Origin of the sequence: Sphaerimonospora mesophila (genome assembly GCF_001417795.1) — a bacterium.
Classification (GTDB): domain Bacteria; phylum Actinomycetota; class Actinomycetes; order Streptosporangiales; family Streptosporangiaceae; genus Sphaerimonospora; species Sphaerimonospora mesophila.
In genome coordinates this window covers 57672-173014 of record NZ_BCBX01000044.1, presented here as the reverse complement: position 1 = coordinate 173014, position 115343 = coordinate 57672, and the positions used below count along the sequence as shown (strand labels likewise).

Here is a 115343-nt window from a genome sequence, read left to right as displayed (position 1 = left end):
GCGCGGTCCGTCACCGGGCAGCTCAACCTCTGCGGTGACCTCGAACCCCAGTCGGCGGTAGAACCGTACGTTGGCCTCCGTGGAGGTTTCCAGGTATGCGGGGACGCCCGCCTTCTCGGCGGCCATGATGCCGGGTTCGATCACGGCTCGGCCCAGTCCCTTCCCCTGGTGGGCAGGGTCGACGCCAATGGTGCCGAGGAACCACACGGGCCCCCGCGGACGATGGGGGGTCAGGGCCTCCTCCGCTGACGCGGCGAAAGGCGCTCGCTCCCCGCTCAGTTCGGCGAAGACCGGCGCCAGTTCGGCGAACACCTCGTCGATGCCGGTGCTTTCCGGAGTGGTCCAGACCGATGCCGCCTCACAGTCGGGGGTGACCCAGACTCGGCCGTGCGGCAAGCCGATGCGGGAGACGAAAAGCTCCTGGAATCGGCTGACCCGGTCGAGGTGATCATCAGCGGAGACCGTGTGCCGGATCCACGGATAGCCGGTGAAGGCGCGGGTGAGCGTGCGTACCACCGGTCCGATATCGGGTTGATCTGCAAGGCGGACAGACATCGACACAGCCACTCCGAACGCGAGGGATCATAACGACGCGGTTCCCACACCGTAATGCGTCGCCGTCCGCATCGCGCGCTGGTGGCCGTGGACGACGGATCCCCCCGGGCGAGCCGCTGCCCGGGGGGATCCGATGGTTCTCATGGAGGAGCGTCAGAGCGGTGTGCAGATGACCGGGTCCGGGACTTCGGCGGGAACGGGACCGCTGGCGGCGAAGCCGAAGACGGTAGAACCACGGACGGCCAGTTCTCCGTTGTACTTCTCGTTGCCGAACGCCTGGGTGCCGACGACACCGATGACGGGAACGGGCACCGCACCCCAGACCTGGGTGATGACCGTGCCGTTGGTGTAGCGCCACGACACCCGCCAGCCCTTCATGGGGGATGAGCCGGTGTTCTGCACGGTGACCTGGCCGAGCGCGATGCCGTCGCGGGTGCTCGTGGCCGGCAGCGTGTTGGTGATCTGGTAGACCGCCTTGCAGGCCAGGACGTCGACCGAATTCGAGGCCGAGGCCGAGGCCGGGACCGCCACCAGCGATCCGACGATCAGAGCGGCGGTGGCGAGCGTGGGTTTGACCATCATGCTCCTCCTGTTTCGATCAAATGGCGGTGCAGCTCATGATCGAGGGGGCGCCGTTGCCGCCGGACGAGCTTCCGGTGAAGCCGAAGGTGGTCGAGGCGCCGCCGCTCAGCGTGCCGTTGTAGCTCTCGTTCTTAACGGTCACGCTCGACCCGGACTGGGTGTAAACGCCGTTCCAGAGCTGGGTGATCTTCTGGTCGTTCGGGAAGGTCCAGGTGACCGACCACTTGCTCTGCGTCGACGAGCCGTTGTTCCTGACCGTGACCTCGGCCTGGAAGCCACCCGGCCACTCGTTGACGGTCTTGTACGTCGCGGAGCAGGCGCCGGCCGGAATCGGGGTTTCCGTGGGCGTCGGCGTCGGGGTGGGCGTCGGCGTCGGGGTGCTCGATCCGCCGAGGGCGGCGAGCGTCGCGTTGTAGGCCGGCTTGGGGTTGTAGTTGTCGTCGTACAGCAGTGCCGCGCCCTGACCCGAGAAGACGTCGGGCACCCACGAGTACTTGTCGGTGACGCCCCAGACCGTGATGCCGACGCAGCGGGAGACCGCCAGGCAGGCCTGGGTCACATTGCGGTAGTCGGTGGCCTGCTGGTTGAGCTTGCCGCTGTCGGCGGGCAGCTGCATGCGGATGTCCACCTCGGTCAGCGCGACGTCGACGCCGAGGTCGGCGAAGCGCTGAATGTTCTGCCGAATGTCGGACGGGAGCTGGCCGACGATGAGATGTCCCTGCATGCCAACGCCGTCGATCGGGATGCCCTGCTCCTTGAACGACTTCACCATGTTGTACACGGCGGTGCTCTTCGAGTTGACGCCCTCGATGTTGTAGTCGTTGTAGTACAGCTTGGCGTTCGGGTCGGCCGCTCGGGCCGCCTTGAACGCCTCGGCGATGTAGCCGTCGCCGATCGTCGTCTGGAACACGGTCTGGCGGCGGGTGCCGTTGTCCTCGAACGCCTCGTTGACCACGTCCCAGTGGGCGACCTTGCCCTTGTAGTGTCCGGCCACGTTGGCGATGTGGTCCTTCATGACCGTCGTCAGCGTGGCGGCGTTGAAGCCGCCGTTGCTCACCCACGACGGGAGCTGGCTGTGCCACACGAGCGTGTGGCCCCGGACCTGCTGGTCGTTCGCCTGGGCGCGGCTGACCACGCTGTCGCCCGGCCCGAAGTTGAAGGACCCCCGCGAGGGCTCGGTGGTCTCCCACTTCATCTCGTTCTCGGGGGTCACCGAGGTGAACTCGCGGTCGAGCACGGTGGTGTAGGCCGACTCACCGAAGTGGCTGCCGGCCGAGGCGGTGCCGAAGTAGATGCCCTGGGCGGCGGCCGCCTGTCCGAGCGTGGTCGCCGCATCGGCGGTGGCCGCGAACGCGAGGGCGGGGACCGCACCCAGCAGGATCGCCAGGCCCGTCTTCCATCCGGCGGATCGAACCGACATCGAAACCACCTTTCTTTCGTGCAGATAATTTCGCCCCTATATCGAAAGTTTCGTATGGAGCGAAATGGATGCCCCGCCCTCCCCGGAGAGGGGTCTGTCCGGGGAAGGCAGGGCCGCTGGAAAGCCCCTACCGGGGGGTGCAGGTCACGGGCGACGGTACGGAGTTAGTGCCGTTCCAGTTGCCGGTGAACCCGAAGCTCGTGGCGGCGCCGGCGGCGAGGGCGCCGTTGTAGCCGACGTCCTTGACCGATACGTTGCCGCCCGACTGGGTGAGGGTGCCGTTCCAGAGCTGGGTGATGGTCTGACCGTTGGCGAAGGCCCAGGTCACCGACCATCCCGAGATCGCCGAACCGCCGGTGTTGCGCACCGTGACGTCACCCTGGAAGCCACCTGGCCAGGAGTTCGTCACCTTGTAGGTGGCGGTGCACTCCTTGCCGACGGGCGAAGGCGACGGGCTGGGCGAAGGCGAGGGCGACGGGCTGGGCGAAGGCGAGGGCGATGGGGACGGCGACGGCGACGGCGACGGACTCGGACTGGGAGAGGGCGACGGAGACGGGGACGGAGACGGAGAGGGCGACGGGCTGGGGGAGGGGCTGGGGCTGGGGGAGGGGGACGGCTCGGCGCCGGGGGCGTTGCCCCAGATCTTGGTCGACCCGGCGTACAGCGTCATGTTCCGCACGGTGACCGGCGTGGAGGGCGTCGTCGACACCCCGGTGTACGACCAGTCGTTCGACGGGTCCCACGATCCGGAGCTGGCGATCCTGAACTGGACCTCCCGCCGCGACTCGGACTGTCCCTGCGGCGCGATGACCTGCCCCGAGCAGTCGATCGTGACGTAGTAGACCCTGCCCGAGAACTGCGTGGGCCCGGTCGGCGGCTTGCACTGGTTGTAGGCCGCCGTCAGCGTGATCTGGCTCGGCGTGGTGTCGCCGTCCAGCGTGAAGTAGTAGCGGAACGACCCGTCGGTCAGCGCGCGGGCCGGCCACGCCGAGTGGTTGTAGACCAGCGTCTTGATCTCGGTGAAGTTCTGGCCGCTGGCGTTGACCGCCGCCTGGAGGTAGATCTCGGGCCCGTCCGGGGTCTCCTTCTCGGGGAAGCCCGCCAGCGGCGTGCCGCCGTACTCCTTGTGCAGGCGGGCCAGCGCGCCGGTGAAGGCGGCGTTGTAGTCGGTCGCGACCTCGTTCATCGTGTAGTCGGCCCGGCTGTCGGTGTAGGCGTCGTCGGCCGACTTGGGGCCGCCGACCAGCGCACCGAACAGGATGTGCCGGCTCTGCTCCGGCTCGCCGTTCAGGTTGTTGGTCCAGGTGCCGTGCGCGGTCCGGTGGTGCGGGTTGCGCGGCGGGTTGTCGCCGAACCCGACCATGTACGACGACCTGCGCGGGTTGTCGCCGAGCGCGTAGTTGATCTGGCGGACGCCGAAGTCGTGGTAGCGCGCCTTACGGGTGGCGTCGGTCAGCCAGTCGCTGTAGACGAGGGCGACGAACGCGGTGTTGGCGGCGTAGCGCAGCGAGCCCCACGTGTCGAGGACGGCCTGGCCGCCGGGGGAGTAGTTGACCTTCTGGCCGTTGACGCCGACCGTCCACCAGTCGAGCCAGCGGTTGGCGTCGTCGACGTACTGCTGCTTGCCGGTCAGCTTGGCCAGCAGCGCGTAGCAGCCGTACGACTTGTCGTCCCAGGCGATCGTCCACTTGTACGACTTGGTCGTCGACTGCGGCTCGGTGCCGAGGTTGGCGTAGTAGGACTCGGCCTTGGCGAGGTAGGAGGCGTCCTGGGTGGCCCGGTAGAGCCAGATGGCCCCCCAGACGAGCTCGTCGTTGTAGCCGCTCCAGGACTTGTAGAAGTTGGTCGCGTCGGTGATGCAGTCGCTGTACTTGCCCCGCACGGTGTCGGCGAACGTGTACAGCTGCTTGGCGTGGGTCAGCAGCTTGTCGGCGTAGGCCGGGTCGGTGGGCCGGAAGACCATCGAGGAGGCGGCCATCGCCGCCGCGGTCTCGCCGGCCAGGTCGGAGCCGCCGCACGAGGAGTCGATCTTGTACGCCGGGCGGTCCATCGGCAGGACCTCGGCCGATCCCCACCAGGCGTGGTCGGCGTTGCCGCTGCCGACCTGCCCGTACAGCACGTTCGGGGAGGGATGCGCCTTGATGAAGTAGTCGTTGACGAAGCGCAGGTTGTTGAGCAGGTAGGTGAGCTGTCCCGACGAGGTGTAGGCGTCGCGGTATTCCACGGCGCCCCAGGCGAGCATGGTGGTGCTCGCCGCCATCGGCAGCCCGAACTTGACGTGGTCGCCGGCGTCGTACCAGCCGCCGGTCAGGTCGAGCCCGACGTCCTTGCCGTCGTTCAACGCGGAGTCGCCGCGCCAGCTGACGCGGTTGGTCGAGGGGAGCTTGCCCGACTGCTGGGCCTCGTAGAAGAAGAGCGACTTCTGCAGCGCCTCGCCGTAGTTGTACGAGGGCGCGGCGAGGGCCGAGGTCGGGGAGACCGGCGATATCGCGGTGGTGAGCAGCACCGCCGCGAGCGCCAGGAACGTACGACGCATATGTGGGCCTCACAAGGTTGGGGGGTCGGGGGCGCGGCGGCGGGTCAGGCGCCGCCGCGCCCCGGCAGGGGGTCACGGTGAAGGGTCAGGCGACACCGTGCCCCGGCTTACATAGGGCCCCGAGCGGGGCTAGGCTCGCTCAGCCATTCGGGAAGAGCAGGCCGTACTGGCCCAGGGCGGTGGCCACGTCGACCTGCGCCCAGAACCGGTGGTAGTTGAACGACGGCGCGGCGCCACCGTTCAGGTAGGACTGGACCTTCGACCATTCGGGGTCGTTCTTGTAGAAGGACCGGATGGAGATGAAGGTCGAGTTGCTGTTGATCGTGTCGCCGTTCGGCATCGTGCCGGTCCAGCCGGACGGGATGTAGACCGGGTCGTCGAACCTGTTGTAGTCGGCCCGGGTCTCGGTGACCGAGACGCCCTTGGCGTCCTGGTTGTTCTTCCAGATGCCGTCCAGCAGCCCCTTGGCCGTGCTCTTGGCCTGGGCGTGGTTCGCCTTGGCTGCGTAGAACATCAGCGTCTTGGCGTAGGAGCCGGCCACACCGATGTCGTTGGTGTAGTCCTCGACGGTCACGTGCAGGCCGGTGTTGGCCGGCGGCATTCCGGTCCCGCTGAAGCTGGCGTCCGGCTGGCCGGTCCACGTCAGCGTGGAGGGGATCTGGAAGGTGCCGTCGGAGTTGACGGTCGTGTGGTCGAGCGCCCAGGTCACCCACTTGTCGAGCACCGACTTGGCGTCGGCGTTGCCGGTGGCGTAGTAGTACTCCGCCACGCGCTCCATCGACCAGGCCTGGAAGCCGAACCACTGGTTGGACGGCGGGTCGTGGTAGACCGGCTGCCAGTCATAGGCCATGCCGAAGAACTTCGGCAGGTTGGACGGCGGAGCGGCGTAGTGACCGCCCCAGCTGTTGGTCGCGCCGCCGGCGATGCCGCCCTCGACCGACTGCAGCCACTTGTAGAACTGGATCTGCCGGGTGAGGCTGGTCGACCAGTCGGTCACCGCGGTCGAGCCCTTGGGCTTGAGCTCGTTGACGTTCGACAGCACCCAGGCAGCCATCGGGTTCTGGTAGCCCGAGTGGTTGTGGCTGGAGCCGATGCGCCAGGCCCAGCCCGCGGACGTGTCGGTCGCGCCGCCCCAGGCGTAGTACCAGGACAGCAGGTAGTTCGACGCGTTCTTGCCGGTGCCGGCCGGGCAGGAGGTGCTGGTGCAGCCCGGCTGCTTGAAGTACTTGTCGTACATCGCGTAGCGCAGGTAGTCGCCCATCTTGGCGGCGTTGGCCACCGGGGTGGAGATCTGCGACGCCTTGCCCTGCTCCTTGGCCCAGGTCAGCGCCCAGTAGGCGGCCTGGACGGCGCGGGCGTCGGCGTCCGGCGCGTTGGTGTACTTCCACTGCTTGGCGTAGTTGCTGTCGCCGGTGAACAGGTCCAGGTACCCGTTTGGACCGCCGAACTTGAAGGTGTCGCACGACGGCTGCGGCACGGTCTCCCACACCGACTCCTGCGAGCCGCGCTGGAAGGTGTTGATGTAGGCCGGCTTGGTGGTGCCGTCACCGCAGCGGCCGTAGCCGTAGGTGTTGTCGACGTCCAGCAGCCAGTGCATGCCGTAGATGTCGTCGGTGCCATAGGCGCTCTTCAGCTCGGCGGCGATCGGGTCGCGGCCGACGCTGACGCTGCTGTCGAGCTGGCTCGGGTACTGGCTCGGGTCGTCCCACTCACCCGCGTACGTCGCCGGCTTGCTGGCGTCGTACTTGTCGTTGGTGGGCTGGTCGGCGTGCGAGGGGATGATGTACTTCTCCATCGACGCCCAGGCGTTGTTGAACTTCGTCCAGTCGCCGGTGACCTTGCCGTACATCGCCTCCAGCCACAGGAAGTAGCTGTAGGCCTCGGACGTCGTCTCGTGTCCGTGGTCCGGCGCCTCGACGATCAGCGTCTCGACCGAGTGGTACGGCACGCCTTCGGGCGAGAAGTAGCCGTTCGCCGGGTCGTGGATCTTGTTGTACATCGTCATGAAGTTGTCGATGTACGCGTTGTCCCCCGGCGTCGGCGTCGGCGTGGGGGTCGGCGTCGGAGTCGGAGTGGGAGTGGGGGTCGGCGTGGGCGTCGGCGTGGGGGTGGGCGTCGGCGTCGGAGTGGGGGTCGGCGTCGGGGTCCCGCCGTTGCAGGTCACTCCGTTGATCGTGAAGGAGGTCGGCTTGGGGTTGCTGCCGCTCCACGCTCCGTTGAAACCGATGTCCGTGGACGCGCCGGTCCCGAGGTTGCCGTTCCACGACATGCTCGTGGCCGTGACGTTGGAGCCGCTCTGGCTCCAGTTCGCCGACCAGCCCTGCTGGACCTGCTGACTGGAGTTGGGGAAGGTGAACTTCAGCGTCCAGTTGTTGATCGGGTCGCCGAGGTTCTTGATGTTGATGTTGGCGGTGAACCCGCCGGGCCAGTCGTTGGTGTTGTAGGTGACGTTACAGGCGACGGCCGCTGAGGCCGGGGTCTGCGCCAGCCCGCTGAGCAGGCCGGCGGTAAGACCGGCGGCCGCTACCCAGGCGATCCGTCTCCGAGATCGTGGGAGCGCTCCCGTTCTAAGAGCTCTCGTACGCATTTCTGGGGGGTCTCCAAATTGCGTTGGGGATGGATGCATCGGGGAAGGAATGCCAGGTGGCGGCTTTCGCAGCCGATGCGGACTATGACCGGTACTATGGGAGCGCTCCCACCATGGAATCGTGGATGGGGTCACCCGGGATGTCAATGAATGACCGGGCGGCTGTCATACGACGGGGCCCGGGGGACAGAAGTGAGCGCCGCAGGCTGGTCTTTTGCTTTTCGGCGAAAGAGACCTCGCCATCGCCTTACTGAAAATTTCATCTACCGCCGCACCCGGGTCCGCCACGCGCGGGACCGTGGTTAGGCCTCTCGGCTGGGGGTAGGCGCTCCCCAATCCGGAAGGGAGGCAGTCCATGACCAACCAAGTGGAATCGCTGTCCACCGGCGAGCTCGTCCGGAGGCTGTCCGATGACGTCTCACGCCTGGTACGCGACGAGTTTCGGCTGGCGCGGCTGGAGATGACGGAGAAGGGCAAGCGGGCCGGGACCGGAGCCGGGCTGCTCGGCGGCGCGGGAGTGGTGGCGCTGCTGGGGGCCGCGGCCCTGGTGGCCTCGGCGATCCTGGCGCTGGCTCTGGTGCTGCCGGGGTGGGCGAGCGCCCTGATCGTGGGCGTCGGGCTGCTGCTGGTGGCCGGGCTCCTCGCCCTGATGGGCAAGCAGCAGGTGTCCCAGGTCTCCAGGCCGACTCCGGACCAGACGATCCAGAGCCTCAAGACGGATCTCGAAATGATGAAGGAGAGCGTACGCAGATGACCGAGACCGACCCCGGAAGCGCTCGGCCCACTGCCGGACGCATGGGAGTACACAGGCAGGACGTCGCCGAACCGGTGACGGAATCCGAGTCGCTGAACACGGTGCCGCAGCGCCGTACGACCCCTCCGGCCGAGGAGCACGGCCAGGGAAAGGACGATGTCGCGAAGGTGCGCCAGGACATCGAGCGCACGCGCGACGACCTCGGCGACACCATCGAGGCCCTCGCCGCCAAGGCCGACATAAGGGGCCGGGCGCAGGAGCGGATGCACGCGACCGCCTCGCTGGCGCGCGAGAAGGCGGCCGGGGTGGCCGACAGGGTGCGCTCGGCCACGCCCGAGCCGATCAGGGGAGCGGCCGGCAAGGTCACGGAGCAGGCCAGGCGGCGGCCGAGGGCGGCCGCGGCAGGGGCCGGCACCCTGGCCGCCGGAGCTGTCATCATGCGGATCATCACCAGGATGACCCGGAACCGGCGGACCACGCCGAGACTGGCCGTCAAGGGCATGCGCGGCGTCCGCGGTGTCCGCCGCGTCTCAGGCCTGCGCCGGATCTCCGGCATGCGCGGTGCCCCGCGCATTCGCGGGATCTCCGGCCTCACCGGCATGCGGGGTCTGCGGGGCATCGGGCGCACGCCCATGCGGCGGTCCATGCGCCGGTCCATGCAGCGGTCCATGAGCGGTGCCGGCATGGCGCGCATGCGGCGCATGGCGCGGATGGCCCGGATGACACGGGCGACCAGGAGGGGACGCCGCGGCCTCGCGCGGCTGTTCACCTAGTGCCCCTCCCGCCGATCTTTGCCCCGTCGCGTCGTCCAGGGCGGCACCTCGCGGCGTTGGAGTTGTCGCTCGTAGCTCCGCTACTCAGCTCCTCCTCCGCCTTGCGATGCACCACCCTGGCCGCCGCTCCTTCCGGGCAAACCTTGGCGGTCGCGGCACTAGGTCGTGTCGCAGAAGCCATGCCCTGCCGCGCGGCCCGGATGACGCCTCGCCGCGGCGGTCTCGTCGCCCATAGGGCGCGGCCATGGGCTCCTCGCCCGCCTTGCGATGCATCCGTCCGGATCCACGCCCGCGACGGGCGGCACTTTTGAAACGCCCCTTAGGCGCTCGTGAGGTGACCGAGTAGGCTCCGGCGGCGTGGAACCCGTCGTAGCCGTACTGGTCGTCGCCGCCCTCATCGGGGTGCCCGCCGTGGTGCTGTGGCGGGTGCTGCGCGGCCGGCGCGACCTCGGTGGCGGGCCGGCCGAGCGGGCGACGTTCGTGACCCTGCACACGGCCTCACTCGCCGCGCCGCCGCTGCGGGCCGGGCTGACCCAGGCCGGCGCGCTCAGGGCGTCGCGCCACCTGCGGGAACTGCTCGGGTCGCCGGCCATCGCGATCACCGACCGTGAGGAACTGCTCGTCTACGACGGCGCGGGGGAGCACCACGCCGGCGAGGCCTTCGGGCACGCCGGAGCCACGCTGAAGGACGGCAGGACCCAGGTGCTCACGCTCGACTGCGGGGCGCCCGAGTGCCCGATCCGGCACGCCGTCGTCGTGCCGCTCACGACCGACGACCGTGTGGTGGGGTCGCTCGCCGCCTACGGCGACCACGCCTCCGCCGGCCTGGTCAGGGCGGCCCAGGAGGTGGCGCGCTGGGTCGACTCCCAGCTTGAGCTGGCCGAGCTCGACCGGTCCCGGACCATGCTCATGGAGGCCGAGGTCAGGGCGCTGCGCGCGCAGATCTCCCCGCATTTCATCTACAACTCGCTGACCACGATCGCCTCGTTCGTCCGGACCGACCCGGAACGGGCCCGCGAGCTGCTGCTGGAGTTCGCCGACTTCACCCGCTACTCCTTCCGCCGCCACGGCGACTTCACCACGCTCGCCGAGGAACTGCGGTCGATCGACCGCTATCTCACGCTGGAGCGGGCGAGGTTCGGCGACCAACTCCAGGTGACGCTGCGCATCGCGCCGGAGGTGCTCGCGGTGGCCGTACCGTTCCTGTGCCTGCAGCCGCTGATCGAGAACGCGGTACGGCACGGCCTGGAGGGCGTCGGCCGGATCACGATCATCGCCGAGGACGCGGGCGCCGAGTGCGCCATCAGCGTCGAGGACGACGGCGCGGGCATGGACCCGGAGCGTCTCCGGCGGGTGCTGGCGGGGGAGGACCGCTCCGGCGCGGGTGGGAGCGGGATCGGCCTGGCCAACGTGGACGAGCGGCTCCGCCAGGTCTACGGCGACGAGTACGGCCTGGTGGTGGAGACCGCCCCCGGCGCCGGCACCAAGGTCACCCTCCGGGTCCCCAAATATCACCCCGCCGTCTCAACCTGACCCGACCCGGCGTCGCCATACCACTTCTGACATCGGACGTAACCCTGTCGTGATGGTGAGAGTCGTTGACTTTCCGGTGCCCGGGTCATCACGCTCTAGGTCGTGTCTGACAAATCACGCCCCGCTGCGCGCGGCCAGGTCAGACACTCCCGCGGATTCGTCGGCGAGAGGGGTATGTGGTGACCGGCCTGCGCGTCCTGGCGGTGGACGACGAGCAGCCCGCGCTGGAGGATCTCGCCTACCTCTTGAGAGCGGATCCCCGAATCGGGGACGTCCTGACCGCCCGCGATGGCGCCGCCGCGCTGAAGCTGCTCGACCGGGCGATGGCGGACGGCCGGCCCGTCGAGGCGGTGTTCCTCGACATCCGGATGCGGGGCCTGGACGGTGTCGTGCTCGGCCGGCTGCTCACCCGGTTCACCCGGCCGCCCAAGATCGTGTTCGTGACGGCCTACGACGATCACGCGGTCGACGCGTTCGAGCTCAAGGCCGAGGACTACCTGCTCAAACCCGTCAGGCCCGAGCGCCTCGCCGAGGCGATCAGACGCGTGTGCGGGAGCCGTACGGACGTGGCCGAGGGGCCGCAGGCGGACACGATCCCGGTGGAGCTGGGCGGCGTGACCCGGTTCGTGGCGAGCACCGAGGTGCGGTACGTCGAGGCGCAGGGCGACTACGCCCGGCTGCACACCGCGACCGGCAGCCACCTGGTGCGCATTCCGCTGGCCACGCTGGAGGAACGCTGGGCCTCGGCGGGGTTCCTGCGCGTGCACCGCAGCCATCTCGTCGCGGTCAAGCACATCGACGAGTTGCACATAGACTCCGGCAAGTGCGTCGTGCGGATCGGAGAGACCGAGATCCCGGTGAGCCGCCGCCACACCCGGGAGCTGCGTGACCTTCTCGTGCGCCGCGCCCGCCGGGCCAAGCGGGACGGATGACCGGTCGCGTGGATACGACGGTGGGTGAGGCATGAGCGGGAAACCGCGCAGGGTGGTGGTGACCAGTCCGCGCACGGGCGCCGCGCGCCGTCCCCGGCACCCGCTGACCCGGGAGATCGACGAGCAGACCCAGCTCGGCGAGGTCTACATGAAGTCGCTGGTCCGGACCCAGTTCCGCCTGGCGCTGTTCGTCTGCACCGTGCTCGCCTGCGTGGTGGGCGGGCTGCCGCTGCTGTTCCTGCTCGTCCCCGAGCTGCGCGGGGTGCGGCTGCTCGGCGTGCCGCTCGCCTGGGCGGTGCTCGCCGGGCTCATCTACCCCGCCTTCGTGGCCGGGGCCTGGCTCTACGTACGGCAGGCCGAGCGCAACGAGCGGGACTTCGCCGAGCTGATGGACGCCGAGTGAATGGACGCTGAGTGAGCGGCATCACCGCCGTCGTCATCGTGATGCTGGCGACCGTCCTGATCGGCGCTTTCGGCATCCGCTTCTCGCGCACGACCTCGGACTTCTACGTCGCGTCGCGGACGGTCTCACCTCTGTGGAACGCGTCGGCGATCGGCGGCGAATATCTGTCGGCCGCGTCGTTCCTCGGCATCGCCGGGCTGATCCTCGCGCACGGCGCCGACATGCTCTGGCTGCCGGTGGGCTGGACCGGCGGCTATCTCGTGCTGCTGGTGCTCGTGTCGGCCCCGCTGCGCCGGTCGGGGGCGTACACGCTGCCCGACTTCGCCGAGGCGCGGCTCGAGTCGATGACCGTGCGCCGGGTGTCCAGCGTGCTGGTCGTGCTGATCGGCTGGCTCTACCTGATGCCGCAATTCCAGAGCGCCGGGCTGGTGTTCCGTACGATCACGGGCGCGCCCGCCTGGACCGGCTGCCTGCTGGTGGCCGTGGTGGTCGCGGTCAACGTGCTGTCGGGCGGGATGCGGTCGATCACGTTCGTCCAGGCGTTCCAGTACTGGCTGAAGCTCACCGCGCTCGCCGTGCCGCTGGTGTTCATGATGCTCGCGTGGCGGGCCGACGGCGCGCCGGGGCTCGACCCGGGCGACCCGTGGGCGCTGCCGTTGCACGGCCGCGACCACGTGGTGTACGAGACGTACTCGCTGATCCTCGCGACGTTCCTCGGCACGATGGGGCTGCCGCACGTGCTCGTGCGCTTCTACACCAACCCCGACGGGCGGGCGGCCCGCCGGACGACGCTGGTGGTGCTGAGCCTGCTCGGCGCCTTCTACCTGATCCCCGCCGCCTACGGCTACCTCGGCCGGGTGTACGACCTGCCGGAGAGCGACACGGTGGTCATCGCGCTGCCCGACCGGGTGATCGGCGGGACGCTGGGCGAGCTGCTGACCTCGCTGGTCACGGCGGGGGCCTTCGCCGCGTTCCTGTCGACGTCGTCGGGGCTGACGGTGTCGGTGGCGGGCGTGATCGCGCAGGACATCCTGCGCGGCGGGGTGCGCTCGTTCCGGATCGCCACGATCCTCGCGGTCGTCGTGCCGTTCGCGCTGGCCGGGACCGCCAGGTCGCTCCCGGTCGCCACCGTGGTCGGGCTGGCCTTCGCGGTGGCCGCCTCGTCGTTCTGTCCGCTGCTCGTGCTGGGCATCTGGTGGCGCAGGCTCACGACGGCCGGGGCGATGGCGGGGCTGCTCGTCGGCGGCGGGCTCGCCTGCGCGGCCGTGCTCGCCACCATCACCGGCGGGCCGTACGACGGCTGGGCCGGCGCGCTGCTGTCCCAGCCGGCGGCCTGGACGGTGCCCGTGGCGTTCGCCGTGATGATCACGGTGTCCCTGCTCACGCCGTCGCGGGTGCCGTCCGGCGTGGCCCGGACGATGGTCCGCCTGCACACCCCCGAGACGTTGAACGTCGACCGCGGCGACTGGCGTTCGCGTTCGGCCTGACGACCGTCCGACCTCGGCCCGGCGACCGTTCGAGCCGGTCCTGACGACCGTTCGCCGCACACGATCGACCTTTCGCCGCACGTGCCCCTCATGTGAACGACCGGGCGGTACGGCTGGGCGACGCGATGCCGCGCGGGTCTCGAAAGGGGCGGGAGCGTGCTCGTACGTTGGGGTGATCCAGATCACTCTTTGAGGAGGGCACGTGACCGTCCAGCATGATTCATCGGTCTACGAGCGGATACAGGCGGGTGAACGGTTCCAGGAGCTGCGCCGGCGCCACCGCTCCTGGGCCTTCCCGATGACAGTGGCGTTCCTGGTGTGGTACCTGCTGTACGTGCTGATGTCGGGCTTCGCCCGTGACTTCATGAGCACCCGGTTGTTCGGCCACTTCAACGTGGCGCTGCTCTTCGGGATCCTGCAGTTCGTCTCGACGTTCCTGATCACCTGGCTTTACTCACGGCACGCGGCGGCCAAGCTCGACCCGATCGCCGACGAGCTGCGCGCGGAGGAGGAGGCCAAGTGAGCCACGAAGCGCTGTCCACGATCCTGTTTCTGATCTTCGTTGCGGGCACACTGGGGATCACGTTCTGGGCGAGCCGCAACACCAAGACCGCCGCCGACTACTATGCGGGCGGCCGGTCGTTCAGCGGTCTGCAGAACGGCCTGGCGATCGGTGGCGACTACATGTCGGCCGCGTCGTTCCTCGGCATCGCGGGCATCATCGCGCTGTCGGGCTACGACGGGTTCCTCTACTCGATCGGTTTCCTCGTGGCGTGGCTGGTGGCGCTGCTGCTCGTCGCCGAGCTGATGCGCAACTCCGGCAAGTTCACGATGGCGGACGTGCTCGCGTTCCGGATGTCGCCCCGTCCGGTGCGCACCGCCGCCGGGGTGTCCACGATCGTCGTGAGCATCTTCTACCTGCTGGCCCAGATGGTGGGCGCAGGCGCACTGGTCGGCCTGCTGCTCGGCATCCACTCCGAGGCCGGGAAGATCTGGACGATCATCGCCGTCGGCCTGCTGATGATCATTTATGTGGTCTTCGGCGGGATGAAGGGCACCACCTGGGTGCAGATCGTCAAGGCCGTCCTGCTGATGGCCGGCGCCGCGCTCGTCACCCTGATCGTCCTCGGCAAGTTCGGCTTCAACCTGTCGGGGCTGCTCGGCGAGGCCGCGACCCAGAGCGGCAAGGGCGAGGCGTTCCTGCAGCCCGGTCTCAAGTACGGCACCGAGGCGCAGGGCATCGCCGGCAAGATCGACCTGATCAGCCTGGGCCTCGCCCTCGTGCTCGGCACCGCCGGCCTGCCGCACATCCTGATCCGCTTCTACACCGTGCCGACCGCGCGGGACGCGCGCAAGTCCGTCCAGTGGGGCATCGGCATCATCGGCGTCTTCTACCTGCTGACGCTGGTGCTCGGTTTCGGTGCGGCCGCCCTGGTCGGCTCGAAGGCGATCGCGGAACAGGATAAGGCGGGCAATACGGCGGCCCCGCAGCTCGCGCAGAAGGCGGGCGAGATCCTCTTCGGCGAACTCGGCGGCACGATCCTGCTCGCGGTCATCGCGGCGGTCGCGTTCGCCACGATCCTCGCCGTGGTCGCCGGCCTGACGCTCGCCTCCTCCTCCAGCTTCGCGCACGACCTGTACGCCCACGTGTTCAAGCGCGGCACCGCCACCGAGCGCCAGGAGGTGGTGGTCGCCAGGATCGCCGCGTTCGTGATCGGTGCGATCTCGATCGCGCTGAGCATCTTCGCCCAGTCGCTGAACGTCGCCTTCCTGGTCGCGCTGGCCTTCGCGGTCGCGGCCTCGGGCAACCTGCCCGCGATCCTCTTCAGCCTGTTCTGGAAGAGGTTCAACACGGCGGGCGCGGTCTCGGCGATCTACGCGGGTCTGATCGCCTCGGTCGTCCTCGTCTTCTTCTCGCCGGTGGTGTCCGGCGCGCCGACGTCGATGTTCCCCGACTCCGACTGGCACTGGTTCCCGCTGTCCAACCCCGGCATCCTGTCGATCCCGATCGGCTTCCTCGCCGGATACATCGGGACGATCTTGAGCAAGGAGTACAACGCGGCGAAGTACGCCGAGATCGAGGTCCGCTCGCTCACCGGCCTCGGGGCCGAGAAGGCGGCCAAGCACTGATCATTCGAGGATCGGACGTACGCCACGGTCGGGGTGTGGTCGCCCTGACCGTGGCGGCATGGTGCGGGGGTGGTCGCAGTGACTATCGTCTGGCCTGTGGACAGGAAGGAAGCGCCGGACGCCGGTGCTCGCGCACGCATCCTGGACGCCGCCGAGAAGCTGTTCGCCGGCGGCGGCTACGACGGCACCCCCACGGCCCGGATCGCGGAGCTGGCCGGGGTGCCGAAGGGACTCGTCTTCCACTATTTCCCCCGGAAGATCGACGTGCTCATCTCGCTGGTGGACGAGCGGACGGTGGTGACCGAGGAGGAGGTCGAGGCCGTACCGGGAGATCCGGCCGGCACGCTGTCCCGCCTGGCCCGCCGGATGCCGCTGCGCGCGTCCCCGGCGATGCGGCGCATCCTGTTCCGCGAGGCCGACACCCATCGCACGGTCCGCGAGCGGCTCGGCCGGCTCAACGGCGAGATCATCAGGAGGGCCCGGTTCGCGCTTGAGCTCGCCCTGCCCGGCAGCCGCGGGGACGCCGCCCGGCTGGAGGCCGCTGCCGCCACCTTCGCCGCCGTCCTGCTCTACCAGGAGAGCATCTGCCTGCTCACCGGTCACCACATCGACCCCGACGCCGTCGCCGAGCTGATCGCCCACGCCCTCGGCAACCTCGGTTAGAGGAGATCCAGCAGCTCGTCCATGGACTCCCGCAGGTGGGCGATCATGCTCCAGACGTCCGGCACCAGGGACGGGCAGACGACGATCCCGAAGTCCAGCCGCCCGTCGTAGGACACGCAGGTGATGCTGATCCCGCCGGTGGCGTCGGTCACCACGGACAGCGGGTGATATGACACCATCCGCGCCCCGCACAGGTAGAGCGGCTTCCGCGGCCCGGGGACGTTGGAGACGATGAGGTTGACCCCCGTCCCGGTCAGCCCGGCCAGCCGGAACGCCACCGGTGTGGCCAGCGTGGACAGCGGCGGGGGAAGCGCGGCGCACACGTCGCTGAGCCAGCTCCGGCGGGAGAGCGCGAAGCGCCGCTTGGCCGTCGCCATCGCCGAGCGTACGGCCGACAGGCGCTCCTTGGGGCAGGCCACGTCGGTGGCCATCGGCGTGATCATGGCGGAGATCCGGTTGCCGACCCCGTCGCCCGCCTTGCGCAGCGCGACCGGGACGGCCGCGACCAGGGGACGATCGGGCAGCGCGTGCCGGGCCAGCAGCCAGCGGCGCAGCGCAGAGGAGCACAGCGTCATCACGACGTCGTTCGGGCCCATCCCGAAGGCCCGGGCCACCCGCCTGACCTCGCTCAGCGGGAGCGATCCGAACGAGAAGGCCCGCTCGGACGTGATCGGGCCGTTGAACGGCGTACGCGGCAGGGCCAGCATGGGCAGCGCGTCCAGGTCGGCCGCGGCGCGGGCGAGCGAGCACAGCGTCTCGACCGGCTGGACGACCGACCGGGTGATCGCGCCGGCCAGCATCCCGAAGACCCCCGGCCCGGGGTCGGGGCGCGCCGGCGGCGGGGGCTCGACCACGCGCGGCTCGGGGGAGGGGTCGAGCAGCGCGGAGAGGATCTCCGAGCCGGTCACGCCGTCGATCGCGCAGTGGTGGACCTTGGTGTAGAAGGCGACCCGGCCGCCCGCCAGACCGTGGATCAGATGCGCCTCCCACAACGGGCGCCGCCGGTCGAGCCGCCGCGCGTGGACCCGGGCCACGTACGCGGCGAGCTGCCGGTCGTCTCCCGGGCCGGGCAGGACGGTCTCGTGCACGTGGCGGTCGGGATCGACGGCGACGTCGTCGATCCAGTACGGCCGGTCGAGCCCGAACGGCACGTCGGCCAGCCGCATCCGCAGCGGCGGGGCCAGGTGCAGGCGCTCACGCAGCAGCGTGACCAGCCGGTCGCGGGTCACCGGCTCGCCGGCGCCGGGGTCGAGGATCGCCACCCCGGCGACGTGGGCGGTCGTGGTGGCCGACTCCACGCTCAGGAACTGGGCATCGAGTGCCGTCAGCTGGCGCATCGCCGTCCTCTCCCCTGGCTCGTTCTCCGGATGACGGTAACGGCACGCGCCGCCGTCCGGCCGAAGCGACGGCCCATGACGGTGTAAGCCGTCCGCAAAGCCTCAGAGCCGGTGGCCGCCCGGAGAGCGGTCACGTGCTCGACCGGCGGGTGCTCGGTCTGCCCGCTTCCACCGCCGCTCTTCAGTGGCTTTCTTCGTACGGCAGGCGGTGTTGGATGATCAGAAGCCAGACGATCGACGGTATCAGCAGCAGCGCTCCGACCGCGGTCACGACGAGCACCGTGGTGAGCACCACCGGCTGAGCGGCGGCCTGCCGGTAGGGCGTCCCGGGCGGGAGCATGTAGGGGTACTGCGCCATCGGCCAGCCCCACACGACCGTGGCGACCGCCAGGACGGCGCTGCCCCGCACGAGCAGGTATCGACGCAACCGCAGCAGCAGGAGGGAGACGACTCCGAGCACGGCGCCGGCCAGCACGAGCGGCAGCGCCCGCCCGGTGAGACCGGCGAACAGCAGGGGGGCGTCCGCGTTCAGCACGGCGATGCCGCCGAGTGCGAGGGCCCCGACGACGAGGGCGGCGGCCAGCGCCCTGCGCCGGAACGCTTCGGCCATCTCCGGGAGACCGGCCCGTACGGCGTCGTCACAGAGGTAGACCGCGGCGAGGTAGGCGCAGACGCCCACCGCGAGCACGCCGCCCAGTAACGAGGTCGGGTTGATCCAGCTTCCGATCAGGTCGCCTTCCGCGAGCCCGGGCGGAACCCGTCCGGAGGCGATCCCGCCGGCGACCGTGCCCAGGAAGAACGGGGTGAGGACGGACGAGAGCGCGAAGGCCCCGCCGAACAGACGCTGCTGCCACAGTTGCGTGCTGCTCTTACGGAAGGCGAACGCGGCTCCTCGCGCGATGATCCCGACAGCGGCCAGCGTCAACGGGATGTAGAGGGTGGACATCACGGCGGCGAACACCGGCGGAAAGCCGGTCCACAGTACGACCAGCACGAAGATCAGCCACACGTGGTTGGCCTCCCAGACCGGGCCGAGCGAGTGCTCGATCAGCCGCCGCTGCGGCATTCCGGGACCGCTGCGTCCGGCGAGCAGGTCCCAGAAGCCACCGCCGAAGTCGGCCCCGCCCAGCACCGCGTAAAGGGTGAGGCCCACCCACATCACGGCCAGGAGGATCTGTGCCGGATCCATCACGCCGCCACCCGCTCCTGCGGCGCGCCCCGCTCGCGCCGTACCAGGTATCTCAGCACGTAGACGGTCGAGACCGTGAGAATCACGTAGATCACCGTGAGGAACACGAACCCCAGCCACAGGCCGGGGGCCGGGTTGACCGCCTCGCTCGTGCGCAGCTTGCCGTACACCGTCCAGGGCTGCCGGCCCACCTCGGTGACCACCCATCCCGCCTCGACGGCGATCGCGGAGAGCGCGCCGGCCGCCGCGGCGAGCCAGAGGAACAGTCGTGAGCGCGGGATCTCCCGCCGTAGCCACCAGTTCACGGCCAGCCACAACCCCAGGAACAGCAGGAGGAAGCCGATGCCGACCATCAGGTCGAAGCACAGGTGCACGGGGGTCACCGGAGGCCGGTCGGCGGGGGGAGTGCGGTCCAGCCCCTGGACGACGGCGTCGGGGCTGTAGCCGACCAGCAGTGACAGGCCGTTGGGGATCTCCAGCCCGTAGCGCAGCCGGTCGTCGACGTAGACCCCGCCCACCGTGAGCGGCGCGTGCGACCCGGTCCGGTGCAGCCCCTCCATGGCGGCGAGTTTGGTCGGCTGGTATTCCGCGAGAAACCGGGCAGCGTAGTCACCGGCCAGGATCTGGAACGGCGTCACCACGGCCGCGAGGGTGAACGGCACCGAGAACCCCAGGCGGTGGTACCGATCCCGCCGCCCGCGCAGCAGCCCCACCGCGTACACCGAGGCGGTGAGGAACCCCGACACCATGAACGCCGCGAGGATCATGTGGATGGTCTGCGGCGGCGTGGCCGGGTTGAACATCGCCTCCCACGGCGAGGGGCGGGTGACCCGCCCGTTCTCCAGCACGAACCCCCTGGGCTGGTTCATCCACGCGTTCGCCGACACCACGAAGAACGCCGAGGCCACACCCGCGATCAGCACCGGCACCCCGGACAGCAGGTGCACGCGCGGGGGCAGCAGGTTCCAGGCGTAGAGATAGATGCCGATGAAGATCGCCTCAAGGAAGAACGCGAAGCCCTCCAGCATGAACGGGAACCCGAACACTTCGCCGTACACGCCCATCAGTCCCGGCCAGAGCAGCCCCATCTCGAAGCTGAGGATCGTGCCGGACACGGCTCCGACGGCGAAGAGCACGCCCACGGCCCTGGCCCACTGGTGGGCGAGGCGCAGGTGGTCGGGGTCACCGGTCCGGATCGCACGCCACCGGGTGTACAGCAGCAGGGCCGGCATGCCCACGCCCAGGCACGCCAGCACGATGTGCCAGCCCAGGGACAGTGCCATCTGCATCCGGGCCGCGGCCAGGTCCGCCGCGCCTCCCGGGTCGAACGGGACGACCGGAGCGGGCGCAGTCGGTGTCGTCACTTCGGCACCACTACCCGGCTATTTCGCCATACTTGTCGCTTTGTATGGCTTTTGATGCATCTCTACCGGAAACGGCGATGGATTTCGTCCAGCCGCTCGGTCAGCCCTTCTCTGTCCAGGTGTTCCAGCAGCGGCACCGCCACCCGGCGGCTGGTGCGCAGGGCGGTCCTCGCCTGGCTGACCGTGAACGGCTGGGGCAGCGCGGCCAGCAGCGCGGCGGCCCGCGCATCGGCGCCCGGCGGCAGCACGACGCCGTCGGCCACACGTAGCAGCGCCCCGGCTCGTACGGCGGCGGCCAGCTCGCGTGGTCCCAGACCCAGTTCGGCCAGCCGCCCGGCCTCCGGCGCCAGAAACGGGCTGTCGGCGAGTTCGGCGATGAGGCGGCGCACGGCCAGGGCCACCGGAGCCGGCAGGCCCGCGCGCCCGGCCACGACGGGTCCGGCCACGATGCGCCCGTTGACCAGGGCGAGCGGGGGCCGCACGAGCGCCGCGACCAGGCCGCGGTCCGGCAGTCCCAGCTCGTGGCGGGCCGCCTCCAGCGGCATCCCCGGCTCCAGCGGGTCGCGGGCCGCGTGGCGCCGTACGACCTCGGGAAGCCGGGCGCTGAGGCCGGCCCAGTGCTCCGGATCGGCGTGCCAGCCGGCCAGCACCGCAGGCCCCCTGGGCGGGCAGCCCATGGCGACGAGCTCACTGTCCCGCAGCAGCAGATGCGTGCGCAGCAGGGACGCCGCGTCCGCCGTCGCGTCCGCGAGCACGCTCGCCCGATCCCGGGCCGCGCCGCGGCGGCGCAGCTCAGGGGGGCGGACATCGAGCACGGTCGCCCCCGCCGTCACTCGCGGCACACCGCCCGGATCGCGCAGCAGCAGCACGTCGCCCACGTGCAGAGGCAGCGGCCTGGCCAGGTGCAGCCGCGCCGCACCGTTGTCCACCGAGAGCGGCCCGAGCGGCCGCACCCGGCACGCCACGGCCGCCGAGCCGATGTGCGCGACGACCCACGTCCAGGCCTCGGCGATCCGGTCGGGTTGGGCGGGGGACACCCATACGTCGACCAGATCGGCCGGATACCAGGCATCGGGTGTGACAAGCGCCTGCCCGCGCTCGGGCGAGACCCGCCCGCGCAGGTTGACGGCGACCCGGGCCACCCCGGTGACGGTGGTCACCGGCTCCTTCAGCGACTCCATGCCGCGCACCCGCACCCGCTCGCCGTTCAGTTCGAGCTCGTCGCCGATCGCGACGCGGCCCGCCGGGAGGGTCCCGGTCACCACCGTCCCTGTGCCGCGCACCGTGAACGCGCGGTCGATCCACAACCGCACCGGTGCCTCGGGGCTCGGTGTGGGCAGTGCGGTCGCCAGCCGGTCCAGCGCCGCGCGCAGTTCGTCCAGCCCCTCACCGGTGCGCCCGCTCACCGCCAGCGCCTCCGCCTCGTCCAGGCCGGCCGCGGCGAGACGGGCCCGTGCGTCCTCCAGGGCGGAAGCGGGGTCGGCGAGGTCGGCACGGGTCACCGCGAGCAGGCCGAGCCGTACGCCGAGGGTCCGCAGCGCGACCAGGTGTTCCTCCGACTGCGGCATCCACCCCGCGTCGGCGGCGACGACGAACATCACGGCGGGCACCGGGCCGACCCCGGCGAGCATCGTGCCGAGGAACCGTTCGTGCCCGGGGACGTCGACGAACGCGACCCGCTCACCGGAGGGCAGCGCCGTCCAGGCGTAGCCGAGTTCGATCGTGAGTCCCCGTCTCCGCTCTTCGGCGAGCCGGTCGGGGTCCATCCCGGTGAGCGCCCGCACCAGCGTCGACTTGCCGTGGTCGACGTGTCCGGCGGTGGCGATGACGTGCATCAGGCCCGCCTCCGTCGGCCGGCCGCTCCGAGGACGGCCGTCAGCAACTCGCCGTCGCCGGACGGCGGCAGCGTGCGCAGGTCGAGGAGCAACCGGCCCCCCTCGATCCGGCCGACGACCGGCGGGTCGCCCGTGCGCAGCGGTACGGCGAGCCGTTCGGGCAGGCTGACCGCCGCGCTCGGCAGTCGCGCTCCCGGTGCTCCTCCACCGCCCACGGTGGCCTCGGTGGGTACGGCCGCCGCCTCGATCCCGGCCAGGCGCAGTTTCTCCGCCAGTGCCTCCGCCCTCCCGGTGAGGGCGGCGGGCCGGGAGTGCAACGCCCGGTGAACGGGGGTCTCGGGGCCCCGCAGCGTGGCCTCCAGCGCGGCGAACGTCAGCTTGTCCACCCGCAGCGCCCTGGCCAGCGGGTGGCGCCGGAGCCGCTCGACGAGGTCGCGACGGCCGAGCAGCAGGCCCGCCTGGGGGCCGCCGAGCAGCTTGTCGCCGCTGGCCGTCACCAGGTCGGCGCCGGCGGCCAGCGCGCTCGCGGCATCCGGCTCGCCGGGCAGCAGCGGCTCCCGTCGCAGCAGGCCCGACCCGATGTCCGCGACCACGGGCACGCCGAGCCCGGTCAGCTCCGCCACCTCGACCGAGCCGGTGAAACCCTCGATCCGGAAGTTCGACGGGTGGACCTTGAGCACGAACCCGGTCTCCGGACCGATGGCCGCGCGGTAGTCGGCGGGCGAGGTGCGGTTGGTCGTACCCACCTCGCGCAGCCGGGCGCCGGTGGACGCCAGCAGGTCGGGGATCCGGAACCCGTCACCGATCTCGACCAGTTCGCCGCGACTGATCACGATCTCCCGCCCGGCGGCGAGCGCGGTGGCCGTCAGCACGAGCGCGGCGGCGTTGTTGTTGACGACGTGCACGTCCTCGGCGGCCGGCACCGCCCCGGCGAGGGCATCGAGCGCACCGCGTCCCCTGCGGGCTCGCGCCCCGGTCGCCAGGTCGAACTCCACGTCGGTCGCCCCTGCCGCGACCGCGACGGCCCCGACAGCGGCGGCGGACAGCGGCGCCCGGCCCAGGTTCGTGTGCAGCAGCACACCGGTCATGTTGATCACCGCTCGGAGGCCGGCCGGGTGGTGTGGCAGCGCGGACACGGCGGCGTCCGCCACGTCCTGCGGTTCGATCTCGCCCTGCCGCACCCGCTGCTGGGCTCGGACGACGGCGTCCTTGACCATCGTGCGGCCGAGCCGTTCCATCAGGGTGGCCAGCCGGGGATCGGCCAGGACGGCGTCGGTACGTGGCACTCGCCTTCGTGGATCCACTCGTAAACCCGTAGTTCCAGCTTGTGAGCGGAGGTGGACGGGAATCGAACCCGCCAGGCCGAGGACCTCGGCCTCGTCGGTTTTGAAGACCGCGGGGGCCACCAGGCGCCCGAACACCTCCAAGAGAAGCGGACCCCGGGAGAACCGGAACTCCGCGTGGAGATCTAACCGGAACCCGGTGGTCAGGTCACGGCATTTCCCCGGCGCGGCGCGGCGTGCGGGGGATATCCGGGCCGGGAACCTAACCTCCCAAGGGTTGGGGGGCGGATCGGAGGGACGATGACGACGACCGAGCGGGCCGCGACGAGGCTGACCCGTTTTGCGCGCGGAGGCGGATGCGCCTGCAAGATCCCACCGGGTGAGTTGGAGAGCATCGTGGCCGAGCTGTCGGCATCGCGGGCCGGTGACGTGCCCCCACCGGAACCGGCGTACGGCGAGCTGATCATCGGGCTGGACGACGGCGACGACGCCGCCGTGATCGCGATCGAGGACGGCCGCGCCGTCGTCGCCACCGCCGACTTCTTCACCCCCGTGGTGGACGATCCGTACGACTGGGGGCGGATCGCCGCGACCAACGCGCTGTCGGACGTGTACGCCGTGGGCGGCACGCCCGTCGTGGCGGTGAACCTGCTCACCTGGCCCAGGCGGACGCTCTCGATCGACCTCGCCCGGGAGGTGCTGCGCGGCGGTCTCGACGTCGCCCGGTCCGCCGGCTGCCACGTGGCGGGCGGCCACAGCGTCGACGGTCCCGAGCCGGTGTACGGCATGGCGGTCACCGGCCTGGCCGACCCCGAGCGGCTGCTGCGCATCGACGCCGGCCGGGCGGGGCAGCCGATCTCGCTCACCAAGCCACTCGGCGTCGGCGTGCTCAACAACAGGCACAAGGCGACCGGGGAGGTGTTTCCCCAGGCCGTCGAGGTGATGACGACGCTGAACCGGGACGCGTCGCTGACGGCCCTGGCCGCCGGGGTTCGGTGCGCGACCGACGTGACGGGGTTCGGCCTGCTCGGCCACCTGTACAAGCTGGCCAGGGCGAGCGGGGTCACCGCTGTGGTCGACGTCGCGGCCGTGCCGTACCTGGAGGGGGCCCGCGAGGCGGTGCGCGACGGCCACGTCAGCGGCGGCACCCGCCGCAACCTGACCTGGGTGGCGCCCCGCCTCGATGCGGGCCGGTTCGGCGAGGAGGACCTGCTCCTGCTGGCCGACGCCCAGACCTCCGGAGGCATGCTCATCGCGGGGGAGATCCCCGGTGCGCCGGTCGTCGGCGAGCTCGTACCGAGGGAGGCCGCCGTCCTCCGGCTCGCGTAGGCCTCGTCGTGAACGGCCCGGGGCTCCTACGGCTTCGTTGCCGGGCGGCACCTCCCGGGGACGGAGGCGAGATCTCCCGCCGCCACGCGCCGCCGCTGCGGGACGACCGTGTACTTCGGGTCGGCGGCGGAGGCGCGTCCGGCTTCGAGCACGCCGAACCGGGTGCACAGCGCGCCGGCCGTGATGGCGAGGCCGGACAGCGCGGTGAGCGCACGGCTGCGCCCGGCCATCGTGGCGAGCAGGCCGCCGCCGAGGGTCAGCATCCGGGAGGCCCTCATCAGCCTGCCCGCCCTGCCCAGCCGGTACGGCTCACCGGCCAGGCCGAGACGGCGTGCCATCAGCATGCCTGCGGCCGTCTCGGCGGCGGCTCCCGCGACGGCCACCGCGCGGGCGGGCCCGGCCGCCGTCCGCGGGGTGGTCAGCATGAGGGCCGCGCCCGCAGAAGCGAGGGCGCTGCCCGTGAAGAGGAACGGCAGCTCGCGCATGGCCTCGTGCCAGGCGGGCACCGCCGTGTCGGCCAGCAGCACGGCCGTGTAGGCGGCCATCACAGGGCCGGTCACCGCGCTCGCCGCGGTCGCCGCGTCCCCGATGGCGGGAAGGACGCCCGTCACGGCGGAGGCGGCGCCGATCGCCGTCAGGCCGCCGTGCGCGGCCAGCGTCCAGGAGCCGACGCTCATCGGGGAGCTCGGCTTGAACAGCCGCAGCATGTTGAGGAAGCGTTCGGGCCTGCCCAGCTCGGTGATGAGGAAGACCGATCCCACGCCCGCCCCGGCGGCGGCGGCCATCCGCGCGGCGAGCGCGAGCCGGTCGTGCCCGGTGACGCGCGCCATGGCGGCGATCATCGACGCGGCCCCCGACATGCCGCCCAGATAGAGATAGACCGGCATGTGCGGCTCGTGCCAGACGGGTGCCTTGATGACCGGCTGGCCGTAGTAGGACCGGAAGCCGGCGTCCGGCACCATCTCATCCCGGCGCTTGGGCATTCACGTCCTCCGCAGAAAGCAGGCGGCCACGCCTGCGGCCAGGGCGAGCGCGGCGCCGCCGGCCCACCGCCACATCGCGGGCAGGTCCCGGGTCGTCACCACCGGATCCGGCGGCAGGCCGTACGTCTCGGGTTCGTCCAGCAGCAGGAAGAACGCGCCGGTCCCGCCGACCCCGTTGTCCGGGCTCTCGCCGTACAGCCGGGCCTCGGTCACGCCGTCGGCGTGCAGCCGCTCGACCCGCTCCGCGGCCCGGGCGCGCAGCTCGTCCAACGGCCCGAACCGGATCGAGTCGGTCGGGCAGGCCTTGGCGCAGGCCGGCTCCAGGCCGCCGCGCAGCCGGTCGTAGCAGAGTGTGCACTTCCACGCCCGGCCGTCCCGCTCCCTCCGGTCGATGACTCCGTACGGACAGGCCGGGACGCAGTAGCCGCAGCCGTTGCAGACGTCGGACTGCACGACCACCGTGTCGAACTCGGTGCGAAACAGCGCGCCGGTAGGGCAGACGTCCAGGCAGGCGGCGTGCGTGCAGTGCTTGCACACGTCGGACGACATCAACCACCGGCCGTCCTGCTCGATGAACGCCACGTGCCGCCAGGTGTCCGCGCCGAGCGCCCCGGTGTTGTCGTAGGACGTGGCGCGGAACACGAACCCGTCGTCGGGCACGTCGTTCCACTCCTTGCAGGCCACCTCGCACGCCTTGCATCCGATGCAGATGCTGGTGTCGGTGAAGAAGCCCATTCGCTCAGCCATGCCGGTACCTTTCGATGAGCTCCAGCAGCGCCGTACCCCTGGGCCGCCGCCCCGGCAGCACGTCGCACGTCCCGGACTTGCTCTCCTGAATGAACACGTTGGGGTCGAGCACGAACGGGATCAGGTCGTTGACCACGTCCCCGGTCACGAGCCCGCGATATCCCCAGTGGTAGGGCAGGACCACCTGGTGCACGGTCGTGCCGCGCAGGCGCAGCGGCCTGACCCGCTCGGTCACCAGCACCCGCATCTCGACCGCGGCGCGCGCGGTCACGATCGTCGCCCAGCCACCGTTGACCAGGCCGACCTCGGCCGCGAGCTGCGGCGACACCTCGCAGAACGGCTCCGGCTGCAGCTCGGTCAGGTAGGGCAGGGTCCGGCTCATGCCGCCCGCCGTGTGGTGCTCGGTGAGCCTGCTGGTGGTGAACACGTACGGAAACCGCGGCGAGAGCGGCGGATTGTACGGATTGTCCGGTCGGTGGAAGATCCGCCGGGCCGGATTCGCCTGTGTGCGGTACAGGGTGTTGCGCACCGGTGACTCGTGCGGCTCGTAGTGGACGGGCAGCGGGCCGTCGGACAGCCCGGATGGCACGTAGAGCCAGCCCTTGCCGTCTGACTGCATGATGAACGGGTCGGTGCCGCGCAGCGCCGCCTCGGCCTTGGCCCCCTCCGGAGGGTCGTAGTCCGGCGGCTTGTCCTCCTCGAAGTCCGGCACGTCGGGCCCGGTCCACGCGCCGCGAGCCTGGTCCCACCAGACGTACCGCTTGCGCTCGCTCCACGGCCGGCCCTCGGGATCGGCCGATGCCCGGTTGTAGAGGATGCGCCGGTTGGCCGGCCAGGCCCAGCCCCATTCCGGCGCGACCCACGACTGCTCTTCCCTCGGCCTGCGCCGGGCGGCCTGGTTCACCTCGTCGGCGTAGACCCCGCAGTAGATCCAGCAGCCGCACCTCGTCGAGCCGTCCGGCCTGAGCCGGCCGAGGTGCGACAGGGCCCGGCCGTCCGGCCCGGTGCCGCCGATCTCGCGCAGCACGGCCTCCGCCGACGGGTCGCGGTACGGCCCCTCCTCGGGGTAGTCCCAGGTCAGCTCGCGCACCGGCCGGTCGATCTCGTCGTCGGTCAGCCGATCCCTGATCCGCCTGCCCAGGTGGTAGAAGAACCACAGGTCGCTGCGGCAGTCGCCCGGCGGGTCGAGCGCCTTCTCCCGCCACTGCAGCAGCCGCTGTGTGTTGGTGAACGTGCCCTCCTTCTCCACATGGCTCGCGGCGGGCAGGAAGAACACCTCGGTGCCGATCTCCTCGGTGCGCAGCTCCCCGGTCTCGATCTCCGGGGCGTCCTGCCAGAACGTCGCGGTCTCCACCAGGGTCAGGTCACGCACCACCAGCCAGTCCAGGTTCGCCAGGCCGAGCCGCTGCGCCCTGCCGTTCGCCGAGCCGACCGCCGGGTTCTCCCCGATCACGAAATAGCCCTTCACCGTGCCGTCGATCTGACCCATCACGGTCGCGTAGTGTCCGTGGTCGCCGGTCAGCCGCGGCAGGTGGCCGAAGCAGAAGTCGTTCTCCTCGGTGGCCGCCTCCCCCCACCACGCCTTGAGCAGGCTCACCGTGTAGGCCCGCCGGTTCCCCCAGAAGCCGGTGTCCGCGCCCTCCCGCTCGAGGTAGTCGTTCAAACCGGCATGCCGGTGGGCGTTCGGCATCGCGATGTACCCGGGCAGCAGGTTGAACAGCGTCGGGACGTCCGTGGAACCCTGGATGTTGGCATGCCCGCGCAGGGACAGGATCCCTCCGCCCGGCCGGCCCATGTTGCCCAGCAGGAGCTGCAGGATCGAGGCGGCGCGGATGAACTGCACCCCGGTCGTGTGCTGGGTCCAGCCCACCGAGTACACCCAGGCCGTGGTCCGCTCCCGGCCGGAGCTGGCGGTGATCGCCTCGGCCAGTTCGGCGAACCGCTCACGGGAGATCCCGCACAGCTCTTCGACCCGTTCCGGGGTGTATCGGGAGAAATGCCGCCTGAGGATCTGGTAGACGCAGCGCGGGTGGCGCAGCGTCGGATCCGCCGGCGGACGGGCGGAGGCCCCCGGCCCGCGCGCGCCGTAGGAGTCCGACCCCGCCGCCTGCGCGTGCGCCAGGCCGCCCTCGCTCAGCGTGCGCACCTGCTCCACGTCGCCCTCGTACGCCCAGGACGACGGGTCGTACCGGCCGGTCTCCGGGTCGTAACCGGAGAACAGGCCGTCGAGGTCCTCGGTGTCCAGGAACTCCGCATTGATGATCGTCGCCGCGTTCGTGTAGGCGAGCACGTACTCGCGGAAGTCGAGTCCGTGGGTGAGCACGTGATTGATCAATGCTCCGAGCAGCACGATGTCCGACCCGGCCCGGATCGGCAGATAGCGGTCGACCGCCGCGCTGGTCCGGCTGAACCGCGGGTCGATGTGGAACACCTTCGCCCCGCGCAGCCGCGCCTCCATCACCCACTGGAACCCCACGGGATGGCATTCGGCCATGTTGGAGCCCTGGATGACGATGCAGTCAGACTTCGCCAGGTCCTGCTGGAACGTCGACGCGCCGCCACGCCCGAAGCTGGTCCCCAGACCGGGGACGGTGGAGGAGTGTCAAACGCGCGCCTGGTTCTCGACCTGGATCGCGCCCAGGGCGGTGTAAAGCTTCTTGATCAGATAGTTCTCTTCGTTGTCGAGCGTCGCCCCGCCCAGATGGGCGATGCCCAGCGTCCGCCTGACCTCCTTGCCGTCGAAGGTCTGTTGCCAGGTCTCCCGCCGGGTGCGGACCACCCGATCGGCGATCATGTCCATGGCCGTCTCGAGGTCGAGCGGCTCCCAGTCCGTGCCGTACGGCCGGCGGTAGAGAACCTTCGTCGCGCGGCCGGGATGGGTCACGAGCTGCTTGCTCGCCGAGCCCTTGGGACACAGCCGACCCCGGGAGATCGGCGAGTCGGGATCGCCCTCGATCTGGGTGACCCGGCCGTTCTCCACGTAGACGAGCTGCCCGCAGCCGACCGCGCAGAAGGGGCAGACCGACCGTGCCACGGTGTCGGCCCGCTCGACCCGCGGCCGCAGCGCGTCGGTCCGCGACGAGCGCGCGGCGTCCCGCCTGCCGTCCTCTCCCCGGAGCTGCCGCAGCAACGGCCAGCGGGAGATCCGTCCCCCTGCCACGAGTCTCTCGTTCCCGTGGCCTGTTCCGTTCAATCAGGCGGTGCCGTACAGCAGTGCCAGCAGGCGGTCGAGCGGCCAGGTGTTCACCACGTCGTCGGCGGTGAGCCAGGCGCGCTGGGCGATCCCGACACCGAACCGCTGGTGGTTCAGATGCGGGACGGCGTGGGCGTCGCTGTCGATCGAGAACCGCACGCCGTGGTGGCGGGCGAGCCGGACGAGATCGGAGGGCAGGTCGGCGCGGTCGGGATAGGCGTCGATCTCCATGATCGTGCCGGTGCGGGCGGCGGCGCGGAAGACCTCGTCCCAGTCGGCGTCCACCGGCGGCCGTTTGCCGATCTTGCGGGTGGTCGGGTGCCCGATGACGTGGACGTGGGGGTTCTCGCAGGCGGTGATGAAACGGCGGGTCATCTCGGCACGCGACTGGTTGAAGTGCGAGTGCACGGAGGCGACGCAGACGTCGAAGCCCGCCAGGATCTCCGCCGGCCAGTCGACCGAGCCGTCCGGAGCGATGTTCAGCTCGGTGCCGTGCAGCAACCGCATGTCCGGATATCTGGCTTGAAGTTCGGCGAGGCGGGCGCGCTGGGCGAGCGCCTTGTCGAGCGTCATCCGCTGCATGACCAGGTCCGGAGCGTGATCGGTGACCGCGTAGTAGGAATGGCCGCGCAGCGCGGCCGCGGCCACCATGTCCTCCAGGGAGGCGATCCCGTCGGTCAGATCGGTGTGCGTGTGCAGGTCGCCCCGCAGGTCGGCGAGCTCGACCAGCCGGGGCAGCTCGCCGCGCAGCGCGGCGGCCACCTCGCCGCCGTCCTCGCGCAGCGTCGGCGGGATCCACCGCATGCCGAGCGCGTCATAGACGTCCTCCTCGGTCTCGGCCGCGATCAGGCGGCCGTCGCCGTCGAACAGTCCGTACTCCGACAGCTTCCAGCCCTTCTTGACCGCCATCTCCCGGATGCGGACGTTGTGCTCCTTGCTGCCGGTGAAGTAGATCATGGCGGCGCCCCACGACTCGTCGGGCACCAGCCGCAGGTCCACCTGTAGTCCCCGGTCGGTGCGCACCGACGTCTTCCGCTCGCCCTTCGCGATCACCTCCGTGACGTACGGCTGACGGGAGAACAGGTCCATCAGGCCGGGCGGGCCGACCGCCAGGATGTCGATGTCGCCGATCGTCTCGCGCATCCTGCGCAGCGAGCCGGCGTAGGCGATCCGCTCGGTTGGCAGCGATCCGATCACCCGTTCTGCCAGGTCCATGGCGATGCCGAGGTGGACCCTGCCGCCCGACAGCTCCAGTTGCTCGACACCCTTGAGCAGGTTCTCCTCGGTCTTCGGGCCGAAACCCCGCAGCCCGGCCAGCCGGCCGGCCCTGATCGCGTCGGCGAGCGCGGCCGGCGAGTCGATGCCGAGCTCCTCGAACAGGAACAGCGCCCGCTTCGGGCCGAGCGAGGGGACCCGCGTCAGCTCGCGCACCCCCTCGGGCACCCGGCCGCGCAGCTCGTCGAGCTGGCGGAAGCTTCCCCGCGACAGGAACTCCTCGACCTTCTTGGCGATGGCCTCGCCCACGCCGGGGATCTTTCTGATGTCCGCCTGCCGCAGGTCCTCGGGGAACCCGGCGATGGACTTGGCCGCCTTCTGATAGCTCCGCACCCGGAAGGCGTCGCCGCCGCTCAGCGCGAACAGCTCGGCGTACTCCTGCAGCGCGGCCGCCGCGTCGTCGTTCACCCGTCCCATGAATCTCAGGGTAGGAGAGCGGGCAGCGCCCGTTGGACGTCCGTCGCGGCCTCGACTCCGGCGCCGTCGGCGGCGCGTGCGGCCTTCTCGACGAAACGAGCCACCAGACCCGGATCGGCGAGCATGGTCAGGTGACCTCGTCCGGGCAGGTGGGCGAGGGTTCCATCGTGGCAGGCCGCGAGAAACCTCCGCTCGTCGGCGCGGAACGGGTCGCGGGAGCCGTTCAGCAGCCAGACCTGGCCCGGGTAGGCGGCGAGCGCCGCGATCGGGTCGCTCCCGGCGACGGCCTCGACCGCCGACGGGATGACCTCGGTCGTCAGCCCACCCTCGATGATCGCCTCGCCCATGGGGCCCGGCAGGGCCCGGCGGAAGCCGTACCGGCTCACCGCCTCGGCCGTCGCGGCGTGGCGTGCGGCGATTCGGCCGACCCGGCGGTAGAGGCCGGCGATGGTCCGGGGCGGCCGTGCCGTACACCCCATCGCCACGAGCCCTGCCACGCGAGCCGGATAGCGCGCGGCGGTGGCGAAGCCGACATAGCCGCCGAGTGAGAATCCGGCGACGAGCGCCCTCCCGCCGAGCTCGGCTATCGAGTCGGCGACGACCTCGCAGGCGGCGTCCAGGTCGAACGGCAGACCCCGCCGGATGCCGTGACCGGGCAGGTCCGGCGCCGCCGACGGCCGGTCGAGCAGCGCTCTCACCGGCGACCACATCGTGCCGCTCACCCGGATCCCGTGAACGAAGACGACTGGGAGCACGTCACACCCTTTCCATAAACGCAACGCATCGTTGCGTTGGATTAAAGCACGACGCAACGGTGCGTTGCAAACGGCTAGGCTTGGCGACATGGGACCGAGAAAGAGACGCGAGATCCTGGACGCCACGCTCGAACTTCTCGCGGAGAAGGGGTACGAGGGTCTGACGGTCGAGGGGGTGGCCGAGCGGTCCGGGGTGAACAAGACGACGATCTATCGCTGGTGGCGGTCCAAAGCGGCCCTGCTCGGCACGGCGCTGCTCGAGTCGCCGTCGCTCGAGATCGACGTGCCCGACACCGGGAGCATCCGCGGCGATCTCCACCTGCTGCTCGACGGCCTCGCGGTGCTGCTCACCCGGCCGCCCGCGTCGGACATCGCCGTCGCCACGCTCGGGGCCGCGGTGAACAACCCGGAGTTGGCGGCAGCGGCCAAGGACTTCTTCGCCGACCGGCTCGCTCGTGAGACGACGATCTTCGAACGGGCCGTCGGCCGCGGTGAGATCGATGCGGCGACCGACCCCATGATGGTCATGGATCTGCTCGCCGGAGCCGTCTGGCTGCGTACGGTCTTCCGGCAGTCGCCCCTCGACGAGGAGTTCACGGAACGGGCGGTGAACCTGGTGCTGGAGGGGATCGGGCGGCCGGCCGGCCATCCCTGATCACGTCGGCGGGAATCTCAGGGAAGGAGAACCGGCAGTGCCCGCTCCAGAGACCTGATCCAGTACGGCCAGGTGTGCGTGCCGTCTCCGTAGAAGTCCGTCGTGACCTCCACGCCGGCCTTCTCCGCGGCCGCGGCGAAATTCAGGTTCTGCCGCATTATCGAGGCCTCGGTGTGGTCCTTCGGTCCCTTGCCGGGGTCCAGCGGACCGGACGTGCCGTTGCCCGACGCCGCGTACAGGCGCACGCCCTTGAGGCGGGCGACCAGGTCGGTGGGATTGTGCTCCGCCCAACTGTCGGGATCGCCCCAGACGTCCGCCGTGTCCAGGCCGTAGTCGGCGAACAGCGCGCGATGCCCGCGGACGTCGGAGCGGGTGTCGAGCACGCCGGAGAACGAGGCCGCGGCCTCGAACACGCCCGGATGCCGGGCCGCGTAGCCGAAAGCGCCGTGGCCGCCCATCGAATAGCCGGCGATGGCGCGACGCGTGCCGATGCCGTACCGCGGCTCGACCAGGCCGGGCAGTTCGGTCATGTGGAACCTCTCCCAGGCCGGGCCGTCCCGCCAGTCGGCGTACCAGCCCATCGGGCCGCCCTCGGGCACGATGACGACCGCGTCGAGGCGGGCGGTGAGCTCGGCCACCTCGCCCGTCTGGAGCCAGTCCCAGCCGCCGCCCGCGCAGCAGCCGTGCAGCAGGTACAGCGCACGCCAGCCGGTGGAACCCGCCGTCCACGCCGACGGCTTCACCACCCACACCGAGCGCCGGGCGCCCGTCGCCGGGGAGTCGATCACGAGTCTGTCCGTCCGGCCGTCCACGGCCTCCTGTGAGATCACGGACGCCGCGGAGTGGGCGGGTCGCGGAGCCGGGGTGACGGCCGCGCTCTGGCAGCCGCTCAGCGCGATGATCAGGGGGAGGGCGCCCAGGATCTTCTTCACAACAGAGCTAGATGTCATACCGGGCCCGCCCCGTCAACCTTCCGCCGAGTCGCGGCAGGTGATCACCTGGTGGGGGTATGTCCGGTCTGGACAGTCTGGACAGCCCGGACGGCATGGACGGAACGGGGGCGGCCGATGAATGGCTGGCAGGTCCAGGAAGCGAAACAGCGCCTCAGTGAGGTCATCCGGCGTGCGGTGAGCGATGGTCCTCAGGTGGTCACCCGCCATGGCGACCGCCAGAGTCAACGGCCGGACTCTGGTCAGTCGCAACGTCAAGGACTTCGTGGGCACCGGCGTGTCCGTCATCAATCCCTTCGAACCGATCGCTCCATAGCCCACGGCAGTGTGGTCAGACTCGTGAGAACGGCTCGGCGTAGGTGAAGGGGCCGCGCGGCGACGGGACGGGCCCGTTGAACACGCGCACCTGGAAATAGCGTCCCCAGGCCGGGTCCGGCGGCGTGACGCCGTGCCTGTCCCAGGGCTCGAAGCCGAACCGGGAGTAGTATCCGGGATCGCCGAGCAGCGCCACCAGTGGTTCTCCCGTTGCCTCGGCCGCGCCGAGCACGGCGTGCATCAGCGCCGAGCCGACGCCGCTGCCCTGGTGGTCCGGGTGCACGCTCAGCGGTCCGAGGCCGAGCGCCGGGACCGGGCCGACGTGACCGCGGCTGCACACCACGTGCCCCACGACCTCCCCGGTGGGGGTGACCGCGACGAGCGACAGGGCGGGCAGCCAGCCCTCGTCGTCGCGCAACTCGTCGATCAGCGTCGCCTCGGCGGGCATCTCGCCGGGCTTCTTGGCGAAGGCGGCGGCGGTCACGGCGCGGATGGCGCCGACGTCTGCGGAGGTCTCCCTGCGGATCATCATCCGCCCAGCCTGCCGTTCGGCACGACCCTCGGGCAACCCGGTTTCCTCGGCAATGTTTTGCCTGGTCTTGGGGGGTTTTGGTGTCACCTCATTGGTTGGACTAGATGCCGGGCCTGACCCGATGTGGCCGTTACTTGCGGTCGCGCTTACAGTGAAGCGGGCAATATCACGACATCAAGAGAAGGGATGGTCGATGCTGCACGAGAGACTGTCGTCGGTGTACGACAACGTGCTGCGCCGAAACCCGGGCGAGATCGAGTTCCATCAGGCGGTCCGGGAAGTGCTGGAGAGCATCGGGCCCGTCCTCGGAAAGGACCCCGAGTACGCCGAGCACAAGATCATCGAGCGGATCTGTGAGCCGGAACGGCAGATCATCTTCCGGGTGCCCTGGGAAGACGACAACGGCGAGGTGCACATCAACCGCGGCTTCCGGGTCGAGTTCAACAGCGCGCTCGGGCCGTACAAGGGAGGGCTCCGCTTCCACCCGTCGGTCTACCTCGGCATAGTCAAGTTCCTGGGCTTCGAGCAGATCTTCAAGAACGGCCTGACCGGGCTGCCCATCGGCGGCGGCAAGGGTGGCTCCGACTTCGACCCGAAGGGGCGCTCCGATCGCGAGATCATGCGCTTCTGCCAGAGCTTCATGACGGAGCTCTACCGTCACCTGGGCGAGTACACCGACGTGCCCGCGGGTGACATCGGCGTCGGAGGGCGCGAGATCGGCTACCTGTTCGGCCAGTACAAGCGCATTACCAACCGCTACGAATCCGGCGTGATCACCGGCAAGGGGCTCACCTTCGGCGGCGCGCAGGTGCGCACCGAGGCCACCGGGTACGGCTGCGCGTTCTTCGTGGAGGAGATGCTGAAGGCACGCGGCACGTCGTTCGACGGCAAGCGCGTCGTGGTCTCCGGTGCGGGCAACGTCGCCATATACACCATAGAGAAGGTCCAGCAGCTCGGCGGCACCGTCGTCGCCTGCTCCGACTCCTCCGGGTACGTCGTGGACGAGAAGGGCATCGACCTCGACCTGCTCAAGCAGGTCAAGGAGGTCGAGCGGCGCCGGCTGAACGCGTACGCCGAACGGCGTGGCACGGACGCCACGTTCGTGGCCGGGCACAGCGTCTGGGAGGTGCCCTGCGAGGTGGCGATGCCGTCCGCCACGGAGAACGAGATCACCGGCAAGGACGCCGAGGCGATGGTCCGGGGCGGCTGCGTGGCCGTCGGCGAGGGCGCCAACATGCCCACGACCCCCGAGGGCATCCGGATCTTCCAGGAGGCGGGGGTGTCGTTCGGGCCGGGCAAGGCCGCCAACGCGGGCGGCGTCGCCACCAGTGCCCTGGAGATGCAGCAGAACGCCAGCCGCGACTCGTGGACGTTCGAATACTCCGAGCGGAAGCTGCAGGAGATCATGAGGGACATCCACGGCCGTTGCCTGCAGGCCGCGGACGAGTACGGCATGCCGGGGGACTACGTCGCCGGCGCCAACATCGACGGGTTCAAGCGCGTGGCGGACGCGATGCTCGCCATGGGGCTGATCTGACCGCACGACGATCGACGTTGATCGCAATCTCCTGATCCGAACCGCGGATCTCCACCCGGATCCCTGCTAATCACAAGCAAGTCACCGCCGAGTGTCGCATCGTACTAACAATGGCGTACACGAATTCGACATCAGACGGCCCGATCGGGCCGACGCCATGGCGGTCCACGAACTGGTCGCGGAGCACGACGCCGAGGTGATCGGCAAGCCGGACTGGACCTTCTCCAGGACACGGCCGACACGCTCGCCGAGATCGACCTCGCCAATGACGCCTAGGTTTCACATCGCCGGCGACCGGATGGTGGGCTGGGACAGCACCCAGCGCAAGGCATGAGTGACAACGTGGACATCGACGTCCAGGCCAGGGATCCGGAGGCCGCGAACCTCCCGCGAACCACACCCCCACACCCCACACCCCCCCAGGGCCGTGATCTTGCGAAAACTCGCAGGTGGGTACGGAGAGCAGGCATTTCACGTTCGTGATCTTGCAGTTCCTTGCAGGTCTATCCCCTGAGCTGCGAAGACAGTGCTCGTGATCTTGCGCTTCATCGCGACTGCAAGATCACGAAATGCATAGGCCCACGTCAGAGAGCCTGACTGCGAGAAACTGCAAGATCACGGGATTGGTCCGCGCAGGTCAGAAGGCTTCCCTGGCAGAATTCGCAAGATCACCGTGGGGAGTGGGGTGGGGGTGTGCGTGTGCGGGTGGGGGTGGGACGGGGTCAGTCGGAGAGGTCGTCGAAGCCGTCCAGCTCGCCGAAGGCGGCGCCGTACCGCACGCACACCATGCGGGCGACGGCCTCGTGGGCGCCGAGCGGAGCCGCGCAGCCCGCCTCGATGGCCTGGGCGGCGGAGGCGATGCGACTGTGATCCGCCTCCGGCCCGATCACGAAGGGGACGAGCGCGAGCCGGTTGGCGCCGATCTTGCGCAGCCGCTCGGCGGCGTCCCGGACCGTCGGCACGCCGTCGATAGCCGCCGGCACGACGGGCAGGGTCAGCCGGGAGGCCAGCAGGACCGCGGTGGCGTCGGCCCCCCGGGCCGCCTCGTCGCCCCCGGCGGTGACCACGATGATCCCGTCGACCGGCGAGGAGACGTTGAACAGCCGCATGCGGTCGACCCGGGCCAGGCCCGCCTCCGCCAGCCGGACGTGCAGCGCCTCGGCCAGCACGGGGTGGGGCCCCAGCGGATCCGTGATCTTGACATTGGCCTCGCTCTGGGTCGCGGCGTCCCGTACGGCACGCAGCAACCGGGGGTGCGGGCCGGTGACCAGGGGGACCACCACCGCGGCCGGCCCCTCGGCGGTGCGCCCGGCGGCGATCGTGCCGAACTCCTTGGTCAGCTCGGCGCCGCCGTCGGCGAGGGAGACGAGACGAAGGTCGATCTGGGGATTGTCGAGCCGGACGATGGCGGCGACCTCGGCCGCCACGTCCACGTCGTCGGCCGCCTCCCCGACTTTTCCGGGCACGGCCAGGACCAGGGTCGGCGCTTCTGGCGGCAGATCCGCCGGCAGCGGCCGCCGGTGCCGTCCGCCTCCGGGCCGGTGGGACCGCTCCCGCATGGGAAGCCGCGGCGGCTCTTCGTGACCTTCGTTCACAAGGGCGGATTCTAGGGCGAAACCGGTCGAATAGTAGAACCAACGCGAGGCTTGTTGCCGAGGGGTGATCTAGGAGTGTCGTTGATCTTCGCCGCGGCGCCCGCGGCGGGCGGGAAGATCGGCGGGACACGACCTCAGGCCCCCTGACGCGGCCGGTAGACGTCCCACAGTTCGCCGAGGAAGAACCCGCAGAAGCGGCCGAGGGCTCCCGCGCCGTCCGGTCCCTCCGTGCGGAAGGTGGACAGCATCCTCGCCAGGTCCGCCGGGGTGATCCGCAGCGTCCCCGAGGCGATCTCCTCCGCCTCCCCGTCCTCGCCCTCCGCCACATGTCCGGCCAGCAGCCGGACGTACAGCGTGGAGGTGTCCAGCCACAGCCGGGTCGGCGGGCCGTGGCCGACGTCCTTCCAGCCCGTCAGCGTGCGGGGCCGGTTCGAGTCGTCCCAGAAGTGCAGCCGATAGCACATGCGCCTCTGGTCGGGCTCCGCTCCGGGGACGAAGAGGTTGAACCAGCCCTGCGCGACGGGGCGACGGCCCCCGCAGCCGGCGACGTCGATCCAGCCCTCGGCCCGGGCCCGGTGCTCCGGCTCCGCGAGGAAGCGTTCGGCGTCGTCGACGGTGATGGTGAGGCGGAAGGTGCACGGGTCGGCCCCGAGGACGCCCCGCATCTCCTCGACGAACCACAGCGCCGTCGCCGTCCCCGGCCGGTGTCCGTCCCGCCGGCGGACCGGCGTGCGCGTCTCCAGCATCCTCGTGCTCATCCGGTCGGCCAGCGCGGCGATGGTCAGCGCGGGGTTGGCCCCGACCGGTCCCGGCATGGCCGCGCCGTCGGCGACGTACAACCCGGGGAAGCCGAACACCTCGCCGTGGGCGTCGCACACCCCCTCACCGGGGTGGCGCCCCATCGGCGCCCCGCCGAGCGGATGCGCGGTGATCACGCGGTCGCGCCACCGGGACGGGCTGCCGGCGTAGTCGGCGCCCAGCACGTCGCCGATCCTGCGCATGGTCGTGCGCAGCCGGTCGAAGTAGGCCCTGCTCGTCTCGGCCGTCCAGACGAGGTCGAGCCGGCCGTCGCGCAGCCGCAGCACCCCGTCCGGCACGTCCAGGCCCATGCCGAGCAGCGGCAGCGAGCTCCCCGACAGCTCACCCCGGCCGATCAGGTGGGCGAGCTCGGCCGACAGGTTGGTGTCGTTCGTCAGCAGGCCGCGCAGCCGCTCCAGCACGAACCGCGCCGCCCGCCCGAGACCGGCCCTGACGTCGGCGCCCTCGACCAGGTAGTCGACGAAGGCAGGGTAGCCGCCGTCCTCGATGTAGGAGTCGTCCAGCCGGATCGCGCTGGTGATCACCGGCCCCCTGGCGGCGTTGATCGGCCGGGTCCTGCTGCGATCGGTGGCCCGCAGCAGGAACGCCAGCACGTCGCCGTTGCCGGAGAAGCGTGTTCCGAGCGTACGGCTCAGGCCGGGGAAGGCGGCGCGGTCGTGCAGCAGCAGCCGGGACGTGCCGAACGTCCCGGCGGCGAGGACGAGCCGGTCGCAGCTGATGGTGTGCGGGCCGGTCCATCTCGGCCGCAGCCGCTCCTCCTCGTCGGGCGAGGCCGGCGGCAGGTGCACGACGTAGGCGACGTCGTAGCCGCCGTTCACCCTCGGCCGGATGCCGCGCACCTCGTGCAGGGTCCGCAGGTCGGCCCCGTGATGCCGGGCAGCGGCGAGATAGGTGTGGTCCAGGCTGTTCTTCGCGCCGTCGTTGCAGCCGATGTCGCATTCCCCGCACAGCCGGCAGGTGCGGCGGGGCACCCCGTGCAGGTTGCCGTACTCGGGGTCGGCGATCGGCAGCCCGAGACCCGGCTCGGCGCCGGGGGAGGGGGCGAAACCGACGGCCAGCGGCGGCAGCCGCCAGTCGAGCCCGAGCTCGGCCGCCGCGTCCCGCATCGCCAGCGTCTTGAGCGTGTCGGCGTAGGCCGGATGGGCCAGCGGGTACGGCGACACGCCGATCATGCGTTCGACCGCGTCGTAGTGCGGATCGAGCTCGGCCCGGGTCACCGGCCACGACTCGTAGCCGCCGTCCGGCAGCGGCTGCTCGTGGACGAACCACTCCTCGTCCTTGCGCAGCAGCACGTTGGCGTAGACGAGTGAGCCGCCGCCGAGCCCGCAGCCGACCACCGAGTCGCAGTCGCGGAAGCTCCACACGTCGAACATGCCGTACAGCCCGGCGTCGGGATCCCAGAAGGCGCGGCCGAGCTGGGCGGGGCCGCGCGGGAACGAGCCGGGCGGGTAGGGCCGGCCTCGCTCCAGCACCACCACCGACAGCCCCGCCTCGGCCAGGCGGTAGGCCGCCACCGCTCCACCGAATCCAGAGCCGACAACGACAGCGTCGACGTGTTCCATCTATGTGCTCTCAGCCTGAGGAGGTCCGCTTGAGGAAGTCGAGGATGTGCGGGAACACGTCCAGGTGCGCGTTCCCGCCGATCAGGGGGTCGATGTGCCCGTAGCCCGGGATGATCCGCAGCTCGTGCCGCCCGGGACTGATCCGTGACAGCAGCCGGTGGCAGGCCACGTTGGAGTCGGTGAACACGTCGTTGTGGTCGCCGGTCAGGTAGAGGATCGGCGTGTCGATCTCGGCGGCGCGCGCCAGGTAGTCGCGCGGCAGCGCCGCGTGCCGCGGGTCGCCGGCGTCGAACCGCACCACCCGCCCAGCCGCGACCATCTTCCGCACGTGCCGGTAGTAGTGCAGCGAGCAGGCGCCGTTGAGGTCGGCGAGGCGCCCGTGGACGTGGGTCTCCCGCCGCAGGTTGCGATGCCGGTACATCGCGGGCCTGCCGCTGCCCCACATGAAGCTCTGCATGTGGCAGGCCGCCTCCCGGCATTCCGGGTGGGCCAGGGAGACGGCCCTGGCCAGCAGCCACCGGCGGGTGAGCGGGGGAGCGTCCCGGAAACGCGGATCCAGGTACGGCAGGCCCAGGCCGTACTCGAGCAGCTCCGGCCCGAGCATGAGCTTGAGCCGGGCCCAGCCGTGCACCCGGGGCGTCAGGCCCACGCTGTTGGCGACCAGGCTCGCGATCCCGTCGATCACACCGCCGAACAGGCTCATGTGGAACGACACCGACCCCAGGCAGTGCGCGATCACGTGAACCCGCCGCGCCCCCGTGTGGCGGCGGAGTTCACGCAGCGCGGCCGGGAAGTCGAAGCAGGCGATGTCGTCCAGCGTGTCCCGGCGGGTCTCCACGTTGTACGGAAACCGGTTGCTCATCCGGAAGTCCAGCGCCCACACGTCGCCGAACCCGTTGCCGTGCAGGAACCGGACCAGGTTCACCTGCTCCGGCATGATGAACATGTCGCTGGACGAGGTCAGGCCGTGTACGAGCAGCACGACGTCGTCGTGACCGTCGCCACCGTCCTGGCCGCCCCGGCGGAACCGGGTCAGGGTGAGCCCCAACTCGTCCTCCGTGGTGAACGGATGCACCGACACCTCGGCCTCGGCCACTCCCGCCGACGTGAAGCGCGGGATGCGGTGACCCATTCTCGCCTCCTCGTGCCCCCGCGTTCAGGGCACGGGGCAACCATTCCAGTCCCGCCGCGGATGTCGGCATCGTGGAAAACCCGTACATCATCGTGCGCGGCTCAGCGCGGTGGCCACGCCGACCCGGGAAGAGACCTCGAGCTTGGTGAAGATCCGCGACAGGTGCGTCTCGACCGTGCGCACGCTGAGGAACAGCCGCTGGGCGACCTGCTGGTTGGTGAGGCCCTGCGCCACCAGCTTGGCCACCTCCCACTCCCGGGGGGACAGCCCGAGCCCGGCCGTCGGCGCGGCGGCGGTGGCCACGCGGACGCCGAGCCGGCGCAGCGCGCGGTGCGCCCGCGCCGTCATGGTCCGCGCGCCGCACGCCTCCAGGATCTCGACGGCGGATTTGAGGCAGTCGCGCGCCCGGCTCCGCTGCGCGGCCTCCAGATGCGCCAGCCCGGCCGCGAGCATGGCGCGCCCGGCGTCCAGGCGCCGCTCGCACCCCCTCAGCAGGCCGGCCGCCTCCTCGGCCGCCGCGGCGGAGTCGGCCGGGCGGGTACGGCGCAGGCCGTGTGCGCGGGCGAGCGGGACGAGCCCGGCGAAGGCCGGCAGGCGGGGGTCGTCGAGCCGTGCCGTGCGGTCCGCCCAGGCCGCCGCCTGCGCGTCCTCGCCGCGGACCGCCGCCGCCCAGGCCAGCGCCTCGCACGCCTGCAGCAGCGTCCCCCGGTCCAGCTTCGGCGATTCGAACCGGTCGCAGGCGTCCAGCACGGCCTCGGCGCCCTCCTCCGGCCGTCCCGCGTTGATCAGTGCCTGGCCCCTGGCGAAGCGTGCGGTGGCCTCCCACACCTCGCCGCCGCCGACGCCGCGCCGTACGGCCTCGTCGCCGGCGAGCACGGCGGTCTCGTCGTCGCCGCGCCACGAGGCGGCCAGGCAGAGCTGGGTGAGCGCGAACACGAGCTGCTGGCCCGAGTCGAGCAGCCGCGCGCCCTCGACGGACTCCTCGGCGGTCTCCATGGCCTCGTCCAGGCGGCCGAGCGCCACCAGCGTCTTGGCGCGGCCCGCCAGCAGGTTCGTCAGGATGTAGCTCTGTCCGGTCGACCGGGCGACGGCCGCGGCCCGGTCGAAGTGGCGCAGGGCGTCGCCGTACCGGCCGAGGTAGCTCTCCGCCCAGCACAGCCACGCGATGGCGTCCAGCCACTCGGACAGGTGCTCGTCGGGTGCGGCCGCGAGCAGCCGGTCGGCGGTCTCCGCGCTGCGCAGCGCGTCCTCGGTCCGCCCGGCGGCGAAGGCCGGCATCGGCCGCAGCGCGGCGACGGCGACGGCGAGCCCCGGCTCCCAGTCGTCGGCCGAGTCCGGCATCAGGTCCAAAACCGCCTGCGCGGCGCGGAAGTCGACCCGCATCATGCTCTCGGCGACCAGCCGCATCCGCAGCGGCACCGCCTCGGCCGCCCGCGGGTTGGGCATGCGGCTGAGCTCGTCGAGCAGCAGCGCGCGGGCCTCGTGCGGACGGTCGAGCTGGCGCTCCATCAGCGCGCACACCCGGGCCGCGCGTCCCCTGCGCGCGTAGTCGTCCTCCGGGAGCAGCCGTAGCAGCTCGCGGGCGGTGTCGCGGCCCTCGGCGAGCCTGCCGCTGATGCCCTGTGCCCAGCTCAGCTCCATCAGCAGGGCCAGCCGGTCCTCGCGGGCCTCCTGGTCGTCCGGCATCAGCCGCAGCGCGGCCCGCAGCCAGTGGGCGGAGGTCGCGGGCGCGTGCGCGACGACCGCCCGGGCCGCCTCGACCAGCACGGAGATCGACTCCCTGTCGCCGAACGAACCCGACTGCTCCACGTGGAGGGCCCGCGCCGTGGCGGGGGCGCCGAGAGCGGCGAAATGCGCGGCGATGCGCGCGTGGGCGCCCAGGCGCCACCCCGGTGCTGCCGACTCGTAGGCGGCCTGCCGTACCAGCGGGTGGCGGAAGCGGAACCTGCCGGCCCCGGCCGCCCGGGTGATGTCCCGCTCCACCAGCGCGTCCAGCGCGTCCAGCGCGGTGGGCAGCGGCATCTCGGCGGCGACGGCCGCGACGGCGGGCTCGAACTCGTCGGCGGCCACCGCCGCGGCCTGGGCCAGCAGCAGCGCGGCCGGGGGCAGGCCGTCCAGCTCGATCCGGAGCGCGGCCAGCGCGGTGGGCGGCAGCGCGGCCACGTCGGCGTCGTACATCCGGGCCAGGGCCTCCAGATAGAACGGGTTGCCGCCGCTCGCCTCGTACAACGCCCGGCCGTGGCCCCGGGTGACCGAGCGGCCGAGGAACTGCGCGGCCTCGGCCGGGCCGAGCGGGCCGACCACGATCTCGTGGCCGTGCCGCCCCGCCCCGTGGACGAGCGTGGTCAGGCGCGGCGTCGACTGGGCCGGACGGTACGCGACCGCGATCAGAATCGGTGCGCCCACCGGGTGCCTGACGATGTGGTCGAGGAACTCCATCGAGCCCTCGTCGGCCCAGTGCACGTCGTCGAGGATCAGCACGAGCCCCGAGGGCCCGGCCAGCGCGGCGAGCAGCCGGCGCAGCGCGCGGTAGACGCGGTAGCGGCCGAGGCCACTGCGCTCGTCGTCGTCGAACTCCCCCTCGGGCGCCTCGGAGATCGGCCCGGTGGCGGCCAGCGCGGGGAAGACCCGCGCCAGCGGGGCGGCGTGCGCGGCCGGCAGGGTCTCGGCGATCTCCGGACGTCGTGCGTCCAGGTGGTCGTCGAGCGCGTCCACGAGCGCGCTGAACGGCATCACCTGCTCGAACTCGGCGGCCCGCCCCCAGAGCCGGACGAAGCCGCGCTCGGCGGACAGTGCCGCCAGCTCGCCGAGCAGCCGTGTCTTGCCCGCGCCGGGCTCGCCGGCCAGCGCGACGAACTGGAATCCCTCCCGGAGGCTCGCGTCGAGTGCGCCGCGCAGCGCGTCGATCACGTCCCGCCGGCCGACCAGCGGCGGCTGAGCGCCCGTCACGACCGGCCGGGCCGTACGTTCATCCATTCCTACCCCAAGTGACGGGATCTGCTCGATCCCGGTCAGCCGTGTCGACAGGGCCCAGTAAATGCACTTTACAGATCTCTAGCCGTCAAAGGGGTCACACGCCGTAATTAACGGCATTTGGCAAGTATTCGAAAAGCAACCGGTCAGTTCCCCCGATTCCGCGATGAGGGGTGCTTACTACGGGGTACGGGGAGCGTCGTTCACACATCGTCACCGCGGAGGTGTCAGGTGCTGGACCGGACCGCCGCCCTCAATGGTGGGGTGCTCAGTGGACCGCGCACGCCGTACGGACCTCCCGGGGCGGTGGAACGGCTGGCCGCCGCCCTCCCGGGCCGCCTGCGCGACGCGCTGCCCGCGGAGATCTGCCTCGGCAGCCCCTGGCCGGTGCGGGTCGACGTCCTCCTCGACGAGGGGACCACCGAGGCCGATGTCGAGACGTGGGTGCCCGCCGTCTCCGCGCACGGTGACGCGCTCGACCTCGCGGTGCGCGGCGGCCGCGTGGTGGGGATGCGGGGGAGGGCCGGCGACCGGGTCAACCACGGCCGGTTGGACCCCCAGGAACGGCAGGGCTGGCGGCATGTGGGGCAGGACCGGCCGGGACGGCTGACCAGGCCCCTGGTCAGGGAGCACGGCCGGCTGGTGGAGACGACCTGGGACGCCGCCATGGAGCGCGTCGTCGCCCGCTCCCGGGAACTGCTGGCCGGACCCGGGGGGTGGGGCCGCATCGGTTTTCACACGGGCGGGCGGCTGTTCCTCGAGGAGTGCTACACCCTGGCCGTCATCGGCTGGGCCGGGATCGGCACGCCGCACCTTGACGGCGACACGCGCCTGAGCGCGGCGGCCGCGGCCGCGGCCCTCATGGAGAGCTTCGGCACCGACGGGCCGCCCGGCTCGTACGGCGACGTCGACCACTGCGACGCGCTCGCGCTGTGGGGCTGCGGCCAGAGCGGGGGGAGCGGCCAGGGCGTGCAGCACGTGCTGTGGGAGCGGGTGCTCGACCGCCGCCTCGGCCCCGGCCCCCCGGCGTTGATCGTCGTCGGCCCGGAGGGTACGCCGGCCGCGCGGGAGGCCGACGTGCACCTGGCCGTACGGCGCGGCACCAACGTCGCCCTGATGAACGGCCTGCTGCACGAGCTGATCGCCAACGGCTGGTACGACGAGGCCTACGTGGCGAACCACACGGCGGGCTTCGAGGAGCTGTGCCTGACCGTGGACGCCTACCCGGCCAAACGGGCCGCCGAGATCTGCGGCGTGCCGGTGAGCCTGATCGAGCAGGCCGCCGAGATCCTCGGGGCGGCGGAACGCCTCGTGTCCGTCGTGGCCGGCGGCTTCCACCTGGCCTGGCAGGCCACGGCGGCCACCTGCCAGGTCGGCAACGTCCACCTGCTGCGCGGCATGCTGGGCCACCCGGGGGCCGGCATCCTGCACGCGGGCGGGCCGTCGTCAGCGCGGGGCGCGCTGGAGACGGGCGCGGCCGGCGGCCTTCCGGGGCTGCGCAACTGGGCCAACCCCCGCCACGTGCGCGAGCTCGCCGCCCTGTGGAACGTCGACCTCCCGCGCCGGGGGCCGGCCACCCACGCCATGCGGATCTTCCGGTACGCCGAGGAGGGGTCGATCGGGCTGCTGTGGATCTCGGCGGCCGACCCCGTGCGCTCGCTGCCCGGCGCCGGCCGGATCCTGCGGCGGGAGGACCTGTTCGTGGTCGTCCAGGACCTGTTTCTGACCGAGACGGCCCGGCTCGCCGACGTGGTGCTCCCGGCGGCCGGCTGGGGCGAGAAGGCCGGCACCGTCACCGGGGGCGACCGCACCGTGCACATCTGCGACAGGGCCGTGGAGCCGCCCGGCGAGGCCCGGCCCGACCTGGACATCTTCCTCGACTACGCGCGGCGGATGGACTTCCGCGACCGGGACGGCGCGCCTCTCGTCGGCTGGTACGACGCCCGGTCGGCGTTCGAGGCGTGGCAGGCGTGCTCGAAGGGCCGCCCGTGCGACTACACCGGCATCACCTACGAGCGGCTGCGCCGCGGCGGCGGGGTCCAGTGGCCCTGCACGCCCTCCTCCTCGCACGGCACCGAGCGGTTGTACGCGGGGGGCCGCTTCAACACCGGACCCGATGTGTGCCAGACGTACGGCCACGACCTCGTGACCGGAGCCGAGCACGGCGCGGAGCCGCACCAGGGGGCACGGCCGGGGGCGCGGCAGAACCGGGCGGCCGGACACCATGACCGGGCCTTCCTGCCGGCGGCGGACCACGAGCCGTCGCAGGAGGCCGAGGCTCCGCTCGACGGCGCGTCGCTGAACGGCGGCCACCTGAACGGCGGGTCTCCCAACGGCACCCATCTGAACGGCGCGCACCTCGACGTCCTGAACGGGAGCGCTGACGGCGCGGTGGACGGCGTGATGGACGGGGCGCTGGTCGTCACGGGCTGGGATCCGGTCGCCAGGCAGCCGCTGCTCGCCCCGGCGCTGGTCCGCGTGGTGCCCAGGGCGGCCGAGACCGGCGGCGACTACTCCGTCGCCTCCCCCCTCGATCTGACGGCATCCCATCCTGCATGATCATTTGGCGGAAGAGTTCCGGGAGGTGACGGCCGGCGGCTGAAGCGGGGACAGGTCAACCGAGCCGGAGGGAGACGGCCGATGAGAATGCATCTCGCCCACTACCTCGGTCTGCTTCACCGGTCCCAGCACGAGTTGGCCGACGCCCTGTGCGCGGTACGGCGCGCCCATCCCGACGAGCCCGACCTGATCGGCGTGTGCGAGCGACTGGCCGAGCAGTGCGGCGACAACGCCCGGCGGCTGGAGCCCTTCGTCCGGAGGTATTCGGCGCAGTTGTCCGAGGAGCCCGAGCGGATGCATTCCGCGCTGTTCTCCGGGGCCCGGCGGGGCAGGCTCGGCCTGCTGCGCGACCTGCACGACCTCTATCTGCTGGCCACCCAGTGCGAGATCTCGTGGACGCTCATCGCGCAGGCGGCCGAGGGCGTCGGGGACGAGGAACTGGTCGACGCCGTCCGCCACTGCGGGGCCGCGACGGCGGCACATCTGCTGTGGCTGCGCACGCTGATGCGCCAGATCGCCCCCCAGACCCTCATCGTCGCCTCCTGATCAGGCGGGCGTGGCGAAGGAGGCGAAGACCGCCCGCATGGTGGGCTCGTAGGTCTCCCAGTGCTTCTCACGCACCTGCCAGTGGAAGTAGCAGAGCGACGACCCGGTGGAGATGACCTGCACCACCTCCCGGCGGGTGGCCCGTTCGATCGTCTCGGCCCGGTGGGCGTCACTCGTCCCCGGCGGAAGCGTCACCTCTTTGACCGCCACGCGCCGGTCGAGCAGGCCGTCGTGGCCCTCCCAGACCGTGCCCATGCCGCCCTGGCCGAGTCGGCGGAGCAGCCGGTAGCGGCCACCGATCACCCGACTGGGAGCAGTCGTCACGATCATCCGTCTAAAACCAGCACAACAGTTACAGATCCTCCCATAACGGCAGGTCCACCCGGCCGCTCCCTCACAGAGGTGAAAAGACGCCATCCCATTGAGGTGTGCGCTCGGCATGTCCCCCGGTGACCGCCGACCGGCGCGCATAACCTCCGGAAGTGATCGCGTGCCCGTGTGGGCGGTTCAGTCATTAAGCGGTCTAATAATCCGATTTTTTAGGAAAGAGAGTAATGAAATGGTGCGTCGCCTCGCCCTTCTCATGGCCGGTGCCGCCGCCCTGACGGTGATGAACGTCGCCCCGGCGAACGCCGAGGACACCACGACGACGTTCACCGTGACGGCGGGCGCGCTGTCGATCGCGGTGCCCGCCGCCGTGACCATCGGGTCCGGGGCTCCCGGGACCACGATCACCGGACAGCTGGGGACGGTGACGGTCACCGACCTGCGGGGCGCGAACCCGGCCGCCTGGACCGCCACGGTGTCCGCGACGGACTTCGCCGCCACCGGTGTGCCGGCGATCCCCGCGTCCGCCGTGACGTACACCCCGGGGGACGCCACATCGACGGTCGGCGACGGAACCTTCACGCCGGGCACGGCCGGCCCGCTCAGCACCACTCCCATCACCGCCTTCTCCCACACGGCCGGTACGGGGAGCAACGCGGCCGGCTGGAACCCCACGCTGGCCATGGCGGTGCCCAACACGGCCACGGCGGTCGACTACACCGGGACGGTGACCCATCTGGTCGCCTGATCGCCTGCTCCCGGTGTTCCGTGTGCTGACGACGTCGCTGCTGCTCACGCTCGTGCTGGGCGTGGGCGGCGGCGGTCCGCATGCCGCCGCCGACGTCTCCGGCGGCCGGGACGACGGCGGCCGTTTCGGGATCCGGCTGCTGGAGGCTCCGGTCAACCGCGCGAACGACCCGCGCGCCCGTTATGAGATCGTCGACCACCTGAAGCCGGGAAGCACCATCCGCAGGCGTGTGCAGGTCACGAACACCTCGGCCAAGCCGCTGCACGTCGGCATGGGCGCCACCGCGGCGACGATCGAGCGGCACCGGTTCACCGCGGGCGCGGGGAGCGCACGCAACGAGCTGACGAGCTGGATCTCCTTCGACCGCCCCGCCTTCGACGTGCCCGCTCGCGGCCATGCCGTGGTGACGACCACGATCCGGGTCCCCGACATGGCATCGGAGGGGGAGCGCTACGCGGTGGTCTGGGCGCAGACCGACGCTCCGCCGAGCGGCACGCGCAACATCGGAGTGGCGGCGCGGGTGGGCATCCGCGTCTACCTCGACGTCGGTGTCGGCGGCGAACCCGCCTCGGACTTCCAGGTCGAGAAGCTGGTGCCGGCGCGGGCCGGGGACGGCAGGCCGGAGGTCCTGGCACAGGTCAGCAACACCGGAGGCCGGGTCCTGGAGATGGGGGGCAAGCTGACCCTGTCGGACGGGCCGGGGGGACTGCGGGCCGGCCCGTTCCCGGTCACGCTCGGTACGGCACTGGCCCCGGGTGATCGTGCTCCCGTGCGGGTGGTGCTGGACGAACGGCTTCCGAACGGCCCATGGGACGTCCGCCTGGAGCTGTCGAGCGGCATGATCCGGCGTACGGTCACGGCGACGCTCACCTTTCCCACGGCCGCGGGAACCACCGGCCGGCCCGTCGGGCCGAGGTCGGCCGCTCTCGGCGTCGCCGCGACCGCGGTGGCGGTGCCCGTCCTCGCCGCGGCCGGCTTCCTCCTCTTCAGGCGGCGACGCAGAGCGCGGGAGATGGGGAGAGCATGAGTGGGAGCGGTCACGCTCCCGCGGTGACCTTCGGCCTCCGGATCCCGGTGGCCAAGGTCCATCGCCGGGAAGGCCCTGCGCCCCTGGTTCCGGCGCCTGCCCCGGCCGACGCTGAGATCGGCAGCCGGAAGACGACGCCGGCAGGCGATGATCGACCGGTGTGACGAAGAGGAGAAGCCATGACAGAACCGATCGTGGTCGCGACCGACGGCTCACCCGCCGCCACCGCCGCCGTGGAGTGGGCGGCCGACGACGCCGCGCGCAAGCACCTGCCCCTGCGCATCGTCCACGTCCTCGACCTCACGCCGTACGACATCCCCCGCTATCCGGTCTCCGACGTGTACGACCACCTGGCCGGGTCGGGACGGGAGATCCTGCGGCAGGCCGAGCAGGCCGCGCGGGAACGGCGGCCCGGCACCGAGGTCACCACCGAGATGATCGAGGGGGAGCCCGTCCACGTCCTGCGCGGGCAGGCGGAGCGCGCCACCGAGCTGGTCGTCGGCAGCCGTGGCCTGGGCGGCTTCACCGGGATGCTGCTCGGATCGGTCAGCACCCATGTCGCCGGTCACGTGGACGCGCCCGTGGTCGTCGTACGCCCGGGCCCGCCGGCCGTACGGGGGGAGATCGCCGTGGGGTTCGACGGCTCGCCCGAATCCGAGGCGGCGCTCGCCTACGCCTTCGAGGAGGCCGCGCTGCGCGGCGCCCGGCTGCGGGTGGTGCACGCCTGGCAGCTGCCGACGTACGTCTACGCCCCCTCGATGGTCTATGACCTCGACGAGGTGCGGCGGGCGCACGAGGACCTCGTGACCGGCACGCTCAGGGAGTGGCGGGAGAAGCATCCCGGAGTGGACGCCGTGCCGGCCGTCGTGTCGGTCCACCCGGTCACCGCCCTCGTCGAGGCCTCGGCGGAGGCCGACCTGGTGGTCGTCGGCTCCAGGGGACGCGGCGCGGTGCGGTCGCTGGTGCTGGGGTCGGTCAGCCGGGCCGTCCTGCACCACGCCCACGGCCCGATCGCGGTGGTACGGCCGAAGGCGCCGCCCGCCGAGGAGAAGCCGCGACCGGAAACGACGTAGTGATCGGCACGCGGCTCACCCCGGGCGTCGGCCGGGCTCCGCGACGAGCGGAACCCGGCCATGGCCCTGATCGGTACGTCCTCCGGCGGCCTACGCCTCGGCGGGTGTGAGCGCGCGCCGCCAGGCGTCGTACCCGCCGATCAGGTCGGACACCTCCGCCCGCCCCGTGTGAGTGAGCAGGCTGGCGGCGATCGCGGAGCGGGCGCCGCCGGCGCAGTAGACCACGACCGGACGGTCGGCCGGGACCTCCGCCAGCCTGGCGGCGAGCTCGGCGAGCGGGATGTTGATCGATGCCCCGATGGCCCCACCGGCGACCTCCCCCTCGTTGCGCACGTCGAGGAGCACGGGCGGCTCCTCCCCGTCCAGCGCCTGCCGCAGGTCGGCGGCCGTGACCCGGGAGGAGTGGGCGATCTCGCCGGGCACGGTGAGGAAGGCGGCCTCGGGATCGCGCAGATGGCCGGTGACCGTGTCGAAGCCGATCCGGCCGAGGCGCGTCACGACCTCGGCCTCCCGGCCCTGCGGGGCGACCACGATGATCTCGCTGCCGGGCGTGACGACCATGCCGGCCCGCTCGGCGAACCGGCCGTCGGCCGAGACGTTGATCGAGCCTTTCAGGTGGGCGAGTGCGAACTCCTGGGCGTCCCTGGCGTCGACGACGACCGCGCCCGCTTCCCGCCTGGCCAGGACCTCCTCCACCGACAGCGAACGGGCGTGCGCGCCGATGTCGAACAGTTCGCGGTTCTGCCGGTTGAGCATGGCGTCGTAGCCGAAGTAGCCGGGCGCGGCCGGCTGTCCCTCGGTGACGATGGCCAGGAACTCCTCCTCGCTCATCGGGGCACAGGCGTAGTTGGTCAGCCGCTGCCGTCCGATCGTCGACTGTCGTTCCATGGAGAGGTTCTTGCCGCAGGCCGAGCCCGCGCCGTGTGCGGGGAAGACCCGCACCTCGTCGTCCAGCGCCATCAGTTTGCGCTGGACGCTGTCGTACAGCATCCGGCCCAGCCGGTCCGCGGTCATGCCGAGTGAGGCGAGCAGGTCCGGCCGGCCGACGTCGCCGATGAACAGCGCGTCGCCGGTCAGCACGCCGTACGGCACGGCATCGCTCGCGTGCTCGTACACGAGCACGCTGATCGACTCGGGCGTGTGACCGGGCGTCTCCATGATCTCGAGGACCACGTCGCCGAGCTCGATCCGCTCGCCGTCGGCCAGCTTGCGGATGGGGTACTCCGCCTCGGCCCGGCGGCCGTACCCGATCCACGCGCCGGTGCGTGCGGCCAGCTCCAGGTGACCCGCGATGAAGTCGGCGTGGAAATGGGTGTTGATCACCCCTTCGATCCGCAGGCCGTGCGCCTCGGCGTCGGCGACGTACTCCGCGATGTCGCGCCTGGGGTCGACCACGACGGCGCGGCCGCTGCTCTCGTCGCCGATCAGGTACGACGCCTGCGAGAGGCAGTCCAGATAGTACTGTGTGAAGATCATTTCATTTCCTCCTGTGGGTGACGGTCCGGATCGCGGCTGCAACCGGGTGTGGTCTTTCTGGTGACGTCTCCTGCGTGCGCGAAGCAGGTATGCGGCGGCGGCCGGCAGGGCGGCGGCGACCAGTGCGGCGACGGCCCACGGCGAGCGGAGCAGCTCCGGCGGCGTCTGCCGGCTCAGGACGAAGGCGCCCATCACGAGCACGAACCAGCCGAAGGCCCTGCGCAGGCGGTCGGCCTGGATCCGCCGGGCGAGCCGCCCGCCGACGAGCCCGCCGACGACGGCGGCGGCGGTGACGGACAGTGCGATCGACCAGTCGACGGGGGTGCTCTGCAGGTAGCCGGCGAGGCCGGCGAACGACTTCATCGCGATGACGATCAGCGAGGTGCCCACCGCGACGCTCATCGGCAGGCCGCCGAGGAGCACCAGAGCGGGAACGACCAGGAAGCCGCCGCCGGCGCCGACCAGACCGGTGACCACGCCGACGATCACGCCCTCGGCCACCACGTGCGTGATCGGCGGATCCGGGCGTCCCGGGGGCCGCCGTGGTGTTCCGCGGCCGCGGATCATCGCGATCGCGGTGGCCGCCATCATCAGCGCGAACGCGGTGAGCAGCAGCGCCTCGGGCAGGTGCGGTCCGAGCAGGCCGCCGCCGTAGGCGCCCGCCATGCCGGCGGCGCCGAAGACGAGCCCGGTCCGCCATCGGATCCGCCCCGCCCTGGCATGCCCGATCGCGCTGACCGCGCTGGTCACCCCCACCACGAACAGGGACATGGCGATCGCCTGCTTGGCCGGGACGCCGGCGATGTAGACGAGCAGCGGCACGGTGAGGATCGACCCGCCCCCGCCGAACAGCCCGAGCGTCAGACCGACCACCACCGCGGCGGCCAGGGTCACGATGAGCATGTCATAGCCTTTCCTATTACCCCCGGGGGTATATGGGAGACAGACTGCCCCGCCGCATGGGACGGGAAGTCGGCTCGGGTCAGGCCCGGGAGCGGGCGGGCTTGACGATGCAGGCCAGCGCCTCGGCGGCATCGGCCCGGCCGCGGTTGTAGGGCAGCTTGGACAGCAGCATGCCCATCGCACAGGTGTCCGTGACCGACGCGAAGACCAGGCCGGCGCCGATGAAGGCGCCCGCGAACCGCGCCCCCGGCAGCCACAGGTCGGCCACGATGGACGCCAGCACGAGGCCGCCCGCGACCAGGCGCACCTGACGCTCCAGGCTCCATTTCCGCCTGCCGCGGATGACCGGCGCCCCGGAGGCGATCCAGGAGTTCATCCCGCCGGACAGCACGACCGTGTCGGGCAGCCCGGCCTCGCAGAGTCGCTGCTGCGCCTTGTTCGCGCGATTGCCCGACTGGCAGATCAGCAGCAGCCGGCCGCCCGCGTCGGCGACGATCCGGCGCAGGTGGACGTCGACCTGGTCGAGCGGCAGGTTGATCGCGCCGTCGATGTGCGCGGTCTCGAACTCCGCGGCGGTCCGTACGTCGACGACGAGCACGTCGGGATTGGACGCGATCATCGCGCGCGCCGTGGTGACGTCGGCGGTCGAGGGCGCAACGTTCATGGTCATCGATTCCTCACTTTCGGTAGAATACCCCGGGGGGTATATGGAGGGCATGAAGCGGCCAGGGCCGCATGGAAACGGGGGATCGGGGCATGGGGAAGCCGCGGGGCGGGCGGGGGTCGGTGCCGATCGGGTGAAGAGGAGTCGCCTAAGCGAGTGCCAGGAACAGCTTCTCCAGCTCGGCCACGCTCATCGGGGCCTGCTCGCCGCGCTCCTGCGCGGCCTGGCAGTGCCGCAGGCCCGTCGCGACCAGCTTGAAGCCGGCCCGGTCGAGCGCCTTGGAGACCGCGGCGAGCTGGGTCAGCACCTTCGTGCAGTCCTCGCCGGCCTCGATCATTCCGATCACTCCGGCGAGTTGGCCGTGCGCGCGCCGCAGTCGTGTCAGCGCGTCGCCGACCATGGCCTCGTTCAACTCCATGGCCTCAATGTACCCCGGGGGGTATCCGGGCGGCAAGCCGACGCCGCCGGATCCCGAGACGGGAGCGTCCTGGAACCGGCCGGGGAGAGCCCCGGCCCGGCGGCGCCCGGAGGTCAGGGGTGATCGGCGCAGCAGGGCGTGGGATCGGGCACCTCGGCGGGTGTCAGGCGCCCGCCGGCTGCGGGCATGGTGACCAACGTCCTCAGGCCGTCCCGCCACTCCGGCCGGACGTGGTCGTTGGTGACCACGGCCGTGTCCGCGTCCGGCTCGTGGGCCTGGGCCAGCACGACCACCCGGTCGATGGCCGAACGTGCGAGGATCTTGCCCACGGTCAGCGTCCCGGACAGACGGTCACGGCCGGGGAACAGGACGATCCTGCCCGACCTGCCGGCCGCGTGCTCGGCCGAGGCCAGGGCAGCGCCCTCCGCGTCCGGGCCGGTACGGATCCCGCCCAGCGCGGCGGAGACGCCGTCGGGCAGGAGGCGCAGGTCGGCGTCCGCATCCACCGTGAGCGAGCAGGCCACGTGGGGGAGCGCCCCGGTTCTGACGAAGTGCGTGCAGCCGGTCACCCCGGTCGGCAGGCCGAGCGTCTCCACCACGGAGTGGAGAAGGTGCTCGGCCGCGGCGACCGTACGCGATCCGGAGTCGATTCCGAGGATCATCGGCGTGGCAGGATCCAGATCGGGTTGGTGTAGAACCACAGGTCGTTCCACGGGTCGGCGTCGCCGAAGACGTCGATCGCGGGACCGTTCGGATCGACGGACGCCCCGAGCAGACCCGGGGCCGAGCGCTTGCCGTCGGTGCCGCGGAGCCGTACGTAGACGGGGCGGTCGACGGCGCCGACCCGGTAGGTGAGCGTGACGGTGCCGCTGTTCCCGCCCACCTCGAAGGACCGCACGACCTTCGTGTTCGGGGTGGTGAACGCGTCCCTGTCCGACACCGGGCCGGTCACATCGCCCTGGATCACATCGACCCGGGCCAGGGTCGGCACGACCTGCGCCCAGTTCGGGGTGTTCGCCAACGTGATCTGGATGGAGACCTCGGCTTTCGCGCCCCTGCGCACGAACAGGGTCTCGCCGAGGGTGACACCGTGGTCGCCCTGCGCCCGGGCACGTACGACCAGGCCGCTGATCAGTCCGCCGTGGTCGACCCAGATCCGGCCCCGGCGGATGCCCTCCATGACGGCGCCATAGGAGAAGCCGGTCGCCCCCACGTGAGTGCGGCTGTAGTGACCCGGCCAGAAGTCGCCGTTGGACAGGTTCGGCACGCCCCTGTAGACCGGGTCCTCGTACCTGCCGTTGGCGTTGAAGTCGCCGCCGGGGCCGCGGTCGGTGGTGTCGCCGTAGACCGCGTGCGCGTCGGAGTTGGCGGTGATCCACCAGGCCTTGCCCTCGGCGAGCAGGCTGTCCCACAGGCCGCCGACCGTCGCGGTCATCCAGTCGAAGCCGCCGAAGGTCTTGTAGCTCTCGGCCGGGTAGCCGGGGAAGGAGTCGGCGCTCGGGCCGTTGTCGTAGTAGCCGCGGCCGGAGCCCGGGCCATGCGGCTTGGCGATGCCCGCCGCCTGGTGGCCGGGCGCGCCCTCCATGCCCACGGCGATGCCCGGCTGGGCGTCGCGCCAGCCGCGGATCTCGTGCGGCGAGTCGATGCCCTTGCGCGACGGATGGTTGGCCAGGAACAGCGCGTCGGGAACGCGGCGCCGCCTGACGGCGTCCGCGAGGAAGTTCAGGCCCGCGATGGCGAGGGCCTCGTTCTGCGGGGTTCCGGCGGTGGCGCCCTTGACCGCGCCGTCGAAGGAGCTCTCGAACTCCTTCAGCGTGTCGACCTCGCCCCTGCCCGGCGCCACGAACACGGTGCCGTGCTCGGCCGCCGGGATGTTCCACTCGAGGCCCTGGAAGACGAGGGTGTCCCTGATCGCGGCCCGGGCGGTGACGATGTCGGGGTTGACCTTCTCCACCCCGATCTTCGCGTGGGCGACGGCGCCGTGGTCGGTGATCACCATCCAGTCCAGTCCGTACGCGTTGGCGTGCCGTACCTGGTCGATCACCTTGTACATGCCGTCGGAACTGTACTGGGTGTGGATGTGGTGGTCGCCCGCGAGCCAGAGATAGCCGTCCGCGCGTTCGGGACGGCCGGTCGGACGGGCCGCGCCCGCTGCCGCGGTGGCCGGCGCGGTGGCGCCGAGGACGCCGGCCGCGGTGAGCCCGGCGCCGAGGAGCCCGGCGCGGCGGAACATCTGGCGCCGGGACAGGTCGCCCGGCGACAGCTCCCCGTCCGGTATCGACATGTCGGCGGCGGGCGTGATGTCGCGCCCGTCGTGGTCGTGGTCGTGGTCGTGGTCGTGGTGGTGGGTATGGGGGTGCCCGTGACCCATGGGGGTGCCCTCTCTCTCCGCCGGTGGAGATCGCGTACCGGCTACGAGGGCACCCTTTCGTAGCCGGACCAACCGGAGATGAACGGACGGCACCGCGCGGTGGTCGGCTGCCTGTACGGCCGCGCTTCAGAGTCGGCGGCCCGCATCTCGGTGCGAGTGCGGTGCCGGGGCTAGATCGTGACGGGTCGGATGGGGCGGGGGAGGGGGACCGTGCCGGGGACGTCCGCCCATCGCTCGAGGGCCGTGACGAACTCCGCTGCGTGGTCGGGCCAGTGATAGTGGCGCAGCGCATGGGCATGACCGTGCGCGCCCATGGCGGTTCGCCGTTCCGGATCGTCGCGCAGGCGGAGCACGGCCTCGGCCACGGCGCCGGGATCGCGGAACGGAACGATCACCCCGCAGCCGGCTCGCTCCACCAGGGACACGGCCCCGGGCAGCGGGGTCGTGACGACGGGGATCCCCCGTGCCATGTACTCGATGACCTTGGCCGGCATCGACTCCCGGTGATTCGGCAGGTCGTGCAGCAGGGACAGGCCCGCCAGAGCGCCCTGCGCCATCCGTAGCGCGTGCCGGTTCGGCACGTATCCGAACCAGTCGAGCAGGCCTACCCGCTGCGCGTCCCTGAGCATCGGCCGGATGCCGGCGTCCACCGGGCCGATCAGATCGAGACGGATCCCGTACGGCTTGAGCAGTCGCGCCAGTTCGACCATCTCCGTCGCACCGCGCGCAGCGGAGATGCGGCCGACGTAGACGACCCGGCGGTCTCCCGGTGGCGGTGGTGGCGAATCGGGGACGTATGTGAGATTCGGGATGACCGGGTGGTCACCGGGGAAGCGGCTCCGGAAGGACTCCTCGGCCAGGATCAGGTGCAGCCGGCGCTCCGCCCGGCGCTCGAGCCGGCGCACCAACGGCGGCAGGATCCTGCGCAGCGCGCTCGGAAGGCGGTCCCTCGCCGTCAGACCCCCGGCGGTGTCCTCGTGGACGTCCCAGACCGTCGGCGGCCTGTGGACGGGCAGCGCGGGCAGCAACTCGATGTCGTGGACCAGCAGCAGGTCGGCGTCCTGCACGCCTCTTCTCAGGGCACTGCGCGCCGCCCGCAGCGTCCTGCCCGGGCGCGGACCCGCCGCGCGCGGCACATCGATGGCCCGGACCTCCGGACGCGGGGTCACGTTGCAGCTCGTGAAGGGCGCGATGTACGTCACTTCGTGCCCGGACTCGAGGAGCGCCTGGATCTGTCTGTGCGTGATCCGCGCGTCCTCCGGATGATGGACGATCGTGGCGACACATATCCTCATAGGGGCAGGTTCGCCGTCTGTCCGAACACGTCCGCATGTGCCGGGTGAACACCGGTGTAACTGCCGCAGAACAAACGGCCCGACCGTCTTGACGGGGCGCCGAGTGGTGGCGGCCACGGGCGGATGATACGCCCTGGCCGCGCGCCGTGACCGTGCTCACCGATCGCCGTCCTCGAGTGCCTTGCCGTGGGCGGCGGCGTACTCGGCGGGGCCGCCGTCGAGGACGGTCATGTCGGTACGGCCGGCGCGTTCCAGCAGGCTCGCGGCCGTCATGGCGCGCTCGCCGCGGCCGCAGGCCACGACCGCGCCCGCCGGGGCGTCGGCGGCGTGCTCGGCGAGGTCTCCGAGTTCGATGTGCACGGCTCCGGGCACGTGTCCGGTGGCGTACTCGACCTCCTGCCGCACATCGAGGTACGGGCCGTCCGGCGCCCTGTCGGCGGTGACGAACGCGGTGGTCGCCGTGGCGCCGCCCGCCGCCGGCCAGGCGGGCATGCCCCCGGCCAGGTGCCCGGCCAGCCGCTCATAGCCGATCTTGTACGCCTGCCAGACGATTTCCTCCAGGTCCTGGCCGTCACCGGTCACGAAGACCAGGGGGACGGTGTCGGGCAGCAGCCAGCCGAGCCAGGTGGCGAACTGCTCCCGCAGCGGGATGGCCAGCGCACCGGGAATGTGAGCGGCCGCGAACTCGGCCGCGGGCCGGACGTCCACGACCTGGCCCCCATCCGCGAGCAGCGCCCGGACCCGCCCGGCGTCCAGGGCGGGCAGCGGCGGCACGCCGGTCAGGACGGCGGGGCCGCGCCGGTTGAGCTCGCCCAGCCGCTCGAAGTAGGCGGGGTAGGAGCCCAGGCTCGCCACCAGCAGTCGGACGAAGGCGTCCTCGTCCGGGGCGGCCAGCAGCGGGTTGGTGTGCTTCTGGGCGCCGATGGTGGTGGTGCGCTCGACGCCGGTCGGGGCCGAGCAGTACGAGCCCGCCCCGTGGGTGGGCCACACCTCGGTCTCCTCCGACAGAGTGGCCAGCCGCCGCAGCGACCGATACTGCGCGCGGGCCAGTTCCTCGGTGCGCTCGGAGCCGAGCAGGTCGGTCCGGGCGGCGGAGTCCACGATCAGCGAGCCGCCGGTGAACACCCCCACCTCCCGGTCGCCGTCCAGGAGGAGGAAGGACAGGTGTTCGTCGGTGTGACCGGGGGTGGCCAGTGCCCGCAGCCGCAACCCGCCCAGGTCCACCTCGTCCGCGTCGGCCAGGCCCCGGTGCGGGAAGAGGCGGCGGCCGGCGGCCGAGGCCAGCACGGTGGCCCCGGTGTCATGGCCGAGCTGCACCGCGCCGGACAGGAAGTCGGCGTGCAGATGCGTGTCGGCCGCGTACGCGACCGTCAGCCCGAGCCGGCGGGCGGCGGCGTGCAGCGCGCGCAGGTCCCGGCCGGCGTCCACGGCCAGCGCGCGGCCATCCCCCAGGTCGACGAGGTAGGCGCTGTTGCCCAGCCCTTCGTCGACCAGCGGTGTCAAATGTGCGTCGGCGAATCCCACGATGTCCTCCAAGCGATCCGGATGCGGGGATACCCCCGCATCCGGCGTTCATCGCTCTGTCCACACGTCGGTCGCCAGCACCCTCAGCAGGTGACCCCGCCCGTACGACTCGACGGTGAGCGCGACGGTCGAACGATGGTCGAACAACGGGAAAGGCCGGATCCACGGTCGTGGAATCCGGCCTCTGAACTGGGATCTCGTGGTGGGCGATACTGGGATTGAACCAGTGACCTCTTCCGTGTCAGGGAAGCGCTCTCCCGCTGAGCTAATCGCCCGAGTGCTGCGAGCGGAAGACGGGATTCGAACCCGCGACCCTCACCTTGGCAAGGTGATGCTCTACCAACTGAGCCACTTCCGCGCGATCTCCGGGATCTCCCCGGCGATGCGAGTCCCACTGTAGCGGATCCTGAGCCGTCCCGGTGCCGTCCGCCCATGCGGAAATGCGACCCCTCCTCATATGGACTGATCCTGCCCGGATTCGGGCAGAAAACTTGATAGTCGGCATCCTCGCTGCGTTAGGGTCCTGCTCTGTGTCCACGGCACGGCATCCCTTCGAGGATCTGATCAGTCACCTCACCCGGACGACGCCGCTCGGACCCGGGGAGGCCGCACGGGTGGTGGCCGACGTCCTGGCGTACTTCGGCGAGCCCACCGAGGAGTATGTGCGCCGACGCCACGGCGAGCTCAAGGCGAGGGGGCTGACCAACGAGCAGATCTTCCCGAGGATCTCGGCCGAGCTCGCGGGAAGGCGTGTCGCGGCACCGGAGCTGTCTTTGCGCCAGCTCCGCCGGATTGTTTACGGATAGGAGCGGATATGTGCGGAATCGTCGCTTACGTCGGCCCCAAGGATGCGGCACCGATCCTGCTCGAAGGACTCCAGCGCCTGGAGTATCGGGGCTACGACTCGGCCGGCCTCGCCGTCGTCAACGCCAGGAGCCTGAAGACGCGCAAGGTCAAGGGCCGGGTGGCCGACCTGGCGGCGGCCGTACCCGCCCGTTTCAAGGGCACGGTCGGCATCGGGCACACCCGCTGGGCGACACACGGCGCGCCGAGCGACGTCAACGCCCATCCGCACCTCGACGATGAGGGACGCATCGCGGTGGTGCACAACGGCATAGTCGAGAACGCCGACGAGCTGCGCCGCCGCCTCGAGGCCGACGGGGTCGTCTTCCGGAGCGAGACCGACACCGAGACGCTCGCGCACCTGATCGCGCGCATGGTCAAGGAGACCGAGTCGCTGGAGGAGGCCGTCCGGCGGGCCCTCGCCAACGTGGTCGGCACGTACGGCATCGCCGTCGTCGACGCCCAGCGCCCCGGTGAGATCGTGGTCGCGCGCAACGGCAGCCCGATCGTGCTCGGCATCGGCGAGAAGGAGATGTTCGCCGCCTCGGACGTCGCCGCGCTGATCCGCTACACCCGGCAGGTCGTGCACCTGGAGGACGGCGAGCTCGCGGTCCTCAAGGCCGACGGGTTCCACACCTTCACCAGCGACGCCAGGGAGACCGCCAAGGAACCGTTCACCGTCGACTGGGACGCCGGCCACTACGACAACGGCGGGTACGAGCACTACCTGCTCAAGGAGATCTCCGAGCAGCCCGACACCGTCGCGCGCACGCTCCGCGGCCGCATCGACGACCGGTTCCACATCGCGCACCTGGGCGGCCTCAACATGGACGCACGCGAGACCCGGTCCTTCCGCCGAGTCAAGATCATCGGCTGCGGCTCGGCGTACTATTCCGGGCAGATCGGCGCGCAGCTCATCGAGGAGCTGGCCCGCATCCCGGCCGACGCCGAGCCGGCCTCGGAGTTCCGCTACCGCGGCCCGGTGGTCGAGCCTGACACCCTGTACGTCGCGATCAGCCAGTCGGGGGAGACGTACGACACCCTCGCCGCCGTCCAGGAGCTCAAGCGCAAGGGCGGCCGGGTGCTCGGCATCGTGAACACGGTCGGCAGCGCCATCGCCAGGGAGACCGACGGCGGCATCTACTTGCATGCCGGGCCTGAGGTGTCGGTCGCCTCGACCAAGGCGTTCACCTCGACCGCCGTCGCGTTCGCGCTGCTGGCGCTCCATCTCGGCCGCGTGCGGGACCTGTCCCCGGCCGACGGCAGGCGCGTCTGCGAGGGGCTGCGCCGGCTGCCCGAGCAGATCAAGGAGATCCTCACCCTGGAGGAGCAGATCAGGGAGCTGGCGATCAAGTACGCGGACGCGCCGGGGATGATGTTCGTCGGCCGGGTGCGCGGTTACCCGGTGGCCAGGGAGGGCGCCCAGAAGCTCAAGGAGATCTCCTACGTCCACGCCGAGGCGTACCCGGCGAGCGAGCTCAAGCACGGCCCGCTCGCGCTGATCAGCCCCGAGCTGCCCACCGTCGCGATCGTCCCCGACGACGAGCTGCTCGACAAGAACCTCACCACGCTCGGCGAGATCCGGGCCAGGCACGGACGGATCCTGATGGTCGGGCACCGCGCATCGGAGGCCGCCGACGACTGCATCGTGGTGCCGAAGAACGAGAACGAGCTGGACCCGATCCTGCTCACGATCCCGCTCCAGCTCTTCGCCTACCACGCCGCCGTGGCACTCGGCCGCGACGTCGACAAGCCGCGCAACCTCGCCAAGAGTGTCACCGTGGAGTAGGCCGCGCCCCCGATGTCCGATATAGTCACAATGCGTGGTTAGTCCGGTTTTGAGCGCAACGTAAGGCTTCTTCGGGGGAGGATGCCGAGGTGCGACGCCGTACGGTCCTCGTGTTGGGAGCGCTCGCGCTCACGGCGGGATGCGGGACGCAGGCCCCGCCCGTCCAGACTGAGATCTCCCTCGTGGTGCCGGGCCGGACGGGCGGCCGGGGGGACGGCTTCGCCAGGGCGCTGCGCGCCCTCATCGAAAGCCGCCGCTGGGCCAGACGGGTGGCCCTGCGGGAGCAGGGGGACGGCGCCGCTGCGCTCGCCAGGTTCGTCGCGACCGCGCGGTCCGGCGACCTGATGGTCGCCGACCCGGCCCTGCTCGGCGCGGTGGCCATGCGGCACGCCGCGCCGCTGGTCTCGCGCACCGCGCCGCTGGCCAGGCTGGCGGGGGAGTGGGAGGTGCTGGTCGCGCCACCGGATTCGGGGTTCCGGACGTTCGACGAGTTCGCCGCCGCGCTGCTGCGCGATCCCGCCGGGCCGCGTGCGGCCGGCGGAGCGGCCGGCGGCCCCGACCATGTGCTGTACGGACTGACCGCGCTGGGGCTGGGCGCGGATCCCCGGCTGCTCAACTACGCGTCGTACGACGACGCCGGCCAGGCGGTCGCGGCGATGCTCGACGGGCGGGCGGCCGTGGGGGTCGGCGCGCAGCGGGATGTGGCGCCCCACATCCGCGCCGGGAGGCTGCGGCCGCTGGCGGTCTCGTCGCCGGAGCGGATGGCCGGGCTGGACGCGCCCACGCTGATGGAGTCGGGGGTGCGGCTGGTCTACGCCAACTGGTCGGGCCTGGTCGGCGCGCAGGCCGCGGGCGACCGCAGGCGCGACGCCATGGCCTGCCTGTGCCGGGCCATCGCCGACTCACCCGTCTGGTCCCGGATGTGCGCCCGAAACGGATGGGTGCCGATGTACCTGGACGGCGACGACTTCCACCGGTGGCTGGCGAACGAGACCCGCCGCACCAGTCACGTGCTGGGAGAGCTCGGCCTGCCCTGACCACGTACTCTCTTGGGCGGCAAAATAGGCATAAGCGTGACTCGCAGCGGTAATGACCCTGTGAGGTGTGAGATGACGCAGAATCCATTCGCCAGGTTCGCCAGATGGCTCGGCCTCGACAGGAATCCGCTTCGCCGCCGGTGCGACCGGGTCGAGGCGGTGGTCCGGCTTGCCGCTGTCCTGGGCGTCATGGTCGCCGTCGTGCTCGGGGTGATGCTCGCCGTCAGGACGTACGGCGACGGCCTGAAAACGGAGGCCCAGCAGCGGCACACCCGCCATCAGGTGATCGCCACGCTGATGAACGAGCCGGACTCGCCCCGGCTGTCACCGGCCGGAGCCGCGGTCGGCCACGTGAAGGCCCAGTGGCAGGCGCCCGACGGGCGTCAGTGGGAGGGCACGATCGACGCCTCGACGAGCAGGCACCAGGGCGACACGGTCCGGATCTGGACCGACGAGCACGGCTCGCCGGTCCCGCGCCCGCAGGAGCGGGAGACCACCGTGGTGTCCGCGCTGACCGTCGGCGTCGGCATTCCGCTGGCCGCGGCCACCGGGCTCGCACTGGTCGTCGCCGCGACCCGGGGCATCGTCCAGCGGCGCGCCAAGCGGGCCTGGGAGGCCCAGTGGACGGTCGTCGAGCCGACCTGGCGCATCAACGGCCGCTGAGCCGCGACGACGACCGGGGCCCGATCAGAGGCCGAGTCGGGGGGGCAGACTCAGAGGTCGAGTCGGCCGAGTCGGGGCTGAGGAGCTCGACTCAAAGGTCGACGACCTCGTTCTTGCCGATCACCACGATGCCCTCTCCGGTGACCGTGAAGCGCTCGCGGTCGTGGTCGAGGTCGAAGCCGATCCTGGCGCCGTCGGGGACGATCACGTTCTTGTCGATGATCGCTCTGCGGATCCGGGCGTGCCTGCCGACCTGGACGTTTCCCATCAGCACCGAGTCCTCGACGTGCGAGTGCGAGTGGAGCACGACACCGGGGGACAGGATGGAGCGCAGCGCCGTACCGCCGGAGACGATGACCCCCGGCGACACCAGGGACTCCAGCGCCCGCCCGACCCGGTCGCCGGTGTTGTGCACGAACTTGGCCGGCGGCAGCGGGTCGTGGCCGGTGTAGATCGGCCAGCTGCTGTTGTAGAGGTTGAACACCGGATGCACCGCGATGAGGTCCATGTTGGCCTCGTAGAAGGCGTCGAGCGTGCCCACGTCACGCCAGTAGCCGCGGTCCCGGTCGGTGGAGCCCGGCACCACGTTGTCCGCGAAGTCGTACACCTCGGCGCCGCCGGTCTTGACGAACATCGGGATGATGTTGCCGCCGAGGTCGTGTTTGCTCGCGGGGTCGAGCGCGTCCTCGCGCAGCGCCGCGATCAGCGACTGGGTCCGGAAGACGTAGTTGCCCATCGAGGCGTAGATCTGGTCCGGCGCGTCGGGCAGGCCCACCGCGTCCGTCGGCTTCTCCCGGAAAGCGGCGATCCTGCGGCCGGAGGGGTCGGTCTCGATGACGCCGAACTGGTCGGCCAGCTTCAGCGGCTGCCGGATGGCCGCGACCGTGACGTCGGCGCCGGAGTCGATGTGCTGGGCCACCATCTGCCGCGGATCCATCCGGTAGATGTGGTCGGCGCCGAAGACGATGACGTGCTCGGGCTGCTCGTCATGGATCAGGTTGAGGTTCTGGAAGATCGCGTCGGCCGAGCCGGCGAACCAGCGCGGGCCGAGCCGCTGCTGCGCGGGAACCGGGGTGACGTAGTTGCCCAGCATCGACGACAGCCGCCAGGTCCGGGAGATATGCCGGTCCAGGCTGTGATTCTTGTACTGAGTCAGCACGACTATCCGGAAATATTCGGCATTTGCCAGATTCGACAGCACGAAGTCGACGAGCCGGTAGATCCCCCCGAAGGGGACGGCGGGCTTGGCCCGGTCCGCTGTCAGCGGCATCAGCCGCTTTCCCTCACCACCGGCGAGCACGATCGCCAGGACCTTCATAGGCAGGACCTTAACCCGCCGAACCCCGAACAAACACCCAAGCACCTAAGCTCCTCAATATGCGGGTCGATCTGCTCAGTCGTGAATATCCGCCCGAGGTGTACGGCGGGGCCGGGGTCCATGTCGAATATCTCGCCCGTGAGCTGCGGGAACTGGCCGACGTCCGGGTGCGCTGCTTCGGGGCGGCCCGTACGGAGCCCGGTGTGCACGCCTACCGCGTCCCGGAGGGACTGGGCGAGGCCAATGCGGCGCTCCAGGTGCTCGGCGTCGACCTGGAGATGGCGGCCGGCTGCGCCGGCGCCGACGTGGTGCACAGCCACACGTGGTACGCCAACTTCGCCGGGCACGTCGCCAAGATGCTGTACGGCACGCCGCACGTCGTGACCACCCACAGCCTGGAGCCCCTGCGCCCGTGGAAGGCCGAGCAGCTCGGCGGGGGATACACGCTGTCGTCGTGGGCGGAGCGGACCGCGCTGCGTGAGGCCGACGCCGTCATCGCCGTGTCGGAGGGCATGCGCCGCGACGTGCTCACCGCATATCCCGAAATATCGCCCGATCGGGTGCGGGTGATCCATAACGGGATCGACACCGACGAGTACGCCCCGGCGCACGGCGTCGACGCCCTGGTCGAGCACGGCATCGACCCCGCCCGGCCGTACGTCGTGTTCGTGGGACGCGTCACCCGGCAGAAGGGGCTGGTGCACCTGCTGCGCGCGGCCAGGTCGTTCGACCCCGGCGCGCAGATCGTGCTCTGTGCCGGCGCGCCGGACACCCCCGAGATCGCCGCCGAGGTCGCCGGCCTGGTCGGCGAGCTCTCGGCGGCACGCACCGGGGTCGTCTGGATCTCGGAGATGCTGCCGAGGCCCGAGGTGATCCAGATCCTCACGCACGCGACCGTCTTCGTCTGCCCGTCGGTCTACGAACCGATGGGCATCGTGAACCTCGAGGCGATGGCCTGCGAGACCGCCGTCGTGGCGACCGCGACCGGCGGCATCCCCGAGGTCGTCGACGACGGCACGACCGGTCTGCTCGTGCCCATACGGCAGGGTGCGGACGGCGAGCCGTACGACCCGGAGGCGTTCGCCGCCGCCATCGCCGAGCGTGTCGGCACGCTGCTGGCAGACCCGCACCGCGCGGCCGAGATGGGCAGGGCGGGCCGCCGCCGAGCGGTCGACCTGTTCTCCTGGCGGCGCATCGCCCAGCGCACGCACGACCTCTACGCGGAGATCAGCGGATGACGACGATCACGATCGGCCGGGTCGGCATGGCCTTCACCGACCGGCACGGCGGCGTGAGCGCCGGGCCGTACGGCTCGCGCAACCTCGGCGGCGCGGTCGGCGACGATCCGGCCGCCGTGGCCGAGAACCGGGCCAAGACGGCCGCCGAGCTCGGCCTCGACCGGGTCGTGTTCATGCGGCAGGTACACGGCGCCGACGTGGCCTACGTGACCGAGCCGTTCGGGGCAGAGCCACCGGCGCTCGACGGCGTGTTCACCGACCGGCCGGGCCTCGCCCTGGCGGTCCTGGTCGCCGACTGCGCCCCGGTGCTGCTCGCCGACCCGGTGGCCGGGCTGGTCGGCGGCGCGCACTCCGGGCGGCCGGGCACCGAGGCCGGGGTGGTCCCCGCGCTGGTGGCGGCGATGAAGGCCCGGGGCGCCGAGCCCGCGCGCATGGTGGCGGCGATCGGCCCGGCGGCGTGCGGGCGGTGCTACGAGGTCCCCGCCGAGCTGCGCGAGCGGGTCGCCGCCCGGGTCCCCGAGACCTGGTCCGACACCCGGTGGGGCACCCCCGCCCTCGACCTCCGCGCCGGGATCGCCGCCCAGCTTCACCGGGCGGGCGTGGCCGACGTCAGACACGACGACCGCTGCACGATCGAGACGCCCGATCTCTACTCTTACCGCCGCGAGCGGGAAACCGGCAGGTTCGCCGGTTACATCTGGACACGTGCATAGGTCGCGAACCTTTCCGGTGCCCGGCGCATCTGATCCATGGGTGAAGCACGACCGGACGGAGACGTGATGAAGAAGATCCTGGGGACCGCGGCCGTGGCTCTCGCCTTCGGCGTGACCATCGCGGCGGCACCGCCGGCCACGGCCGCTGCGCACATCCCGAAGGGCTTCCTGCTGTACGAGAAGGAGGCGGCCAAGCACCGAAACGACCCCGAGGCGAGGTGGGAGGTCAGCCGGAAGACGGGCGCCCGGCTCGTCGTCAACCCCTGCGAGAAGGCCGGCCTGGGCAGATCCGGCCGGGTGGCGACCGGCACCGCCACGTACATCGCGGTCCCCGACTACATGCGGGCCGAGCAGGTGATCCTGTACTCCTCATCCGGGGCCGCCAAGAAGGCCCTGCGCGACCTGCGCGCCGACGTGGCCAGGTGCCGGAAGACCGGCACCGGGCAGGTGACCTACCGGTTCACCTCCGCCAGGGCCGCTCTCGGCGACGAGGCGATCAAGATCACCGGTCAGGTCTACCACGGCAGGAAGTTCGCGGTGGGCGGACAACGCGCCGTGGTCGCCCGGCGGGCCAACGCCGTCGTCGTCTACAGCATCGCGGGAGAGTGGGGCGGGCCCGCCAGGAGCGACTTCAGCCGGCAGCTCAAGGACACCGGGAGGATGCTCGCCAAGATCTGCCGGATCGCCCGGTGTCGCTGACCGCCGCGGATCAGCGCGTGGTGAGGCGGCAGGCGTCCGCCCACCGCGCCGGATCGACGACCTCGGCCGGGGCCGGCCGGACCAGCGCGCGGCAGTCGGCGATCGCCCCGGCGAGCAGGTCGCACAGCAGCGCGTCCGGGTCGGGCACGCATGCCCGGGCGATCCCGCGCACCGCGAGCTGCACCGTGTTGGGCGCGGCGTACCTGCGGAAACCCTTCAGGGAGACCCGGACGCCGCGGCCGAACTCGGCCGCCCACCGCGCCGCTTCGGGCACCTGTGCCAGGGCCTCCCGGCTGCGCTCCGCCATGCCGGCGTTCCCGTCGAGTCCGGCGAGGACATGCTCGGCCGACAGGATCGACACCGCCATCGCGAGCTGCCGCTCGTGCGCGACCACCGGCAGCGCCGTGGTGGCGCACCGCAGCGCGATCCGCACGTCGAGGCGGGGATCGTCGCCCGTCACCTCGATCACGGACGGGATCAGCTCGGCCAGGCGGTGCCGGGCCGCGTCGGAGGTGTGATCGTTGACGAGGCGTGCCACCGCGGCGAGCAACGGGTGGGTGCAGGCGGGATGGTCGCTCCACCGTTCACCGGCGAGGTAGGACGCGAGCTCCATGAAGCATGCGCCCTTACTGGGACTGCGGTGCTTACCGCGAGACAGCATCGGCATGACTGCAGGTACCGGAGACATATCACCAGTGTGCGCCCGCCACACCGCGGTTCATAGAGGTGGAGACGGGATTTGAACCCGTGTACGCGGCTTTGCAGGCCGCTGCCTCGCCTCTCGGCCACTCCACCGAGCGAGGCCCCAGGGGAAAACAACCCGGCAAAGACCTCCCAGAGCGGAAGACGGGATTCGAACCCGCGACCCTCACCTTGGCAAGGTGATGCTCTACCAACTGAGCCACTTCCGCGTTCGCCTCGCGGCGACGTGATAACTGTATCGGGTTTTCGCTCCCGATGCGTACTCAAGGCCGCCAGGCCGCAACAATGTAGGCGTGAAAATCGGCACGTTCGACGTCTGGCCTCCCGTGGTGCTCGCCCCGATGGCGGGCATCACCAACATCGGCTTCCGCACGCTGTGCCGAGAGCAGGGCGGCGGGCTGTTCGTCTCCGAGATGATCACCTCCCGGGCCCTGGTGGAACGGGTGCCGCTGACGTTCCACATGATTCGTTTCGGGGAGCACGAGACCCCGCGCAGCGTTCAGCTCTACGGCGTGGACCCCGTGATCATCGGCAGGGCCGCCAGGATGATCTACGAGGAGGATCTGGCCGACCACATCGATCTGAACTTTGGCTGCCCCGTGCCCAAGGTCACCAGGCGGGGCGGCGGATCGGCCCTGCCGTACAAGCGGAACCTGCTGCGCGCCATCCTCAGGGAGGCGGTGGCGAACGCCGGGCCGGTGCCGGTGACGATGAAGATGCGCATGGGCATCGACGAGGACCATCTGACCTATCTCGACGCGGGCCGGATCGCCGCGGAGGAGGGCGTCGCCGCCATCGCCCTGCATGCGCGTACGGCTCGGCAGCACTATGGCGGAGCCGCCGACTGGGACGCGATCGCCCGGCTCAAGGAGGCGGTGCCGGAGATTCCGGTGCTGGGCAACGGCGACATCTGGAGCGCCGACGACGCGCTGCGCATGGTCGAGCGGACCGGCTGCGACGGGGTCGTCGTCGGGCGCGGCTGCCTCGGGCGGCCGTGGCTGTTCCGCGACCTGGCGCTGGCCTTCGACGGCTCGGCCGAGCGGACGCGGCCCGACCTCGGGGAGGTCGCCGACATGATGTTCCGGCACGCCGAGCTGCTGTGCGAGGTGATCGGGAGCGAGCCGCACGGCCTGGCCGACTTCCGCAAGCACGTGGGGTGGTACCTGAAGGGCTTCGCGATCGGGGCGGACACCCGCCGCGCGCTCACCGCCGTCACCGCCCTCGCCGAGCTGCGCGACCGCCTCGGCGAGCTGGACCGCGGTCAGCCCTGGCCGGGCGGGATCGCCGACGGCCCGCGCGGCAAGAGCGGGGAACGAACCAAGGTGGCGCTGCCGCACGGGTGGCTGGACGATCCCGAGGACATGACGGTCCCGGGCGCCGAGGCCGAGGACGCGACCTCCGGCGGCTGACGACGCTCAGGCGGCCGGCCGCGAGCACATGGGAATCCTCCGCTCGGGGTCGTGGGCGCGCGCATAGGCTTCGGAGCATGGCAAACGCGATCATCACGGCCCGCGGAGTCGGACTGGACCTGGGCGGCGTGCCCGTGCTGCGCGGCGTCGATCTGACCGTCGACTCCGGTGAGATCGTCGCAGTCATGGGGGAGAACGGCGTCGGCAAGTCCACGCTGCTGCGCTGTCTGGCAGGCATGCACCCCTTGCCACGTGGCGAGATCGACGTTTTCGGCGGGCCGTCGGCCGACCGTCTCGACTTCTGGCAGCGGGTTGTGCGGGTCGGCGACGAGCCCGCCTGGTATCCGGGGCTGAGCGTTCGCGAACATCTGGAGCTGATGAGGGCCGTGCAGAAGGACGCTCGCCTGACGGTCGAGGAGACGCTGGACACCTTCGAGTTGGGCGCCCGCGCCGGCCTCTCCCCGCTGTCGCTGTCCACCGGCCAGCGGCAGCGGCTGTCGCTCGCGATGGCCCTGCTCCGTCCGAGCCGCCTGCTCCTGCTGGACGAGCCGGAGCGCGGCCTGGACGCCGGGTTCAGGAAGCGCCTCGCCGTGATTCTGCGCGGCTACGCCGCAGAGGGAGGCACGGTCGTCATGGCCACCCACGACGCGCGGCTCGCCGAGATCATGGGAGCCCGCGTCATCACGCTGCGGGTGGCATCGTGATCCCCGCGGCCGCGCGGGCCCACCCCGCTCTCGCCTACCTCCGTGCCCACCGTGGGCGGCCGGCGACGTGGTCGGACCGCTACACCACGATGTTCGGCCTGGTCGTCGCCGCCGCGGTGCTCGGCCGCCCGGTCGTCGAGGCGATCGCCGGGCTGGCCCGCCACGCCGATCCCACGCGGCTCGGCGCCGGGCTCGCTCTGGTCACGGCGGCCTACGCCGGCCTCCTCATCCTGGCGCGGACGTTCGGGCCCGTCGTGCTGCCCGCCGCCGACGCCTCGTGGCTGGTCACGTCGCCGCTGCCCCGCAGGGCCGTGCTCGGCCGTACGGCGTCGCTTCTGCTGTCGGCGGCGATTCTCGCCGGGGCGGTGCTCGGACTGGCGGCGCTGTCGGTGTTCGGAGCCCCCGACCGGCTCGGCGTACGCCTCGCGGCCGCGCTGGTGCTCGGCGTCGCGGCGGGAGTGGGCGGCATGGCCACGGCGGTGCTCGCCCAGCGATCCCCGGCATGGGACACCGGGTTGCAGGTGATGATCGCCGCAGTCCTTTCGGCAGCGGTGCTCGCGGCCGTGCTCGGTGCGGGTCCCGGCCGCCGGATTCTCGCCGCCGTCTCCGAGGCGCCCGCGTCCCTGGGCGCGGCGGTCGCCGGGGTCGCCTCCGTCGTGGCCGCCTTCCTCCTGCGGTGGGCATGGGCGGCGCTCGATCGCATCCCCGCCCATCGGATCCTGGCCTCCTCGACGCGGGCGGCCCGGGTGACCTCGGCGGCGGGCGCGCTGGATCCGAGCATGGTGACGTGGATCATGGAGGACGCCCACTGGCGCGGCCGGGCACTGCGGTCTCGCCCCTGGCCCCGCCTCGTGGCACGGCTCGGCCCGGCGCCCGCGCTGGCCTGGCAGGAGTGGCTGCGCGTGGGCAGACGACCGGGCCGCCTGATGGCGCTGCTCGGCGGGGCGGCCCTGCCCGCCGTCTGCGCGAACGCCACCGGAGGGGAGACCGGGCTGCCCTTCGGGATGCTGCTGTGCGGGGCGCTGACCGCCGCCGCCATGTGCACCGGAGGGGTACGGCGGGATGGCGGCGACCCGCCCCTGGCCCGGATGCTGGCCGTGGACGGCAGGGCCGTGATGGCCGCCCGGGCGGTGCTGCCCGCGCTGCTGGCCGCCTCCTGGTCGGTGCTCGCTCTGGTGGGGATCGGCGCCGTCGGCGCGCTGCCGGCCGACGGCTGGTGGCTGCTCGGACCGGCGACCGCGCCCGCCTTGGCAGCCGGGGCGTTGCGGATGGCACGGCGGCCGCCGGTCGACCACGCGATGCCGGTCATCGACACCCCTGGCGGCGCGGTGCCGACCGGCCCGCTGTTCTGGGCGCTGAACGGCGTGGACCTCGCGCTGCTCGGGTCGCTGCCCGCGCTCGCCGCGCTGGTCACGCGGCCGACCGACATCGTGCCGTACGTGGTGGCCCAGGCCGTCGCGGGGGCCGGGGTTCTCGGTGCGTACGTGCTCGTCGCGGGTCGCGCCGCCCGCTGAGGACGATGCGGGGGGGCTACCGGATTCGTCCGCAGTGCTTCCGGACTTCAGGCCGGGGAGCGGGTCAAAGACGGTCGAAGCCGGTGACGTGGAGCACGGCGTGGCCCTCCTCGTCGGAGGCGGCGAGGTCGACCTCGGCGCTGATGCCCCAGTCGTGGTGGCCCGCCGGGTCGTCGACGATCTGGCGCACCCGCCACAGCTCCTTCTCCTCCTCGATGAGGAGGAGGGCCGGCCCCCGGGCGGCGGGCCCGGTGCCGATCTCGTCGTGCTCGTCATAGTAGGCGTCGAGCGCGGCCCCCCAGTCGAAGTCGGGATAGAGCTCGACGAGCTCCTCCTCGCGGTCGAGGGCGGCGAGCTCGACGAGGCGGAACATCGCGTTGCGCACCAGCACCCGGAAGGCGCGGGTGTTGGCGGTGACCGGCCTGGTCCGCGTCTCCAGCTCGTCGGCGGCCTCGAGCGCGGCCGACGGGTTGGCCAGCTTCTCCCACTCGTCGATCAGACTGGAGTCGACCTGGCGCACCAGCTCGCCGAGCCATTCGATCAGGTCGAGCAGGTCGCCGGTCTTGAGGTGCTCGGGGACCGTCTTCGACAGCGTCCGGTAGGCGTCGGCGAGGTAGCGCAGCACCGTCCCCTCCGAGCGGGCCAGTTCGTAGAACTGGATGTACTCGGTGAACGTCATGGCGCGCTCGTACATGTCGCGGACGATCGTCTTGGGGCTGACCGTGTGGTCGCCGACCCACGGGTGCCCGCGCCGGTAGGTTTCGTACGCGCCGAAGAGCAGGTCGGCCAGCGGCATCGGATAGGTGATCTCGGCGAGGCGCTCCATCCGCTCCTCGTACTCGATCCCGTCGGCCTTCATCTGCGCGACGGCCTCGGCGCGCGCCTTGTTGAGCTGGGCGTGCAGGATCTGCCGCGGGTCGTCGAGCGTCGACTCCACGATCGAGACCAGGTCCAGCGCGTACGTCGGAGACTCGGCGTCGAGCAGTTCGAACGAGGCGAGCGCGAACGTCGACAGCGCCTGGTTGAGCGCGAAGTCCTCCTGCAGATCGACGGTGAGCCGGGCCCGGCGGCCGTGCTCGTCGGGCTCTTGGAGCGCCTCCACGATGCCGCCCGCGAGCAGCGAGCGATAGATGGCGATCGCGTGGCTGATGTGCCGCCGCTGGGCCTTGCGGTCCTCGTGGTTGTCGGTGAGCAGCCGTTTCATCGCCTGGAAGCAGTCGCCCGGCCGGTTGATCACGGCCAGCAGCATGGCGTTGCTCACCTTGAACCGGGAGGTCAGCGGCTCCGGCTCGGCCGTCTGCAGCTTCTCGAACGTCTCCTGGCTCCAGCCGACGAAGCCCTCCGGCGGCTTCTTGCGCGCGTAGCCGCGCCGCCGCTTAGGATCATCGCCGATCTTGGCGAGGGCCCGCTCGTTCTCGACGACGTGATCGGGGGCCTGGCAGACGACGTAGCCGACGGTGTCGAACCCGGCCCGGCCGGCCCGCCCGGCGATCTGGTGGAACTCCCGCGCCCGCAGCCGCCGCACCCGGTTGCCGTCGAACTTCGACAGCGCGGTGAACAGGACCGTCCTGATCGGGACGTTGACCCCGACGCCCAGCGTGTCGGTGCCGCAGATCACCTTCAGCAGCCCCGCCTGGGCCAGCCGCTCCACCAGGCGGCGATACTTCGGCAGCATCCCGGCGTGGTGGACGCCGATGCCGTGCCGTACGAGCCGGGACAGCGCCCGGCCGAAGCGGGTGGTGAACCGGAAGTTGCCGATCAGCTCGGCGATCGCCTGCTTCTCCGCCTTCGAGCACATATTGATGCTCATCAGCGCCTGGGCTCGCTCCATCGCGGCCGCCTGGGTGAAGTGGACGACGTAGACCGGGGCCTGCTGGGTGGCCAGCAGCTCCTCCAGCGTCTCGTGCAGCGGCGTCACGCGATAGGAGTACAGCAGCGGGACCGGGCGCTCGGCGTGCTTGACCACCGAGGTGGCGCGGCCGGTGCGGCGGGTGAGGTCCTTCTCGAAGCGCTCGACGTCGCCGAGCGTCGCCGACATCAGCACGAACTGGGCCTGCGGCAGCTCCAGCAGCGGCACCTGCCAGGCCCAGCCGCGGTCCGGCTCGGCGTAGAAGTGGAACTCATCCATGATCACCGTACCGACGTCGGCCTCGGCGCCGTCGCGCAGCGCGATCTGCGCGAGGATCTCGGCCGTGCAGCAGATGATGGGGGCGTCGGCGTTCACCGAGGCGTCGCCGGTCATCATGCCGACGTTCTCGGTGCCGAACACGGCGCACAGGTCGAAGAACTTCTCCGACACCAGGGCCTTGATGGGTGCGCTGTAGAAGCTCACCTCGTCCCTGGCCAGCGCGGCGAAGTGGGCCCCCGCCGCCACCAGGCTCTTGCCCGACCCCGTCGGGGTGGCGAGGATCAGGTTGTTGCCGGAGACGACCTCGATCAGCGCCTCCTCCTGGGCCGGATAGAGCGTGAGCCCGCGTTCGGCGTTCCAGTCCACGAACGTATCGAACAGCGAGTCGGGTTCGGGGTCAGGGGGGAGGCGCCGGATCAGGCTCATGCTTTCGCTCACGTCTCCTATCCTGCCGAAGCACTCGGACTGTTTCGACCGGTACGCGTACGGCGGGCCACGCGACGGTTACCGGCGCTCGATGACGACGATCGGGATCTCCCGGTCGGTCTTCGCGGCGTACTCGTCGTAGGCCGGCCAGGTGGCGGTCATCGTCCGCCACATGTCCGGCCGCTCCTCCGGCGTCGCCGTACGGGCCCGCGCGCGGAACCGTTCACCCCTGATCTGGAACTCGACCTCGGGGTCGGCCTGCAGGTTGCGGTACCACAGCGGGTGCTCGTCGGCCCCGCCCTTGGAGGCGACGACCAGATAGGCGTCGCCGTACGGCTGGTAGATCAGCGGCGTGCTGCGTTTCCGGCCCGATCTGCGGCCGGTCGTCGTGAGGATCGCAACCGTCGTGCCCTGCCAGTCGTGGCCCTCAGCGCCGTGGGTCTCCAGATAGCGCTTCACATGTTCCTGTCCGAACAGCATGATGTTCACCTACCCATCGTCACGCCGCGTCCGATCGGCGGCGTCGGCCAGTTCCATGGCGACCTCGAGAGCCGCCTCCGTGCGTTGCCGGGGGGTCAGGTCGTCGTCCGGCAGCGCGAACCAGACGGCGTGCAGAGTGAAGAGCGCCATCGAGCGCCTGAGCCGGATCGGCAGGGGATCGTCGGGCTGGGTGAGCACGTCGATCAGCTCCTGCATCCGCTTGCGCATCAGCTCGGGTTTGCGCATGCCGTGCAGCGCCGCCTGGTTGCGCTGCATGAGCTGCATCACCTCGTGGTGGCGCCCGTCCGTCATCTTCGCGGCGTAGCGCCGGACGACCTCCCTGCGGGTCTGCGGGGTCGCGGGCTGCCGGCGCGCCCAGGCGATCAGCTCGTCGAGAGCCCGGGCATGGTCTTCGATGAGGCTGGCTATGATGTCCTCTTTGGACTTGAAGTGATAGTAAAGTGCCGCCTTGGTCACGCCGAGGGCTTCGGCGATTTCCCGTAGCGAAGTGGCCTCGTACCCCTGCTCGGTGAAGAGCCGGATGGCGACGTCCTGGATACGGGTTCTCGTATCTCTCTGTGCACCCATGCCTGCTTTGGTCCTTATTTAACTTGACGGCCGGCAAGTCAGCACTTTACCGTAACGCTGGTCACTAGCCGGTCGGCAAGTAAGCAAATTTCCTACAAGGGGGCACCCACCATGACGGAGACCTCGGCCGCGCCCGCCGGCCGGTCCAGGGAAGTGATGATCGTTTTACCCGGCCTGCTGCTGGCGATGATGCTGGCGATGCTGGACAACATGATCGTCGGCACCGCGATGCCGAGGATCGTCGGGGAACTCCAGGGCCTGGACTACTTCACCTGGGTCACCACGGCGTACGTACTGGGCACCACGGTCTCGACGCCGATCTGGGGCAAGCTCGGCGACCTCTACGGACGCAAGAACATCTTCCTGAGCTCGATCGTCATCTTCCTGGTCGGCTCCGCGCTGTGCGGCATGGCGGGCTCCGTGCTGTTCGGCGGCACCGACGGCGGGATGATCGAGCTGATCGCGTTCCGGGCGGTGCAGGGCCTCGGCGCCGGCGGGCTCATCGTCGGCGTGATGGCGATCATCGGTGATCTGGTGTCGCCGCGTGAGCGTGGTCAGTACCAGGGCATCATGGCCGCGATCATGTCTCTCGCGATGATCGCGGGTCCGCTCGTCGGCGGCTTCATCACCGACCACCTGGACTGGCGCTGGGCCTTCTACGTGAACCTCCCGCTCGGTGGCGTGGCGCTGATCTGGCTGATCCTCAAGCTGCACCTGCCCAAGCACCGCACCGAGCACCGCATCGACTGGTACGGCGCGGCCGTGCTCACGGTCGGCATCACCGCGATCGTGCTGGTCACGTCCTGGGGCGGCCAGAAGCACGGCTATCCCTGGGGCTCCTGGCAGATCCTCGGGCTCGCCGGCCTGGCGGTCGTGGCGCTGGCCCTGTTCATCCCGATCGAGCGGCGGGCGGCCGAGCCGATCATGCCGCTGCACGTGTTCCGCGACCGCAACTTCACGCTGATCAACGTGCTGGGCTTCCTGCTCGGCTTCGCGATGTTCGGCGCGATCACCTTCCTGCCGATGTTCCAGCAGATCGTGCAGGGCGCCTCGGCCACCAACTCCGGGATGCTCCTGCTGCCGATGATGGCCTCGTCCATGGTCGTGTCGCTGTTCGTCGGCAAGGCGATCACCCAGACCGGCAGGTACAAGATGTACCCGGTGCTGGGCGGGACGATCATGGCGGTCGGCATGGTCCTGCTGGCCTTCCAGGACGCCTACACCCCGATGTGGCAGACCGGCGTGTTCATCGCCGTCCTCGGCCTCGGCATGGGCTTCCTCATGCAGACGACCATGCTGATCGCGCAGAACAGCGTGGAGCAGAAGGACATGGGCGTGGCCAGCAGCGCCGCCACGTTCTTCCGCTCCATCGGCGGGTCGTTCGGCATCTCGCTGTTCGGCGCGGTCTTCAACAACCGGCTCGCCGCCGAGATCACCGAGAAGCTCGGGCCGGAGGCGGCCGCCGTGGCCGGCGCCGGTGGCGGCGGCCAGATCGAGAAGAGCTTCCTCGAGCGGCTTCCGCCGCCGATCAAGACCGGGTTCCTGGAGGCGCTGGCCGGGGCGATCGGCTCGGTCTTCGTGTGGTCGCTGCTGTTCGCCGCGCTGGTGCCGGTGATCGCCGCGTTCATCAAGCACGTGCCGCTGCGCAGCGGCACCCCCGGCCAGAACGGGGAGTCGGGCCGCGAATCGGCCGAGCCCGCCGCGATGGCCGCCGTCGAGTGACGGCCGGTCGTCACGTCACGTACGGCTCACGCCCACGCCGGGCGTGAGCCGTACGAGCGGTTCCGGCGGCAGGGGTCAGGCGGGCCGCTCGACCCGGTCACCGGACCAGTCGGTGTGGAAGACACCCTCACGGTCGACCCGGCGGTAGGTGTGCGCGCCGAAGAAGTCGCGCAGCCCCTGCAGGAGCGCCGCGGGCAGCCGGTCGCGCCGCAGCGCGTCGTAGTACGCGAGCGCCGAGGAGAACCCGGGCGTCGGAACGCCGATCGTCGCCGCCGTCGCGACCACACGCCGCCAGGAGTCCTGGGCGTCGGCGAGCGCGGCCGCGAAGGTCGGGTCGACCAGCAGGGTCGGCAGGGTCGGCCGGGCCTCGTACGCCTCCCGGATCCGGTCGAGGAACCGCGCCCTGATGATGCAGCCGCCCCGCCAGATGGTCGCCATGGCGCCGGGGTCGATCTCCCAGCCGTACTCCACGCTCGCCGCGGCGATCTGGTCGAATCCCTGGGCGTACGCGACGATCTTGGATGCGTACAGCGCCCGCCGCACGTCCTCGACCAGATCGTCGCCGGAGGCCACGCCCTGTCCCTGCGGCCCGGCGAGCGAGCGGGCGGCCGTTCGCTGGTCGGGGTGGCCGGAGAGGGCGCGGGCGAACACGGCCTCGGCGATGCCCGTCACCGGCACGCCGAGGTCGAGCGCGCTCTGCACGGTCCAGCGGCCGGTGCCCTTCTGCTCGGCCTGGTCCACCACGACGTCGACGAACGGCCGGCCCGTCTCGGCGTCGGTGTGGCCCAGCACCTCGGCGGTGATCTCGATGAGGTACGACTCGAGGTCGCCCCGGTTCCACTCGCGGAAGACGTCGGCCAGCTCCTGCGGGCTGAGCCCGAGCGCCTGCCTGAGCAGGTCGTAGGACTCCGCGATGAGCTGCATGTCCGAATATTCGATGCCGTTGTGCACCATTTTGACGAAATGTCCCGCGCCGTCGGGACCGACGTGCACGCAGCACGGCGTCCCGTCGACCTTCGCGGCGACGTCCTCCAGCAGCGGGCCGAGCGTCTTGTACGCCTCCGGATCGCCGCCGGGCATGATGCTCGGGCCGTTGAGCGCCCCCTCCTCGCCGCCGGAGATCCCGGCGCCGACGAAGTGGATGCCCCGCTCCCGCAGTGCGGCCTCCCGGCGGCGGGTGTCCGCGTAATGGGCGTTGCCCCCATCGATGATCATGTCGCCCGGCTCCATGTGGGCGGCGAGCTCCTCGATCACCGTGTCGGTGGGCGCCCCGGCCTTGACCATGATGATCGCCTTGCGGGGCCGCTGCAGGGCGTCGACGAACTCCTTGACGGATTCGGCCGCCAGGAAGGCGCCCTCGTCGCGGTGCTGGTCCATGAAGGCGGTGGTGCGGCTGTGCGTGCGGTTGTGCACCGCGACCACATGGCCGTGATGGGCGAAATTCCTCGCCAGGTTGCGCCCCATGGTCGCCAGCCCGGTCACTCCGATATCTGCCTTGTTCATGCCTCTAGTCATATACCGCCGAGGGCCGAACCACTGAGGCGTGTTCAGATGCCGGAACGGGCCGCCTCGATCTTGACGGCAGTGGGGATCCGCGTGCTGGAGAACGGGCTCTCCCGGCACGCCGAGGTCGGGGCGGGAGCCGACGGCCGACCGCCGGGTCCTCGCCACCGACCTGGCCACAGCGGCCGAACCGGCCGCCGATCTGCGCGGGCGACCTCAGTGCCCGTGCGAGGCTGAACCGTTCACGCTGAGCACGGGCTCGGGCACCTCGATGGCAGGGAACGTGCCGGTGTCGATGATGCCGTGCTCCCGGTACGCCGCCTCCAGCAGCGCGTGCGCCCGGGGCTCCAGCTTCCACAGCGCGCGGTACTTCTTCGCCGTGGCGAGCGGGATGCCGACCTCCTGGGCGATGTCCGCGGCCCGGGGGACGTACTTGCGATCGATCTGCTGCTCCCAGTACTGCCGCGCGGCGCGGATCCGCGCCGCGCGCTCGGCCGTGTCGACGGTGGGCGGGGCGGGCTCGGCGGGGCCGTGCTCGTCGTCCTCGTCGTCGACCAGGTAGGCGACCTGGGACCTGGGCAGGGCCGCCGGGGGAGCGGCGACGTCGCCCGGCTGCTCGGGCGCCCAGGGGACCGGCGGGCTGAGATCGAGCAGGGCCGAGGTGTTGTAGAGCGCACCGATCTGGGAGAGCAGAGCCTCCTGCCGCTTGTCGTCCACGGCGAGGCCGGTGTACTCGACCGCGCGGTCCATGGCCTTGTCGAGCCTGGCCAGCGCGGCGCGCATCTTGCGATCGGATGCGCCTGCCTCGCGCAGCGCACGGGCCTTCTTCGCGGCCAGCGCCACCCGGGTGAGCCTGCGGTGGGCGTCCACCTCGCTCGTGGTCCGGTCGCCGGCCTCGGCCAGCCCGATGCGGACCAGCATCCGCTCGGGGGTGATCCGCCAGTTGATGCGGGAGCGGCCGGTGATTCGGTGCCGTTCGATCGCCATGCCCCGCTCCCACAGCCAGGCGGCCACGAGCGGTGCGGCGAGGCGGAAGATGGCCTCGGCCACGCTGCGGGCGTCCATGCTCGACAGCACGGCGGACAGGCCGGTGAGCGCCCATACGGCGATGCCGTCGATGCCGGCCGAGTAGTTCTCGCGCATGTTGCGCCGGGCCCGTACGGCGCTGGTGATCACCGCGACTTCGATGAACGCGAAGAGCAGCAGCCGCAGCGGGCCGTCGAAGCCGAGCACGTCCCCGGAGAAGCGCCACATGCCCTGGGCGGAGACGCCGGTGGCGATGCTGGCGGCGACGATCGTCAGGATGTCCTCGGCGGGACGGCCGGCGGCCCATCGGCGCAGGATCCGGATCACTGCGCGCAGCGCGAAGAAGGCCAGGGTCAGCAGGATCAGGGCGAAGATAGAGATGATGACCGTTTCGACCGGATGGTCGGATGCGAAGACGGTCAGTTGATCAATGGGGGGCATCAGTCAGTCACGGTCTCTCGACGTCCGATGAGATTTCCAATCGGATCATCCCAGAAGCGCACCGTCCGATGTGGCGGAAATCCGGGCTCACTCGATGAGGAACGCGTGCGGCCCGCCTGTGACAGGGTGAGGGCGCCGCCCTTGCGGGCCGCTTGCAGCACGCCCTGTCTGCCCGATCAGGGAACGTGCAAGCAGGCGTCCCAGGGCCGGGCGTACGACCAGGGTCGTGGCCGGGGGTGCGGCGGCCGGCTTCCCCTGCGGCACGCCGGTCTGGTCTCCCGACTCCGCGACCGTCGCGTACCTGGGCAGGAGCAACGCCGACGCCGCGCCCCTCATGATCGTGAAGGCGGACGGCAGGTCGAAGGCGCGCAGGGCGGGCAGGACTCCGGGCGTCTGCCATCTCGCCTGTTCAGATGACCTGCACGCACCGGCCTCGGAGTGGCGGATACACGCATGGTGACGGAGGCGTCGCGGAATAATGGGCACAGCCGCCACGATCCGAGGGAGATCGCCTTGACCGGTTCATTCAGCAGGGACAATCTCGATCTGGCCGCGAGCGCCCAGGAGGTCGCCGAGCGCATGCCCGAGGGGTCCCTCCATCACGCCGCCGCCAGATCCGTAGCGATCACCTGCGCCACCACACGTGACGCCGACCACGCGCGGACCACCCTGGACGGCCTCACTCCCGAGGACGTCCGCCGGGCCGCGCTGGAGCTCTTCGACCGGCTGTCCGCCCCGCCGCAGTGACCGCGCCGCAGTGACCTCGCCGCTCTGAGCGGAGCGGTGGGATTTCCCCGCCGGGGCTTGTGAAGATCTCCGGGGGCATGCCAGACTTTGTGCGTCCAAATAGTTAAGAAACTTAACAGTAGGCGTGCGTCCCGGATGTTTGTCGGCTCTGAAATCCCGCTGTCCCTCGGTCAAGAGCGTCTGTGGTTCCTGCACGAACTGAACCCCGATGACGCCTCGTACAACATCTGCGTCACAGAACGGCTGCTCGGGCCGCTGGACGCCGCCGCGCTGGAACGCGCCCTCGGCGCGGTGATCCGGCGGCACGACGTGCTGCGCACCCGCTATCCGTCCCTGGACGGCCGGCCGATCCAGGTGGTCGACGACGTCACGGTCCCGCTGGAGCGGGTCGGCGCGCCGGACGAGGCGCGGGCGGCCGAGCTGGTCGCCGAGCTGACCAACCGGCCCTTCGACCTCGCCACCGGCCCGGTGATCCGCGCTCGGCTGATCGAGTTGTCCGCGACGGAGCACATCCTCGTCGTGGTGCTCCACCACATCGCGGGCGACGGCTGGTCGCTCGGCGTGCTGTTCCGCGAGCTGGCCGCCAACTACGCCGCCTGCCTGGACGGCCGTGAGCCGGAGCTGCCCGACCTGCCGATCAGGTACGCCGACCACGCGGTTCGCCAGCGTGCCGACGACGGGCACGACCGCTCGCTCGGCCACTGGAAGGAGAAGCTGGCCGGGGTGCCGCCGCTCACGCTGCCGGCCGACCGGCCGAGGCCACGGATCAGAAGCCCACGCGGCGGCTGCGTCACCCGCCGGCTGCCCGCCGAGCTGACCGGTCGGCTGGCCGCGCTTGCCAGGGCGGAGCGGGTCACCCTTTTCATGCTGCTGCTCGCCGCATTCCAGACCCAGCTGCACCGCCACACCGGCCAGACCGACTTCTGCGTGGGCTCCCCGGTGTCGGCCCGGGAGGACGAGGAGACCGAGCACCTCATCGGCCTGTTCGTCAACACCCTGGCGATCCGGGCCGACCTGACCGGTGATCCGGCGTTCCGCGATCTGCTCCGCCGCACCCGTAAGACCGTGGTGGAGGCGCTGGTCCACCAGGACACTCCGTTCGACCTGCTGGTCGCCGGGCTCGGCGTGGAACGCGACCTGAGCCGCACGCCGGTCTTCCAGACCCAGTTCAGCCTGCGCAGCGAGCCGGGCGACGGCCTCGATCTGCCCGGGATCACCGCGGAACGCTACGATCCGGGCTTCCGCCAGGCGAAGTTCGACCTGTCCCTGGAGGTGCAGCCGCACGACGACGTGCTCGACGCGTTCTTCGTCTACAGCGCCGACCTGTTCCACGCCGAGACGGTGGAGCGGTTCGCCGCGAACTTCGAGGCCCTGTTGTGGTCGATCGTCGAAGCGCCAGAGACGCCGATCTCCCGGCTCGACCTGCTGTCATCGGCCGAGCGTGAGCTGCTCGCCCGCTGGAGCGGCTGCCCCGAGGTCCCGGAGCCGCCGGCCCCGACCCTGCCCGCGATGGTCGAGGCCACCGCGCGGCGCCGCCCTCGCGCCGTCGCCGTACGATTCGGCGACGCCGCACTGACCTACGCAGAGCTGGACGAACGGGCCGGACGGCTGGCGGCCCGGCTGGCCGGGCTCGGCGTCGGCCGCGACACGCCGGTCGGCATCTGCCTGGAACAGTCGCTGGACCAGGCCGTGGCCATCCTGGCCGTGCTCAAGGCGGGCGGCGCGTACGTCCCGCTCGACCCGGAGCAGCCGGCCGACCGGCTGCGGCACATGCTCCACGGGGTCAGCGTGCTGGTCGCCCGGCCGGCGCCGGCCGGGCTGGACTTCTCCGGCGCCGTCGTGGACCCGGACGAGTCGGCCGCCGAGCCGGCGGCGGAGTCCGCTGTGACGCCGCCCGGCCCCGACGACCTCGCGTACGTCATCTACACCTCGGGCTCCACCGGACGCCCCAAGGGAGTGGCGGTGCAGCACCGGCAGGTGATGAACTACCTGGCCGACGTGCGCGACCGGTTCGGCGTGGCCGACGGCGGCAGCTTCGCGCTGCTCCAGTCGCTCACGTTCGACTTCGGCATGACCGTGTTCTACCTGTCGCTGATGACCGGGGGCACGCTGCACATGCTGCCGTCCCGGATCTCCGCGCCCGAGCTGGCCGCGTGCCTGCCGGAGATCGACTACCTCAAGATGACGCCCTCGCACCTCGGCGCGCTCGCGGCCGACGTCGAGGTGCGGCGGCTGCTGCCCAGGCGGCTCCTCGTCCTGGGCGGCGAGGGGTCGAGCTGGGAGTGGGCCCGCGAGCTGGCCGCGCTCGGCGTGTGCCGGGTGATCAACCACTACGGCCCGACCGAGGCGACGATCGGCGTCACCACCCACCTGGTCGACCCGGCGGCGGAGCCGTACGGACCGATCACCCCGATCGGGCGGCCCCTGGGCCACGCGAAGACGTACGTGCTGGACGACCTGCTGCGGCCGGTCCCGGTCGGCGTGCCGGGAGAGCTGTGCATCGGGGGCGACCGGCTGGCCCGGGGCTATCTCGGCCGACCCGACCTGACCTCGGCCGCGTTCGTCGAGACGGCCGAGCACGGCCGGATCTACCGGACCGGCGACCTGGCCCGCTGGCTGCCGGACGGCACGCTGGAGTTCCTCGGCCGCCGCGACCTCCAGGTCAAGATCCGCGGCTACCGCGTCGAGCTGGGCGAGGTGGACGAGGCGCTGCGGCTCTGCCCCGGCGTCGGCCACGCGGTGACCGACGCCCGGCGCGGCGAGCTGGTCGCCTATCTGGTCGCGGCGGACGGCCTCGCCCCCGAGGACCGGCCGGGCGTGCCCGAGCTGCGCCGGAACCTGGGCACCAGGCTGCCCGAGTACATGGTGCCGACCCGGTACGTCTGGCTGGACGAGCTGCCGCTCAAGGGGCACGGCAAGGTGGACCGGGCCGCGCTGCCGGAGCCGGAGGACGCCCGGCCGGACCAGGACGTGCCGTTCGAGCCGCCGGCCGACGAGATCGAGGAGATCATCGCGGCGGCGTGGTGCGAGGTGCTCGGCCTCAAGCAGGTGGGCGTGCTCGACGACTTCTTCGACCTGGGCGGGCACTCGCTGCTGGCCACCCGGGTGGTGGCCAGGCTGCGCCGCGAGCTGCCGCCGGGCGGCCGGCCGATCGCGCTGATGGACATGTTCCAGCACACCACGATCAGGGAGCTGGCCGAGCAGGTCAGGAGCGGCGACGACCGGCGCGGCCTGCTGTACGAGCTGACCCCGCGCCGGTCCCGGGTCGCCGCCACGCTGGTCTGCGTGCCGTACGGCGGGGGCAGCGCGGTGGTCTACCAGCCGCTGGCCGACGCGCTGCCGGACGACTGGGCGCTCCACTCGGTCGCCGTGCCGGGTCACGACCTCGGCCTGGCCGAGGAGCCGCGCCCACTCGGCGAGGTGGCCGAGCAGTGCGCCGAGGAGATCGTGGCGAAGGTGACCGGCCCGATCGTGCTGTACGGCCACTGCGGGGTCGGCGGGGCGCTGACCGCCGAGATCGCGCAGCGGCTCGAGGCCCGGGGCCGGGCGGTCGAGGCGATCTACATGGGCGGGGTGTTCCCCTTCGCCCGGCCGGTGAAGGGGTTGATGGGCCGCTGGGCCAGGCTCACCCGGATCGAGCGGCTGCGCAGCGACCGGGCGGAGATCAACTGGCTGACCGCGCTCGGCGCCGACCTGTCCGATCTGGACGACGAGCAGAAGGCGTTCGTGATCCGCAACATGCGGCACGACGCCCGGGAGGCGGAGGACTACTTCACCAGGCTGATCGACAGCGGGGTGGAACGGCTGTCCGCGCCGATCATCTCGGTGGTGGGGGAGTACGACCCGGCCACGGACTACTACGAGGAACGTTTCCGCGAGTGGGAGTTCCTCACCTCGACGACCGCGCTGGTCGTCCTCGACGAGGGCGGTCACTATTTCCTGAAATATCGGGCGGAAGAGCTGGCGGCGGCGGTCACCACCACCCATCGGAACCTGACCGCCCCCGCGGCCTCCGAGGCCCCGGAGCGGACCGCACCGGCCGGTCGCGCCGCCGGCGGCCCGGAGCCGACGGTCCGCCGCTTCCTGGCCGTCGCACTCGGCCAGCTCGCCTGCCTGGTCGGCTCGACGCTGACCGAGTTCGCCCTGCCGGTCTGGATGTACCTGCGAACCGGCTCGATGACCCAGTACGCGGTCCTGCAGATCCTCGCGGTCATCCCCGGCATCCTGGCCGCGCCGCTGGCCGGGGCGATCGTCGACCGGTCGAGCCGCCGTACCGTGATGATCGCCGGTAACGCGGCGGCGCTCGCCGTCCAGTCGGTCACCGCGCTGCTGCTGTGGACCGGCCACCTTGACACCTGGGCGCTGTACGCGCTGCTCACCGCGCTGTCGGTCGCGCTCACCTTCCAGCGGCTCGCCTTCACCTCGGCCGTACCGCAACTGGTGCCCAAGCGCTACCTCGGCCACGCGAACGGGGTGGCCCAGATGACCATGGGCGTCGCGCAGTTCATCGCTCCGCTGGCCGCCGTCGGCATGCTGTCGGTCGCCGGATTGGAGGGCATCCTCATCCTGGACATCGCCGGGCACGTGTTCACCCTGATCGTGCTCGCGGCGGTGGCGTTCCCCGCGACCATGGCGCTTCGCCGCAGGGAGACGGTGGGACGCGAGATCAAGGAAGGATTCCGGCTGTCCGTCGGCAACCGGAGCTTCCGGGCGATGGTCATCTTCTTCGCACTGCTGTCGCTCGGCCTGTCCCCGGTCTTCATGATGTACTCGCCGCTCGTCCTGTCGTTCGGCACGCTGGCCGACGCGGGCGTGATCGCGCTGGTCGCCGGAACGGGCGCGATCTGCGGCGGCCTCACCATGGCCGTGTGGGGCGGACCGGCCCACAGACGGATGCGCGGCATGCTGCTCACCACCCTGCTCATCGCCGGATCCTGCCTGCTGGTCGGCGTGGACACCTCGCTCGTGCTGATCGGCGTCGGCGCCTTCGGGGTCTCGTACGGCCTGGCCCTGGTCAACGGCGTGTACGCGACGATCATCCAGGTGAAGGTGCCGCAGCGGTTCCACGGCCGGGTGTTCGCGCTCAACCAGATGGTGGCCTGGTCCACGATCCCGCTCGGCGTCGGCGTGATCGCGCCGCTCGGCACCCGGCTCCTCGGCGACATCGGCTCGATGTACCTGGTGTTCGGCGGTTTCATCACGCTCGTGGCGCTCGGCGCGCTCCGCGCGCCCCGGCTGGCCCGGTTCGACGACCAGGTGCCCGACGCCGTCCCCGACGACCTGGTCGGGCTGGCGCGACGAGACGGCAAGACGAAGTGAAGCCGCCGCGGGCCCTGGCCGTCGCCGGGGTCCTCATCGAGAAAGGTGTGCAAGGAACTCGTCTTCGGCCTGGTAGTCGAAGAACCGGCGGGAAAACTGGTCGCTCGCCGGAGGAAGGATCCCCTCGGGGTCGCCGGTCCGTGCGGCGTGGACGAGCCGGTCGATCTGGGCCGCGACGGTCGCGGCGTAATCACCGGCCGGCCGGTAACCGAGCCGGTCGGCAGCCGATCAAGCCGGTTCCGCCGAGGATGAGTGCGTGCGGCACTCCCCGAGCCTAGGCAGATTCAGGGCCGGCGTGGGCGGCCCGGGCCGTACGCGCGCCCGGGCACGGTGAACGGCTCACTCTGCCCATGGGCACTCGCGGTTCCCGGGGATTCCGTTCCGGGCGCGACAACCGGGGTAGGCGGCAGGTATGTGTCGCTGGCTGGCCTACTCCGGCTCGCCGATCGCTCCGGAGAAGCTGATCTACGAGCCGGAGCACTCGCTGATCGACCAGAGCCTGCACGCCAGGTACGGCGTGGAGACGGTCAACGGCGACGGCTTCGGCGTCGGCTACTACGGTGAGCGCGAGCTGCCGCCCGCGGTGTTCAAGGACACCAAGCCCGCCTGGGGCGACCAGAATCTACGCGAGCTCGCCCGCCACGTCCGGTCGCCGCTCTTCATGGCGCATGTCCGCGCGTCCTCCGGGACGGCGGTACAGCAGACGAACTGCCACCCGTTCCGGTACGGCCGGTGGCTGTGGATGCACAACGGTGTGATCTCCTGTTTCAGCCGGCTCAAGCGGGACCTCGTCATGGCGGTCGAACCGGAGCTGTATCCCTCGATCGAGGGGTCCACGGATTCCGAGGTCATGTTCTTCCTGGCCCTCACGTTCGGGCTGTCGGAACACCCGCCGGCGGCGGTGGGGCGCATGGTCGGTCTCGTCGAGGAGACCGGACGAGCGCACGGGGTGGAGCGGCCGATCCAGATGACGGTGGCGACATCGGACGGTGAGCGGCTGTGGACCTTCCGCTACTCCACCGAACACCGCTCGCCGTCGCTCTTCCACAGCACCGACCCGCGGCACGTCCGGCGGCTGCATCCCGAAGTGTTCACCCCCATGGAACTGTCCGAAGACACCCAGGTCGTCGTGTCAGAGCCGCTGCGCGATCTGCCCGGCCTGTGGATAGAGGTCCCGGAGTCCACGTACACCACGAGCGAGCGGGGCAGGTTCGAGATGCAGGCGTTTCGCCCCGCGCCGCCTGATTAGTGGAGAAACCGACATGTAGAGATTTTCGGAGCGAGCCGCCTGCGGACGAGCGACGCCATACTTCGGCTTTTACGGCCGTCTGTAAGACTTGCCGCTCGGGGAGCGATCGGAGGCGATCGAAAATGGTGTCGCAGCAAGGCGGGGAGGGCGGGCACCGGCCGGTATCGGTGAACCCGCTCTTCGGAGAGGCCGACCCCGTCTCCGGAATCAGCGCGGTCCTTCCCCGGACGCGGTTGCCGGAGGGGCCCATGCCACCCGCCACCGTGTCTCTGCTCATTCGCGACGAGCTCATGCTCGACGGGAACCCGCGGCTGAACCTGGCCACCTTCGTGACCACGTGGATGGAGCCGGAGGCGCACGCGCTCATGGGCGACACCGCGGACAGGAACCTCGTCGACCGGGACGAATATCCCGCGACGGCCGAGCTCGAGCAGCGCTGTGTCCAGATGCTCCGCCACCTGTGGCACGCCCCGCGACCCGGCGCCCGGCTCGGCACCTCCACCATCGGGTCCAGCGAGGCCTGCATGCTCGCCGGGATGGCGCTCAAGCGCCGCTGGACGCACCGCAACGCCGACCGCTATGCCGCCGGCGCACGCCCCAACCTGGTGATGGGCACCAACATCCAGGTGTGCTGGAAGAAGTTCTGCAACTTCTGGGAGGTGGAGGCGCGCCTGGTGCCCATGGAGGGCGACCGGTTTCACCTGGGCGCAGAGCAGGCCGCCGAGCGGTGCGACGAGAACACCATCGGCGTGGTCGCCGTACTCGGTTCCACGATGGACGGCAGCTACGAGCCGGTCGCCGAGATCTGCGCCGCCCTCGACGCGCTCGAGGAGCGTACGGGACGGCACGTGCCCGTGCACGTGGACGCGGCGTCCGGCGGCATGATCGCGCCCTTCCTCGAGCCGGAGCTGGAGTGGGACTTCCGTCTGCCGCGTGTCGCCTCGATCAACACCTCGGGGCACAAGTACGGACTGGTCTATCCGGGCATCGGGTGGGTCCTCTGGCGGGACCGGGAAGCGCTCCCTGACGACCTGGTCGAGCACGTGAACTACCTCGGCGGCGACGTGCCCACGTTCACGCTCAACTTCTCCCGCCCCGGGGCACATGTCATCGGGCAGTACTACAACTTCCTCCGGCTCGGCCACGAGGGCTTCCGCAAGGTCCAGGGGGCGATCAGGGAGGTGGCGGTGCACCTGGCGGAGCGGATCGAGGCACTCGGCTGTTTCCGGCTGCTCACCCGCGGCGACCAGTTGCCGGTGTTCGCGTTCACGACCACCGATGACGTCACGCGGTTCAACGTCTTCGATGTCTCACGGCGGCTTCGGGAGTCGGGCTGGCTGGTGCCGGCCTACACGTTCCCGCCGAATCGGCAGGATCTCCAGGTGCTGCGGGTGGTGTGCCGCAACGGGTTCTCGCTGGACCTGGCCGACCGGCTCGTCGACGATCTGCGGAACCTGCTGCCGTGGCTGCGCAGGCAGCCCGGACCCATATTCGGCCCGGAGGATGCGACGAGTTTCCACCACGGCCCTTCGTTCGGCTCGGCAGGCAGGTCGAGCCGGACATAGCCCCGGCCCCGACCCGCCCAGCAGCGGCGCTACATCCCCGCCCGTGCGGGCTGGCGGATGTCCGCGCGCTGCTCCTCGAACTCAGGAGCCTCGCGGCCCTTCTCCTCCGTCATCTCCTCCAGGCGCAGAGCGACGCCGAGCGCGAAGAACGTCGGGGCCCACTCGCCGATGAACAGCCCCCAGCGGTCGGCCCGAGCCGTGCCCCCCCGCTCGAACTGCATCGAGAGGAACCAGGAAGCGACCGTGGCACCGATGGAGGCGAAGCCCGCCCCGTACATCATGTTGGAGCGCACGCCCATCCGGTGAAGCGTTTTGATCATCCGATCCTCCTGATGTGAATGTGTCTCCTTGGGGCTACCCCCGAACAAATGGCACAATCCGGACAATTCACCACATGGCGGGATCGGTGGAGTGGCACCGCCGCGACCTCCGGCTCCTCGATTCCGCCGCCCCGGTCACGGGAAGTAACCGCCTGTGACGAAGGGGATGCGATGAGGACCGTGCCGGGCCGTACGGACCACGTGGTGGTGGTCGGAGCCGGGCTGTCCGGGCTGTCGGCCGCGCTCCACCTGCTCGGCGCGGGCCGACGCGTGACGATCGTCGAACGCGACCGCCTGCCCGGCGGCCGGGCCGGCCGCATCGAGCTGGGCGGCTACCACATCGACACCGGTCCCACCGTGCTGACCATGCCGCATCTGGCCGAGGAGGCGTTCGCCGCGGTCGGCCAGTCGCTGCGCGACCGCCTCGAGGTCATCGGCCTTCACCCCGCCTACCGGGCGCGTTTCGCGGACGGCACGAGCCTGGACGTGCACACGGAGGCGGCGGCGATGGAGGCAGAGGTGGAGCGGTTCGCCGGACCGGGGGAAGCCGCCGGATACCGGTGCCTGCGCGCCTGGCTGGAGCGGCTGTACCGGGCCCAGATGCACCGCTTCATCGACGCGAACTTCGACTCGCCGCTGCAGCTTCTCCATCCCGACCTGGCCCGCCTCGCGGCGCTCGGCGCCTTCGGCAGGCTGGACGCGCGCATCGGCAGGTTTCTCTCCGACGAGCGGTTGCGCCGGGTGTTCTCCTTCCAGTCGCTGTACGCGGGCCTGGCGCCGGCCCGGGCGCTGGCCGCTTACGCGGTCATCGCCTACATGGACACGGTCGCCGGGGTCTACTTCCCCCGCGGCGGCATGCACGCCCTGCCGAGGGCGATGGCCGACGCGGCGCGGGACGCCGGAGCCGAGATCCGGTACGGGCACGGCGTGACCCGGCTGGAGCGGGCGGGCCGGCGGATCTCCGCGGTGATCACCGAGCAGGACCGGATTCCCTGCGATGCCGTGGTGCTCACCGCCGACCTGCCCATCTCTTATCGCCTCCTTGGCCGCCGACCCCGGCGTCCGCTACCGCTGCGTTACTCGCCGTCGGCGATGATTCTGCATACGGGTACCGACCGCACCTGGCCTGAACTGGCGCATCACACCATCTCGTTCGGCGCGGCATGGGAGGGCACGTTCCGTGAACTCACCCGAACCGGAGGCCTGATGACGGATCCTTCGCTGCTCATCACCCGGCCGACGGCCACCGATCCCTCGCTCGCGCCGCCCGGCCGTCATGTCCACCACATCCTGGCCCCGTGTCCCAACACCGACATCGGCCCGGGCGCGCGGGAATGGTCCGACCTCGGGCCACGCTACCGCGACCGGCTGCTGGCCGAACTCGACCGGCGCGGCCTCGCCGGGATCGGCGACGCCATCGAGCGGGAGTGCCTGGTGACGCCGGCCGACTGGGCCGCGGCGGGGCACGCCGCCGGCACTCCCTTCTCCGCCGCCCACACGTTCGCGCAGACCGGGCCGTTCCGCCCCCGCAACCTGGTGCGCGGCACGGACAACGCGGTCCTCGCCGGGTGCGGCACCACGCCGGGCGTCGGCGTGCCCACCGTCCTGATCTCCGGGAGGCTCGCCGCCGCGCGCATCACCGGGTTGAACGGCGGGCGGCGCCGCCTGTCCGCCACCTCTCCCGCCCGACCAGGGGGATCCGCGCCGTGAGCGCCCGTGAACTCGACGCGGCGGGCATCGCCGATCCCGATCTGCGCGCGGCCTACGAGCGCTGCCGCCGGATCAACGCCCGGCACGGCAAGACCTACTTCCTGGCCACCCGGCTGCTGCCCATCGAACGCAGGCCGGCCGTGCACGCGTTGTACGGATTCGCCCGCTGGGCGGACGACATCGTCGACGATCTCGGCAGCGAGGCCGGCGTCGAAGAGCGCGCGGCGGCGCTGCGGGCACTACGGGAAGACCTGCACGCCGCGCTGCGCGGTGACGGTCATCACGGGAAGCCGGTCGTGGCGGCGCTCGCCGACACCGCCCACCGGTACGCCATCGACACCACGCACTTCGACGACTTCCTGGACTCGATGCTCGCCGACCTGGAGGTCACGGATTACCCTACCTACGCTGATCTGTGCCGTTATATGCATGGTTCCGCGGCCGTCATCGGGCTGCAGATGCTGCCCGTCCTCGGCACCGTGACCCCACCCGAGGAGGCGGCCCCGCACGCGGCCGCGCTGGGCATGGCCTTCCAGCTGACCAACTTCCTGCGAGACGTCGGCGAGGATCTCGACCGGGGCCGCGTCTACCTTCCGGCCGATCTGCTCACCGCGCACGGCGTCGACCGGGAGCTGCTGGTGTGGAGCAGGCGGACCGGCGGCCACGACGCCCGGATCACCCGGGCCCTCCGGGCGGCCGCCGACCTGACCCGCGGCGTGTACCGGCAGGCGGCCCCCGGCATCGCCATGCTCGACCCGCTCTCACGTCCCTGCATCCGCACCGCCTTCATCCTCTACCGCGACATTCTCCGGGCCGTCGAGGCCGGCGGATACGCGGTGGTGCACACCAGGGCCGTCGTGCCGCGCACCCGACGGGCGGCTGTGGCGCTCAACGGTCTGGCCCAGGTCACGGCGGCTCGCGCAGGGGCCGGCGGCCGGAGCCGGCTGCCGCTGCGTCTGCGTCGCGTGCCCGTGCCCTGGGAGGAGCAGGCGCCCACCTGGCGTCAGGCGAGACCGGCTCGCATCGACGGGGCGGTCAAGCGCGCGCAGATGCGCCCATCCGGCAACTGGTACGCCGTGGGAGCCACCCGCGACCTGCGCCGGGACCGGCCGCTGGGTCGCACGGTGGCGGGCACCGAACTCGTGCTCTGGCGCGACGCCGAAGAAGCGCTGCGTGCCGGCCCCGGCGCGTGCCCGCATCTGGGCGCACCGCTCAAGGACGGCCGCGTACGGTGCGGGACGCTGATCTGCCACTGGCACGGGCTGGCCCTGACCGGTGACCCGATGCCCGGATGGGAGCCGATCCCCGCCTACGACGACGGGGTGCTGATGTGGGTGCGCCTGGACCACGTCGGCGGCGAGGAACCGACGGAGCGGCCCCCGGTGCCCACCCGGCCGAGCCTCCTCGGCGCGGTGAACGCCGTTTACACCGGCGTCGGCCGGTGCGAACCGGAGGACGTCGTCGCCAACCGTCTCGACCCGTGGCACGGCGGGTGGCTGCACCCGTACTCCTTCGTCGACCTCACCGTGCTGGACGCCGCGGCGGACGGGGGCGGGGCCGCCGACGGCGACGACGGCATCGCCGTGGAGGTGTCCTTCAAGGTCGCGGGCCGCGTGGTGGCCCCGGTCAGGGCCGTCTTCACCGCCCCAGGTCCGCGCTCGGTCCTGATGCGCATCACCGAGGGGGAGGGCCGCGGTTCGGTGGTGGAGACGCACGCCACGCCGTTGAGCCCGCCCGGCGCGGCCACCCCGCGCACCGCGGTCGTCGAGGCGGTGATCGCCGTCTCCGACCGCCCGGGCTTCACCGTGGCCCGTGCGATGGCGCCGCTGCTGCGCCCGCTGCTGCGGGCGGCGGCCGGCCGCTTGTGGCGCGACGACCTGGCCTACGCCGAGCGCCGCTGGGCGTTGCGCAGCACGGGCCGCTTCCCGGGCTGACGCCGTGTACGGCTCAGCGCGGCCGTCTCAGCACGTACGGCTCAGCCGGGCCAGGGCGCGCAGGAGGGCGGACCGTCCCCGACTCGGCACCGTCCACAGCGTGTGACCCCGGACGCCCCACCGCCGGAGCAGGGCGTTCGCGGCGAGAAAGCCCGTCGTGGCGGCGCGCTCCATCAGGGCGACGGGCAGGCCGGTGCGCACCAGGTCGCCCGCGACCAGCACGGCCGGGTCGGGGGTCCGTACGGTGGGCCGGTCGTGGTAGCCGCCCACCGGGAACAGCGGGCAGTCCGCGCGCCACTCGTGCCGCTCGTCGACGATCCCGGCCGCGCGCGTCTCCGGGTACACCGCGCGCAGCCCTTCCAGCAGCCGGTGCTGTACGGCCCGCCTGTCGGCTTCGGCGTCGATCGCGTAGGCGTGCAGTTCCACCACCGATCCGCCGGTTCCCGCGGCCCAGCGTGCGGCCTCGCCCTCCCAGCGCTCCAGCACGCTGACGTTGTCGAGGGGGCCGTACCCGCTGGTTCCCAGGAATCCGGGGCGGCCGGCCGCGACCGGGTGGTCGAGCCAGAGCCGTGAGACCAGGAACGCGGGCGCGGTGCGCAGCCGTCGGACGCGCTCGCGCCATCCGCTGTCGCCGAGCCTCGGCGAGGCCGCGACCACCCCGCGCAGGCCCTCCGTGTCGAGCGCCAGGATCACGGCGTCGTGGTGCTCGGCCGCATGGGCGGTGTGCACGGCGAACCCGCCCCGTGGCAGCGGCTCCAGCGATCGCACCGCCGTCGAGGTGCGCAGAGCGACGCCGTGCCGGGTGAGATACGCGGCGAGGGGTTCCCACAGCGCACGCGGGAACGGCTCGCCGGGAACGTCGAAGAGCAGCCCTTCGGCCGAGCCGAGAAAGTAGACGTGGAACATCAGGGCCAGTTCGGCCGCCGACAGGTCCCTGGGGTCGGCGAAGAAACTGCGCGAGAACACCTCGAACGCCAGGTGCCGCGCCGCCTCCGGGAAGCGGATCCGGTCCAGCAGGTCGTGCGCACTGACGCCGTCGAGTCTCTCGTACACCTGCGGCACGCGAACATCGAGCAGCGGCAGCGCGGCGCGCGCGTTCAGCCCGGCCAGATCACGCAGTCCGAAGGACGGGCTGAGGGCGAGGAAGCCCAGCGCGTTCCAGGGCGGAGTGCGTGGTACGCGGGCGAAGCCGTCGCACCTGCCGTCGGCGCCGCGCAGCGGATAGTCCGGCAGGCCGGTGAGCATGCCCAGCGCCGGATCGGCCCGGCGCAGCAGTTCACGGAGGTTGTAGTACTGGCGGAAGAAGGCGTGGAAGCCGCGGGTCATGGTGGCCGCCGAGCCGTCGGCCAGGGTGACCGGCCATCCCGCGAGGCGCCCGCCGAGGCTCTGCTCGCGTTCGTACAGCGTCACGGCCGCGCCGCGCTCGGCGAGCCCGGTGGCCGCCGCGAGCCCCGCGATCCCGCCGCCGATCACCGCCACCCGGGGAGCGGGGTCGTCGCAACGCGGACGGCCGGGGGCCGCCTCGAGGACGCGGGCCCGCCGGTCACGGCCGGGCACGGCGGGCCTCGCCCGGCTCATGACGCCGCCCCCGTCGTACGTCTGGGCAGCCAGGGGAGTTCCGCGACGGTGCGCAGCATGGGCAGCACCGGCGTGTGCAGCCCGATCGCCACATCCTCACGGATTCTCGTGCCTCCGTCGAGGAAACGCAGCAGCCGTTCCATCGGCACCTCGCGGAACAGCCGCGTGAAGAGGCCCGCGCCGTCCACACGACCGCTGGCCAGGGCACGCAGCAGCACGGCGTCCATCGCGCGGGCGCGTGCGGAGTGCGCGGGCGGCGGAGCCGGACAGCGGCCCTCGCCGAGAGCGAGGGCGACGGCCCGGGTCTGCCGCTGCACGGCGGCGAAGGTGTAGCCGGTCGACGGGCGCGTCGCGCCTCCGGCGGCGCCTATGCGGAACACCGAGGCCCCGGCGCGACGCGGAAAGCGCCCGTCGCTCATCGGGATCACGCCGCCCTCGGCGGCGGTGACCGCGAAGCCCGGCAGCCCGAGCACCTCGCCCGTGTAGTGCCGCAGCGCCCGCTCGTACCCCGCGTCATCGAGCACCGTGGGTGAGAACTCGGTGTACTCGACGAGCGCCTCGCACTCACTCAGCGGCAGCACGTAACCGAACGACAACCCCGTCGCGGGCCGCGGCGTGCGGAAGTCCATCAGCTCCGCCACCGCCGGGTCGAACACCGGCCGGGTGGTCCGGACGAACCACCCGCGGAAATGCTGGAGCAAAGTGGTGCGAGCCGGCGGCAGTGCGCGCGGCGGACGCGAGTCGAACGCCCACCTGCCCCGCAGCCGGAGACGCCCGCCCTCGGCGGTGGTGCCGTGCACCTCGACGCCCCGGGGCAGGTCGATGATCGCTTCGACGACCGCCTCCAGCCGCCGCACCCCCGGAGTATGCTCGCGCACCAGCCGTTCGAACGGCCCGGAGCGCAGCATCTTGTACCGCAGCGGATCGATGCCGCCCTCCAGGCGTTCCCCGTCGGGGCCGCGCACCCGCAGCCGCTCCCAGGAGGCGGTGAGCACGTCGTCGTACTCACCGCCCGGCTGCTCCCAGAAGCACCAGGTGCGTTCCGGGGGCCGCAGCGGCCCGGGCGGTGCGTCGACGAGCGTCACATCGAGGGGACGGCACCCCGGCGGCGGTGCGGCCAGCCGGTACGCGAGCGAGAGCCCGGCCGCCCCCGCGCCCACGATGACAATCTGCGTGTCATACACCATCGCTCCCTCAACGGCGTACGGATCACCTGGCCGTGCCGCCACGCTCTACGGCTCATACCCGCCGTGGCGGCTGCGACAGAGGTGCGGCCACCTCGGAGACCGGGGGACGGCCGGCCGGGCGCGGTTCAGGTCAGGCGCTTGAGGTAGCCGTTGTCGGCCAGCCAGCCGATCGACACCTCGCCCTTGTCGTTCGCGGGCGCTCCGGGGATGTACTTCGCGAGCGTGTGGAGCTGGAGCCCCTCGCCGGGCTGCTGGAAGGCCGCGGCGATGGGGCCCGCGTCGACCTCGAACGGCCGGGTCACCTCGTAGGCGTGGTAGTTGCACCGGTGCGCGCGATCGCCGGAGAAGGTGTTGAGGTTGTTCGGCGGCAGTGCCCGCTGCGAGTACGGCGTGCCGAGCGGAGAGAGGAACGCCCCCGACTCGCCGCCGAACCGGTCGACCCGGTATCCCATGGGAAGGAGCTTCGGATAGATGATCGGCTTGGCGTTGCCGAACTTCTCGGGGTGGGCGAAGCCGAAATCAGGCGGGTAGTTGTAGGAATTGCCCTTCTCGTCGAAATATCGGGCGAGGAACTCCGTTGGAGGCAGGCCGCCGTACAGGGTGTAGCCGCGTACGATCTCGCCCAAATTGCCCTCCGTCGGGAGGAGTTCCGGCCCCAGGGCCGGATTTCCCAGCACGTACGGCGGATCGCAGACCACCGCATCGGCTTTCCGGCCGTCGGTCGCCCTGGACCTGAGGCCATCGGCCGGCTTGGACGACGACGTCACGTCTTGGACGAGCCCACCGGAGCTCGTGTCGGTGTCGTCGGAGGCCAGGGCCGGTGCTACGGCGAAGGTCGCGGCGGTCAGGGCGAGCGCCGCCACCAGTGGACCACGCCGCAAGAAATTGCGCACGAATTCTCCCGAAGAGGATGCACGGGTGTGTGGTCGGACATATTCGCATCAATTGCTGGATCGGCGGTATGAATCGCCCGCTGATCATTCTCGATGCGATCCGTGCGTACCCGGACCGCCTTAAGGTGCATCACCTCCAATTATCTGGAGCGGCAAAAAGTGCGCGAGGTTCAGGCGGAAAGAGCGTGAGAAATCCGATATCGGATAACGGAGGGGGTCTGTCGGATCAGGGGCGATCGAATCCCGACATGCGTCGCGAACGCAAGATCAATAGGGGACCGGTGTTGGAGCACCAGATTTCGCTGTTTTCTTTCCTTCTGATCGGACGTACAGTTCGTCTGTCCGGCTGCGAAAGATCCCCGTCGATTATGTTTCGGCCGGACCGTGGAGAGAAAGGCGGAAAATGGCCGAACCGAAACCCCCGGACGCGGCGACATGGGTGCCTTCGGCGAGCGACCCTCAGAAGCTCAGGGCATGGGCCCGCGAGCGGAAGCTGGAGGTCGACGGCATCCACGGCGTGATGACCCTCAGGAATTCCCTGCCGTCCAAGGACGACGTCGAACTCCTCTCGAAGAGGCTGAACGCCCTGGAGTGGGCGGACGACCCGGCCAGGGTCAGGACCATCCTCATCGGAGAGCTGGAGGAGACCCTCCACGGCGCCTGGTGCTACTACCTGCAGGAACAGGCCAAGCTGGATCGGGCCCGTGAAGCGAGGGAGCGGGAGGCGCGCCGGCGGCAGCTCAAGCAGAAAGCCGCGCAGGCGGCGGTCAAATACCGCAACCAGCATGCCCGCACTTCGGGGACGGTGGTCACCGGGCTCGTCGACCTGGAGACGGGAAACGTCTACGTCGGTCAGAGCGGCACGGGCAATCGCATCACTCCCACACTCCACCCCGTCATGTACGAGCTGCTCGGCGGGAGCGGTCCCGTCGCCCAGTGGCCGACGGACGTGTGCGGCGAGGTCAACGTGATGAACGAATACCTGCACAAGTCCAACTTCACATCGGCGTCCCAGATCCCCGCGAACTCTCTGGTCTTCCATTCGGAGACGTTCAACTCCGGTGGCACCGTCATCAACAAGAAGACCGGCAAACCGACCGTGAAGACGCCGCACTGGGAGTCGCGGGGAGCCTGTAAGAACTGCGAGAAATGGATCACCAGAATCGGGGCGGAAACGGCCTGACCGAGCGGAGATCCGCGATTCGGCCGGAGGCATGCAGCTGTGGGAATCCCCTCCGCCCACCGCCGCATGTCCGGCGCGGCGGTTCATCCCCCCGCCGGGGAGTTTCGACGGAGACAGACCGGACAGAATTCCCACGCGGAGCGGCGGGTGACGTCCCGGCGGCTGTCTTGAGGCAATGAGCCCCCGGGCTCTGCCGTCCTATCCCGGAGGAGCGGGTCCGTCGCGTCCGGCAGACGGATAACGGGGGCGATCTCCATGATCACATTGAGCATCATCAAGGCCGACACCGGGGGATTCGTGGGACATTCGGCGGTCCACCCGGACATGATGGCCGAGGCGCGGCGCGAGATCGAACGGGCCAAGACCTCCGGGCTGCTCATCGACGGGGCCGTGGCCGGTTGCGGGGACGACATCTCGCTCATCATGACCCACACCTACGGCTGCGACGCGGGTCTGATCCATTCCTTCGCCTGGGACACCTTCCAGGCCACCACCCACATCGCCAAAGAGCTCGGCCTGTACGGCGCGGGCCAGGACCTGCTGTCGGACGCCTTCTCCGGCAACCTGCGGGGGATGGGCCCGGGCTATGCCGAGTTGGAGTTCGAGGAGCGTCCGTCGGAACCGGTCAAGGGCAGGCCGGTCGGCCCGCGCGACATGTTCGACGACCGGCCTTCGACCGTGCCCGTGCCCAGGCCACCGAGGTCATGGACTACCTGCGGCGGCACGGCCCGTTCGAGCCGCACCGGCTGCCGCTGGAGGATTTGGAGTACACCACCATGGCCTCCCTGACCAAGCGCCTCGCCCACCGCTGGACCTCGCTGACGACCGAGGTGGCGACGGCGTCGACCTGATCGGCTCGGGGAGCGTCACGGCCCGATGGCGGCCGAACGATCGAGAGGCCGGATCCGCTGTCTCGGGATCCGGCCTCTGAACCGGGACTTCGTGGTGGGCGATACTGGGATTGAACCAGTGACCTCTTCCGTGTCAGGGAAGCGCTCTCCCGCTGAGCTAATCGCCCTCAAGAGGTGGAGACGGGATTTGAACCCGTGTACGCGGCTTTGCAGGCCGCTGCCTCGCCTCTCGGCCACTCCACCAGGTGTAGCCGCGAGCGGAAGACGGGATTCGAACCCGCGACCCTCACCTTGGCAAGGTGATGCTCTACCAACTGAGCCACTTCCGCGTGCCGTCCGTGAGCCGGACTCACGCAGAGAACCTTATCCAATTCCCGGCTGCTCCCCAAATCGACCCGAAATGTAAGGACCCAATCTTCGATACGCTGGTTACGGCAGACGACACGACCCCCGAGAGAGTTGGAAGATGCGCGACAACGAGGTCGTTGCGGTCGGGCCCGAGCCGCTGTCCTTCTCCGACGTCGTCCGGGTCGCCCGGTACGGCATGGCCGTACGGCTGAGCGACGACGCCGTGGCCGAGATGGCCGCGTCCCGGAGCAGGGTGGAGGAGCTCGCCCGGGCCGAGACCCCCGCATACGGCGTCTCCACGGGGTTCGGCGCCCTGGCCACCCTGCACATCGAGCCGTCGATGCGGGCCAAGCTCCAGCGCAGCCTGATCCGCTCCCACGCGGCCGGCTCCGGCCCCGAGGTGGAGATCGAGGTGACCCGGGCCCTGATGCTGCTGCGGCTGCACACGCTGGCCACGGGGCACACGGGGGTCCGCCCGGAGACCGCGCGGGTCCTCGAGGCGCTGCTCAACGCCCATGTCACGCCCGTGGTCCACGAGTACGGCAGCCTGGGCTGCTCGGGCGACCTCGCCCCACTGGCGCACGTCGCGCTCACGGTCATGGGGGAGGGCGTCGTCCGCGATGCCGAGGGACGGTTCAGGCCCGCCGCCGACGTGCTCAAGGAGTGCGGCGTCGAACCGGTCGAACCGGCCGCCAAGGAGGGCCTGGCCCTGATCAACGGCACCGACGGCATGCTCGGCATGCTGGTGCTCGCCATCGACGACCTGACCCGTCTGCTGAAGACCGCCGACATCGCCGCGGCCATGAGCGTCGAGGCCCTGCTCGGCACCGACCACGTGTTCGCGGCCGATCTGCAGGCGCTGCGCCCGCATCCCGGCCAGGCCGCGGCCGCGGCCAACATGCGCGCACTCCTGCACGGCTCGGGCATCATGGCCTCGCACCGGGACGGCTCCTGCACCCGGGTCCAGGACGCCTACTCGCTGCGCTGCGCGCCGCAGGTCGCCGGCGCGGCCCGCGACACCGTCGCCCACGCCTCCCTGGTCGCCTCGCGGGAGCTGGCCAGCGCCATCGACAACCCGGTGGTGCTCGCGGACGGCCGGGTGGAGTCCAACGGCAACTTCCACGGGGCGCCCGTGGGCTACGTCCTGGACTTCCTGGCCATCGCGGTCGCGGACGTCGCGTCGATGGCCGAGCGGCGGACCGACCGGATGCTGGACGTCGCGCGCAGCCACGGGCTGCCGCCGTTCCTCGCCGACGACCCGGGGGTGGACTCCGGGCACATGATCGCCCAGTACACGCAGGCCGCGATCGTGTCGGAGCTCAAGCGCCTGGCCGCCCCCGCGAGCGTCGACTCGATCCCGAGCTCGGCCATGCAGGAGGACCACGTCTCCATGGGCTGGTCGGCCGGGCGCAAGCTGCGCCGGGCCGTGGACGGCCTCACCCGGGTGCTGGCCATCGAGATCCTCACCGCGGCCCGGGCCATCGACCTGCGTAGGCCGTACGACCCCGCACCCGGCACCGGCGCGGTCGTCGCCCTGCTGCGCGAGTCCGTGGCGGGTCCGGGGGCCGACCGGTTCCTCGCCCCGGAGATCGAGGCGGTCGTCCGGCTCGTCGCCGACGGCTCCGTGGTCGCCGCCGCCGAGTCCGCCGCCGGTCCGCTCGCCTGACGTCAGGACGCCGCGGCGACCACCTCCACCTCGATCAGCAGGCCGGGCTGGAACAGCCGCGGCACCTCCACCGTGGTGCTCGCGGGCGGCTCGCCGGTGATGTGGCGGTGCCGCACCGCGGCGTACTCGCCCAGCAGGTCCATGTCGGTCAGAAACGTCCTGATGTGCAGGACCTGATCGAACGAGGACCCCTGGTCGGTCAGGATCCGCCGCAGGTTCTCCATGACGTACTCGGACTGGACGGCCATGTCGCCCTCGCCGACGACCTCCCCCTTCTCATCGAGCGCCACCTGGCCGGACACGAACAGCAGATCTCCCATGCGGGTGGCGTGCGAGTAGCGTCCGTTGGTGGCGGGGACGGACGCCGGGTTGATCTTCAGTACGGGCGCGGCCGGCGCCGGACGCCCGATCGCGCCGAAAACGGCGGTGAGGTCGTCGCCGGCGAGGCCGGCCGCCTCCGCCTCCGCCAGCCGGTCCCGCGCCGCTGCGGCCACGGTCTGCACCGTCCCCGGGCCCTCGGTGGCCAGCCGCAGGTCCTTGGCCGCCGAGCCCAGCGCGTACCGGGTCTGCGGCGGACCGGACTCGATCGCCGGCCGCAGCCGGTCCAGCAGCGGGGCGAGGGGGGTCTCGGACAGCACGTCGAGGTAGGTCGAGCGGTCGACGCCCAGCGCCCCCGCGTACGCCAGATTCTCCGCGAGCAGCACCTGAGCCGGGACGAGAACGCTCATCACCGCCAGCTTGAGCGCGGCGCCCGATCCCGGGCCGCCCACCTCCCGGACCCGGCCGAACACGGCCAGCACGTCACGGACCCGGCCCAGGTCCGCCGGAGACCCGCCCGCGAGGATCGTCAGCGTTCCCTCGGCGGCGGGTCCCACGCTGCCGAGCACGGGTGCGTCCACGAGACCCACCTCGGCCGGCAGCAGCCGGCGCAGCCGCCGTACCGCCTCCGGGCCGATCGTGGACATCTCGACCAGTGTCGAGCCCGGACGAAGGCCCGGAAGCGCGGCGCCGACCACCTCCTCCACCGCGTCGGGATCGGCGAGCATCGTCACGACCAGCTCGGCCTCCGCCACGGCCGCCGCCGGAGTGGCGGCCGAGACCGAGCCGGGGATCTCGGCCGGCGTACGGTTCCACACCGTCACCCGGTGTCCTGCCGAGACCAGCCTGCGCGCCATCGGGGTGCCCATGCGCCCCAGACCGAGAAAAGCAATCATGGCCGGAACCGTATCCGGGGTGCGAGACATTCCACCAACGACTAGATCGCATGGAAGCCATACGATTCACTCATGTTGAACACCGACGAGCTGCGCCTGCTGGAGGTCATCGCCCGGACCGGATCGTTCACGGCGGCCGCCGTTGAGCTCAACTACACCCAGTCGGCTGTCTCACGGCGTGTCGCGTCGCTGGAGGCGGCGGCCGGCGGGCCGCTCTTCGAGCGGCTGCCCCGCGGCGTGCGGCTCACCCCGGCCGGGCGGACCCTCCACCGGCACGCGCGGGAGATCCTGGAACGGCTCGGCCGTGCGCGGGAGGAACTGGCCGCGATCCACCACGGGATCGGGGGGCGGCTGCGGGTCGGGGCGTTCGCCACGGCCAATGCCGTGCTCGTGCCCAACGCGCTGCGCGCCTTCGGCAAGGCACGCCCCGAGGTCGCCGTCGGCATCGTCGAAGGGCTCAGCGGCGAGCTGATGGACTCCCTGCGCCGGGCCGAGATCGACATCGCCGTGGTCAGCGACTACCCCTCGGGGCTCGGACCGGCGGACGACGTGGAGATCACCCACCTGATGGAGGACGAGCTGCTCGTCGCGCTTCCCGCCGATCATCGGCTGGCCGGCGCCGAGGTGGTCGACCTGCGCGACCTACGGGACGAGAGCTGGATCGAGGGTGCCCCGCCGGGCCGGCCGACCATGCTCGCCGCCGCCTGCGCGAAGGCCGGCTTCACCCCGCGGGTCGACATCCGGATCGCGGAGTGGACCGGCAAGCTCGGATATGTGGCCGCCGGGCTCGGCGTGACCCTCGTGCCGGCCCTGGCCGTACCCGCCGTCCGCGGCGACCTGGCGCTGCGCCCGCTCGGCGCCTTCGCGCCGCGCCGCACCGTCTACGCCGCGCTGCCGCGCGCGGTGCCCCTCCCGGCCGCCGGCGCGCTGCTCGACCTGCTGCGTGCCGAGGCCGGCGGGCCGGGCTGAGAGAATGGAGTCGTGCACGATCCCTTCGCCCATATCGGGGGATTCCTGGCCACCGAATTACAGGAGGTGACCACGGATCTGGCCGCCCTGGACGGGTCGGGCTGGTGGGCGGTCGTCGTCTCCTACGAGGGCAAGGTCACCTGCGCCCGCTTCGGCGACGTGCGCCGCGCGCCGCTGCCCCGCCCCGCGACCCCCTGGATCGGGCCGGGCCGTACGGCATGGCGCAGTTCGCTCGACCGGGACGGCTACGAGCACGGCGTCCAGCGCATCAGGGACTACATCGAGCGCGGCGAGGTCTACCAGGCCAACCTGTGCCGGGTCCTGTCCGCGCCGCTGCCCGGGCGGGCGGATCCGCTCGGCCTCGCCGTACGGCTGGCGGAGGGCAATCCCGCCCCGTACGCGGCCGTGATCGACGTGCCCGGGCTGACGGTCGTGTCGGCCTCGCCGGAGCTGTACCTGTCACGCGGCGGCGACGTGATCGAGTCCAGGCCGATCAAGGGGACCGGAGCCACCGCCGGCGACCTGCTCGACAAGGACTACCCGGAGAACCTGATGATCGTGGACCTGGTTCGCAACGATCTCGGCCGGGTCGCGGAGGTGGGCAGCGTGTCCGTGCCCTCGCTGTTCGAGATCGAGGAGCATCCCGGCCTGGTCCACCTGGTGTCGACCGTACGGGCGCGGCTGCTGCGCGGAGCCGGCTGGCCGGAGCTGTTCGCCGCGACCTTCCCGCCCGGTTCGGTCACCGGCGCGCCGAAATCCTCCGCGCTGCGCATCATCAATGAGCTCGAACCACAGCCGCGGGGGCCGTACTGTGGGGCCGTGGGCTGGGTCGACGCCGACCGCGGACAGGCGGCGCTGGCCGTCGGAATCCGTACATTCTGGCTCGAGCAGGACATGATCCGGTTCGGCACGGGCGCGGGCATCACCTGGGGCTCCGACCCCCGGCTGGAGTGGCAGGAGACCGAGTTGAAGGCCGCCCGGCTGATCGGGCTCGCTTCGGGGGGCGGGCCGTGAAGACGAGAACGGAGAAGGAGATGTCGGTACCCATCTGGGTGAACGGGGAGCTCTACGAGCCGGACAAGGCCGTGGTCTCGGTCTACGACCACGGGCTGATGGTCGGCGACGGGGTGTTCGAGACGGTCAAGGCGGTGCACGGGAAGGCCTTCGCCCTGACCCGGCACCTGGACCGCCTGGCGCTGTCGGCCAAGCGGATGGACCTGCCCGACCCCGACCTCGGCGCGATCGCCGACGGCGCGCGCCGCTGCCTGGCCGCCGCGCCGAAGTGGCCGCTGGCCAGGATCAGGATCACCTACACCAGTGGGCCGGGCCCGCTCGGCTCCGACCGGGGAAGCGCCGGCCCGACCACGATCGTGATCGTGGGCGAGCAGAAGCCGTTCCCCGCCACCGCCGACGTGGCCGTCGTGCCCTGGCCGCGCAACGAGCGCGGCGCGCTGGCCGGAGTCAAGAGCACGTCGTACGGCGACAACGCCAAGGCCCTCGCGTACGCCAAGGAGCGCGGCGCCGGTGAGGCGATCTTCGAGAACCTGGCCGGCGACCTCTGCGAGGGCACGGGCAGCAACGTCTTCATCGTCACCGGCGGCCGCCTGCTGACCCCCACCCTCGCCTCGGGCTGCCTGGCCGGGGTGACCAGGGCGCTGACGCTGGAGTGGTGCGGCGGTGAGGAGGCCGACGTGCCGATCTCCGCGTTGCGCGAGGCGCAGGAGGCGTTCCTCACCTCCACCACCCGCGACATCCAGCCGATCCGGATGGTGGACGACACGGCGCTGCCCCAGGCGCCCGGCCCGGTCACGCTGGCGGCGATGAAGGCCTTCGCCGAGCGGTCGGCCGCCGACCTCGACCCCTGATCGCTCGGGCCTCTGGTCGCTCGGGCCTCTGGTCGCTCAGGCCCGGCCGTACGACCGCTGGGTCTGGGCGTTGAGCTCGGTCAGCCGCAGCGACTTGGCCGGATCGGTGAGCGGGTCGTCGAGGCGCAGGATGTCGAGGCCCTTGGTGATGTCGCTCGAGTAGATGTGGCCGTTGTAGTAGTAGGCGGACCAGGAGCCGCCGAGGCTGAGCTTCGGGCCCAGCGGCCCGCGTTCGAAGAAGGCGATCTCCCGGGGACGCCGGGAGTCGGTGAAGTCCCAGACCGAGACGCCCCCCATGTACCAGGCCTGGACCATGATGTCCCGGCCGGGTACGGGGATCAGCGCCCCGTTGTGGGCGACGCAGTTCTCCGACTTCCCCTGCGGACGCGGGATCTTGAAGTAGCCGCGTAGTTCCAGCCGCAGGTCCGGGGTGAGGTCGTAGATGGCGTCGGCGCCCTTCGTGGGGGAGTCGGATGCGCCGCAGGTCGCCATCATGCCGCCGCCCAGCTCGTCGCTGAAGACGACCTTGGTCCCGGTGTCGTTGAACGTCGCCGCGTGCCAGATGGAGAAGTTGGCGATGTCGGTGACCCGCTGGAGCACCCGCGGCTTCACCGGGTCGGAGATGTCGAGGAGCCAGCCGTCGCCGAAGCACGCCGCGGCGGCCAGGCCTTTCTCCGGGTAGGCGGTGATGTCGTGGCAGCCGGACGAGGAGAATCCGGCGTCGTCGCCGGACCTCCGGCTCTCGAACAGCTGGGGCTCGGCCACGACCCGGGCGGCCTCGGGGTTCTCGACCGGCACCTCGATGATGGAGATGCCCTGGTGCGGCGACGGGCAGATCGTGGCGTCGGGCTGCCCGGCGGAGGAGGTGTAGAGGTAGAGGCGGTCGGCCTGCTTCCCCGGAATCATCGTGTGCGTGTGCGAGCCGCAGTGCGTCCGTACGGACTTCACGTAGCGGGGGTGGGTCTTGTCCGAGACGTCGAAGATGCGGACGCCCTCCCAGGGGTTCTCGCCGAAAGAGCCCGCGCCGCTCTCACAGGTGTCGTCCTCGCGGGGAAAGTCGACCGAGACGAACAGCAGGTCGCCGGAGACCGAGACGTCGTTCTGCCCGCCGGGGCACTTCACCCGGGCCGTCACCTTCGGATGTGCCGGATCGCCGATGTCGTGGATCGTGAATCCCTCGAAGTTGCCGACGAAGGCGTAGTCACCCTGGAAGGCCAGATCGGTGCCCCACGCCTCGGGCCCGTCGAACGGCGGACCGAGCGGCACGTTGGCGACCAGCCGCATGTTCGCGCTGTGCCTGATCTCGTCCTGCCCCAGAGACGCCGACGGCGACTGGGCCGAGGGCCGGGCAGATGGTGGGGGAGACTGCGGCTCGGTCGTGGTGCAGGCGGTGACCATGAGGAGGAGTCCGGCCAGCGCGGCCAGCGGCCTCACTCGTCTCATCACGCGCCCCCAGGGTGGAAGAACTGATCCACTAGGGACGCTATGCCGCCGAGGCGGCCGATGCGGGGGAGTTTCGTAACGGTTTGGGCCCGGGGGCGCGGGCTACGAGCTCCAGAGCATGTTGCCGAGTTCCTCGTCGAGATCCATGAAGTCGGTCTCGCGCCCGGCCGGGACCAGCTCGTAGGTGCGGTGCAGGAACTGGGTCAGCGGGGCGAGCGGCACCTCGAACAGGGCCTGCCCGAAGGGGGAGGTCAGGCTGATGTGCAGCGAGCGCTCACCCTCTGAGCGGGCCGGCCAGACCTGGACGTCCCCGTCTCCCACCCGCCGCACGATGCCCACCGTCAGCAGCTCACGGGCGAAGATCCACTCGACCGGCTCGTCGTTCCCGACATGGAACGCCATCCGGATGGCGTACGGATCATCCGCCGTGTAGCTCAGCCCGGCGAGCAGCGGGACGGTCGTGCGGTCGGGGACGACAAGCCGAAGGCCCAGCTCGGCAGAGACGGTGGTGCTGTTCATCGTCAGCCAAACCTCTTCGTCGTCGGGTCCCCTGACAGGGGCTCTCTCGCTGCTAGGACGGGGCTTCGTCCGCTTCTCGTGCTACGAGGCGAACGAAGAGACCCGTAGGAAAGATTCCGCCTCCAGGCCCTTCTGTAACGCACATCACAGCTTGACATTCGGTCATCTACCTGCTCAAACATCGCTAACAGGCACAATCTTGCCCCTGCTTTGCGCGTCGGTTGGCCCTCCCTGCATCGTAGGTGGTGCGTATCGGTCGAGCGCGGAGTATCACGATGCTATGCCACCAGACCGTCAGGCCGGGGACGGTCCGGAGAACTCCGCCGAGGAGGGGGTGACCCTTTCTTTCGCCAGCACCCCCGGCGGTGCGGTATGGTTTTCCCGTCGGCACCACGGGGTGCCGGTGGTCCCGGGCGATTAGCTCAGCGGGAGAGCGCTTCGTTCACACCGAAGAGGTCACTGGTTCGATCCCAGTATCGCCCACCACGAGAAACACCAGGTCAGAGCCCGGATCCGCTACCAAGCGGCCGGGCTTTTTCCTTGTCCGTGCGCTGCTCGTGCGTCGGACTTCGCCGACCACGCCGCACGCACCGCATGATGCGCGTCCGGCGCCAGATGGCGTACCTCCGAGTCGTCCGATGGTCCTCGTGCCCGAGCGGGTCCTGCACGACGTACGGCGACACCCCGGCCTGCACCGGCCACGAGGCCGCGGTATGTCGCATCACATGCGGCGAGTGCCGGGGGATCGCATGCGAGGGGTACTCGCAGAACATGTCCCCGCACGTCCCCGCCGGGACCGGCTGCACCTCTGGGCGAGTCGATTGCGGCGAGCCGGGCGGCGTCGATGTGCCGCGAGACCGTGGGGTCGGAGGCGACGAGGCCGAACGGTTCCGGCTGAGAACGCGGTATCGCGATGCCGGCTAGGCAGTCCCGCCCCGTCACCGCCGCCCTGCTCTTTTCGCACGCTTGGCCTGAGAGGGCTGCCAAAGGGCTTGGAAGGTGCCGTCCGGGTCGTAGCGGTTCCATACTTGTCTGACACGGTCGCCGGTCGCGTCTGGGTAGATCCGCTTGAAGGCGCTCTCGTCCGGGCGGCTCTCGAAGCCGATATACGCACCGTCGACCCGGTCGGCCAGCGGCTGCCAGGCCGCGTCCAACTGCGCACCGCTCCGCGGCGGGAACATCGTGCCGATCACCAGGACGCCATGGTGCCGGTGCGCGTATGCGGTAGCGTCCGCCGGCATGTCGTTGACCGCCCCGCCCAGGGAGCGCATCTGGATCAACGGCTGATGCGGTCCGGTCGCGACTGCCATGATCGCCGCCGCGTCGTCGTCGGTCATCGCCGTCAGCAGGCCATTGGTGGTCGTGACGGGTTGCTGGCCGACGTTCGGATGTAGGTGCGCCGTGGACACCAGGGCAGGGTACGGGGCGAGTTGCGCATGCTCGTCGAGAACTTCGGCGATCGTGAGCAGCGGCTCGACCGCCGTGCGTAACCGTCGCTCGCTCGCTCCGGCGACCACGGCGGTGATGGAAGCGACCGAAGAGTGGCCGTGCGGCAGGAGGGTGACGGCGGTAGACAGCTCGCGCGGAGCGGAGGCCATGTAGTCGGCCCATTGCCGCAGGGCGCGGCCGTTCCGGTCGAGGCGTACGGCGATCTGCGCGAATCCCACGTCGCGCAGGTCGAGCGCCTCGATTTCGAAGGCCACCACGATGCCGACTCCGGCGCCGGCGCCGCGCACGGCCCACAGTAGTTCGGGTTCGTGTTCGGCGTCGGCGCGCACGACGGTGCCGTCGGCTAGGACGACCTCGGCCGCGCGGATGTGATCGATGGTCAGCCCGTAGTGGCGGACCAGCCAGCCGACGCCTCCTCCGGTCGCCAAGCCGCCGACGCCGACGTTGCCGTGGTCGCCGGAGCTGATCGCCAGCCCGTACGGCGCGAGCGCCTGCGCAACCTGCGCCCAGCGGGCACCCGACTCCACCCGGACGATCCGCGCCTTCCGGTCGATCACTTCGACCCGGTTCATGGCCGACAGGTCGATGACCACGCCGTCGTTGTTGGACGAACGACCGGACAGGCCATGCCCTCCGCTCCGCACGGATAAGGGCAGGTCCCGCTCGCGGGCGTAGTGCAGTGCGGCGACGACCTGCGCGGTGTTCTCGGGAAGCAGCACGGCGGCGGGGCCGGCCACGGTCGTGTACGTGGAGCGCAGCAGACGGTACCGGCCGTCTCCGGGGAACACGATCTTGTCATTCAGCTCGGGCGGGGCCGGGGACGGCTTGATCGTCATCGCTGTCCTCGGATCTGGCCGACCTGCTCGCGGACCGCCGGGACGACCTCGGCGGCGAACACCTCGAACTGGGCGTGGTGGTCGGTCACCGGCCAGAAGATGAACGTGTCGAACCCCAGCTCGATCACCCACTCGGTGAGTGTTTCCGTCCATACGCGCACGTCGCCGATCAGCCCCTGGCCGCCGCGGAAGCGACCGATAGCGCCGATCACGTTGTAGATCCGTCGGATCAGGGCCGGGTCGCGGCCCGCTTCCCGTGCGGCGTCGTCGATGATCTTCTGCTTGGCGGGGACCTCGTCCGGCGAGACGTAGATGTTGAGGGGTGAGATCCAGCCGTCACTGGAGCGGCCGGTGACGGCGAGCATCCTGGACTTCTGGGCGCCGAGCCACAGCGGGATGGGAGCGGGCGGCACGGGACCTGCCGAGTAGCCCTCGATCGCATGGTGGTCGCTGCGCAGGCGCACACCGCCGCCGGCCAGCGCCGCACGCATCACGTGCAGGGACTCTTCGGTGTAGGCGACCATCTCGCCGGGGCTGCGCCGTCCGCCGCCCATGCCGGCGATGGCGTCGGTGAACGTCCCGCCGCCGACCCCGAGGACGAGGCGGCCCTCGGCCAGCACTCCGAGCGAGGCCGCGGCCTTGGCCAGCATGGTCGGTGGACGCAGCTGCAGATCGAGGACGTCGGTGAGGAACGAGATGCGCCTCGTCTCCGCTGTCAGCCGGGTGATGAGGGTCCAGGTGTCGAGGTGCCCGGGTTGGTAGGCGTGGTCTTGGACGGCCAGGTAGTCCAGCCCGCCCTCGTCGGCGCTCTTCGCCAGCCGCATGGTCTGGTCGAGCCGGTCCGCGCCGGGGTCGAGAGCCAGCCCGAAAGTGAGGGATTTTCCGTAGTCGGTCACGGAATTCATGGTCCGTATCGGTGCTCCGATGGTCAAACTCGAGATTAGCTACTAATATTAGGTAAGTGACTATCGAAACCGCACCCGGCACCCGTCCTGGCAGCCAGCCCATCCATGAACCGGGCTGCCGCAGCTTCCAGAACACCGTTGAGCTCGTGGGCCGTCGGTGGACCAGCGCGATCCTGCTCGCCGGCAAACGCGGCGCCCGCCGGTTCGGCGAGTACCGTCAGGCGGTGCAGGGGATCTCCGATCGGCTGCTCGCCCAGCGGCTGAAGGAGCTCGAAGCCGAGGGCCTGATCTCACGTACCGTGATCCCCACCACACCGGTACAGATCCGCTACGCCCTGTCCGCGGATGGGGAAGAGTTGATGTCCATCCTGCAGCCCTTGGTGGACTGGAGCCACCGGCGCTGCGGGCCCGCCGAGAGCGGATCCGCCGACCCTGCTTGACCGAGCCATGAGGGTGGGCTGGGCACGCGGCCAGGACGCCGGTCTGCGGACGATCTGGATCGACCGGGGGGACATGGCCGGATCAGAAGCACGAGGCGGACCACGTCGTCACGGACGTGCACCGGCCACGAGGCCGCGGTATGTCGCATCACGTGCGGCGACGACCTCTCGGTAACGCCGCGTCTTCGATGACGTTGACGCCGGCCGCGGCCGGGTCTGATCGACGAATCCGACTGACGAGCGGCGATGAGTTTCCGCGGTTCCGGCGGTCCTATCCACATGGCTGCCTCCGCGACCTTCTTCGCCGTCGGTGCGCCGGTGACGCGTGCGGACATCCCTGTCCTGTGCGCCGACCTTGCCGAGCTGGTGCGCGGCCCCGGCGGCGGTGTCGTGGTCTGCGACGTGGCCGGCGTGGTCCGTCCCGACGTGGTGACGGTCGAGGCACTGGCCCGGTTGCGCTTGACCGCCCGGCGGCACGGCTGGAGTTTGGTGGTCACCGGGGCCGGCCCGGACCTGCTCGAACTTGTGCGCCTGCTCGGATTGACCGACGGGTTACTCCAGGCGGGCCGGCAGGTTGAACAGCGGGAAGAGGCGGGTGGTGTCGAGGAAGTTGTTGACGGCCGCGATTCGCCCCGCTGAGATCTCCAGCACGATCAGCGCCCACGGGTCGTGGCCGGAGCCACTGAGGCTGGGCCGGTACTGCCCGAACGCCGGCATGCCGTTGGCCGCCACCGGCACCAGGCGCGAGCCGCGGCAGCCGCTGCCCGTGCCGGCCATCCAGGCGGTGATGTCGTCGTGGCCGCGCAGCCACAGCGGCAGCGGCGGCATCGACAGCGTCGCGTCCTCATGCAGCAGCGTCGTCAGCGCTTCAAGGTCGTAGTCTTCGAACGCTTTCACATAACGTGTCAGCAGCGCCTTCTGCCCGTCGTCCAACGGCCGGTGAACCTCGGCGGTGGTGTCGGCGGCGGCGATGGTGGCCCGGGCCCGTTGGAGGGCGCTGTTGACGCTGGGCACCGAGGTATCGAGCAGGTCGGCCACCTCCTGGGCCGACCAGGCCAGCACCTCCCGCAGGATCAGCACCGCCCGCTGCCGCGGCGGCAGGTGCTGCAGCGCGGCGACGAACGCCAGCCGGATCGACTCGCGTTCGGTGACCACGTTGGCCGGATCGGCGGCCTCGGGCAGCACCCGGCCGTCCGGCACCGGGCCCACCCAGATCTGGTCGGGACGCGGCTCGCCCGGGTCGGTGGTGCGGCCGGACCCGGCCGGGCCGAGATCCATGGGCCGGACCCGCCGTTGAGCGCCGGCGAGCAGATTCAGGCAGACGTTCGTCGCGATGCGGTACAGCCAGGACCGCAGCGCCGAGCGCCCTTCGAACCGGTCGAAACCGCGCCAGGCGCGGACCAGGGTGTCCTGCACGGCGTCTTCGGCCTCGAAGGGGGACCCCAACATCCGGTAGCAGTAGCCGGTCAGCTCAGACCGGTACGCCTCCAACTGCGACTCTATCGGTGCGCCGGCCGCCACATCGTTCACCCTGACGAACCTAGCGGAGCATCCTGCAGCGGGCGACGAATATTTTTCGGAGGCGAAGCGGCGGCCGGCCTACCCCGGCATCGGGCCGGGGGCGATCACGCCTGCAGGGCAGGCACCATGCCGCCCCCGGCCGCGCGGGTGCTCACGACGCGGATGCCTGCGCCGCCCGCCTGCGCCAGAGCGCGCCGAAAAGTCGTCCAGCCGGCAGCGATGAGTTTCCGGTGCCCGCCCGGTCTACACCCACATCAAGTCGAACGGAAAGGCACAAGGAGTCATCATGACCACCACGGAGTGGACCGCTGAAAGCGCCGGCTCGGGTCAGTACGCCGACGTCAACGGAATCAACCTGTACTACGAGACGTACGGGGCGGGACGCCCGATGATCCTGTTGCACGGAGGCCTTGGCTCGGGTGAGATGTTCGGGCCGATCCTTCCCACCCTGGCCGACCACCACCAGGTCATCGCTGTCGACCTACAGGGGCACGGCCGGACCGGTGACATCGACCGACCGCTGGACGTCCGGCTGATGGCCGACGACATCGCCGCGCTGATCGACCACCTCGGCCTGCGGAGGCCGGACGTGGTCGGCTACTCCCTCGGTGGCGGGGTGGCGCTCCAGGTCGCGATCAAGTACCCGGAGAAGGTGGGTCGCCTGGTCACGGCGTCGGCGAACATCAGCCGCGACGCCGTCTACCCGGAGATGCTCCAGCAGCAGGGCCAGATGGGCGGGGCGGCCGCGGAATTCATGAAGGACACTCCGATGTACCAGCTCTACCAGCGGGTGGCGCCCCGTCCCGAGGACTTCCCGAAGCTGCTCGACAAGATCGGCGAGGCGCTGGCGAAAGACTTCGACTTCTCCGAAGAAGTGCGCGGCCTACAGGTGCCGACGCTCGTGGTCGCCGCCGATGCCGACATGGCCCCGCCGAGCCACTACGTCGAGGTCTTCAAGCTCCTCGACGGCGGCCTGCGCGACGGTGGCTGGATGGGCGAGACCCGGCCGAAGGGCGGTCACGCACTGGCGATCCTGCCCGGTCTCACGCATTACGACATCTTCCTGTCCCCGATCTTCGCGGCAGTCACCCTCGCCTTCCTCGACCAGGAGAACTGAGCCGGTTCGCCCTGCCCGGCGGCCGTTCGGATCGGCCGTCGGGCGGCCCGCCGTCCACCCGCGGCCCAGCGAGCGCTCCGCAGCAGCGCGAGAAGGCCCGCCTACGCAAGGAGGAGGCCCACCACCGCACCGCGTCGGCCAGACTCCTGCAGAGGGGCGACCACCGTCCACTTGCCCGCGCCAGCCGTACGGCGGGACGCCCGCCCCGCCCCGAGCGGGGAGGAACGGGCGTCTCGTCAGCTCACCCGGTGCCGTGTGGACCTGGCGGGCAAGTTCCCTCGTTCACCTGCTGGTGCTGGACAGCTGTCAGGCCTCCATCAGGTCGTTGACGGCGCGATAGGCCTGGTCGATGGCGCCATGGGTGTACGCGAACGCCCCGGCGTCGGAGTTGGCGATGGCGATGTGGCCGAAACGCCTGCGTGCGATGGCGTACGGCTGCTGCTCCTCGGGCAGGAAGACCGCCGGGTCGTCGAGGGAGTTGTACTCATAGGTGTAGCCGTGGGCCCACCGGTTCACGGTGATCGCGGTGATGTCGCGTGCCGGGTCGAATCCGCCCGCGCCGAGGGCACGGGCCATCACGTCGCGGATCTCTCGTTCGAAGGTCTCGAACGGTGTCCTGATGAGCTCGCCCCGGCCGGCGCGGTGCTGGGCGCGGCACGGCAGCCCCGGCTTGTTCGGCGTCTTGGACAATGTCACGATGTTCGGCTGGGCGGGATCGCGGGGCGACTCGTACGCTCCGATGCGGCTGGCCGAGTTGAGCCCGAAACTGTTCCAATACATGCTCGGGGTCGTCACACGCGAGACGCCCAGGTTGACGAACGGCTGCCAGGTGCGGACGGCCACCCGGGCGTACAGCAGTGGCACCTTGGCGCCGTATCGCATCGCCTGAACCTGCTCGGCGGGCAGCCCGTCCACGATGTAGGAGGCCACCGAGTTCCAGCAGGCCATCACCGCATGTCGGGCCTGGACACGGTAGCTCTTGCCGTCCCGGGAGTAGACGACCGTCACGCTGCGCGAGCCGCCGGGAGATCCCGTGTGCCGGACACTGACCGCCGTGCTACGCAGACGGATGCGGATGCGTTCGTTCGGCGCGTCCAGCTGCCCGTATTTGGCTTTTGCTGTAGTGATGCGCTCCATGTCCATGTCGCCGTCGAAGACCTTCCGTACCAGCTGGCTGACCAGCAGGCGCGCCACTGTCGCATTCCCCTCGGGGAAGGCGTAGTAGGCCTCGTCGGTGGCCTCCAGCCCCATCCGCGGCGTACGGCCGATTCCCGGGAACGGGGTCGGGGCGAGCTTGAGGCCGGCGAACCCGGGCTGGCCGACGGCCCACGCGTCACCCGCGGCCACGGCGTCGACGTTCACGCCCCACAGGCCGTTGGTGCCACGCGCGAGGAACTCGATGGCCTCGTCGCCCACGCCGACGTGCTCCCGCAGGTAGCGCTCGTAGCTGATGCGGGCCAGCAACTCCTTCTTCTGCGCGTCGTCCAGCCCGGGCAGGTAGTCGTCCTGGCCGGTGTGGACGCGGACGATGTCGCTTCTGCCCTTGTCGGAGAACGGCAGACGGGCGGCGAAGGACGTCCACGACTCCCCGGTGTCGCGGATCACGAGCCGGTCGGCGCCGTACCGCTCGCTGTTAAAGAAATATCCCGATTTCAGCCCGAGTGAGGAGTAGAACCCGGTATCCATGACGTGAGCGAGGCGATCCAGGTTGATGCCGATGTCCTGGAGCAGCCCCAGCGCCTGGGTACTGAACGTGCTCGGGCTGTCGATGTTGACCGTCCCGCCGTTGGACAGCATGACCCGGCCTCTGACCTGGAACTCGTTGCGCCGGGCGTGGCCGCCGAAGTCGTCCAGCGCCTCCAGGATCAATATCCGCGCGTCGCGGCCGAACGCCTGCCGGTAAAACCAGGCCGCGGCCAGGCCGCTGATGCCGCCGCCGACGACCACCAGGTCGTAGTCCTCCCCGGTGTTCCGGACGGTTCCGGGGTCGAAGGAGCCGTCGCGTACGGCGTGCGCGACATCGTAGGAGCCCGCCGTCTGACCGCGCAGCCCGGCCATCGCCGGCGGATAGCCGTTGCCCCCACCCGTGTACGGATTCGCCGCGGCGGTGCCGGTCAGCCCGGGAAGCGTCGCTGCCGCGGCCACGCCCCCCACCCCGACAGCCATCCCGTTGAGGAAGTCGCGCCGCTTGATGCGCCGGCCCATGCCGAGCTCGTGATCACTGAAACGTCCCATTGACCCACCTTTGTCGGCTGGACTTGGCTCTGGATTCTTGAGCTCGCTATCGAAGTTGGCAAGTAATCAGGTGACGTGAATCACCAGAACGACGGAAAACAACAGTTCCAGGTCGCCTCTACAACCGATTTCGAAGATCGATAACAGCACCCGGGTCGTCGGTGATCGACCCACCGCTCGTCGACGGCCTGCGGGGCTCGCCGGTGGCGATCAGGGCGGTGCGGGGCGCCAGGCGGGCGCGATCTCACCCGGAGTCTTCGTGATATTGAATCCG

The 115343-nt window shown here is 71.0% G+C and carries 91 protein-coding genes, 9 tRNA genes and 5 pseudogenes (1 of these 105 only partly in view); 47 read left to right on the top strand and 58 right to left on the bottom strand.

Annotated features, from left to right (window positions below):
- From AP234_RS25940 to AP234_RS25920, 5 genes are all read right to left on the bottom strand, one after another.
- A protein-coding gene (locus AP234_RS25940) for a GNAT family N-acetyltransferase (RefSeq protein ID WP_235558376.1) crosses the window boundary here: on the bottom strand, window positions 1-516 show its 5' portion. It extends 27 nt beyond the left edge of the window; the window shows 516 of its 543 coding nt (coding positions 1-516); it begins with the start codon at window positions 514-516; the stop codon falls past the left edge of the window.
- A gap of 192 nt (window positions 517-708) precedes the next feature.
- Complete coding sequence (locus AP234_RS25935; RefSeq protein ID WP_055482338.1) at window positions 709-1137, bottom strand: cellulose binding domain-containing protein; 429 nt, start codon at window positions 1135-1137, stop codon at window positions 709-711.
- Between the two features lie 16 nt (window positions 1138-1153).
- Window positions 1154-2557, bottom strand: coding sequence for an endo-1,4-beta-xylanase (locus AP234_RS25930; RefSeq protein WP_055482337.1), 1404 nt, complete (start codon window positions 2555-2557; stop codon window positions 1154-1156).
- A gap of 127 nt (window positions 2558-2684) precedes the next feature.
- A complete protein-coding gene (locus tag AP234_RS25925; RefSeq protein ID WP_055482336.1) occupies window positions 2685-5093 on the bottom strand; it encodes a glycoside hydrolase family 9 protein in 2409 nt (802 codons plus the stop codon).
- A gap of 139 nt (window positions 5094-5232) precedes the next feature.
- Window positions 5233-7680, bottom strand: coding sequence for a glycoside hydrolase family 48 protein (locus AP234_RS25920; RefSeq protein WP_055482335.1), 2448 nt, complete (start codon window positions 7678-7680; stop codon window positions 5233-5235).
- Between the two features lie 355 nt (window positions 7681-8035).
- On the opposite strand from AP234_RS25920, the gene AP234_RS25915 reads away from it, so the two are divergent.
- The 9 genes from AP234_RS25915 (at window position 8036) to AP234_RS25875 (ending at window position 16355) form a co-directional block, all read left to right on the top strand.
- A complete protein-coding gene (locus tag AP234_RS25915) occupies window positions 8036-8434 on the top strand; it encodes a phage holin family protein (RefSeq protein WP_055482334.1) in 399 nt (132 codons plus the stop codon).
- Window positions 8431-9207, top strand: a complete 777-nt coding sequence (locus AP234_RS38170; RefSeq protein ID WP_055482333.1) for a DUF3618 domain-containing protein — start codon at window positions 8431-8433, stop codon at window positions 9205-9207. The genes AP234_RS25915 and AP234_RS38170 overlap by 4 nt, the downstream gene beginning before the upstream one ends.
- A gap of 357 nt (window positions 9208-9564) precedes the next feature.
- Entirely contained in the window at window positions 9565-10740 is a 1176-nt protein-coding gene (locus AP234_RS25905; RefSeq protein ID WP_055482332.1) for a histidine kinase, read from the top strand.
- 179 nt (window positions 10741-10919) lie between these two features.
- Window positions 10920-11672, top strand: coding sequence for a LytR/AlgR family response regulator transcription factor (locus tag AP234_RS25900; RefSeq protein ID WP_083502445.1), 753 nt, complete (start codon window positions 10920-10922; stop codon window positions 11670-11672).
- Between the two features lie 31 nt (window positions 11673-11703).
- A complete protein-coding gene (locus AP234_RS25895) occupies window positions 11704-12075 on the top strand; it encodes a hypothetical protein (protein ID WP_055482331.1) in 372 nt (123 codons plus the stop codon).
- Window positions 12076-12086: 11 nt separating this feature from the next.
- Window positions 12087-13562, top strand: a complete 1476-nt coding sequence (locus AP234_RS25890; protein ID WP_235558375.1) for a cation acetate symporter — start codon at window positions 12087-12089, stop codon at window positions 13560-13562.
- Between the two features lie 202 nt (window positions 13563-13764).
- Window positions 13765-14085: a DUF485 domain-containing protein gene (locus tag AP234_RS25885; RefSeq protein ID WP_055482330.1), complete on the top strand. Its 321-nt coding sequence runs from the start codon at window positions 13765-13767 to the stop codon at window positions 14083-14085.
- Window positions 14082-15692: a solute symporter family protein gene (locus AP234_RS25880; protein WP_055482329.1), complete on the top strand. Its 1611-nt coding sequence runs from the start codon at window positions 14082-14084 to the stop codon at window positions 15690-15692. The genes AP234_RS25885 and AP234_RS25880 overlap by 4 nt, the downstream gene beginning before the upstream one ends.
- A gap of 96 nt (window positions 15693-15788) precedes the next feature.
- Window positions 15789-16355: a TetR/AcrR family transcriptional regulator gene (locus AP234_RS25875; RefSeq protein WP_200926713.1), complete on the top strand. Its 567-nt coding sequence runs from the start codon at window positions 15789-15791 to the stop codon at window positions 16353-16355.
- On the opposite strand, the gene AP234_RS25870 is transcribed toward AP234_RS25875, so the two are convergent.
- From AP234_RS25870 to AP234_RS25845, 6 genes are all read right to left on the bottom strand, one after another.
- On the bottom strand, window positions 16352-17692 hold the full coding sequence (locus AP234_RS25870) for a WS/DGAT/MGAT family O-acyltransferase (RefSeq protein WP_055482327.1): 1341 nt from the start codon (window positions 17690-17692) through the stop codon (window positions 16352-16354). The genes AP234_RS25875 and AP234_RS25870 overlap by 4 nt on opposite strands.
- A 181-nt stretch (window positions 17693-17873) precedes the next feature.
- The gene (locus tag AP234_RS25865) at window positions 17874-18881 is read right to left on the bottom strand and encodes a cytochrome d ubiquinol oxidase subunit II (protein WP_055482326.1); all 1008 of its coding nucleotides are present in this window, start codon (window positions 18879-18881) and stop codon (window positions 17874-17876) included.
- On the bottom strand, window positions 18881-20245 hold the full coding sequence (locus AP234_RS25860; RefSeq protein WP_055482325.1) for a cytochrome ubiquinol oxidase subunit I: 1365 nt from the start codon (window positions 20243-20245) through the stop codon (window positions 18881-18883). The genes AP234_RS25865 and AP234_RS25860 overlap by 1 nt, the downstream gene beginning before the upstream one ends.
- 62 nt (window positions 20246-20307) lie before the next feature.
- Window positions 20308-22080, bottom strand: a complete 1773-nt coding sequence (locus AP234_RS25855) for a SelB C-terminal domain-containing protein (protein ID WP_055482324.1) — start codon at window positions 22078-22080, stop codon at window positions 20308-20310.
- A complete protein-coding gene (gene selA, locus AP234_RS25850) occupies window positions 22080-23366 on the bottom strand; it encodes an L-seryl-tRNA(Sec) selenium transferase (RefSeq protein ID WP_055482323.1) in 1287 nt (428 codons plus the stop codon). Before selA ends, AP234_RS25855 begins: the two co-directional genes overlap by 1 nt.
- 45 nt (window positions 23367-23411) lie before the next feature.
- Window positions 23412-23505, bottom strand: a tRNA-Sec gene (locus AP234_RS25845).
- A gap of 158 nt (window positions 23506-23663) precedes the next feature.
- On the opposite strand from AP234_RS25845, the gene selD reads away from it, so the two are divergent.
- Complete coding sequence (selD, locus tag AP234_RS25840; RefSeq protein ID WP_055482322.1) at window positions 23664-24692, top strand: selenide, water dikinase SelD; 1029 nt, start codon at window positions 23664-23666, stop codon at window positions 24690-24692.
- A gap of 26 nt (window positions 24693-24718) precedes the next feature.
- Here the strand turns inward: selD and nrfD are convergent, their stop codons facing one another.
- The 5 genes from nrfD to AP234_RS25810 are packed head-to-tail and all read right to left on the bottom strand — an operon-like array spanning window position 24719 to window position 32062.
- Window positions 24719-25675, bottom strand: coding sequence for an NrfD/PsrC family molybdoenzyme membrane anchor subunit (gene nrfD, locus AP234_RS25835; RefSeq protein WP_235558374.1), 957 nt, complete (start codon window positions 25673-25675; stop codon window positions 24719-24721).
- Window positions 25676-26422: a 4Fe-4S dicluster domain-containing protein gene (locus AP234_RS25830; protein ID WP_055482321.1), complete on the bottom strand. Its 747-nt coding sequence runs from the start codon at window positions 26420-26422 to the stop codon at window positions 25676-25678. It lies immediately after the preceding gene.
- Window positions 26415-29582 (bottom strand): formate dehydrogenase, encoded by a 3168-nt coding sequence (gene fdh / locus AP234_RS25825; protein WP_235558373.1) that lies wholly within the window; start codon window positions 29580-29582, stop codon window positions 26415-26417. The genes AP234_RS25830 and fdh overlap by 8 nt, the downstream gene beginning before the upstream one ends.
- Window positions 29583-29615: 33 nt before the next feature.
- A complete protein-coding gene (gene polX, locus AP234_RS25815; protein WP_055482318.1) occupies window positions 29616-31307 on the bottom strand; it encodes a DNA polymerase/3'-5' exonuclease PolX in 1692 nt (563 codons plus the stop codon).
- A gap of 5 nt (window positions 31308-31312) precedes the next feature.
- Entirely contained in the window at window positions 31313-32062 is a 750-nt protein-coding gene (locus tag AP234_RS25810) for an alpha/beta fold hydrolase (protein ID WP_200926712.1), read from the bottom strand.
- An 88-nt stretch (window positions 32063-32150) separates the two neighbouring features.
- On the opposite strand from AP234_RS25810, the gene AP234_RS25805 reads away from it, so the two are divergent.
- On the top strand, window positions 32151-32717 hold the full coding sequence (locus tag AP234_RS25805) for a TetR/AcrR family transcriptional regulator (protein WP_055482317.1): 567 nt from the start codon (window positions 32151-32153) through the stop codon (window positions 32715-32717).
- Window positions 32718-32734: 17 nt separating this feature from the next.
- Here the strand turns inward: AP234_RS25805 and AP234_RS25800 are convergent, their stop codons facing one another.
- The gene (locus tag AP234_RS25800) at window positions 32735-33649 is read right to left on the bottom strand and encodes an alpha/beta hydrolase (RefSeq protein WP_055482316.1); all 915 of its coding nucleotides are present in this window, start codon (window positions 33647-33649) and stop codon (window positions 32735-32737) included.
- Between the two features lie 135 nt (window positions 33650-33784).
- Between AP234_RS25800 and AP234_RS38855 the strand changes: the two are divergent.
- A pseudogene (locus AP234_RS38855) lies at window positions 33785-33841 on the top strand (prevent-host-death protein); the annotation flags it as partial.
- 157 nt (window positions 33842-33998) lie between these two features.
- Here AP234_RS38855 and AP234_RS25795 read toward each other — a convergent pair.
- The gene (locus tag AP234_RS25795; RefSeq protein ID WP_055482354.1) at window positions 33999-34514 is read right to left on the bottom strand and encodes a GNAT family N-acetyltransferase; all 516 of its coding nucleotides are present in this window, start codon (window positions 34512-34514) and stop codon (window positions 33999-34001) included.
- A 193-nt stretch (window positions 34515-34707) separates the two neighbouring features.
- On the opposite strand from AP234_RS25795, the gene gdhA reads away from it, so the two are divergent.
- Entirely contained in the window at window positions 34708-36051 is a 1344-nt protein-coding gene (gene gdhA, locus AP234_RS25790) for an NADP-specific glutamate dehydrogenase (protein ID WP_055482315.1), read from the top strand.
- 722 nt (window positions 36052-36773) lie between these two features.
- Here the strand turns inward: gdhA and AP234_RS25785 are convergent.
- The 4 genes from AP234_RS25785 to AP234_RS25770 form a co-directional block, all read right to left on the bottom strand.
- On the bottom strand, window positions 36774-37646 hold the full coding sequence (locus AP234_RS25785; RefSeq protein ID WP_235558372.1) for a hypothetical protein: 873 nt from the start codon (window positions 37644-37646) through the stop codon (window positions 36774-36776).
- 134 nt (window positions 37647-37780) lie between these two features.
- Entirely contained in the window at window positions 37781-40027 is a 2247-nt protein-coding gene (locus AP234_RS25780) for an FAD-dependent oxidoreductase (RefSeq protein WP_055482313.1), read from the bottom strand.
- Window positions 40028-40037: 10 nt separating this feature from the next.
- Window positions 40038-41159, bottom strand: a complete 1122-nt coding sequence (locus tag AP234_RS25775) for an alpha/beta fold hydrolase (RefSeq protein ID WP_055482312.1) — start codon at window positions 41157-41159, stop codon at window positions 40038-40040.
- Window positions 41160-41246: 87 nt separating this feature from the next.
- Window positions 41247-44135, bottom strand: coding sequence for a helix-turn-helix transcriptional regulator (locus tag AP234_RS25770; RefSeq protein WP_055482311.1), 2889 nt, complete (start codon window positions 44133-44135; stop codon window positions 41247-41249).
- Window positions 44136-44363: 228 nt separating this feature from the next.
- Here AP234_RS25770 and AP234_RS25765 point away from each other — a divergent pair, with 228 nt between their 5' ends.
- Together AP234_RS25765 and AP234_RS25760 are read left to right on the top strand one after the other, a co-directional pair.
- Window positions 44364-46691 carry a molybdopterin-dependent oxidoreductase gene (locus tag AP234_RS25765; RefSeq protein ID WP_083502434.1) on the top strand — a complete coding sequence of 776 codons (2328 nt, stop codon included), beginning with the start codon at window positions 44364-44366 and terminating at the stop codon, window positions 46689-46691.
- Window positions 46692-46772: 81 nt separating this feature from the next.
- Window positions 46773-47237 carry a hypothetical protein gene (locus AP234_RS25760; RefSeq protein ID WP_200926711.1) on the top strand — a complete coding sequence of 155 codons (465 nt, stop codon included), beginning with the start codon at window positions 46773-46775 and terminating at the stop codon, window positions 47235-47237.
- On the opposite strand, the gene AP234_RS25755 is transcribed toward AP234_RS25760, so the two are convergent.
- Complete coding sequence (locus AP234_RS25755) at window positions 47238-47561, bottom strand: hypothetical protein (protein ID WP_162492447.1); 324 nt, start codon at window positions 47559-47561, stop codon at window positions 47238-47240.
- Window positions 47562-47796: 235 nt separating this feature from the next.
- Here AP234_RS25755 and AP234_RS25750 point away from each other — a divergent pair, with 235 nt between their 5' ends.
- From AP234_RS25750 to AP234_RS25740, 3 genes are all read left to right on the top strand, one after another.
- Entirely contained in the window at window positions 47797-48312 is a 516-nt protein-coding gene (locus AP234_RS25750) for a hypothetical protein (RefSeq protein WP_055482308.1), read from the top strand.
- A 13-nt stretch (window positions 48313-48325) separates the two neighbouring features.
- On the top strand, window positions 48326-49339 hold the full coding sequence (locus AP234_RS25745; RefSeq protein WP_055482307.1) for a hypothetical protein: 1014 nt from the start codon (window positions 48326-48328) through the stop codon (window positions 49337-49339).
- A 179-nt stretch (window positions 49340-49518) separates the two neighbouring features.
- Window positions 49519-50412, top strand: a complete 894-nt coding sequence (locus tag AP234_RS25740; RefSeq protein ID WP_055482306.1) for a universal stress protein — start codon at window positions 49519-49521, stop codon at window positions 50410-50412.
- A 90-nt stretch (window positions 50413-50502) separates the two neighbouring features.
- Here AP234_RS25740 and AP234_RS38165 read toward each other — a convergent pair whose 3' ends face one another.
- From AP234_RS38165 to AP234_RS25695, 10 genes and pseudogenes are all read right to left on the bottom strand, one after another.
- Entirely contained in the window at window positions 50503-51888 is a 1386-nt protein-coding gene (locus tag AP234_RS38165) for an MBL fold metallo-hydrolase (RefSeq protein ID WP_055482352.1), read from the bottom strand.
- 192 nt (window positions 51889-52080) lie between these two features.
- A pseudogene (locus AP234_RS38160) lies at window positions 52081-52791 on the bottom strand (sulfite exporter TauE/SafE family protein); the annotation flags it as partial.
- Between the two features lie 79 nt (window positions 52792-52870).
- Window positions 52871-53461: a rhodanese-like domain-containing protein gene (locus AP234_RS25730; protein WP_055482305.1), complete on the bottom strand. Its 591-nt coding sequence runs from the start codon at window positions 53459-53461 to the stop codon at window positions 52871-52873.
- Window positions 53462-53603: 142 nt separating this feature from the next.
- On the bottom strand, window positions 53604-53873 hold the full coding sequence (locus tag AP234_RS25725; protein WP_055482304.1) for a metal-sensitive transcriptional regulator: 270 nt from the start codon (window positions 53871-53873) through the stop codon (window positions 53604-53606).
- A gap of 113 nt (window positions 53874-53986) precedes the next feature.
- A complete protein-coding gene (locus AP234_RS25720) occupies window positions 53987-54535 on the bottom strand; it encodes a hypothetical protein (RefSeq protein WP_055482303.1) in 549 nt (182 codons plus the stop codon).
- The gene (locus AP234_RS25715) at window positions 54532-56244 is read right to left on the bottom strand and encodes a PHP domain-containing protein (RefSeq protein ID WP_055482302.1); all 1713 of its coding nucleotides are present in this window, start codon (window positions 56242-56244) and stop codon (window positions 54532-54534) included. The genes AP234_RS25720 and AP234_RS25715 overlap by 4 nt, the downstream gene beginning before the upstream one ends.
- Window positions 56245-56414: 170 nt before the next feature.
- Complete coding sequence (locus AP234_RS25710; RefSeq protein WP_055482301.1) at window positions 56415-57539, bottom strand: glycosyltransferase family 4 protein; 1125 nt, start codon at window positions 57537-57539, stop codon at window positions 56415-56417.
- Between the two features lie 156 nt (window positions 57540-57695).
- Complete coding sequence (locus AP234_RS25705) at window positions 57696-59063, bottom strand: MBL fold metallo-hydrolase (protein ID WP_055482351.1); 1368 nt, start codon at window positions 59061-59063, stop codon at window positions 57696-57698.
- A gap of 200 nt (window positions 59064-59263) precedes the next feature.
- Window positions 59264-59338 (bottom strand) — tRNA-Val (locus AP234_RS25700).
- 10 nt (window positions 59339-59348) lie between these two features.
- Window positions 59349-59421 (bottom strand) — tRNA-Gly (locus tag AP234_RS25695).
- A 172-nt stretch (window positions 59422-59593) separates the two neighbouring features.
- Between AP234_RS25695 and AP234_RS25690 the strand changes: the two genes are divergently transcribed.
- The 4 genes from AP234_RS25690 (at window position 59594) to AP234_RS25675 (ending at window position 63395) form a co-directional block, all read left to right on the top strand.
- Window positions 59594-59869, top strand: coding sequence for a hypothetical protein (locus tag AP234_RS25690; RefSeq protein WP_055482300.1), 276 nt, complete (start codon window positions 59594-59596; stop codon window positions 59867-59869).
- An 8-nt stretch (window positions 59870-59877) separates the two neighbouring features.
- Window positions 59878-61695 carry a glutamine--fructose-6-phosphate transaminase (isomerizing) gene (gene glmS, locus AP234_RS25685; RefSeq protein ID WP_055482299.1) on the top strand — a complete coding sequence of 606 codons (1818 nt, stop codon included), beginning with the start codon at window positions 59878-59880 and terminating at the stop codon, window positions 61693-61695.
- A gap of 89 nt (window positions 61696-61784) precedes the next feature.
- Complete coding sequence (locus AP234_RS25680; RefSeq protein ID WP_055482298.1) at window positions 61785-62732, top strand: tripartite tricarboxylate transporter substrate-binding protein; 948 nt, start codon at window positions 61785-61787, stop codon at window positions 62730-62732.
- Between the two features lie 72 nt (window positions 62733-62804).
- Complete coding sequence (locus AP234_RS25675) at window positions 62805-63395, top strand: Rv1733c family protein (RefSeq protein ID WP_055482297.1); 591 nt, start codon at window positions 62805-62807, stop codon at window positions 63393-63395.
- Between the two features lie 91 nt (window positions 63396-63486).
- On the opposite strand, the gene glgC is transcribed toward AP234_RS25675, so the two are convergent.
- A complete protein-coding gene (glgC, locus tag AP234_RS25670; RefSeq protein ID WP_268778084.1) occupies window positions 63487-64758 on the bottom strand; it encodes a glucose-1-phosphate adenylyltransferase in 1272 nt (423 codons plus the stop codon).
- Window positions 64759-64772: 14 nt separating this feature from the next.
- Here glgC and glgA point away from each other — a divergent pair, with 14 nt between their 5' ends.
- The 3 genes from glgA to AP234_RS25655 all read left to right on the top strand — a co-directional run bounded on the left by glgA (window position 64773) and on the right by AP234_RS25655 (window position 67363).
- Window positions 64773-65951: a glycogen synthase gene (glgA, locus tag AP234_RS25665; protein WP_055482295.1), complete on the top strand. Its 1179-nt coding sequence runs from the start codon at window positions 64773-64775 to the stop codon at window positions 65949-65951.
- Window positions 65948-66664 carry a peptidoglycan editing factor PgeF gene (gene pgeF, locus AP234_RS25660; protein WP_055482294.1) on the top strand — a complete coding sequence of 239 codons (717 nt, stop codon included), beginning with the start codon at window positions 65948-65950 and terminating at the stop codon, window positions 66662-66664. Before glgA ends, pgeF begins: the two co-directional genes overlap by 4 nt.
- Window positions 66665-66730: 66 nt before the next feature.
- Window positions 66731-67363, top strand: coding sequence for a hypothetical protein (locus AP234_RS25655; protein WP_055482293.1), 633 nt, complete (start codon window positions 66731-66733; stop codon window positions 67361-67363).
- Between the two features lie 10 nt (window positions 67364-67373).
- On the opposite strand, the gene AP234_RS25650 is transcribed toward AP234_RS25655, so the two are convergent.
- From AP234_RS25650 to AP234_RS25640, 3 genes are all read right to left on the bottom strand, one after another.
- Complete coding sequence (locus AP234_RS25650) at window positions 67374-67976, bottom strand: hypothetical protein (RefSeq protein ID WP_200926710.1); 603 nt, start codon at window positions 67974-67976, stop codon at window positions 67374-67376.
- A 111-nt stretch (window positions 67977-68087) separates the two neighbouring features.
- A tRNA-Cys gene (locus tag AP234_RS25645) sits at window positions 68088-68158 on the bottom strand.
- 43 nt (window positions 68159-68201) lie between these two features.
- A tRNA-Gly gene (locus tag AP234_RS25640) sits at window positions 68202-68274 on the bottom strand.
- Between the two features lie 84 nt (window positions 68275-68358).
- Here AP234_RS25640 and dusB point away from each other — a divergent pair.
- The 3 genes from dusB to AP234_RS25625 all read left to right on the top strand — a co-directional run bounded on the left by dusB (window position 68359) and on the right by AP234_RS25625 (window position 71692).
- Window positions 68359-69474, top strand: a complete 1116-nt coding sequence (dusB, locus tag AP234_RS25635) for a tRNA dihydrouridine synthase DusB (protein ID WP_055482291.1) — start codon at window positions 68359-68361, stop codon at window positions 69472-69474.
- Window positions 69475-69551: 77 nt separating this feature from the next.
- A complete protein-coding gene (locus AP234_RS25630; RefSeq protein WP_055482290.1) occupies window positions 69552-70178 on the top strand; it encodes an ATP-binding cassette domain-containing protein in 627 nt (208 codons plus the stop codon).
- Window positions 70175-71692: a DUF6297 family protein gene (locus AP234_RS25625; protein ID WP_235558371.1), complete on the top strand. Its 1518-nt coding sequence runs from the start codon at window positions 70175-70177 to the stop codon at window positions 71690-71692. The genes AP234_RS25630 and AP234_RS25625 overlap by 4 nt, the downstream gene beginning before the upstream one ends.
- A gap of 64 nt (window positions 71693-71756) precedes the next feature.
- On the opposite strand, the gene AP234_RS25620 is transcribed toward AP234_RS25625, so the two are convergent.
- The 3 genes from AP234_RS25620 to AP234_RS39265 form a co-directional block, all read right to left on the bottom strand.
- A complete protein-coding gene (locus AP234_RS25620; protein ID WP_055482289.1) occupies window positions 71757-74246 on the bottom strand; it encodes a DEAD/DEAH box helicase in 2490 nt (829 codons plus the stop codon).
- A 78-nt stretch (window positions 74247-74324) separates the two neighbouring features.
- The gene (locus tag AP234_RS25615; protein ID WP_055482349.1) at window positions 74325-74726 is read right to left on the bottom strand and encodes a nitroreductase family deazaflavin-dependent oxidoreductase; all 402 of its coding nucleotides are present in this window, start codon (window positions 74724-74726) and stop codon (window positions 74325-74327) included.
- 9 nt (window positions 74727-74735) lie between these two features.
- Window positions 74736-75314, bottom strand: a complete 579-nt coding sequence (locus AP234_RS39265) for a TetR/AcrR family transcriptional regulator (RefSeq protein WP_055482288.1) — start codon at window positions 75312-75314, stop codon at window positions 74736-74738.
- 111 nt (window positions 75315-75425) lie between these two features.
- Between AP234_RS39265 and AP234_RS25605 the strand changes: the two genes are divergently transcribed.
- Window positions 75426-77036: an MDR family MFS transporter gene (locus tag AP234_RS25605; RefSeq protein ID WP_055482287.1), complete on the top strand. Its 1611-nt coding sequence runs from the start codon at window positions 75426-75428 to the stop codon at window positions 77034-77036.
- Between the two features lie 75 nt (window positions 77037-77111).
- Here AP234_RS25605 and gndA read toward each other — a convergent pair whose 3' ends face one another.
- Both gndA and AP234_RS25595 read right to left on the bottom strand, forming a co-directional pair.
- Window positions 77112-78539, bottom strand: a complete 1428-nt coding sequence (gene gndA / locus AP234_RS25600; protein WP_055482286.1) for an NADP-dependent phosphogluconate dehydrogenase — start codon at window positions 78537-78539, stop codon at window positions 77112-77114.
- Window positions 78540-78755: 216 nt separating this feature from the next.
- On the bottom strand, window positions 78756-80006 hold the full coding sequence (locus tag AP234_RS25595) for a hypothetical protein (protein WP_055482285.1): 1251 nt from the start codon (window positions 80004-80006) through the stop codon (window positions 78756-78758).
- A gap of 226 nt (window positions 80007-80232) precedes the next feature.
- On the opposite strand from AP234_RS25595, the gene AP234_RS25590 reads away from it, so the two are divergent.
- The 5 genes from AP234_RS25590 to AP234_RS25565 all read left to right on the top strand — a co-directional run bounded on the left by AP234_RS25590 (window position 80233) and on the right by AP234_RS25565 (window position 88886).
- Complete coding sequence (locus AP234_RS25590; RefSeq protein ID WP_055482284.1) at window positions 80233-80466, top strand: hypothetical protein; 234 nt, start codon at window positions 80233-80235, stop codon at window positions 80464-80466.
- 53 nt (window positions 80467-80519) lie between these two features.
- Window positions 80520-80753, top strand: coding sequence for a hypothetical protein (locus AP234_RS25585; protein WP_055482283.1), 234 nt, complete (start codon window positions 80520-80522; stop codon window positions 80751-80753).
- Window positions 80754-80888: 135 nt separating this feature from the next.
- A complete protein-coding gene (locus tag AP234_RS25580; protein ID WP_055482282.1) occupies window positions 80889-86072 on the top strand; it encodes a non-ribosomal peptide synthetase/MFS transporter in 5184 nt (1727 codons plus the stop codon).
- A 412-nt stretch (window positions 86073-86484) separates the two neighbouring features.
- Window positions 86485-87321: a class II glutamine amidotransferase gene (locus AP234_RS25570; protein ID WP_055482280.1), complete on the top strand. Its 837-nt coding sequence runs from the start codon at window positions 86485-86487 to the stop codon at window positions 87319-87321.
- Window positions 87322-87488: 167 nt separating this feature from the next.
- Window positions 87489-88886 carry a glutamate decarboxylase gene (locus AP234_RS25565; RefSeq protein WP_431999113.1) on the top strand — a complete coding sequence of 466 codons (1398 nt, stop codon included), beginning with the start codon at window positions 87489-87491 and terminating at the stop codon, window positions 88884-88886.
- Window positions 88887-88915: 29 nt separating this feature from the next.
- Here AP234_RS25565 and AP234_RS25560 read toward each other — a convergent pair whose 3' ends face one another.
- A complete protein-coding gene (locus AP234_RS25560) occupies window positions 88916-89206 on the bottom strand; it encodes a hypothetical protein (RefSeq protein WP_055482278.1) in 291 nt (96 codons plus the stop codon).
- 171 nt (window positions 89207-89377) lie between these two features.
- On the opposite strand from AP234_RS25560, the gene crtI reads away from it, so the two are divergent.
- Together crtI and AP234_RS39670 are read left to right on the top strand one after the other, a co-directional pair.
- Complete coding sequence (crtI, locus tag AP234_RS25555; protein WP_055482277.1) at window positions 89378-90916, top strand: phytoene desaturase family protein; 1539 nt, start codon at window positions 89378-89380, stop codon at window positions 90914-90916.
- On the top strand, window positions 90913-92850 hold the full coding sequence (locus AP234_RS39670) for a DUF5914 domain-containing protein (RefSeq protein ID WP_083502432.1): 1938 nt from the start codon (window positions 90913-90915) through the stop codon (window positions 92848-92850). Before crtI ends, AP234_RS39670 begins: the two co-directional genes overlap by 4 nt.
- Window positions 92851-92877: 27 nt before the next feature.
- On the opposite strand, the gene AP234_RS25545 is transcribed toward AP234_RS39670, so the two are convergent.
- The 3 genes from AP234_RS25545 to AP234_RS25535 form a co-directional block, all read right to left on the bottom strand.
- Window positions 92878-94428, bottom strand: coding sequence for an FAD-dependent oxidoreductase (locus AP234_RS25545; protein WP_055482276.1), 1551 nt, complete (start codon window positions 94426-94428; stop codon window positions 92878-92880).
- Window positions 94425-95615: a lycopene cyclase family protein gene (locus AP234_RS25540; RefSeq protein WP_083502431.1), complete on the bottom strand. Its 1191-nt coding sequence runs from the start codon at window positions 95613-95615 to the stop codon at window positions 94425-94427. Before AP234_RS25540 ends, AP234_RS25545 begins: the two co-directional genes overlap by 4 nt.
- A 125-nt stretch (window positions 95616-95740) precedes the next feature.
- Entirely contained in the window at window positions 95741-96508 is a 768-nt protein-coding gene (locus tag AP234_RS25535) for a TNT domain-containing protein (protein WP_152990615.1), read from the bottom strand.
- A 403-nt stretch (window positions 96509-96911) separates the two neighbouring features.
- Between AP234_RS25535 and AP234_RS25530 the strand changes: the two genes are divergently transcribed.
- The 3 genes and pseudogenes from AP234_RS25530 to AP234_RS39665 form a co-directional block, all read left to right on the top strand.
- Window positions 96912-97691 (top strand): YwqJ-related putative deaminase, encoded by a 780-nt coding sequence (locus AP234_RS25530; protein ID WP_055482274.1) that lies wholly within the window; start codon window positions 96912-96914, stop codon window positions 97689-97691.
- Between the two features lie 255 nt (window positions 97692-97946).
- Window positions 97947-98306: pseudogene (locus AP234_RS25525) on the top strand (fructose 1,6-bisphosphatase); the annotation flags it as partial.
- 72 nt (window positions 98307-98378) lie between these two features.
- Window positions 98379-98542, top strand: a pseudogene (locus tag AP234_RS39665) (fructose 1,6-bisphosphatase); the annotation flags it as partial.
- Window positions 98543-98634: 92 nt separating this feature from the next.
- On the opposite strand, the gene AP234_RS25520 reads toward AP234_RS39665, so the two are convergent.
- The 3 genes from AP234_RS25520 to AP234_RS25510 form a co-directional block, all read right to left on the bottom strand.
- Window positions 98635-98709: transfer RNA gene (locus AP234_RS25520), tRNA-Val, on the bottom strand.
- Between the two features lie 5 nt (window positions 98710-98714).
- Window positions 98715-98785: transfer RNA gene (locus AP234_RS25515), tRNA-Cys, on the bottom strand.
- A gap of 13 nt (window positions 98786-98798) precedes the next feature.
- Window positions 98799-98871: transfer RNA gene (locus tag AP234_RS25510), tRNA-Gly, on the bottom strand.
- A gap of 137 nt (window positions 98872-99008) precedes the next feature.
- On the opposite strand from AP234_RS25510, the gene hutH reads away from it, so the two are divergent.
- Window positions 99009-100556 carry a histidine ammonia-lyase gene (gene hutH / locus AP234_RS25505; protein ID WP_055482272.1) on the top strand — a complete coding sequence of 516 codons (1548 nt, stop codon included), beginning with the start codon at window positions 99009-99011 and terminating at the stop codon, window positions 100554-100556.
- A gap of 2 nt (window positions 100557-100558) precedes the next feature.
- Here the strand turns inward: hutH and AP234_RS25500 are convergent, their stop codons facing one another.
- Window positions 100559-101770 (bottom strand): NAD(P)-binding domain-containing protein, encoded by a 1212-nt coding sequence (locus AP234_RS25500; RefSeq protein ID WP_083502430.1) that lies wholly within the window; start codon window positions 101768-101770, stop codon window positions 100559-100561.
- Window positions 101771-101842: 72 nt separating this feature from the next.
- On the opposite strand from AP234_RS25500, the gene AP234_RS25495 reads away from it, so the two are divergent.
- The 3 genes from AP234_RS25495 to AP234_RS25485 are packed head-to-tail and all read left to right on the top strand — an operon-like array spanning window position 101843 to window position 104604.
- Window positions 101843-102739, top strand: a complete 897-nt coding sequence (locus tag AP234_RS25495) for a LysR family transcriptional regulator (RefSeq protein WP_055482270.1) — start codon at window positions 101843-101845, stop codon at window positions 102737-102739.
- A gap of 12 nt (window positions 102740-102751) precedes the next feature.
- On the top strand, window positions 102752-103753 hold the full coding sequence (locus AP234_RS25490; RefSeq protein ID WP_055482269.1) for a chorismate-binding protein: 1002 nt from the start codon (window positions 102752-102754) through the stop codon (window positions 103751-103753).
- Between the two features lie 20 nt (window positions 103754-103773).
- A complete protein-coding gene (locus AP234_RS25485) occupies window positions 103774-104604 on the top strand; it encodes an aminotransferase class IV (RefSeq protein WP_055482268.1) in 831 nt (276 codons plus the stop codon).
- 36 nt (window positions 104605-104640) lie between these two features.
- On the opposite strand, the gene AP234_RS25480 is transcribed toward AP234_RS25485, so the two are convergent.
- Together AP234_RS25480 and AP234_RS25475 are read right to left on the bottom strand one after the other, a co-directional pair.
- Entirely contained in the window at window positions 104641-106047 is a 1407-nt protein-coding gene (locus AP234_RS25480; protein ID WP_055482267.1) for an LVIVD repeat-containing protein, read from the bottom strand.
- Between the two features lie 102 nt (window positions 106048-106149).
- Complete coding sequence (locus AP234_RS25475) at window positions 106150-106566, bottom strand: SsgA family sporulation/cell division regulator (protein WP_055482266.1); 417 nt, start codon at window positions 106564-106566, stop codon at window positions 106150-106152.
- A 411-nt stretch (window positions 106567-106977) separates the two neighbouring features.
- Here AP234_RS25475 and AP234_RS25470 point away from each other — a divergent pair.
- A tRNA-Val gene (locus tag AP234_RS25470) sits at window positions 106978-107052 on the top strand.
- Window positions 107053-107066: 14 nt separating this feature from the next.
- Here the strand turns inward: AP234_RS25470 and AP234_RS39660 are convergent.
- The 4 genes and pseudogenes from AP234_RS39660 to AP234_RS25460 all read right to left on the bottom strand — a co-directional run bounded on the left by AP234_RS39660 (window position 107067) and on the right by AP234_RS25460 (window position 109747).
- Complete coding sequence (locus tag AP234_RS39660) at window positions 107067-107339, bottom strand: site-specific integrase (RefSeq protein ID WP_200926709.1); 273 nt, start codon at window positions 107337-107339, stop codon at window positions 107067-107069.
- A gap of 25 nt (window positions 107340-107364) precedes the next feature.
- Window positions 107365-107514, bottom strand: a pseudogene (locus AP234_RS39655) (IS1380 family transposase); the annotation flags it as partial.
- Window positions 107505-108851 carry an FAD-binding oxidoreductase gene (locus AP234_RS25465; protein WP_055482265.1) on the bottom strand — a complete coding sequence of 449 codons (1347 nt, stop codon included), beginning with the start codon at window positions 108849-108851 and terminating at the stop codon, window positions 107505-107507. The pseudogene AP234_RS39655 and the gene AP234_RS25465, both read right to left, overlap by 10 nt.
- Entirely contained in the window at window positions 108848-109747 is a 900-nt protein-coding gene (locus tag AP234_RS25460; protein WP_055482264.1) for an LLM class flavin-dependent oxidoreductase, read from the bottom strand. The genes AP234_RS25465 and AP234_RS25460 overlap by 4 nt, the downstream gene beginning before the upstream one ends.
- A 65-nt stretch (window positions 109748-109812) precedes the next feature.
- Here AP234_RS25460 and AP234_RS25455 point away from each other — a divergent pair, with 65 nt between their 5' ends.
- Both AP234_RS25455 and AP234_RS35280 read left to right on the top strand, forming a co-directional pair.
- Window positions 109813-110196, top strand: coding sequence for a winged helix-turn-helix transcriptional regulator (locus AP234_RS25455; protein WP_055482263.1), 384 nt, complete (start codon window positions 109813-109815; stop codon window positions 110194-110196).
- 246 nt (window positions 110197-110442) lie between these two features.
- Window positions 110443-110835: an STAS domain-containing protein gene (locus tag AP234_RS35280; protein WP_200926708.1), complete on the top strand. Its 393-nt coding sequence runs from the start codon at window positions 110443-110445 to the stop codon at window positions 110833-110835.
- Here AP234_RS35280 and AP234_RS25450 read toward each other — a convergent pair.
- Window positions 110749-111726: a sigma-70 family RNA polymerase sigma factor gene (locus AP234_RS25450; protein ID WP_055482262.1), complete on the bottom strand. Its 978-nt coding sequence runs from the start codon at window positions 111724-111726 to the stop codon at window positions 110749-110751. The two genes, AP234_RS35280 and AP234_RS25450, sit on opposite strands and share 87 nt — an antisense overlap.
- Window positions 111727-112003: 277 nt before the next feature.
- Between AP234_RS25450 and AP234_RS25445 the strand changes: the two genes are divergently transcribed.
- Window positions 112004-112834, top strand: a complete 831-nt coding sequence (locus tag AP234_RS25445; protein ID WP_055482261.1) for an alpha/beta fold hydrolase — start codon at window positions 112004-112006, stop codon at window positions 112832-112834.
- A gap of 306 nt (window positions 112835-113140) precedes the next feature.
- Here AP234_RS25445 and AP234_RS25440 read toward each other — a convergent pair whose 3' ends face one another.
- A complete protein-coding gene (locus tag AP234_RS25440) occupies window positions 113141-115069 on the bottom strand; it encodes an NAD(P)-binding protein (RefSeq protein ID WP_055482260.1) in 1929 nt (642 codons plus the stop codon).
- Window positions 115070-115343 lie beyond the last annotated feature (274 nt).

Bases quoted from the DNA above. Each gene is read 5' to 3' on its own strand.
- AP234_RS25655 (WP_055482293.1), top strand. From the start codon at position 66,731: ATGAAGAAGATCCTGGGGACCGCGGCCGTGGCTCTCGCCTTCGGCGTG.
- AP234_RS25500 (WP_083502430.1), bottom strand. From the start codon at position 101,770: ATGATTGCTTTTCTCGGTCTGGGGCGCATGGGCACCCCGATGGCGCGC.
- AP234_RS25865 (WP_055482326.1), bottom strand. From the start codon at position 18,881: ATGGATCCGGCACAGATCCTCCTGGCCGTGATGTGGGTGGGCCTCACC.
- AP234_RS25545 (WP_055482276.1), bottom strand. From the start codon at position 94,428: ATGAGCCGGGCGAGGCCCGCCGTGCCCGGCCGTGACCGGCGGGCCCGC.
- pgeF (WP_055482294.1), top strand. From the start codon at position 65,948: ATGACGACGATCACGATCGGCCGGGTCGGCATGGCCTTCACCGACCGG.
- AP234_RS25770 (WP_055482311.1), bottom strand. From the start codon at position 44,135: ATGGATGAACGTACGGCCCGGCCGGTCGTGACGGGCGCTCAGCCGCCG.
- AP234_RS25925 (WP_055482336.1), bottom strand. From the start codon at position 5,093: ATGCGTCGTACGTTCCTGGCGCTCGCGGCGGTGCTGCTCACCACCGCG.
- AP234_RS25440 (WP_055482260.1), bottom strand. From the start codon at position 115,069: ATGGGACGTTTCAGTGATCACGAGCTCGGCATGGGCCGGCGCATCAAG.
- AP234_RS25920 (WP_055482335.1), bottom strand. From the start codon at position 7,680: ATGCGTACGAGAGCTCTTAGAACGGGAGCGCTCCCACGATCTCGGAGA.
- AP234_RS38170 (WP_055482333.1), top strand. From the start codon at position 8,431: ATGACCGAGACCGACCCCGGAAGCGCTCGGCCCACTGCCGGACGCATG.
- AP234_RS25895 (WP_055482331.1), top strand. From the start codon at position 11,704: ATGAGCGGGAAACCGCGCAGGGTGGTGGTGACCAGTCCGCGCACGGGC.
- AP234_RS25855 (WP_055482324.1), bottom strand. From the start codon at position 22,080: ATGCACGTCATCGCCACCGCCGGACACGTCGACCACGGCAAGTCGACG.
- AP234_RS39660 (WP_200926709.1), bottom strand. From the start codon at position 107,339: ATGTTCTGCGAGTACCCCTCGCATGCGATCCCCCGGCACTCGCCGCAT.
- AP234_RS25730 (WP_055482305.1), bottom strand. From the start codon at position 53,461: ATGACCATGAACGTTGCGCCCTCGACCGCCGACGTCACCACGGCGCGC.
- AP234_RS25615 (WP_055482349.1), bottom strand. From the start codon at position 74,726: ATGCTGTTCGGACAGGAACATGTGAAGCGCTATCTGGAGACCCACGGC.
- polX (WP_055482318.1), bottom strand. From the start codon at position 31,307: ATGGGACGGGTGAACGACGACGCGGCGGCCGCGCTGCAGGAGTACGCC.
- AP234_RS25720 (WP_055482303.1), bottom strand. From the start codon at position 54,535: ATGATCCTCGGAATCGACTCCGGATCGCGTACGGTCGCCGCGGCCGAG.
- AP234_RS25465 (WP_055482265.1), bottom strand. From the start codon at position 108,851: ATGACGATCAAGCCGTCCCCGGCCCCGCCCGAGCTGAATGACAAGATC.
- crtI (WP_055482277.1), top strand. From the start codon at position 89,378: ATGAGGACCGTGCCGGGCCGTACGGACCACGTGGTGGTGGTCGGAGCC.
- AP234_RS25915 (WP_055482334.1), top strand. From the start codon at position 8,036: ATGACCAACCAAGTGGAATCGCTGTCCACCGGCGAGCTCGTCCGGAGG.
- AP234_RS25480 (WP_055482267.1), bottom strand. From the start codon at position 106,047: ATGAGACGAGTGAGGCCGCTGGCCGCGCTGGCCGGACTCCTCCTCATG.
- AP234_RS39265 (WP_055482288.1), bottom strand. From the start codon at position 75,314: ATGGGTGCACAGAGAGATACGAGAACCCGTATCCAGGACGTCGCCATC.
- nrfD (WP_235558374.1), bottom strand. From the start codon at position 25,675: ATGCCCAAGCGCCGGGATGAGATGGTGCCGGACGCCGGCTTCCGGTCC.
- AP234_RS25560 (WP_055482278.1), bottom strand. From the start codon at position 89,206: ATGATCAAAACGCTTCACCGGATGGGCGTGCGCTCCAACATGATGTAC.
- AP234_RS25630 (WP_055482290.1), top strand. From the start codon at position 69,552: ATGGCAAACGCGATCATCACGGCCCGCGGAGTCGGACTGGACCTGGGC.
- gndA (WP_055482286.1), bottom strand. From the start codon at position 78,539: ATGAACAAGGCAGATATCGGAGTGACCGGGCTGGCGACCATGGGGCGC.
- AP234_RS25795 (WP_055482354.1), bottom strand. From the start codon at position 34,514: ATGATGATCCGCAGGGAGACCTCCGCAGACGTCGGCGCCATCCGCGCC.
- AP234_RS25620 (WP_055482289.1), bottom strand. From the start codon at position 74,246: ATGAGCCTGATCCGGCGCCTCCCCCCTGACCCCGAACCCGACTCGCTG.
- AP234_RS25595 (WP_055482285.1), bottom strand. From the start codon at position 80,006: ATGCCCCCCATTGATCAACTGACCGTCTTCGCATCCGACCATCCGGTC.
- AP234_RS25605 (WP_055482287.1), top strand. From the start codon at position 75,426: ATGACGGAGACCTCGGCCGCGCCCGCCGGCCGGTCCAGGGAAGTGATG.
- AP234_RS25485 (WP_055482268.1), top strand. From the start codon at position 103,774: ATGTCGGTACCCATCTGGGTGAACGGGGAGCTCTACGAGCCGGACAAG.
- AP234_RS25740 (WP_055482306.1), top strand. From the start codon at position 49,519: ATGACAGAACCGATCGTGGTCGCGACCGACGGCTCACCCGCCGCCACC.
- AP234_RS25710 (WP_055482301.1), bottom strand. From the start codon at position 57,539: ATGAGGATATGTGTCGCCACGATCGTCCATCATCCGGAGGACGCGCGG.
- AP234_RS25870 (WP_055482327.1), bottom strand. From the start codon at position 17,692: ATGCGCCAGCTGACGGCACTCGATGCCCAGTTCCTGAGCGTGGAGTCG.
- AP234_RS25675 (WP_055482297.1), top strand. From the start codon at position 62,805: ATGACGCAGAATCCATTCGCCAGGTTCGCCAGATGGCTCGGCCTCGAC.
- AP234_RS25775 (WP_055482312.1), bottom strand. From the start codon at position 41,159: ATGGGTCACCGCATCCCGCGCTTCACGTCGGCGGGAGTGGCCGAGGCC.
- AP234_RS25570 (WP_055482280.1), top strand. From the start codon at position 86,485: ATGTGTCGCTGGCTGGCCTACTCCGGCTCGCCGATCGCTCCGGAGAAG.
- gdhA (WP_055482315.1), top strand. From the start codon at position 34,708: ATGCTGCACGAGAGACTGTCGTCGGTGTACGACAACGTGCTGCGCCGA.
- AP234_RS25830 (WP_055482321.1), bottom strand. From the start codon at position 26,422: ATGGCTGAGCGAATGGGCTTCTTCACCGACACCAGCATCTGCATCGGA.
- AP234_RS25475 (WP_055482266.1), bottom strand. From the start codon at position 106,566: ATGAACAGCACCACCGTCTCTGCCGAGCTGGGCCTTCGGCTTGTCGTC.
- AP234_RS38165 (WP_055482352.1), bottom strand. From the start codon at position 51,888: ATGATCTTCACACAGTACTATCTGGACTGCCTCTCGCAGGCGTCGTAC.
- glmS (WP_055482299.1), top strand. From the start codon at position 59,878: ATGTGCGGAATCGTCGCTTACGTCGGCCCCAAGGATGCGGCACCGATC.
- AP234_RS25750 (WP_055482308.1), top strand. From the start codon at position 47,797: ATGGTGCGTCGCCTCGCCCTTCTCATGGCCGGTGCCGCCGCCCTGACG.
- AP234_RS25540 (WP_083502431.1), bottom strand. From the start codon at position 95,615: ATGGTGTATGACACGCAGATTGTCATCGTGGGCGCGGGGGCGGCCGGG.
- hutH (WP_055482272.1), top strand. From the start codon at position 99,009: ATGCGCGACAACGAGGTCGTTGCGGTCGGGCCCGAGCCGCTGTCCTTC.
- AP234_RS25780 (WP_055482313.1), bottom strand. From the start codon at position 40,027: ATGGAACACGTCGACGCTGTCGTTGTCGGCTCTGGATTCGGTGGAGCG.
- AP234_RS25935 (WP_055482338.1), bottom strand. From the start codon at position 1,137: ATGATGGTCAAACCCACGCTCGCCACCGCCGCTCTGATCGTCGGATCG.
- AP234_RS25445 (WP_055482261.1), top strand. From the start codon at position 112,004: ATGACCACCACGGAGTGGACCGCTGAAAGCGCCGGCTCGGGTCAGTAC.
- AP234_RS25805 (WP_055482317.1), top strand. From the start codon at position 32,151: ATGGGACCGAGAAAGAGACGCGAGATCCTGGACGCCACGCTCGAACTT.
- AP234_RS25580 (WP_055482282.1), top strand. From the start codon at position 80,889: ATGTTTGTCGGCTCTGAAATCCCGCTGTCCCTCGGTCAAGAGCGTCTG.
- AP234_RS25760 (WP_200926711.1), top strand. From the start codon at position 46,773: ATGAGAATGCATCTCGCCCACTACCTCGGTCTGCTTCACCGGTCCCAG.
- AP234_RS25930 (WP_055482337.1), bottom strand. From the start codon at position 2,557: ATGTCGGTTCGATCCGCCGGATGGAAGACGGGCCTGGCGATCCTGCTG.
- glgA (WP_055482295.1), top strand. From the start codon at position 64,773: ATGCGGGTCGATCTGCTCAGTCGTGAATATCCGCCCGAGGTGTACGGC.
- AP234_RS25530 (WP_055482274.1), top strand. From the start codon at position 96,912: ATGGCCGAACCGAAACCCCCGGACGCGGCGACATGGGTGCCTTCGGCG.
- AP234_RS25725 (WP_055482304.1), bottom strand. From the start codon at position 53,873: ATGGAGTTGAACGAGGCCATGGTCGGCGACGCGCTGACACGACTGCGG.
- AP234_RS25650 (WP_200926710.1), bottom strand. From the start codon at position 67,976: ATGGAGCTCGCGTCCTACCTCGCCGGTGAACGGTGGAGCGACCATCCC.
- AP234_RS25495 (WP_055482270.1), top strand. From the start codon at position 101,843: ATGTTGAACACCGACGAGCTGCGCCTGCTGGAGGTCATCGCCCGGACC.
- AP234_RS35280 (WP_200926708.1), top strand. From the start codon at position 110,443: ATGAGTTTCCGCGGTTCCGGCGGTCCTATCCACATGGCTGCCTCCGCG.
- selD (WP_055482322.1), top strand. From the start codon at position 23,664: ATGACGACGACCGAGCGGGCCGCGACGAGGCTGACCCGTTTTGCGCGC.
- AP234_RS25715 (WP_055482302.1), bottom strand. From the start codon at position 56,244: ATGGGTCACGGGCACCCCCATACCCACCACCACGACCACGACCACGAC.